The sequence below is a fragment of the Actinoplanes subglobosus genome (assembly GCF_042650585.1).
Taxonomy (GTDB): Bacteria; Actinomycetota; Actinomycetes; order Mycobacteriales; family Micromonosporaceae; genus Actinoplanes; species Actinoplanes subglobosus.
Map to the genome: position 1 here is coordinate 352,061 of NZ_JBHSBL010000015.1, position 85,782 is coordinate 437,842.

Consider the following 85,782-nt stretch of genomic DNA (forward strand, 5'->3'; position numbering starts at 1 on the left):
CCCCCCCCCGGCCGCTACCGCCCTCGCCGACCTGCGTGCTGCCGTCTATCGCCGGTCTGGCCGCCGCGGCAGCGGACACGACTCATGGATCAGCCGTTGCCGACGCCCCAACTGGCGAACTCGGCCTCGACCGGGTGAGTACCCGACCCGATGAGCGGCATCAGCTGAACGACGGTCTGATCAGTGGCGGCACCGCCGGCGTCCCCGGCCAGCGCGGGCCCACCGAACAACAGCGCCCCCACCGCGACACCGACCGACACCAGCACAAACCTGACTCCGATTACTGCCCGCCGCTGCATGAACTTGTCCTTTCTCATCACGTGCGCACGCCCCCGTGCGCATCGTCGACCAGATCATCGACTCACACCTTTGGGTTTCCTTCGGGCCACCACAACGGCCTGTTCCCAGCGACCGCTACCCCGCCCCCTGGTCAGTGGCCTCGTCGCGTGACTACAGCCCCAACGGCGACAGACGCACCCAGTGGCCGACCGTCTGCGCTCACCACCCTGATAGCGGCGACAAACGCTCATGCAACCAGGATCGGGTGACCTGACCGCCGTGCAAGAGACGGTGAACGCACGGGGTCGCCCATGGGGTGCTCTCGTCGCCGCCAGCCCGACGTCCACCAGGGTGCGCGACACAAGTCGTTGTTCCGTCAATCTCCCAACCTATTATCCTAGGATGCCCTAGTCGGTGTGTGCGGAGCCTCTCACCAGATGCACAAGCTGCGAGAACGGCTGGTCGAGGGCACGGCCCGAGGTCGGCTCCCGTCCCGCAGGCGGAGGCAACCAGGGATGTGACCTGGTGCCCACGGGCCCGGCTCGGCGGCAGTATCCGGCCGCGGACCGCCGATGGATGCCGTTCGAGCCAGGCCCTGCTGAGGGCCGGCCGGCTGGGCTGTGCGGGCAGGCGGCTGGGCTCTGACATAGGTGGCTGGACCCTGCGGCCAGGTGGCTGGGCGCGGCGGGCTGGTGGCTGGGCGCGGCGGGCTGGTGACTGGGCCCGGCAAGCGGGTGGCTGGGCGCGGCAGGCAGATGGCTGGGCCCGGCGGCAGGCGGTTCGCGGGGAGGTGCTGGTCGGATCTGCGCGCGCCGCCCGCCGGTGCGTCCGATGTGGTGGTCAGAGGGTGGCGGTCAGGAGTTTGGCGACTGTGCGGGCCTGGGTCTGGGCCGTGTGGCGGGCCGCGGTGGGGTCGGCTGTCACCAGGTTGGGGCGGAAGTGGATGGTGGTGATGTCGCTGATTCCGGTCCAGCGGAGCCAGTCCTCGAAGTAGGGGGACTGGAAGTCGGCGCCGAAGGAGGGCGGGAGTGCGGGGCCGTACACCGCGCTGGTGTAGATGACCGCGGCGCGTTTGCCGCGCAGCAGGCCGGTGTAGCCGCTGGTGGGGTCGAAGCCGAAGGCGAGGCCGGGCTGGCTGATGACGTCGATGAGCTGCTTGAGGATGTAGGGGATTCCGGCGTTCCACATGGGGACGCTGAACAGGTAGGTGTCGGCTTCGTCGAAGCGCCGGAAGGTGGCGACGGCCGCGTCCCATGCCGGGTCGGAGGGGGTCTGGCCGGCGAAGACGGCCATCTTGGCGGCTACGGCGGCGGGGCCGAAGGGCGGGAGTGTGCCGTCCCAGAGGTTCCATTCGGTGATGGGGGTGTCGGGGTTCACCTCCCGGACGGTGTCGAGAAAGGCGCCGGCGACGGCGAGGGATTCGGAGTCGCGGCCGCGCGGGGAGGCGGCGATGTGCAGGAGTTTCACGATTTCCTCCGCGGAGTAGTGGATGCGTGCGCACGCACATTCCTACTCCGTTGCGTGCGCACGCACAAGAATTCGCTAGGATCGGGTGATGAGCGACACCGACGTGGCCGCGTGGGCGGCCCTGCTGCGGGTTCATGCCGCGGTGGTCCCGGTTCTCGACCGGGAGCTGCAGGCTGCCTGTTCACTGCCCCTGACGTGGTACGACGTACTGCTCGAACTGAACCACGCGCCCGGACGGCGGCTCAGCATGGGTGAGCTCGGTCAGAAGGCGGTGGTCAGCCGGACCCGGGTGAGCCGGGTCGTCGACGCGCTCGCCGAGGCGGGGCTCGTCACCCGGGAGAGCAATCCGGAGGATCGGCGGTCGGCCTACGCGACGTTGACGGAGGCGGGACGGGAGCGGTTCCGGGCTGCCGTGCCGGTCTATCTGGACGGGATCAGGCGGCATTTCACCAGCCTGCTGACGGCCGGCGAGTCCCGTACGATCGCCGTGGCTCTTCAAAAAATCCTCGACGCACGGTGACGGGCGTCTCCTACCTCGAGGTTCTGCGGAGCGGGCGTCTCGCCGGGGTGATCGCCGGTGACGCGGTGGGCAAGCTCGGTGACGGCATGCTGTTCGTCGCGTTGCCGCTGCTCGCGCTGCAGATGCACGGGAGCCTGAAACCGGCGGCCGCCGTGTCGATCATCATTTCGGCGCCGTATGTGCTGGCGATGGCGCTGTCGTTGTATTTCGGTGCGGGACGGCGGCGGTTCGATGCCCGGCTCGTGGTCGGGATCGACGGGGTGTCGCGGGCGGTGACGTTCGGGGTGTGCGGGCTGCTGGCCGACACCGGGCGGATCTCGTTCACCTGGCTGGTGGTGGCGCTGGCGATGGGGTCGGCGTTGCGGCTGATGTCGACGAGCGGGCGGCGGCTGCTGGCGACCGGGATGGCCGGTGAGCGGGCGCGCCTGTCGGTGAACGGACTGCTGGGCACGTCGGACAGTCTGGCCATGTACGTGGTCGGTCCGGCGGTCGGCGGGGTGCTGGCGGCGGTCACCCGTCCGGGGGTGGCGGTGATCGTCGGTGGGTGTGCCTATCTGTCGCTGATCGTGTGTGCGGCGCTGGCCCGGGGTGCGGCGGCGGACACGGCGGCGCCGACCCGGTCGGGGTGGTCGGTGCTGCGCCGTAACGCGGTCGCGTACCGGCTGCTGATCGTGGACTTCCTGTTCAATCTGTTCTACGGGCCGGTCGAGGTGGCGTTGCCGCTGCTGGTGACGGCTGACCTGGGCGCCGGGGCGGGGGCGCTGGGCACGTTGTGGACGTGTTTCGGGGCGGGGGCGCTCACCGGGGCGGTGCTGACGGGGCAGTTGCGGCGGTTCCCGCCGCAGGCCACGGTGGTCGTCATCATCGGCGGCTGGGCGGTGGCGATGGTGTTGCTGGCGGTGGCGCCGACGGTGCCGGTGGCGGCGGTGGCGCTGGTCGTGGGCGGGTTCGTGTACGGGCCGTTCCTGGCGGTCGCCTACACGTTCCTGCAGGACAATCTGGATCCGGCGGATCAGCAGCCGATTCTGACGATCTATGCGGCGGGGATCGCGCTGGCGGCGCCGCTGGGGCTGGGAGTGGGCGGTCCGGTGGTGACGGTGCTCGGGGCGCGCGGTGGTGTGCTGGCGTCGGCGCTGGTCACGGCGGTTCTGGCGCCGGCGGTGTGGTGGTGGATCCGCCCGGGGCGCCATTGACGGTCGGATATATCGGTGGCGGCCGGGAGTAGGGTCAGCGGGGGCGACGCCGAAGGGGTGACGGACCGTGACTGAGCGCGCGACGATGGCCGAGATCGCCGAAGCCGCAGGGGTTTCGCTGGCGACCGTGTCGAAGGTGTGGAACGGGCGTTCCGACGTCTCCGACCGCACCCGGCAGCGGGTCGAGGAGATGTTGCGCCTGCACGGCTATCGGGGGCGGCGGCACTGGAACACCGAGCCGGCCGGCACCATCGACGTGATCTTCACGGAGATCGACTGTGCGTGGGAGGGCGAGCACCTGCGCGGCATCGAGGCGGCCGGGCACGAGGCCGGGGTCCGGGTCGTGGTGTCGTCACTGGACCGTGGTGATACGGCCCGCCGGCAGTTGCTGCAGCGGTTGCGGGCCGGGCGTACCGATGGGGCGATCCTGGCCACGATGTCGGCGGCCGGGCCGCTGGTCGCGGCGTTGAACAGGTTGAGTGTTCCGCTGGTGGCGCTGGATCCGGTGACGCGTCCGGCCGGTGATCTGCTCAGTGTGGACGCGGCGAATTTCGATGGGGCGCGGGCGGCGACGGCGCATCTGCTGCGGCTGGGGCATCGGCGGATCGGGCTGGTGGCCGGGCTGGACGAGTTGTTGTGCAGCCGGTCGCGGCTGGACGGGTTCCTGGCGGCGCACGACGAGGCCGGTGTGGCACCGGATCCCCGGCTGATCGAGCACGGCGAGTTCGACTTCCCGTCGGGGGTCGTGGCGGGTGGGCGGCTGCTGGATCGGAGTTCCCCGCCGACGGCGGTGTTCGCGATGAGCGATTTCATGGCGATCGGGGTGTATGAGGCGGCGCGGCTTCGGGGGCTGTCTGTTCCTGATCAGCTGAGTGTGGTGGGGTTCGACGACCTGCCGGGGTCGCGGTGGGCGTCGCCGCCGTTGACGACGGTGCGGCAGCCGTTGCGGGAGATGGGTGCGCTGGCGGTGCGGACGGCGCTGGGTCTGGCCGACGGTGGTGTGCTCGGCACCGAGTTAGTGGTCCGGGAGAGCACCGCCCCGCTGTGAGGCCCAGAGCAGACCGCGTTCGGTGAGGGTGCGGGTCGGTGGGACCTGGAGGTCGGCGGGGGAGTGGCCGAGGGTCGACACGAAGACCCGGCCGTGGCCGAAGTGCCGGGTCCAGACGGCGGGCATGACCACGCCGGCGGTGTCGGGTTCGCCGTGGCCGCCGTCGAAGGTGGTGGTGGCCAGGACGGTCAGGCTGGGATCGACGTGGCAGTAGTACTGCTCGGTGTGGACGGTGTAGGAGGTCAGCCCGTCGGTGATCGGGTGCGGGCCGGTGATGTCGATGGTGTGGTCGACCATGCCACCGGGGTGGTGCAGGAACCGGCCGCCGACCATGTACTGGTAGCGGGCCGATTCGTAGCCGAAGGCGATGACGCCGCCGTGCCAGCCGGCGAATCCGGCGCCGGCGCGGACCCGTTCGACGAGCCCGTTCTCCTGGTCGCCGGTGAGGCCGCCGCCGGTCCAGCACTGGACGATCAGGTCGGTGCGGTCGAGGAGCCGCTGGTCGGTGTAGACGTCGAGGGTGCCGGCGACGGTGACGGCCGCGCCGTGTGACTCGAGGAAGGCGCGGAACAGGTCGGTGCAGGCCACCGGTTCGTGGCCGTCCCAGCCGCCGCGGACGATGAGAACGTTCATGGAACGATCCTGCCGCACGGAGAAGCGAGGCGGCGGTGGCGCACGCCACCGCCGGCCGCCTCACGCCGTCGCCAGTTGCTCCTCGGCGGCGGGCTCCGCCTCGGCCGGCGCGGAGGTTCGCCCCGGCACCAGCAGCGACACCCCGAAGGCGGCCGCGCTCGCCACCGCCAGCAGCAGGAACGCCATCGTGTAGCCGGTCTCCGCGGGCAGCCCGTGCGCGCCCGGATGCCCGGTGACGATGGCGCTGACCAGGGCTGTGCCGATGGACGCGCCGATGGTGCGGATGTTGGTGTTCATCCCGCTCGCCGTGCCCGTCTGGTGCCGGGGGACGCTCTGCACGATCAGGTTGACCATCGACGAGTAGATCAGGCCGAGACCGATACCGAATACGGCGGCGGCCAGCGACACCGTCCACTTCTGGTCGTGGGCGAGGGCCAGGGTGAGGCACGACAGGGTGCCCATCGCCGAACCCCACAGCAGCTGCGCCTTGTTGCTCACCCAGCGGGTCAGCGGGCCGCTCAGCGAGCCGAACACCGCCATCGCCACCAGCATCGGGGCCATCAGCAGGCCCGCCTCGGTGACGGTCGCGCCGAACCCGTACCCTGAGGCGGCCGGGACCTGCATCAGCTGCGGCAGGAACGCGAACACACCGAACATGGCGGCCCCGAACAGCAGCGCGGCCAGGTTGGTGGTCCAGACCGCGGGCAGCCGCATCATCCGCATGTCGATCAACGGCTCGGCGGCGCGCAACTCGGCCGCCATCCATCCGGCCAGCAATGCGGCGGCCAGGAGAAACAATCCGACGGTACGGCCGGAGGCCCATCCCCACACGGCGCCTTTGCTCAGTGGCAGCAGCAGTGCGACGAGCCAGCCGGCCAGCAGGAACGCCGACACGATGTTGATCCGCCCCGGGCTGCGCACCGGCGACACGGGCACCACCCGCCAGGCCACCACGGCCACGACGGTGACGACGGCCATCGGGATCCAGAACAGCCAGCGCCAGTCGAGGAACCCGACGATCGGGCCGGCCAGCACGATGCCGACCCCGCTGCCGGTGGCGATGACCGCGGCCAGGGTGCCGATCGCGGACGCCACCCGGTCCGGCGGGAACTCGTCGCGGATGATCCCGAACGACACGGGGAAGACGGCCGCGCCCAGGCCCTGCAGCACACGGGCGGTGATGAGCACGCCGATGTTCGGGGCCAGCGCGGCGAGCAGGCAGCCCAGGGCGATGGCGGCGAGCGCGACGAGCAGGGTGCGGTCCTTGCCGATGATGTCGGCGACCCGGCCCATCAGCGGGGTGGCCACCGACGCGGCGAGCAGCCAGGCGGTGAGCACCCAGGTGACCGTGCCGGTGGAGGTGTGCAGGTCTTGCCGGATGGTCGGCAGCACCGGGGTGAGCAGGCTCTGCATCAGCGCGAACGCGGCAGCGGCCGCGGCCAGAACCGTGAAGGTCATCCGCGGTGTGGCCTGATAAAGTCGAGGCATGCCTCCACATTACCGGAGGCTAGCCTCCGCTTCGCAAGGGATCATCGGATGACCGAGACGCCGATCACGGTGCGCCGGCCGCAGCGGGCCGACGCCCGGCGCAACTTCGACGCGCTGCTCGCCGCCGCCCGTACCGCCTTCGCCACGAACGGCGCCGACACGTCACTCGAGGAGATCGCGAAACAGGCGGGCGTCGGCGTCGGCACCCTGTACCGCAACTTCCCGACCCGCCAGGACCTGATCGAGGCGGTGTACGTGGAGGAGGTCACCCAGCTCAGCGAGGCCGCCGCGGCCGTCGCCGACCAGCCGCCATGGCCGGCGCTGCGGTCCTGGCTGGAGCGCTTCGTCGACTACGTGGCCACCAAACGGGCCATCATCGACCTGCTCAACCGCGACTCGGAGATGTTCGGCTCCTGCCGCGCGGTGATGTATGCGGCCGGCGAGCCCCTCTTCGACCGCGCCCAGCGGGCCGGCGAGATCCGCGCCGACGCCGCTTTCGACGACGTCCTGCGCCTGGTCTCGGGCCTCAGTTCAGCCGCGTTCGTCGACGACGCCCAGCGCAACCGGGTCCTCGCCCTCGCCCTGGACGGCCTGCGCCCCTGACCCGGCCGGGCTCCCGGCCGGGTCGGAAAAGGTGGCGGCCCGGCACCCCGCGAAGGGGATGCCGGGCCGGTGAGGGGGTTACTTGGTGAGCGGGGCCAGCTTCGGGTCGTCGGCGTATGCCTCGGCCGCGTTGGCCTTGGTCACGATCACCGGGGCCAGCAGGTAGGCCGGGACGACCTTGACGCCGTTGTCGTACGACTTGGTGTCGTTGACCTGCGGGGTGGCGCCCGTCTGCAGCGTCTTGACCATGTTGATGGTCTCGGCGACGAGCTTGCGGGTGTCCTTGTTGATCGTCGAGTACTGCTCGCCGGCGACGATCGACTTGACCGACTCGACCTCGGAGTCCTGGCCGGTGACGACCGGGACCGGCTTGCCGGCGCCCTTCACCGAGGTGATGATCGCGCGGGCCAGGGTGTCGTTGGGCGACAGCACGCCGTCCAGGGTCTTGCTGGTGTAGGTCGAGGTGAGCAGGGAGTCCATCCGGCTCTGCGCGTTCTCGGCCTTCCAGCCCTGGGTGGCGGTCTGCTTCACGTCGGTCTGACCGGACCCGACGATCACGTCGCCCTTGTCGATCGCGGGCTTCAGGACGTCCATCGCGCCGTTGAAGAAGACACCCGAGTTGTTGTCGTCGGGCGAGCCGGAGAACAGCTCGATCGTCCACGGGCCGGTCGCCTTCTTGGCCTTCATGCCGTCCAGCAGGGCCTGACCCTGCAGCTGGCCGACCTTGAAGTTGTCGAACGCGATGTAGTAGTCGATGTTCGGCGTGTTGGTGATCAGCCGGTCGTAGGCGATGACCACGGCACCGGACTGCTTGGCCTGCTCGACCTGGGTGGACAGCTGGGCGGCGTCGGTCGCGCCGATCACGATGACCTTCGCGCCCTTGGTCACCATGGCGGTGATCTGGGCCTGCTGGTCGGCGACCGTGGTGGACGCGCCGGCGTACTGGACGTCGGACTGGAAGCCGGCGTCCTTGAGCCCGTTGGTGAACAGGTCACCGGCGAGCACCCAGTTCTCCGACGTCTTCGACGGCAGGGCGACGCCGATCAGCGCGTCCTTCGCGAAGCCGGCGGCCGGTGCGGACGAGCCGCCGGCCGGGGTGGAGCCTTCCCGGTCGTTGTTGCAGCCGCCGGCCACCATGACCGCGGCGACACCGACTGCCAGGACCTTTGCCAAAGTTGTACGCATCGAACAGCTCACTTTCTCGAAAGGGAACCGGTGGGGCTGGGCGCCGCGGGAACGGCGGGAGGGGGTGGCGTCTCACGTCGGAACGGCCGCGTGAGCGAGCCGATGATCGAGAAGCGGCCCTGTTTCTTGTTGTAGACGTCGAGGGCGACGGCCCCGAGCAGGAACAGTCCCTTGATGATCTGGACCATGTCGGAGCCGGTGCCGATGAGCTGCAGGCCGTTGTTGAGCACGGCCATGACCAGACCGCCGACGATCGAGCCGCTGACCGTGCCGAGTCCACCGGAGACCGCCGCGCCGCCGATGAAGACCGCGGCGATCGCGTCGAGTTCCCAGCTCAGGCCGTCCTGCGGGCCGGAGGCCGCGGACCGGGCCACGAAGATCATCCCGGCGAGCGCGGCGAGCAGACCCATGTTGGTCATGACCAGGAAGTTGACCCGGCGCAGCTGCACACCGGACAGTTCGGCGGCGCGGGCGTTGCCGCCGACGGCGTAGATGTGCCGGCCGCCGGCGGTGTTGCGGGTGTAGAAGGAGTAGGCGATCACCAGGACGGCGAGGATGATGCCGGAGATCGGGAAGCTGGTGCCGACCCGCCCGCCGGCGAACCGCAGCGTGGCGAAGACGATGACCCCGAGCATGATCGCCAGGCGTAGCACCGACACCCACATCGGAGCCGGTTCGGCGCCCTCCATCTGCTGGCGCACCCGCCGCGACCGCCACTCCCGCCACACCACCGCCGCGCACAGCAGCAGGCCGAGCAGCAGGGTCAGGTTGTTGTAGCCGGTGGCCGGGCCGACCTCGGGCAGGTAGCCGGCGCCGATGGTCCGGAAGCCCTCGGGGACCGGGACGGTGTCGGCGTTGCCGATGTACTGGTTGCCGCCGCGGAACAGCAGCATGCCGGCGAGCGTGACGATGAACGCGGGCACGCCGATGTAGGCGACCCAGAAGCCCTGCCACGCGCCGATCAGCGCGCCGACGGCCAGGCCGAGGACGATGCCGGCCGGCCACGGCACGTCGTACTCGTGGATGGCCTTGGCCACCACGATGCCGACGAACGCCGCGACCGAACCCACCGACAGGTCGATGTGGCCGGCGACGATCACCATCAGCATGCCGATGGACAGGATCGAGATGTACGCGTACTGCTGGGTCAGCGCGATCAGGTTGCCCGAGGTGAGGGTCAGCCCGTTCGTGGCGATCTGGAAGTACACGATGATCGCGACCAGCGTGAAGATCATCCCGAATTGACGGGCGTTGGAGGTCGTACCCCCGAAGAGGTTCTTCTGCAGGTCTTTCAGCCGGCTCATGCGCTTCTCCGGGTAGAGGTCATCCGCTTCATCAGGAGTTCCGGGTCGGCGTCGCGCCGGGCGACCTCGCCGGTGATGGTGCCCTCGGCGACCGTGTAGATCCGGTCGCAGAGTCCGATCAGCTCAGGCAGCTCGCTGGAGATCAGCACGACGCCTTTGCCCTCGTCGGCGAGCCGCTGGATGATCCCGTAGATCTCGTACTTGGCGCCGACGTCGATACCCCGGGTCGGCTCGTCGAGGATCAGCAGGTCCGGGTCGGTGAACATCCACTTCGCCAGGACGACCTTCTGCTGGTTGCCGCCGGAGAGCCGGGTGACCGGCTCGTCGACGGTCGGCGTCTTGATCCGCAGGCTCTTCCGGTAGCTCTCCGCCTCGTGGTACTGCACGGCCTCGTCGAGCACCCCACGGCGGGTGATCTTCGACAGCTTCGCGGCGACGACCGAGGTCTTGATGTCGTCGAGCAGGTTCAGGCCGATCGCCTTACGGTCCTCGCTCACATAGGCCAGACCGTTCCTGATCGCGTCGGCCACCGACCTGATGTCCACCTCGCGACCGTCTTTGAAGATCTTTCCCCCGAGGTGTACGCCGTACGACCGCCCGAACACACTCATCGCGAGCTCGGTGCGCCCCGCACCCATCAGACCCGCGAACCCGACGATCTCCCCCCGGCGGACCGTGAAACTGGAGTTCTTGCACACCAGCCGCTCGGCCGAGATCGGATGCCGCACCGTCCAGTCCCGAACCTCGAAGAACACCTCGCCGATGTTCGGCTCGTGCTCGGGGAACCGGCTCTGCAGGTCACGGCCGACCATGCCGCGGACGATCCGGTCCTCGTCGACGTCGCCGGCGGCGACCGTGATCGTCTCGATGGTCCGCCCGTCGCGCAGGATGGTGATCGCGTCGGCGATCGCCTCCACCTCGTTGAGCTTGTGCGAGATCATGATCGAGGTGATGCCGCGCTGCTTGAACCCGCGCAGCAGGTCGAGCAGGTGCTGGGAGTCGTTCTCGTTGAGCGCGGCCGTCGGTTCGTCGAGGATCAGCAGCTTGACGTCCTTGGCGAACGCCTTGGCGATCTCGACGAGCTGCTGCTTGCCGACACCGATGTCCTTGATCAGGGTGTCCGGGTCCTCCTCGAGCCCGACGAGCCGCATCAGTTCGAGGGCCTTGTGGTTGGCGGCCTTCCAGTCGATGCGGCCCCACCGGCGTGGCTCGTTGCCGAGGAAGATGTTCTCGGTGATCGACATCCCCGGGACCAGCGCGAGCTCCTGGTGGATGATCACGATCCCGGCGTGCTCACTGGCCCGGATGTCGGTGAACCGGCACGGCTGTCCCTGGTAGACGATCTCGCCGGAGTAGGTGCCGTACGGATGAACACCGCTGAGCACCTTCATCAATGTCGACTTGCCGGCGCCGTTCTCCCCGCAGATGGCGTGGATCTCGCCGGCGTTGACCACCAGGCTCACATCGGACAGTGCGCGGACGCCCGGGAACTCCTTGGTGATCGACCGCATCTCCAGCAGTGCGTTGCCCACGTGAAACCCCCGGTACAGCCGAAAAGATCAACTTCCCGAGAAGCTGATGTTTCCGCACTGTAAATCTGATTAGGAGTTCCCGCTATCCGGGCAAGGCCTTTCCCGGTTCCGGAACTTGATCACGAACTGGCAACGCTCAGGCCGCCGGTCTCTCCTGGCGGGCCGCCCGGACCAGCGTGACGGCCGAGACCAGGGCCGCGACCATCATGCCGATCACGAGCGGGCCGCCGAAGAACGTGACGATCCCGGCGCCGATGTTCGCGCCGATCCCGCCGGCCGTCCACACCCGCCAGCCGTACCCGAGGATGACCCCGGCAGCCGCCAGCGCCACCAGCACCGTCCACCAGGCGGCCCGCATGCGCCCCGCGAACGACGCCCACAGCAGCACCGCGAACGCCACCACCACCGCCACGCACGCCCCGGCACCGATGACCCGGTCAGCGGCCGGACCGAAACTGACCGGATCGATCCCGTAGTCCAGCTCGACCCCCTGGGCCGCCAGCTCCAGCGACACCGGATCGGTCAGGTCACCGACCAGCCAGGCGATCGCGACCGGCACGGACAGGGTCAAGACGACGCCCGCGAACAGACTCAGTCGCATCTCATCGCTCTCGGATCGGCGGAACGGCAGGTCCAGCCATGATCACCGATGCCGTCAAGTGCGTCACCGGTCCAGGAAGTCCTCCCCGAGCATCATGCGCAGCCGGTCCAGGGCACGGGCGTTGCGCATCTTCACCGCCGACACGCTCAGCCCCAGGATCGTGGCCACCGTCTCCACACTGTGATCCTCGGCGTGCCGCAGCACCAGCACCGCACGATCGCGCACCTCCAGCCGGGCCAGCGCGTCCACCAGCGTCACCCGCAGCTCCGGCGCCCCCGTGGCGTCGGGACCCGGCCGGTCCGGCAGGTCGGCCAGCACGATCTCCGACCCGCTGCGGCGCCGCTGCAGGTCGAAGACCACATTCATCAGGACCCTGCGGCTGTACGCCTCCGGGCTCGCGGTCGTGCGGACGCGATCCCACACCGCGTACATCTTGGCCAGGGTGTGCTGGGTCAGATCCTGCGCGAGATGCCAGTCCCGGCACATCAGATAGGCGCTGCGGCGCAATCGCGTCCCCGACGCCTCGACGAACGCGGTGAACTCGTCGTCCCGGGCCTGCTGCCTCGTGCGCCGGGAAGGCCGTGTCCAGAGTGCCGGAACCGGCGTCACGGTGTCCGTCACTGCAGGCCTCCCACCGGGGCACCCGCGGGGCAGACGTGACCGATGATCTGCGCGACACCCGGCATCGCCGCGAACCGGGCCCGGACCGCGGCATCCTGCTCCGGCGAGACCAGGCGCAGCCGGAACGACTCCGGCAGATCCCGCGGATCCACCGCCGCGACGAAGTCCGGACTGTCCGCCCACAGTTCGGTGAACCGCTCGTACGCGCTCTGCCGGCTCTCGAACACCACGATCGCCAGCCGGGTGTCGTCGTGCACCGCCGTGTCGACCTCGGCCCGCTGCCGGTCGGTCGCCTCCGGGGCGAGGAAGACCGCCAGATCGGTGGCCCCGGTGTCGACCGGCCGCGTCGAGCACGACGGCGACGACACCGGCAGCATCGCCGCGGCGATCGTCGTCGGCGGTGGCGGCCCCGCCGGGTCGGCCGCCCACGGCAGGTTCGCCCCGGCCACACCACCGGCCAGCAGGACCAGCCCGGTCGCGGCACCGGCCAGCACCGTCCGACGTCGGCGCCGCATCCGGCCGCCCTCGGCGATCGCGGCCAGCGCCAGCTCACCGGGCGGCACCCCCGGGTCGCCGGCGAACGCCCCGTCGAACCGGTCACGCAGATCCCTGTGCACAGCCACACTCCTCAGTACGTCGTTCGGTCTCTTCCGGTATGACTGGCCGGGCCGGTGATCCGGTCACACGTCTTCCACCTGTCACCGCGGGGCGTGCCGGGTGAGGATGACGGGATGCTGGACACCGCGCGCCGCCACGAGTTCCGGGTTCTCGCCGCCGCGAAACCGAGCCTGCCCGTCCTGCTGACCGCGGGCCGGCTCGCCGGGAAACTGCTCCGGGTACCCCGCATCGGCTGGGTCACCTGCGACCCGGTGGTGGCCCGGCGCATCCTCAACGACCCCGCCCACTTCACCCTGCTCGGTGAGGGCGGCGTCGGTCACCTGTGGGCGCAGGTGCTCGGCGACTGGGTCAACGACATCTTCGACGGGCCCGGCCACCACCAGCTGCGCGGACGCACCCGGGACCTGTTCACCGACGACAACGCCCGGCAGCTCACCGACCGGGTGATCGGGCCACGGCTGGCACAGGCCGGAGCCGAGCTGTCCGCCGGCCGGGCCGTCGACGTCGCCGACCTGGGCCGGGTGCTCGTCGGGCGGATCGTCGCCGACCTGCTGCAACTGCGGGTCGCCGACCGGGACGACGCCTACCGGGAGATCTTCGCCGTGGGGGAGGAACTGGCGGCACTCGCGCTGGGCACCACCGCCTCCACCCATCTCGCGCCGGAGACGATCGCGCGGGCCAGGACGATCGTCGCCCGGCTCACCGTCAACGTCGCCGAGGCGTGGCGGACCGCGGCACCCGAGACGGTGCTCGGCCGGTGCCGTGACCTGGGACTCGAACAGCGCCAGGCGGAAGGACTGTCGACGCTGCTCATGGTGGCCGGCACCGAGACCGCGGCGAGCGCGATGGCCCGTACCGTCGCGATCCTGCATGACACCGGTGCCCAGCACCGGCTCCGCGCCGAACCGCAAAGGCTGCCCGACGCGGTCCGTGAGGGTCTGCGGGTCACCTCACCCGCACCGGTGATCGGCCGGGCGGTCGCCGCCGACGTCGACGTCGAAGGCCGCCGCCTGCGGGCGGGGGAGCGGGTGCTGATGCTCACCTGGACCGCCAACAATGCCGCCGGCGCCTTCGACCTGGACCGCGGCTACCAGCCCGACCAGCGGCAACTGTGGTTCGGTGCGGGCCGTCACCTGTGCCTGGGCGCGCCGGTCGCCCGCGCCGAGATCACCGGCCTGCTGGAGACCCTGCTGCGGCCCGGCCGGGCCTGGCGCATCCACCGGCGCTCCTACCGCCGCAACGTCCTGATTCCTTCCTACGCCTGCCTACCGGTGCGATTGGCCCCGCGGTGACCAGGGCATTTACCCAAATCGGCCCTTCGAGCCGCCACGGGCTGGAAGGCTCGACGGCATGTTCCCGAGGTGCTCGGCGGCGGCGGTCACCCTGATCGCGGCCACCCTCCTGCCATCCGCGCCGGTATCGGCGGACGCTGCCACGACCCCGGTGCCGACGGCGGTGACCACCCTCACCGCACCGAAGGCCATGGCCGCGGCCAACGGGAAACTGTTCGTCTCCGACGGCAACAGCGTCGTGGTCCTCGGCACCGACGGCGTCACCACCAAGACCCTCACCGGGATGTTCGGCGCCGCCGACATCGAGGTGTCCGCCACCGGCGACCGGGTCTACGTGGCGCTCAGCCAGGCCGGTGCCATCGCCGTCATCGACACGGGCACCCTGACCGAGGTCGGCCGGTGGACCACCGGCGTCTGCCCGGTCAATCTCGCGTTCGCCGGAACCCGCCTGTTCTACGGCACCGGCTGCGAGAAGAACCACAAGGGCGGCATCGCCTCGGTCGACGCGACCACCGGCGGCGACCCGCAGACCGTCACCGGCACCTACTACACCGCCCCGCTGCTGGCCGGCGCCGGAAACACGCTGTTCGCCGGGGAGACGGGCCTCAGCCCCGCCACCGTCCACACCTTCCGCGTCGACGGATCGGCCCTGACCCCGCTGGCCGAGACCGAGGCCGGCTCCAACCTGGGCGGCATCTCGATCAACCGGGACGGAACCAAGGTCGCCACCGCGTCCGGTGCGCCCTACCACCTGGCCCAGTACGACGCCGCCACCCTGTCACCGGCCGGCACCTTCGACACCGGCCCCTACCCGAGGACGGTCGCCTACTCCCACGACGGCACCCGGCTCGGCGGCGGCATCAGCGCACATGGCGACGGCAACGTCCGGGCGTTCGACGTGAGCACCGGCGGGTCGATCCTGTCCGGTGACGCCCACCCGAAATCCGCCTACAACCAGCCCGACCCGATCGAGGGAACCCTCACCTGGTCCCTCGACGACCGGCGCCTCTACACGCTGCTCGACGAATCGGACAACGGCAAGCACACCTACTGGCTGGCCACCGGCTTCGAGCAGGTCACCGCCCCGGCCACGACCACCACCAAGCTGAAGGTCACCGCCCCGGCGAAGTACGGCGCCAAGGTCCGCGCGTCGGCCACCGTCAGCGGGCTGGCCGGAGTGCCGGTCCGCTTCGTCCGGACCGGCCCGGGCGCGAGCGCCACGGCGACGGCGACGACCAACGGCAGCGGTACGGCCACCGCCACCCTCGGCTCGTCGGCCGGCGGAACGATCACCGCCTACTACGACGGCGACGCCACCCACGCCGCGTCGTCGGCCTCGGCGACGTACAAGGCACCCACCCGCGCCCGGATCAAGCTGACCGGCCAGTACAAGACCGTGAAGAAGGTCGCCCACTTCCACAAGATCTCCGACGTCCACGCCCAGATCAGCGTCACCGCACCCGCACCCGACCGCAAGGTCACCGTGCGGCTGCAACGCAAGTCCGGCAGCAAGTGGCAGACCGTCCAGACGGTGCCCGCCACCATGCCCGACTCCGGCGTCGACAACTACACCCTGATCAAGGCGCAGAAGAACGTCCAGTTCCGCTTCACCGTGCGCTTCGGAGGCGACACCTACGGCAAGGCCTCGTCGGCGAACTCGGGCGCGGTGATCATCAAATAGACGTCCGGTCAGGCCCCTGTTCGTACTGTGATTGACTAGCGTTCATGGTCCTGTGTGCGCCCTCGTCCGCCCGGGTGATCCGGTGACCGCTGGGCCCACCTCGGCCACCCGGCCGCACAACCGCAAGCAGCTGATCGTCGAAGCGGCCGGGCAGGTCTTCAGCGAGCGCGGCTACCACGCGGCGTCGATGGAGGAGATCGCCGCCGGAGTCGGGATCAGCGCGGCCGCCCTCTACCGGCATTTCCCCAACAAGTACGCACTGTTCGCCGAGTGCGCCAACGTCATGGTCGACCGGCTCGTCGCCGTCCTCGACCAGTGGCCACCCGAGTCGCCGCTCAAGGACGTGCTCGCCGCCCTGACCCGGGTCACCGTCGCGCACCGGGCATCCGGCGGGCTCTACCGGTGGGAGGCCCGCTACCTGGACCGGGACGACCGGCGGCAGCTGCGGGCCAAGTTCGGGCAGGTGGTGGGTCGGGTCACCGAGCTGGTGGCACGCGAGTTCCCGATGCCCGAGGAGGGGTTGCGGGCGGTGGCGGCGCTCGGGGCGATCGGATCGGTCACCATGCACCACACGTCGATCGCGCAGCGCCGGGTCGAGGAGATGCTGGTGGCGTCCGCGTTGCGGGTGGCCGCGACCGACCCGGCGGCAGCCGCGGGCAGCGCCGGCCTGGTCGAGCTGCCCGCTCAGCCGGTCCCGCGGACCCGGCGGGCGGAGATCCTGGCCGCGGCGATCCCGCTGTTCGCCCGCGACGGCTTCGCCAACGTGACGAACGGGCAGATCGCCCAGGCCGTCGGTCTCGCGCCATCGGCCATCTACCGGCACTATCCCGGCAAGGTCGACATCCTGGTCGCGGCGTGCCTCCAGGCGGCCGGGCTCCTCGCCCAGGCCGTCGACCGCAGCCTGCACCAGGCGACCGACCCGGACCAGGCGGTGGTGGCGCTGACCGCGGCCTACGTCGCCTACAGCTTCGAACACAACGCGCTGACCAGCGTCGCCGAGGCCGAGATCGTCGGCCTGCCACCGGATCTGCAGCGGCCGCTGATCCTAGCCCAGCGCGAACACATCGCCGTCTGGGAACAGCAGCTACGCCTGTCCCGACCGGACCTCGACCGCCGTCAGGCGCGTCTGCTCGCCCACGCCGGCCTGGGGGTGGTCGTCGAGGCGGGCCGCGCCTTGCGCTGGCGAGACACCCCCGAAAACCGGGACGCCGTCACAGCCCTGGTGATCGGGTCCTTGACCGGCTGACCTGCCCTCCGCGGGTGCCGTCCTCCCGCAGCGGTTCTGCACGGCCGGCGGGTCGCCGCAACGATTCGCGGGCCGTCGCCCAGCCAGGTATCGCCCCTCGCGATACCCGCTGAACGACGGCCCGCGATCTGCCGTACCCCCTGGTCTCGCGCCGCCTTCGGGGCGCGGTCCGTCAGGTGCCGGCGCGGTTGCCGGTCGGGATCGTGATCGGGGTGTACGTCGGTGACGTGCCGTTGTTGAGGAACAGCATCGCCAGGCCGCGGATGAACTGGTCGAAGATCGAGAACGTCGTCGGGATGATCGGCGACAGACCCTCGCGGAAGGCCACGTAGGCGGGCCAGCCGACCTCGATGACAGCCCGGGAGGCGAGGTCGCGCGGCAGCTTCAGCCAGTCGCCGATCTTGTCGCCGAGCAGGTAGCGGGCGAACTCCCGCTGGAACCCGCGGGTGACACCCAGGTCGACCGTCGACGTCAGGTTGAGCAGGATGTCGGCCAGGTCGATGCCCTCGGGCGTCGGCGCGAGCAGCGGCGTCAACGCGTAGGCCGACTGTGCCTTCGCGGCCGCCCACGTCGCCGGGATGAAGTCGTCACGCACGCCCAGCAGGTGCAGCGCCACCTGCCACATGTGCAGGAAGGCCTCCTCCTCCGCGGCCGACATGCGGATGCCCCACGACTTGAGTTTGCCGTGCACGAACGTACCCAGGCTGTGGAAGGTGATCAGGATGTCGCCGTTGCTGATCGGGATGAAATCCTGGTCGTCGGTGACCGCCCGCCAGTGCGACGACTTCGGCAGCAGGTGCCGGACCGCGGCGTGGGTCAGGCGCGTCTTGTTCGACGTCACGACGAAGTGACCGGTCGGCTGGAACGCGTCGAGGGCGCTCAGATCGTACCCATAGGTGAAGGTCTTGGCCGCGCGTGATTTCATCACCGCGCCGCCCTCGGACCAGTAGACGTTGCGGGCCTCGCGGGGGATGACCGTGCTCATGATGCCGCTGCCGAGGCCGTAGAGCAGGAACAGATACATGCTCATGCGCTTGTTGAACTGGGCGGCCCGGTTGAGTTTCGTCTGGTCGGCCCAGGACGGCAGCCTGTTGTGCTCCTGGATCCAGGTGGTCAGGGCGGCGGGGATGCCGGCGGGGAGCGCGTCACCGTTGTCGACCCATGACTCGAACGCGGTGTTGACCGCCGGGATCTGCCCGCTGTCCAGAAGGGAGGCGAGCAGCGGGTCGGTGGCGTCGTCCCAGACACCCCACGGGTCGGTGATCGTGTCGGTCGCGGCGATCGAGCCGGATGACGACCACGCCCATGCCTTCGACGGGTCCGCCACGCCGGCCAGGCCGAGTGCGGCACCGAGAGTCAGAACGCTTCGTCTACTGAGATTTTGCATTCGCTTACCCACTTCCCGGTCGGCCAGGGGAGGCCTCGAACACCGGCTCGTGCTGCGGCTACGAGCATGTTTCGAAGTTCTTCGGTGTGTGATTTCCCATTAACATAGCGGCCGCCGACGGCATCGGCAAGGCTGGATGTGAACGCCCCGTGACAACAAACAGGCCGGCTCTCACCGCGGTCTCGGCGAGCGTGAGACAACGGTGGGAGCAGGCCTGTCGGGGTTGATTCGCGCAGGGAACGGCGGCGCTGCTGCTCGGCCGGTGGGGTGGGGTGGGCCGGCGGCCGACGGCCGGTGGGTGCGGGTCGGCGGGACAGAACCGGGGGTGGTCGGGCGGCCGGTGGGTGCGGGTCAGCGGGACAGGGTGGGGGTGGTCGAGCGGCGCAAGGTCGTCGCGGCGAGGGTGGCGATCGCCAGCAGGGTCAGGACGGTGATCATGGCGGCGCGCAGGCCGTAGTGTTCGCCGAGGAAGCCCAGGGCCGGTGGACCGACCAGGAACGCCACGTAACCGGCCGCCGCGACCAGCGACACCCGGGCCGTCGGGTTGTCGCCCGAGTCGCCGGCGGCCGACAGTGCTACCGGGAAGCCGAGCGCCGAACCCAGGCCCCAGAGCAGGACCGCGGCGCCGGCCACGATCTGGTTGTCGACGAAGACGACCAGTGCCACGCCGACCGCGCCGACGACAGCGCTGGCTGCCAGGACAGTGGCCCGGCCGTAACGTTTCAAGAAGACGTCGCCGGTGAACCGGCCGATCGTCATGGCGGCGGCGAACACCACGTACACCGCGGAGCCCAGCGCGGGGTCGAAGCCGTGACCGTCCACCATGATCAGTGGCAGCCAGTCGTTCGCCGCACCCTCGGCCAGGGCCATGGCCAGCACGATCGTGCCGATCAGCAGCAGCCGCGGATCGCGCCATACCGGCTCGCCCCCGGCCTCGGCGCGGGGCTCCTTGCCGACACCGGCCGGTAGGCGGCTCGCGGCGGCCAGCGCCACCGGGACGCTGATCAGGCCGATCGCCAGCAGATGCCACAGCACCGGGAAGGCGAGCGCGGTGAGGATCATGCCGATCACCGCGCCGACGACGGTGCCCAGGCTGAAGAACCCGTGCATCGTCGGCAGCACCGGGCGGCCGAGGAGGCGCTCGACGTCGGCGCCCTCGATGTTCATGGCGACCTCGCCGCCGCCCATGCCGATGCCGAACAGGAACAGCCCGGCCGCGACGAGCGGGCTCTGGTGTGCCGCGGCGCCGATACCGATCACCGGGATGCTCAGCGTGGTGGTGACGATGCCGACGGTCGCCACCGGGCGGGTGCCGAACCGGGTCACCAGCGCGCCCGAACCGAGGATGCCGATCATCGAGCCGACCGAGATGCCGAACAGGACCAGGCCCATCTCGGCGGTCGAGGCGCCCAGCAGATCGCGGATGTCCGGGGTGCGGGTCACCCACGACGAGATGCCGAGGCCGGGCAGGAAGAAGAGCGCGAAGAGCGCGATACGGCGGTGGGCGGTGGTGTGTTCCATGGTTACCCTTTCTAAGTGCGTACGAACGTACACACTTTTGGGGTCTCTCTAGAATGGGCCGAACCGGCAGGCGAGGAGGATCACATGGGCGGGGCGCGCCGGGTCGCCAACGATCCCCTGCGCAAGCAGCGCATTCTCGACGCGACCCTGACCGTCGTCGCCCAGCACGGAGTGCATGGGACCACCCACCGCCGGATCGCCGGTGAGGCCGGGGTGCCGCTCGGGTCGCTCACCTACTACTTCGAGTCTCTCGGCGACATCATCGAGCAGGCGTTCGCCGGGATGGCCGCGTCGATGTCGGAGCGGTATCACGCTGCGCTCACCGCGGCGCCCGACGAACGGGCCGCCTGCGCCGCGGTCACCGACCTCATCTGCGGCGAGGAGTACGCGACACCCCGCGAGCTGGTCCTGCTGCACGAGATGTACGCCTACGCCAACCACAACACCACCGTCGCCGACACGCTGCGGCAGTGGTTGCGCCGCAGTCGCGCCAGCCTGGCCCGCCACTTCTCCGAACGGGCTTGCCGGGCCATCGACGCGCTCATCGAGGGCTGGCCCATGCACCAGGCCTGGGAGCGGGAGCCACTGGACCGCGACCTGGTCCACGAAACGATCACAGCCGTCGCGGAGCGCCTCCGCTGACCGATCCGCCGAGCGACGCCAGACGTCCCGGCGACCCGCCCACCCCGAAGCACCCCGCCCGTCCGGCCTTGCGCCGGTTCGGTGTTGTGTCGGTTCGGTGTTGCGCCGGTTCGGTGTTGCGCCCGTCCGGCCTCGCGCAGGGGCGCCGCCATGTTCCCGAGGCGCCCGACTCTGCGGGGGCGACGCCAGGCGGGCCTGGAGCGTCTGACGGTCCAGGTCTCCCGCGCGGGCGACGTCAGGTGATCGGGCACGTCCCGGTCGCCCGGCTCACCGCGTGAGTGACACCGGGCGGGCCGTGAGTGCCTGCCTGCCGGGCCCCGCCGCGCAAGTGAAGCCAGGCCCGGTCGGGTGCGTCCCGGCCGTCCGGCTTGCCGCACGCGAGCGGTGCCGGTCGGCCCATGCTGCCTGGGCTGCCCAGCCTGCGCCTGGCCTGCCCGGCCTGCCCGGGCTGCGTGGGCTGCCTGGCTTGCGTGGGCTGCCTGGCCTGCCCGGTCTGCACGGGCAGCACGGCCCGCCCGTGCGGGCGACGCCGGGCGACGCTGGGTGACCTACCGCCCGAGTGACTTCAGATGGGCTGTGAGTGCCCCGGCCAGCAACTGATGGTCGCGGGCCGACGGGTGCCAGTCGCAGCCGAGGAGGTCCAGTCCCAGGGCGGCGTTGTCGTAATGCAGCGCGGTGATCCGGCGGTCGCCCTCGGCGGTGCGCTGGGCGACGACCTGCTGGACCGAGTCGGCTAGCGCCGTCGTGTTCCACATCGACGGATATGTCAGGACGAATTGGGCGCGATGACCGTACCGCTGGCGGAGTTTCTTGAGGAAGTCGAGGTAGGCGGCCCGGAAGTCGGCGGCGAGTGCCGCCTCGTCGGGCCACCGCTCGCCCGCGTGCACCGGCGTGGAGAAGTCGTTGATGCCCAGCCCGATGACCACGGTCTGCGGTTTCCAGCTGGCGGGGCGCTCCCATGCCGCGGTGTCAGCGGCCTGGAGAATACGGTCGTAGTAGGTGCGGTAGTCGACGTCGGGGTTGCCGCCGTCGTAGTTGCGGACCATGCCCATGCCGGACCATGCGTTGAGCTGGTAGTCGGCGCCGAGCGCGCGGGCGGTCAGCGCCCCGAACGTCTGGTCAGCGTTGGAGTTGCGGTCGATGCCGGTGGCGCTGCAGTCGCGGCTGGTCGACGTGTTGCCGTAGCCCGCCGTCCACGAGTCGCCGATGAACTCGATCTGCCTGCTGCGGGCGGCCGGCTTGCCCAGCAGATCGCCGGCGAACCCGCCGAACTGGCCGGGTGTCCACGGGCTCTCGGTCCGCTTGGCGAGCCGCACGGTGTGCACGCCGGGTCGCAGGTCGCGGATCCAGTGGGTGGTCCGGCCCGGCGTGACCAGGGTGACCGGGGTCAGGCCGTCGATCTGGACCTCGTAGTCGTTGACCGCGTCGTCCAGCACGATGCCGACGCTCGTGCCGCGGAACCGGCCCTCGAAGTAGACGCCGGGCCACGTGTATCGCACGCCCGTGCCGCGGTCGTCGACCCGGCCGACGGTGTGCACCCCGGTCAGCGCGCGGGTGTGCGGGGCGACGGCGCGGCCGGTGACCGCCGAGATCCTGCCCGGGCACAGGCCGTGCTCGCGCAGCGTGGTCGCGATCTGCGGGATGGCCGCCACCGTGTTCGGTGGCCAGTCGTGCAGCAGGATGACATCGCCGTCACGCAGCCGGCCGACGGCTTCGACGATCTGCTCGACGGAGGCGTTGTCCCAGTCCTTCGCGTCGACGTCGGTGTTGATCTCGGTGAGCCCGAACCGTTTCTCCACCGCCCGCAAGGCGTCGTCGGTGTCCAGGTAGGGCGGACGGAACAGGTCAGGTGTCACCCCGGTGACCTGGCGGATCACCTCCTGGGTGCGGGAGATCTGGGCCGCCTGCTCGGCCTCCGGCAACTGGGTCATGAACGGGTGGTCCCAGCTGTGGTTGCCCAGCCACATGCCGGCCGCGACCTGTGCCTTGGCCAGTGCGGGGTTGGCCTCGACGTTCTGTCCGGTGTTGAACATGGTGGCCCGCAGGCGGGCACGCTGCAGGGCGTCGAGCAGAGCGGTCGTGTTGCCTGGGGTGGGGCCGTCGTCGAAGGTGAGCCCGACGTAACCGGCGCAGGCCCGGCCGGCGGTGGCGGGCGTGGGGGCGACGACGACCAGGGCGGCGGCAGCGATCAGGGCGGCGAGGTGCTTCATCGACTCCCTTTCTGGGAGCGCTCCCAATAGGTGGCGAGGGGGCGCTCTTTAGTTGATGAATGTCGATGGGTGAGCTTAGTGGAGCCTAGGTCGATACCGCGAGAGGCGTCAGCGGGAGCCCACCGGGACCGGCCGGCTCGCCGGTGGTCGGATCCGCCGCCGCCGCGCTGCGGTCCACCGTCGCTCAACGAGCGCGCACACCCCGGCCAGGCACATCCCGATCGCGAGGCCGACGGCCGCGCCCAGCAGCGGCGCATCGGAGAACGCCACGCCACCCAGCCGCCCCAGCCCGATCACATAGACCGCCCAGCCCGCGCTCGCGAGCGCGCTGTAAAGCGAGAACCGGCCCAGCGGCATCCGTGCCGAACCCGACATCATGCCCGTGGCCGTCCGCCCGTAGGGCAGAAACCGGCCCACCAGGATCGTCACCGCCCCGTAGCGCCGCAGCGCCCGCTCGGCCCGCTGCCGGGCCACGGCGAGCTTGCCGCCGCCGAACCGGTTGCCGGCCTTTCGACCGAGCACACAGGACACCCGATCGCCGGCGATGCCACCGGCCACGACCGTCAGGACCAGAGCGAGAAGGTGAGGGGAGCCGGTCGCCGACAGGGCGCCCAGGCTGATCACCACGGTCTCGGACGGCACGATCGGGAAGAACCCGTCGACCGTCACGGCCACGAAGACGATCACATAGAGCCACGGCGAGCAGACCAGAGGCATCAGGTGATCCATCATGCTGTCGTTGTCCTCCCCCGTTGAGCCTGTCCTTGACCGTACGGGCCCCGGAGACGCCAGTGAATGGTGCCACCTCGCCGCTACATGGTGGTGCTAGCACCACCCTCTGTCGATGACATACGCCCGCGACGGGACCTCGGTTCGACGCTGGACAGGCCATGATGATCTTTCTTTGCCGAACGGGGGAGGCGCTGTGGAGATTGGCCGGCGAGCCGGGAAACGCGGGACGGCGCGGCGGATCGGCGGGGCGGCCGCCGTCCTGGTGATCCTGGCCGGGTGTCTGTGGAGCGTCTGTTTCGGCTGGTTGTACGTCTTCGCGGACGAGGGGGCGATGCCGCCGAAGTGGCGGATCCCGCCGGTGCCGGCTGGGACGACCGTCCTCGAGGAAGGTATGCAGTGTGCCTCCGGCGGCTGCTGGTGGGCGCTCACCCTGCAGCCTCCGGCCGGGCAGTCACCCGAGGATCTGCGACGCCAGATGGGGCTGGAGACCGAGAAGCGGTTGCGGCCCACATTGACCGATCCGGCGTACGTGATCACGGGTGCCAACATCCGGCAGGGGCATGTCGTGGTCTATGTTCGATACGGCTGAGCTCACCCGTACCAGAGGATCTCGTCGTTGAATCTCTCGCGGAGCCGTGGGCTCAGAAGACCGGCGTGTGCCTCCTGAGCAGCGGGGCGTCACGGGAGAGCTCGCGGAAGCCGACGCCGTGATAGAGCGCACGGGCCTTCGGGTGACCCGGCGCGCCGAGGCAGGCGACCGTCGCATGGGTGGCGCCGGCCGCTCGCACCGCGTGCATGCCGTGCAGCAGCATCGCCCTGGCCAGACCCTGCCGGCGGAACCCGGGATGGGTGCCGACCGGCTCGAACTCGGCGGTCCGGTTCACCTCGTCCAGCCACATGATCGTCGAGGAGGCCATCGTCCCGTCCGGCGCCTCGACCAGGAAGTGCAGGTCACCGCGATAGCCGGCGGTCTGGCGGACACCCTGGTAGGCCTCGGCGCTGTACGTCGACGGCGCCCACGCGTCGATGTGGGCGCGCACCGCAGCCTCCGGGCCCGCCTCGTCGGCGGTGCGGAACCGGAACCCCTCCGGCAGGACCGGCTTCTCGATATCAGTCAGGTCACGTTCGTTGAGCTGCGTCCAGAAACCGGTGTCGCCGAGTGACGAGGGATCGGTCTCGTAGCCGTACGCGGCCCACCGCTTCAAGGCGAAACCGTCGCCGGCCGCCGGGACCACCGTGCGGTCGACGTGCGGTGCGGTGCGGTCGTACCAGTCGATGACCTCGTCGATCAGGTCGGCATGGTCCGGGTGGATCTGATAGACCAGGTTCGCGTTGGTGACGTCTTTCGATCGCCCGTCGGTGCGGTGCACGCGGTGGGGGAGCTGAGCCCAGCCCCAGGCCACCAGCCTGCCACCGGCGAACCACAGCCGGCGCTGCCATGTCGGGCCGTGGGCGGCGTGGCTCTTGCCCCAGTTCCAGGCCAGCTCGCCGTAGGTCGCCTCGGCGTTCACCAGGTGCGGGTGGGTCGCGGTGACACGCTGCGCCAGATCCTGCATGAGCTGCACGTCGGCGGCCGTCAGAAGGTCGAGGTTCGCCATGGTGCGCCACTGTGTCAGAACGCCGCGTGACCGTCGAGTCGATATCGCTACCCGGTCGTCTCGAGGGAGGTGACTACGTATTCGGTGGATGTCCGTGTCTGATCAGCCGCGCCGAGTAGCGACTGGGCGGTGATGACCAGGTATCGGTCGCCTGGGTAGGGGATCGTCCAATGGGACTGCCACCAGGGCTCGCCGTCGTGGTCGTAGGTCAATTCGATCACGGTGATCCCGTCGTCGAGAGCGCGGACGGCGAGGACTGTCTGGTCGGGAGCGATGAGCGCGTCCGGGTCGGCGAGCCGGGCCTGCGGCACCGGTCCCTGCGGGAAGATCGTCGCCTGGCCGGGCCCGTTCAGGTAGAACGCCGTCCCGTCGGTGGCGTCGTGTGGTGACTCGACGGTGAAGCCCACGGGCCATCGCGTCCGGAACACGGATGTCTCGATCAGCCAGAACGGCGCCGCCCGCCCCTCACCGACGTCGACGACATCCGGATCGCTCTTGTACGGGCCGTCGGCCGGTTCGCCTGTGTTGATCACGGTGTGGGCTGCCCCGGCTTCGGTCCAGCGGGTCACCCGGACCGCGCCGCCGGGTTCCCCCGTGCCGCCGGGTTCCCCCGCGCTGCCGTGTTCCCCCGCGTCGGGCTCCTGTGGGGCGCCGGTTTTCGCTGCGGCGCCGGGTTCCCGTTCGAAGGCGTAGGGCCAGTGCGGCAGGAGCGTCATTCCGAACCCGTTGAGCCGGGTCAGCACGTGGGGCATGGCAGGCAGCCTAACCGTTTCTGATCATGGTGAGCTGGAGCCGGACGGCGGCGTCGACCCGGTCCTGATCGCCGGTGGCGAGCAGGTCGAGCAGGCACCCGCGGAGCGTCGCCAGGACGGCGGTCCGGCGGGCGGTGCCGTCGGCGGAATCCCGCTCCGGCTGGGGCTGGCACTTCGCCAGGAGATGGAGCCAGTCCGTCACCGTAGCCGCAGCGAATCCGGCCCAGGCTCCATCAGGTTCGATCAACGACCGGGTGTACGCCTCCGCCCACAGCCGCAGCAACGGTCGGTGTCGTGGTTCCCGCAGCCAGGCCCAGACACGTTCCGCCGCCGGCACGAGCCCATCTTCCTCGTTCCCATCGGATTCTTCGTGCCCACTCAGGTAGGCGGTGTCACCTGCCCCGGTCGCTCCGCCCGTCTGGGCTGCGCCGCCTGTCTGGGCTGCGCCGCCTGTCTGGGCTGCGCCGGTCTGCGTTGCGCGGTCCGGTTGCGGCGGGCCGTCCGGGTCGGTGAGGGCGTCGAGGACCGTCAGCTCGTCGGCGCGTGCGCGGGCCAGGAGTGCTCTGACCAACCCGTCCTTATTGCCGAACAGGAACATCAGCACCCGGGGACTGGAACCGATCGCGGTAGCCAACGGTCGCAGCGAAAGGTCGGCGAGACCGTGCTCGAGCGCATACCGATAGGCCGCCTCCAACAACTCGACCTGACGGGCGGACGGACTGGTCGGTTGCTCGGTCACAGCGTTAGCCTACAGTCCACTGAAACAGTCGTGTCAGTGGACTTGGAGGGTCAGATGACGTCAACCACACAACCCGACGTGGTCATCCGCCGCGCCGACCGCCCCGGCGACCTCGGCTGGGTCGTGATGGCCCATGGCGAGGCCTACGACGAGCAGTTCGGCTGGAACACCGATTTCGAAGCCCTGGTGGCCCGAATCGTCGCCGACTATGCCACCGACCATGACCCCCGCCGGGAAGCGGCTTGGATCGCCGACGTCGACGGCACCCGTGCGGGCAGCATCTTTCTGGTGACCGGCGACGAGCCGACCGTGGCCAAGCTCCGCATCCTGCTCGTCACTCCCGCAGCACGAGGCCTCGGCCTGGGTGCGCGCCTGGTCGAGGAGTGCCTCCGATTCGCCCGCGAGGCCGGTTACCGCACCGTCACGCTGTGGACCAACGACATACTCACCTCCGCCCGCAAGATCTACCAGGCCTACGGCTTCGTCCTGGTGAGCGAGGACCCTCACGAGAGCTTCGGCCACCGTCTGGTCGGCCAGACCTGGACCCTCGACCTGTCCTGACACCGAAACCCGACGTCAGCGTGCCTCACACCGCGGTAGGGCCGACTGATCAGTCAGCTGATCATGGCGGACGCCCGCGCCCCCGGAGAGGGCGGCCAGGATCGATGGTTGGTTCGAGGCAGCGGTCGGTTGAGACAGCGCTGGGCCCGAACAGCGCCGCGACCCCCGCCGGGGAGGGCGCGGCGAACGAGGGGTCAGCGGAAGGCGCGGCGAACGAGGGGTCAGCGGAAGGCGCGGCGAACGAGGGGTCAGCGGAAGGCGCGGCGAACGAGGGGTCCAGCGGAAGGCGCGGCGAACCAGGGGTCAGCGGAGGCTGTTGATGTCGATGACGAAGCGGTAGCGGACGTCGGACTTCAGGACCCGCTCATACGCCTCGTTCACCTCGTCGGCGGTGATCACTTCCACCTGGGAGGAGATGCCGTGCTCGGCGCAGAAGTCGAGCATCTCCTGGGTCTCGGCGATACCGCCGATGCTGGAACCGGCGAACGAGCGGCGGGCTCCGAACAGGGCGAACACCTGGACCGGCAGAGGCTCCGGCGGGGCACCGACGGCGACCAGAGTGCCGTCGAGGCGCAGCAGACGCAGGTAGGCGGCGATGTCGATCGGCGCGCTGACCGTGTTGATGATCAGGTCGAACGTGTTGGCCAGCTCCTTGAACGTGGCCGGGTCGCTGGTCGCGTGGTAGTGCTTGGCGCCGAACGCCAGGCCGTCATCCTGCTTGCTCAGTGTCTGCGACAGAACGGTGACCTCGGCGCCCATCGCGACGGCGATCTGCACGGCCATGTGGCCCAGGCCGCCCATGCCGACCACGGCGACGTTACGGCCCGGGCCGGCCTTCCAGTGCGACAGAGGTGAATACGTCGTGATGCCCGCGCACAGCAGCGGCGCCGCCGTCTCGTAGGGGATGGCCGCCGGCACCCGGAGCACGAAATCCTGGTCGACGACGATGTGGGTGGAGTAGCCGCCCTGTGTGACGGTGCCGTCGCGGTCGATGCCGCCGTAGGTCTGGATGTTTCCCTTCAAGCAATACTGCTCGTGGCCGGCCCGGCAGTTGTCGCACTCACGGCACGAGTTGACCATGCAGCCGACGCCGACCCGATCGCCGACGGTGTGCTTGGTGACCTCGGTGCCGACCTCGGTCACCTGCCCGACGATCTCGTGGCCGACGGTCAGCGGATAGGGCACTTTGCCCCACTCGCCGCGCACAGTGTGGATGTCGGAGTGGCAGATGCCGGCATAGCGGATCTCGATCAGAACATCACGTGGCCCCACGGCACGCCGCTCGACGGTGGCGCGAACGAGTGGCTCGGTGGCCGAGGGCGCAGCGATGGCATTGACGGTAGAGATGACAGCCTCCGAGGACGAACGAAACGATCAAGAATGAATCAGGACAAAAACGAGCCGGACAACATGAAGGGGGTGTACTGCGTGATCAGGACTGATGGTGCTGTGGATCCAGGAGACCATAGCCACGGACGCGCAGGGAGACCCTGGTGATACGTGTACCCGTGGTACTACCCCCGCCGTTCGCCGTTAGTCGTCATAACCTGATCACCTCGAACCGAGCGGTCCCATTCGCGGCGCCGTGACCTGCGGTGATGGCCTTGTCGTACGGGGATTTGACCGCCAGCGGCAGGCCGGCCCCGACAACTGGACAAGGCGGGACAGGGCGATCCGGAAGACGTCGAGATGCGCCTGGTGGAACAGTTGCGCCAGGCCGGCATCGGTGCCGAGGTGTCGGAGGGCTCGCCGATCACCTTCAGTGACGACTCGTGGGTGGCGAAGACATAGGCACCACGATCCCGCCGGTGAGGAAGGCGCACCGATGACGATGCGTCACTCAACGACGCGCTGCGGGCTCTGGGGGCCCGGGGCGCCCGCCGGTGGGAGCGGATCGAGGCCGAGGAAACCGCCGGACTGCCGGGACCACAGGTCGGCGTAGAGGCCGCCCCGGGAGAGCAGCTCGGCGTGGGTGCCCTGTTCGGCGATCCGGCCGTCGTCGAGGACCACGATGCGGTCCATCCCGGCGATCGTTGACAGGCGGTGGGCGATCGCGATGACCGTCCGGCCGGACATCACGTCACCGAGCGTGTCGTGGATGGCGGCCTCCGACTCCGAGTCCAGCGCTGAGGTCGCCTCGTCGAGGACGAGGATCGGCGCGTCCCGGTAGAATGCCCGGGCCAGCGCGATCCGCTGCCGCTGGCCACCGGACAGGCGCACACCGCGTTCGCCGACGTGGGCGTCCAGGCCGGTACGCCCGTCCGCGTCCCGCAGCGACCCGACGAAACCGGCCGACGCCCGGGCCAGCGCCAGCTCGATGCGCACGTCGTCGGCGTCGCCAGGGCCCGCGATGTTCTCCCGCACCGACCGGTGCAGCAGTGTCGCCTCCTGCGCGACCATGGCGATCTGCTCGCGCAGACTGTCCTGGGTGACGTCGGTGACATCCGCCCCGTCGACCGTGATCGTGCCCGACTCCGGGTCGTGGAACCGGAGCAGCAGCCCGACCAGCGTCGACTTGCCCGCCCCGGAGCGGCCCACCAGACCGACCCGCTCACCGGCGGCGATCTCCAGATCCAGGCGGTCCAGCCCTCCGGCGCCTCGGCCGTAGTGGTGGCTGACCTGCTGGAATCGGATCGCTCCCGCTCGTACCGCCAAGGGGGTGGCATCTGTCTTGTCGGCGACCGTGAGGGGCTGGGCGATCGTGCGCAAAGCCTGCCGGAGGGCGCCGGCGGCGCCGAAGAGGGACGACACCGCGTCGAGCAGCCACTCGGCCATCGACGTGATCCGGAAGCTGAGTGCCAGCGCGGCCGCGACCAGGCCCAACGGTGCCGCGTCGGAGCGCCAGAGCACGATGCCGTAACCGACCAGGCCGACCAGCAGCGCGCTGCCCAGCGCCATCATGCTGCTGTTGATCGTCACCTCGACCCGCTGCAACCGCAGGTGGGCCCGCCTGGCCTCGGCGAACACCCGCCGATCGTGCTCGGTCCGGGCGTCGGCGTCACCGAGCAGGGCCAGCGTGTCGACGTTGGCGTAGGAGTCGACGAGCAGGCCGGTCAGCGCGGACTCGGCATTTTGCAGGTTCTCCGAGGCGCGCCGGAAGCGGGGGACGATCAAGATCATCAGTCCGAGGTACGCCAGGATCCAGCCGCCCAGCGGAAGAAGCAACCGCACGTCGATCGCCGACATCACCCACACCGAGCCGGCGATGTAGGCGGTCACGAAGACCAGCGTGTGGATCACCGAGTAGGCGGCGGTGGCGGCCGCGTCACCACCGTCGCGGACCCACGTGGCGATCCGGCCGGCCAGGTCGTCACGGAACCAGCCGACCGACTGCCGGGAGACGTAGCGGTGCGCGCGCCAGCGGGCCAGCGGCCGCGCGTTGGCTCGGAAGGTGATGTCGTCGAGCACCTCGCCGAGCAGCATCAACGCCGGGCGGGCGAGGAGCACGAACGCGGCGACCGCCAGCAACTCGGGACCACGGACGGACCACAGGGTCGCCGGGTCGGCGGCGGCGAGCATGTCGACGAGACGGCCGGCGTATCCGATCAGCCAGACCTCGATCGAGGCGCAGACGATCGTCGTGAGGACGGCGATCAGCACGACCGGACGCAGCGGCCGGAACTCCTGGAAGAGGAACCGGCGGACGCCGGCGGCGGGGGTGGAGCCGTTACCGGAGGGGAACGGGTTGACGGGGTCCGAGAACACGGAAGACCTTTCCAGCGGCGAACAGGACCGGGAAACCGCTGGTAGCCCTCATGATCGTTCCTTTCTCCGGTGGACGTCCTCCCGTGACCCTAGGCGGCCGTCTTCGGAGCCGCCTCCCAATTTCCTCAAGGACCGGGCAGCGATACCGATTGCTGTTCCGTGCGAACTGGCGACCTGTGGCGTTGGTACACGGCGGCCGGGGTGCTGGCGGTCGCCGGTTACTACCTCCTGCCCGCCGGAACCACGCTGTCCAGCGCCGGATACAGCGCGATCGGCCTCCTCGCCGGTCTGATCACCCTCGCTGCGGCGCGGTGGCACCGGCCGGAGCGGCCCGCCGCCTGGATCCTCTTCGCCGCCGGCATCATCATGTCGGTCTTCGGTGACGTCACCTGGTGGTACCTGGACCAGGTCCGTCACGTGGAGCCATACCCCTCGGCGGCCGACGTCTTCTACCTCGGCTCGTATCCACCGCTGATCGCCGGATTGTTCCTCCTCCAGCGGCACCGCGGCCGGGACCTGGCCGGGTTGATCGACGCCGCCATGGTCGCCACCGGCCTGGGCCTGGTCCTGTGGGTCTTCGTCCTGCACCCGGTGGCCTCCGGCGACTCCGCCTCGATGGTGGAGCGGGCGGTCAGCACCGCTTACCCCTCGCTGGACGCGTTGCTGCTGGCCATGGTGGCGCGACTGCTCATCGATCGGCGGGTCCGCACGCCCAGCACCGATCTGCTCGGCATGGCGGCCGTGCTCCTGCTCTGCGCGGACGTGGCCTTCTCGGTGGCGAGCCTGTACTTCGATTACGACGGGCGGGCCATCGACTGGGGCTGGCTGCTGTCCAACGTGCTGTGGGCCGCGGCCGCGCTGCATCCGTCGATGGCGACGGTCACCCCCGCGGCACCGCAGACGTCGGGACGGGTGAGCCGCGGCCGCCTCATCATGCTCGGTGGCAGCTCGGTCCTGGCGCCGGGCATGCTCTTCATCCCGTCGGTCGGTGCCGATCCCGTCGACCGCATCGTCATCGGTGCGGGCGCGGTGGTGCTTTTCGTCCTCGGTGTGACCCGGATGGCCGGCGTGACGGCCAAGGTCCGCCGGCAGGCCGTCGAACTGGAACGCCTGGCCAGCCAGGACGACCTGACCGGGCTGCACAACCGGCGCCATTTCTACCGGGCGCTCGGCGACGCCCTGGCCGGCGGCCGCCCCCAGGTCGTGCTGATGGGCCTCAACCGGCTCCGCACTATCAACGACGAACTCGGTCACCTGGCCGGTGACGACGTGATCGTGCAGGTCGCCGCCCGGGCCGGTGCGCTCGCCGGGCCGGACGTCCTGGTCGCGCGGCTCAGTGGCGACGAATTCGCCGTCCTGCTCCGCGACGCGCCGGAGAGCGAGGCCGACGCGGTCGCCGCGCGGCTCGCCGGTGCGGTCCACGACCCGATCGACACCAAGGACGGGTACGAGGTACTCGTCGGCGCCGGAGTGGGTGTGGCCGACGGGGTGGACGCGGCCGACCCGGCGGAGGTGCTGCGCCGTGCCGGTGTCGCCATGTGGGCGGCCAAGCAGAGCGGCGAACCGTACCGCCGGTGGGCGGCCGACCTCGACGCCCGGTCCACCGAGGAAGCCCGCCTCGGCGCGCAGATCCGGCACGCGCTGGGTATGAACCAGTTCCAGGTCGTCTACCAGCCGATCGTCGCCATGCCCGAGCAACGGGTCGTCGCGGTGGAGGCCCTGGTCCGCTGGCATCACCCGAGGCTCGGCACGGTCAGCCCGGCACATTTCATCCCGGTCGCCGAACGCAACGGGCTGATCGTCGAACTCGGCGCGTGGATCCTCCGGACAGCCTGCGAGCAACTGGTCCGGTGGATCGGCGAACTGGGCCCGGCGGCACCCGACCGGGTCAGCGTCAACGTGTCGGCCCGCCAGCTGGCCCGCCCCGGTTTCGCCGGCACGGTCGCGGACGTCCTGGCCGCCACCGGACTCCCGGCCTGGCGGCTCACCGTCGAGGTCACCGAGACCGCCGTCTTCGACGGTGGCCCGGCCGTCACGGCCCTGCACGAACTGCGGGCCCTCGGCGTGCGGATCGCCCTCGACGATTTCGGCACCGGGCACTCGTCGCTCGGGCTGCTGCAAGCCGTGCCGGTCGACATCCTCAAGATCGACAAATCCTTCGTCGACCGGATCACCGAAGCGGGCCGGCACGCGGTCATCGCCGAGGCGATGATGCAGGTCAGCAACGGGCTCGGACTGGACGCGGTGGCCGAGGGCGTGGAGACCGCCGAGCAGGCCGAGGCGCTCACCCGGATCGGCTATCGCCTGCTCCAGGGCTATCACTTCGGGCGTCCCGAGGCCGAACCGGGATTCACCCGGCGCCCGGAATCGCGCGGCCTGGTCACGACCAGTGCCGCCGTCGAACCCGGCGTCTCACAGTAGCGGTGTCGATGGTCCACACAGGTCAGCGACGCCGTCAGTCTCGGCCCCATGCGAGAACCCTGCACCCTGCCCCAGGGGTAGCCTCAAGAGTGACCTGGATCACAACATCGCTCGCCCGTTCGTAGGATGGCATGCCGGATATAACGGAAATTCCGGAGCGAGCCGCTAAGCTACGGGATCAGCAGCGTGAGGGCTCCGGCCCGGCCGTCCAGGTTGGTCGGCCGCGGACCTGACGACGTCTCGCCGGACCCGCCGCGCGCATCGCAGTCGGTCCACTCTGTGGCCTGCGGCCGTTCCTGAACGGCATTTACCATTATCGCGCTGCATTCCGCCTGGCTCGAAAAGGTTAGGGAACTTCATTTTGAGAACGACATACGGTGAGGTCCTGGACTTGCTTCACCAAGACGTAAAGCGTGAATTGGATCTGCTACTCACATTTTTGATCCTCGATGACCTGGATCGGGTGATCGACGATCAGATACGCATCTATCGGCACGAGAACCGGGACATCCGGGCGCGCAATGCCGCCACCGTGATCGCCGGTCGTGTCCAGAAATTGAATTGCGACCTGATCGCCGCGCGGCTCGCCGACGGCAACGCCCGCCGGAAACTGTACGCGTGTTATCTCAACGAGGCGCGTACCGACCGGTTCCGCCACGTCGCCGTGGTGCTGGGGCGATTCACCGACAATCCGCACCGCAACGCCGTCCTCCTGCTCGGCCTCGGCGGCGTGACGGCGACCGAGGCCCGCCGGATGACCGGGAACAGGCACGTCGACTACGACATGATCGCGGAACAGCTCAACCTGGCCATGGCCGCATGAAGCGCGTACCGAGGAGCTCGATCTTGGACGATCTGACCAACGTGGATGCCCGGCGTGCCGAGTTCCGGTGCGGTCACACCCCCGGACCGCAGGACGATTTCACGCCGCACGAGGACGGGCTGACACTGCACGAAGCCGGGCATCTGCTCTATCGCGACGGCGAATACGCGGCCGCGCTGACCTGCATGGAGCGGGCTGCCGAGCGGGGCAACCTGTGGGCCGACCGGGACACCGTCGTCGTGCGGCAGGACCTGTTCGGCGCCGTCCGCCGCTCACCGGTGCGGGCCGCGGAGCGTCCCCGGCGGGTCCTGGTGCTGGTGGCGGCCGCCGCGGCCACCGTCGCGGCCGCGGCCTCCTTCTCGTACGCCCGGGCCGACCAGCGCCCGCGGACGGTGTCGGCGCCGGCCGCCGTCCCGGACGAGCAGCCGCCGCAGTTCAGCTCGGTCGTGCTGCGTCCCCAGCCGGACTCGGACGCCACGCGACTCGGCCTGACCGCCGCGCCGGCCAGCATCCCGGCCACCCCGCCGGTGAAGACCGCGCCGAAGGCGGACGGGCTGCTCGCGGATCGGTCGGTGAAATTCGAGGCACCCAACGAAAAGGGCGATTGGAGTACGGCGTACGTGCCCCGGGAGACCCGGGGCCGATCCGGTACGCAGCGCCAGTTGCATTTCAACGCGACGCCCGGCGGGCAGCTCGTCACCACGCTGCAGTCCACGCGGGAGGCCCGGTGCGTGTGGGTCTTCACCGGCACCGACGGTTCGGGTTCCGAACGCAGCAGTGCGGAGTTCGAGGTGGCGCCGGACTCCGCGAAGAAGGTCGAGGTGCCGGTGGGTGCCTCGGACAGTTTCACGGTCACGGCCCGGTCCGACGCGCGTGCGGGGGAGTGTCTCGTGGTCGACCCCCGGTTCGATGCCGCCGGCGGAGCGGAGGAGGAGGCGCGTGCCGAGGCCGCGCGTGTCGAGGCCGCACGTGTCGAGGCCGCGGAGGTCGAGACGGCGGAGGTCGATGCCGCGGAGATCGAGACCCCGGAGGTTTCCGCGCCGGACTCCTCGGTCACCGACCAACAGGCGGCGGCACCGGCGGCGTCAACTACGGCCGACTGAGCGCCCTTCCCGAGCTTTTAAGGCTGAGTAAAGGCTGGTCAAAGAGCGGTTTTAAGAATTTTGGGAGCGCTTCCAAAGATGGTCTAGGGTCCGGTGTCATGCCGATCCCCCAAACGCGATCACGGCGTCAGCTGTGGTTTGTCATCGCGTGCGCATTCGTGCTTCTCGCAGGCGTGGGACTCGTCCCCCAGATCATGTCCAACGCCTCGGCAGCCACCAAGACCGTCTACATCCCCGAATCGTGGACCCGGACCGGTGAGGTTCCGTGGACCACCGAACGCACCAGGGAGTCGAACAACTTCATCCTGCTGTGGGGTGAGAAGTCGGGCACCGACCCGGCGTCCGCGAGCGACCCGTACAGGTTCGATCCCGACAACGTGCTCAGCCAGCTGGAGAACCTCTACAGCTTCTACGTGAACACGATGAAGTTCACGCCCGAGACCGGACTGCTCGCCCAGCACAAGATCATCGTGATCGTCACGAACACCTGGAACCGCACCGAACTCAACGCCTGGGCCACCGGCGGTTCGGTCGACGGCAGGGTCGGAGTCATCAACGTCGCGCCCGGCGCCGCACTGCCCGGATCGTGGGGACTGGCGCACGAGCTCGCACACGTCTTCCAGAACTACACGTTCCTCGGCCGTAGCGGATCCGGGTTCACCGATCCGTCGGCGGGCACGTTCTGGGAGACCAGTGCCGAGTTCATGGCGATGCAGACTCTGCCGACGACGGCGGCGGGTGACCTGACGCGCTGGCTGCGTTCGGAGAACCTGTACTACAGCTCCAGCCGGCACCACTACGGCAACTGGATGCTGATGCAGTACATCAAGGACCGTGACGGTCTGGAGATGTTCAACCGCATCTGGAACGAGGCCCGCAACACCGAGCACCCCCTGGAGGTCTACCGGCGGATCGCCGGCATCGACCAGGCCGAACTCAACCGGCGGCTCGGTGAGTACGCGACACGTACCGTCACGTACGACTTCGGTAACCGGTCGACGTTGATGCCGTTCATCAACAACGTCTGGGGAGCCGGGTTCCTCAACGCGTACAACGGCGGCAATGTCGAAGCGGTCGACGCGAGCCTCGGGCATTTCCGGATCAACAGTCGCGTGGCGCCGTCCGACTACGGCTTCAACAAGATCAAGCTGGTGCCGTCGAGTGACGGCGGCCTGGTCAGGCTGCGGTTGAAGGGGCATGCCGAGACCGGTGCCACGGGTTGTACGTTCGGGCTGGTCGCGGTGAAGAACGGCACGCCGCGGTATTCGGAGCTGAAGTCCGGCACGGATGGTCAGGTCGACTTCCAGCTGCAGTCCGGGGAGAGCGAGGTGTGGCTGGTCGTCACCGGCACACCCAGCGCCGTCCCGCACTACGGGTTCCTGGACGGGTACACGAAGGCGCGGCGCTATCCCTACGAGTTCCGGGTGTCGGGCGCGACGCCGTCGGGGTTCGAGCCGGGTCACGTCAAGCCGGCGGCGACCCATGGTGGGCGCTGGCATGCCAACGGTGGTGGCTGGGTGGCCGGCAACGCGAGTGTCGCGTCGACGGCGTATGTCGGTCCGAAGGCGGCGGTGATGGGTGGCACGGTCACCGGTAACGCGCGTATCGAGGGGTTGGGCTGGGTCAACGGCGGCACTGTCGGCGGTAACGCGGTGGTGAAGGACAACGCGTTGATCCAGGACGGCGCGAACCTGTCGGGCAGTGTCGTCGTCGGCGGTGACGCGGAGATCGCGTTCGCCTGCTCGTCCGGCACGTACCTGCTGTTCGACCCGGACCGCAAGTGTGACGGGGCGGCCGGCGAGACCGACATCAACCCGTCGTTCAGCGTCTTCCCCAGCGCTGACCTGGCGATTCAGGAGAACGCGACCACGCAGCCGTCGGCGACCCCGACGACGGCCGCGCCGACCACGACAGCGACGGCCACTCCGGCCGCCACCGAGCCGGCCGCCACCGAGCCGGCCACCGGCGGCAATCTCGCCGGCACCGCCACCGCGTCCGCCTCGTACACCTCCGCCTGGGAGACGATCGCGGCGGTCAACGACGGCATCGAGCCGGCGGCGTCCAACGACACCGTCAACCGTCGCTGGGGCACCTGGCCGGAGACCGGCCGCCAGTGGGCCGAACTCCAGTGGCCGTCCGCGGTCACCGTCGGCCGCGCGCAGGCCTACTTCTTCGACGACGGCAACGGGGTACGGCTGCCCGCGTCGTGGCGACTCCAGTACTGGACCGGTTCCGCCTACGCCGACGTGCCCAAGGCCAGCGGTTATGCGAGAGTCGCCGACTCCTACAACACGGTGACCTTCACCCCGGTGAGCACCACCCGGCTCCGGTTCGTGCTGCGCGGTTCCGGCAGCGGCTCGGTGGGCCTGCTCGAAGTGAAGGCGTTCGCCTCGTAACGACCAGCCCTCTCCCGGCCGGCTTCTCCGGCCGGGGGAGGCCTGTCCTGTGGTGGGACCCCGGGGACGACAGTGCCGTAAAACATCTCCCCGGGCGTTGATTGATCGCCGGGACCAGTGCGAACAATGGTTTTTGAAATGGCGCGCTGAAACGGCCGCGGGTAACGGCATCGACCGGAAACGCGACGGGTGGCCGTACAAATCGTATTAGCCTGCAATGGCCCGGTAGGGGCCGGGAATCCGGCCTGCGTCAACTGCACCCAACGGGGGAATCCGTGCGTGGGCTAGTCAGGCGCGTCGGTACGGCTCTCGCCGCGTTCGCCATGATTCTGGTGTTGTCCTTGTTCGTGCCGTTTCAGACGGTACCGGCGGTGGCTGCGCAGTCGATCTGCCCGACCGCGGTATCGCTGACCAACGGTGACTTCGAACAGCCGGTGATCTCGGCCGGCGCCGTTTCGATCATGGCGCAGACGCTGGTTCCGGGCTGGCTGACCACGGCGACCGACAAGATGATCGAGCTGTGGCGTGGCTACGGCGGTGTCACCGCGGCGTCCGGAAGCCAGCACGCCGAACTGAACGCCAACATGGTCTCGACGCTCTACCAGGATCTGACCACGATTCCCGGGCAGATCCTGCGATGGCAGCTCAACCACCGCGGCCGTACCGGACTCGACACCATGGCGGTCGTCATCGGCTCGCCGACCGGGACGCTGGTGCAGCAGGGCGCCAACATCTCCGACAACAAGACGGCGTGGGGTTCCTACAGCGGTACCTACACCGTGCCCGCCGGCCAGACGAAGACGCGTTTCGCCTTCAAGTCGGTCTCCTCGGCCAGCGCCGACCCGAGTATCGGCAACTTCCTGGACGCGGTCTCGTTCGGCTCGGCCGGCTGTCTCACCACCACGACGTCGGTCGCGAACACCTCCGGCGCCACGACGGCGAACGTCGGTGACACACTCACCTACTCGGTCACCACCCGCAACGACGGCGGTACCTCGGCGAACCTGTCGACGATCACCGACACCCTGCCGGCCGGCACCACCTACGTCCCGGGGTCGCTGCGGTCGGTGACCAGCTCGACGACGACCAAGCCCACCGATGCGGCCGGAGACGACGTCGGCGAGTACGTGAGCGGCAGCCGGACGGTGAACCTGCGGGTCGGCACGGGCGCCACCGGTTCAGCCGGCGGCACCCTGCTGCCCGGCGAGTCGCAGACCCTGACCTACCAGGTGGTCGTCGGCTCGTCGATCGCGAACACGACGCTCGACAACGACGCGACCGCCACCTACACCGAGGTGGTCACCAACACCTCGCCCACCTCGACGTCCAACACCACGAGCATGACCGTCAACCCGGCCGCCGACCTGTCGGTGAGCGCGGCCCTGAGCGGCTCGGCGGTCGTCGCCGGCCAGGCGGCCACCTACACCGTCACCGCCGGCAACGCCGGGCCGAACACCGCGAGCACCGTCGTGGTCACCGCCACCGTGCCCGCCGGGCTCACCGGCGTCACCGCGTCGTCGGCGGGCGGCACCTGCTCGGTCAGCGGGACCAAGGCGACCTGCAACTATCCGACCCTCGCGTCGGCGGCGACGAGAACCATGACGGTCACCGGCAACGTGCCGTCGGGGGAGACACCAGGCACCGTCTACACCGTCGGTGTGGCGATCACGAGCGCCACGTACGAGACGAATCAGTCGGACAACTCGGCGTCGGTGAGCAACGCGGTCACCGGTAGTGCCGACCTCGACGTCGCGATGACGTACTCGCCGGCCGCGCCGGCCGGCGGTGACACCATCACCTACACCGTGACGGTCAAGAACAACGGCCCGTCGACGGCCCGGACCATCGTGCTCTCCGATCCGATCCCGGTCGGCTCGACGAACGCGTCGGCGACCATCCCGGGCGGCACCTGCGCCACCACCACGACCGGCACCATCGAGTGTTCGCTGGCCTCACTGGCGTCCGGGGCGACGGTGGTCGCCACCATCACGATGACGCTGTCGAACTCGAACCCGGTCGTCAACAACGCCGTCTCGCTCAAGGCGGCGACACCGGACCCGGACGTCAACAACAACATCGTCACCGTGACCGGGGCGGGCGCCCTGGTCGCCGACGTCGGCATCACCCTGACGCTCGGCACCTACACGGCGTACGCGGGGGACAGCACCACCTACACGCTGGCGGTGAAGAACAACGGCCCGTCGATGGCGGACAACGTCTCGTTCATCCCGGTGCTGCCACCGGGCGTGACCATCGTCCGGCCGACCACCGGGCCGATGGCGGCGTACTGCACGCCCACCGCCTGCACCATCCCGCACCTGCCACCGGGGGTGACGATCCCGCTGTCCGGCACTGTGGTGCTCGGCCCGGACGCGCAGGCCGGGCCGGGCACCGCGACGGTCACGGTGGTCACCACGACCACCGACCCGAACAGCACCAACGACAAGCAGACCGCCAACTTCACGGTTCTGCTCAAGGGCGACCTGTCGGTGACGCAGACACTCGTCAACCGGGACCGCGGCGGCACCACCCTGGTCCCGGGCGAGCGGATCCGCAGCGTCGTGACGGTCACCAACGCCGGCCCGACCCGGGCCGAGGGTGTGCTGGTCCAGCGGCCGGTCCCGGCCGGTCAGACCGTGCCGACCGCGTCGACCACCACCGGGTCCTGCGCCTTCCAGGGCACCGTCGACGGCAACGGCATCTCCCCGGACGGCGGCGTGTTCGTCTGCACCCGGTCGCTGATGGATGCGTCGACGACATGGGACATCACGTTCGACACGCTGCTGAAAGCCAGTTACGCCGGTAACTCGTTCGCCCGGACGGTGACGGTCTCGTCGACGTCACCGGACCCGACGGCCGCCAACGACAGCGTCACCACCACGGCCACCGTCGAGCACATCTCCGACCTCGACATGGCACAGACCACCAGCACACCGACGGTCGTGGCCAGCGACCCGGTGCAGTTCACCGTCACCGCCCGCAACACCGGGCCGTCGGACGTCACCAACATGGTGGTCCAGGTGCAGCCGCAGACCGGCCTGCTGATCAGTGGCGGCACCGGGGCCGGCAGCTACGACGCGGGCACCGGCCGCTGGTCGATCCCGTCACTGGTCACCGGTGGGTCCGCCGTACTCACCCTGTCCGGCACCGCGCTCAGCGCCGGCACGCCCAACAACGTGGTGAAGGTGCTCTCGTCGGACAGCACCGACCCGGCGTCGGCGAACAACACCGCTCAGACCGCCGTGACGATCACCCCCAGCACCGCCTCGCTGAAGATCACCGGCACCGCCACGGTCGCACCGTCCAGCCGCCAGAACGCGGCCCTCACCGGGGACGCGGTCACCTACCGGTTCACCATCGTCAACGACGGCAACGTGACGATGAGCCAGATCGCGGTGCGTGACGCGCTCACCGGGCTCGCCGACTGCCCGGCCACCACCCTGGCCGCCGGCGCGCAGATGAACTGCAACAGTCCAGTTCCCTACACGATCACCCAGTCCGATTTCGACACCCAGCAGCCGGTCTACAACACCGCCTCGGTCACCGGCCGGCCACCGGGCACCGGCGCCGCGGCGGTCACCTTCGGTCCGGCGGCGGTCACCGTGCCGCTCGCCACCGGCACGGCGTCACTGCGCGGGACGGTCAGCGCCGCGGTCAACCCGGCCGGGCACACCGGCGCGGCGCAGGCCGGTGACACCGTCACGTACTCCTATGTGGTCACCAACGACGGCAACGCGGCCCTCAACCAGGTCGGTGTCACCGACACCAAGGGCGGGGTCGCCAACTGCCCCGGCACCACGCTCGCCGTCGGCGCCTCGATGACCTGCACCAGCGGTACCCCGTACACGATCACACAGAGCGACGTCGACGACGGCGTGCCGGTCCGGGACTCGGCCACCCTCTCGGGACGGCTCGCCGGCTCCACCACGACCCGCACCTTCGGGCCGTACTCCACCGGCGTCCCGGTCGCCGCGGCCGCGCCGTCGCTGACCGCGGTGGTCACCGCGAGCGTGACGCCGCCGGCGCGGCAGAGTGCCGCGGACCGCAACGACACGATCAGCTATTCGTACGCGGTGACGAACAACGGCAACGTCACGATGTCCTCGATCACCGTCACCGACACCAGGGTCGGAACCGCCAGCTGCCCAGCCGCCACCCTGGCCGTGAACGCGACGATGACCTGCACCAGCACCTCCTCGTACCGGGTGACCCAGTCCGACGTGGACGCCGGCACCCCGGTCGTCGACACCACCACCGTCACTGGCCGCGCACCCGGCGCGTCGTCGAGCTCCTACGGCCCGTTCACCGTCGGCGTGCCGGTCGCCGTGGCCGCCCCGGCGCTGGCCATCGCGGTCGTGCCGGCGGTCACCCCGATCGCCCGGCAGAACGCGGTCCGCGCCGGCGACACGATCGCGTACTCGTACACGATCACCAACAACGGCAACGTGACCATGTCGAACCTCGGCGTCAACGACACCCGGCTCGGCGCCGCCACCTGCCCGGCCGGGTCGCTCGCCGCCGGCGCCACCGTCACGTGCACGGCCACCGGCTCGTACACCGTCACCCAGGCCGACGTCGACTCCGGTGCCGGGGTGACGGCGACCGCCTCGGTGTCGGGGCGCGCGCCGGGCGCGGTCAGCAACACCGTCTACGGCCCGAGCATCGTCACCGTGCCGGTGGCCGCGGCGACACCGTCGCTGTCCGTGACCGCGGTCGCGACCGTGTCGCCGGCCGCGCACCAGAGCGCCGTCCGGGTCGGTGACACGATCTCCTACACGTACACGGTGGTCAACGACGGCAACGTGTCGATGTCCGCCATCAGCCTCACCGACGCGCTGGCCGGAGCGGTGAACTGCCCGTTCACGTCACTGGCCGTCGGCGCGACGATGACCTGTACCGCCGCCTCGCCGTTCACCGTCACCCAGGCCCGCATCGACGCGGGTGTGCCGATCGTCGCCAGCGTCACCCCGACCGCGACGGCGCCCGGCGGGGCCAGCCCGCCGCTGGGGCCGTTCACCGTCAGCGTCGGCGTCGCTCCGGCCGTCCCCGCGCTGACCCTGCTGGTCACGGCCAATGTGACCCCGGCGTCCCGGGCCAGTCAGGCGCAGGCCGGTGACACGATCGACTACACCTACGACATCTCCAACACCGGCAACGTGACGATGTCGAACATCGCGGTGACCGACCCGATCGCCGGGGACGGCGCCTGCCCGTTCGCGACGCTCGCCGTCGGCGCACAGATGACCTGCACCAGCAACGGCCTTTACACGGTCACGGCAGGTGACATCGTCGCCACCACCCCGATCACCGACAACGCCACCGTGACCGCCCGGGCACCGGGGGCGGGCGTCTCCAGTACCTACGCCACCGGCAACGACAGCGTCGCCCTGGCCCAGCCCACCCCGTCGCTCACCGTCACCATCTCCTCGGCGGTCAACCCCGCCGGCAACCGGTATGCCGCAGCTGTCGGCAACACCATCACGCACAGCCTGATCGTCACCAACAACGGCAACGTGACCATGTCGACGATCAGCCTCACGGACCCCCTCACCGGCACCGCCACCTGCCCCTTCACCTCGCTGAACGCCGGCGACACGATGACCTGCACGAGCGGTACCGCCTATACCGTCACCCAGAGTGATCTCGACACGGGTGGGCCGGTCACGTCGACCTTCAACGTCGCCGCGGAGAGCCCCGGCCCGGTGCCCAGGACTTTCGGTCCCTTCCCCGCCGCGGTACCGGTCGCGCCGGCGAACCCGCTCCTCCAGCTCACCCCCACGGCGGTGCCGAGCGGCACGACAGTCGGCAGCACCGTCGGATTCACCTTCGCGGTCCGCAACATCGGCAACGTCACGATGGACACCCTCACGGTCGCCGGCACCACGTCCGGAACCGCGTCCTGCCTGGCCACGTCCCTGGCACCGGCCGCCACCACCACCTGCACCGGCGGCCTCGACCACACGATCGTCCAGAGCGACATCGATGCCGGGCTCGCGATCACCGACAGCTCGCAGGCCACCGGCCGCCGGTTCGGCACGGTCACCGATCTGATCTTCGGGCCGGCGACCGCCAGTGCACCGGTGGCCGCCGCGGCACCGTCGATGACGATCAGCAGCGTGGCCGCCGTCTCCAACCCGGCACACCAGACCGCCGCGGCCGCCGGGGACACCATCGCCTACACGTACACGATCACCAACAACGGCAACGTGACGATGGACAACCTCTCCGTCACCGACGCCCTGATCGGCGCGGTGACCTGCCCCGCCGCTCCGGTCGCGCCGGCCGGTACGGCGACCTGCACGAGCGGGCCGGCCTACACGGTGACCCAGGCCGACGTCGACGGCGGCCAGCCGATCAGGTCCGACGCGTACGTGCTGAGCCAGCAGGTCGGACTGCCGGCGCCGCACTCCTACGGGCCGGCCGCCACCTCGACCGCGGTGGCCGCAGCGGTGCCGTCACTGACCGCCGCCGTCGATGCGGTGATCACCCCGGCCGGGCATCAGAGCGCGGCCGAGTCCGGCGACACCGTCCGCTACCGGACGGTGCTCACCAACAACGGCAACCAGACCATCAACGACATCACGGTCGGTGATCCCCTCGCCGGGACCTCGACCTGCCCGGCCACGACCCTCGCGCCGGGCGCCTCGATGACGTGTACCAGCACCAACCCGTACACGGTCACCCTCGGCGACGTCGACGCGAACGTCCCGGTCGTCACCACGGTCACCGTCGCCGGCCGCCCACCCGGCGCCGCGAGCAGCGGGACACTCCTGTCACCGCAGGCCACCTTCGCGGTGATCGTCGCCGCCCCGGCCCTGACCATCACCGCCGACAGCAGCGTCACCCCCGGCAGCCACCGCGGTCAGCTGGTGCGCGACGACATCGTCGACTACGACTTCACCATCCGCAACGTCGGCAACGTGACGATGACCGGCATCGTCGTCACCGGCACCCGCAGCGGCACCGCCACCTGTCTGACCAGCACGCTCGCGCCCGGCGCCACCACCACCTGCAGCGCCGGGTCCACCTACCTGGTGACCCAGGCCGACGTCGAATCGGGACAGCCGATCGCCGAGACCGCCCAGGTCGTGGCCCGGGCGTCCGGCACCACCACCGACCTGACCTTCGGGCCGGCCACCGCCACCGAGATGATGGCCACCGCCGCTGACTCCCTCGACCTGTCGGTGACCGCCGTCGTCAGCCCGGCCTCGCACCAGCTCGCCGCCCAGGCCGGCGACAAGGTCCGGTTCCGTTACGTGGTCACCAACGACGGCGACGTCGAGGTCACCGGGATCGCCGTCGACGACAGGCTCGTCGGGTTCGCCCGATGCCCGGCCACCACCCTGGCCGTGGGCGCCTCGATGACCTGCACCAGCCGCGGCGAGTACACCATCACCCAGACCGACATCGACGCCGACCGCGCGATCCGCGAGCCGTCGACCGTCACCGGGCGCCGGGCCGCCGCCACGTCCGACACCACCTACGACCAGGATTCGGCGACGGTACGGCTGGTCGTCGGCCACGGCAGTCTCTCCATCGGCATCTCCGCCACCATCGAGGAGAAGGCCGCCATCCGCCCCGCGGACGTCAACTCCACCAACGGCAAACCCGCTGTCGGCGACGGCATCCGGTACCGCTACCTGGTCGTCAACAACGGCAACGTGACGATGTCCTCGATCAACGTCACGGACGTGCGGATGGGCCTCATCCCGTGCCCGTTCGACTATCTCCTCGTCGGCGACTCGATGACGTGCGTCGCCCCCAATCTGTACATCGTGACGCAGGCCGACATCGACAGCGGTCAGGCCATCTCCACCTCGGCATCGGCCAACGGCCTCGAACCGGGCGGCACCGTCCCGCTCGACTCCGGCCCGGCGGCCGTCGACACCCCGGTCGAACCGGCCGCGCCGGCCGTCGGCGCCGAGCAGGTCGTCAGCTGGGTCGACGTCGACGGCGACGGGGTCCTCGGCACCGCGGACAACGTGACGTCCACGATCGTGGTCACCAACAGTGGCAACGTCACCCTGCACAACATCTACCTGGAAGGACTGCCTGTCGGCGTCACCTGCCCCAAGACGACCCTGGCACCCGGGGAGAGCATGACGTGCGTCTCCGACACCTACCATCTGACGGCCGAGGAGATCGCCTCCGGGCACGGCGAGTTCCTGGTACGGGCGAACGCGACCACACCCGGTAACTCGGGCGGGGTGCAGGCCGAGGCGCCGGGCTCGCTCGACCCGACCACGCCGGGACCCGGCCCGACCCCGACACCGACACCATCTGCTTCGCCGTCGCCGTCGGTGTCGCCCAGCCGTACCCCCTCGCCGTCGGTCTCGCCCACCCGGTCGGTGACACCGACCCGATCGCCGTCGCGCAGCGTCTCGCCGTCCCGCACACCGTCCCGGTCCCCGTCGGCGACGCCGTCCCGCTCGAACGACGCCGAACCGGGCGAGAACCCGATCACCGGCGGCGACCACGGCCTGCTGCTGGTCGGCGGCACGATCCTGATCAGCGCCGGCGTGGTCCTGCTGCTGCTGACCGCCCGCCGGACCCGGAGGTTCGAGACCCCGGACTGACCGATGGGGACAGTTGCGGCGCCATCGGGAACGGATAGCATTCCGCGGATGATCACTGCTATCGAGTTGATCGCCGAACCCGGTGGTGCCGGCCGGATCCGGGAGACCGCGGAGGTTCTCCTGCTGCTCAAGAGCCGGGCCGACGACGACTGGGAGGATGTCCTCCCCGACCTCCCGGCTTGGCTGACCAGTGCTTTCGCGCCCGAGCGGACTCGGGAGGAGAGCGAGGCATGGCTCGCGCAGTGGCGGGTCGCAGCCGATCGGGAGGCTTTCGAGCGGGAGTCCGGCTGGACGGCGTCGGGCTGGATCCACTGGTTCTCCGCCGAGAACGACATGTGGAGCATCGCCGCCGTCCGCGTCGACCCGGACGGCCCGCGCCTGATCGTCGACCTCGACCACGACGACTTCGTCGTGCCGTTCGCGGCGTGGCGCTGGCTGGCCCGGGTGGCCGGGCTGCGGGTCGTCAAGGAACCCTGACCCGGTTGTGTGGGGTGGGACGATTACGGGGAACCGGTGGGGGCCTCGATAGTGCAGGTCTGTCCGGCGAGATTGCTCAGTGCGTTGCCGAGCCGCCGGTAATCGGTGGTGAAGTCCGACATGATCGCCCGCGACTGCAGGTCCGCCAGGTCGTCCTCGTAGATCTTGCTACGGAACTGCCCGATCAGCCGGAGGGCGCCGGGGTAGGCGGCGTCGACCTCGGCCGCAGCGGTGTCCACGGCCGCCGCGTGCCCGGTCAGGCCTGCGGGCACCGGTCGTGATCGCAGGTCGGTGATGTTCTCGCGCACCACGGCCTGGTTCCTCTTCATCATGGCGGTCAGGTCGTCGCGTCTGACGAAGATACCGGCGCGGTCGGACTGGACCGGCATGTCACCGGTTCCCGTTTCGCGGATCCGGTCGCAGGCGGCGACCACCGAAGCCTGATAGGCGGCCTTTGCCTCGTCCTTGTCCGCTCCTTCGGAATATTGGGTCCAGACGATCGCGGCGACGATGGACAACAGGATGCCGCCGCCTCCGAAGACGATCCTGGGATTCCATGACCGGTCGATCTGGTTGACGCTGCCACCCGCATGGACGGTGCCCGTCCACTGATGTGAGCCGGGGTCGGGAGGCTCACCCACCGCCGCGCGACCGACGGCTTTCTGTTTGGGGCTGCTGAGCATGCGGCCAGCGATTCCGGAAACGATCTCCCGGGCCGAATTGTTGTCGTCGAGTGTCATGTCGGAACGCCTTTCCGTGGCATCCGGGAACGTGGTCGGCCATGGCAGCGACAGTAGGAGTGGCCTCGAATGGCCGGAAGTTCGAAATCAGAACCAGGGATGCCAGCGAGGCTCAGGCGATGAGCGTCCGGGCCAGGCAGTCGGCGGCCCAGGTGCGCGGCCGCGGCCAGAGCCGCGCCATCGGCCTGGCCGCCGCCCACGTCGTCCGGCGGCTGCCCGGCCTACGTCCCGGTGTCACCCACATCGAGAACCTGGCCGACCCGGCCGGGTTCCTGGCCGGGCTGGCGGCCGACGGGTTCGAGCTGGAGTTCCCGCAGCACCTGGACGACGGCGGCGACGTTGGGCCGCTGCTCGGCCGATGAGCGCAGCACCGCGACGATGTCGCGTTCGAAGACCTCGGTGAGCGGGTGCACGTCGAACCGGGACGGCCGCAACCGCAGCATCAGGCTGGTGACCGTGCTGATGCCGATGCCTGCCTCGACCAGTGCCAGCGACACCGCCGTGTCGACGACCTCGTGCCGCAGCTCCGGTTCGATCCCGGCGCGCCGGCAGACGGTCCGGATCGCCAGGCCGTAGTGGGTGTCCTCGGGCGGCAGGATCCACCCGAGCGGTGGCCCGGTCCCGGCGAGGCTGACCGGCCCGCCGGTGGCCAGCAGGCCGGTCGGCACGGCGAGCGAGAACCGTTCCCGGTGCAGCGGTACGACCCGCAGTGACGGGTCCCGCCGGATCGGGACGTCCGGATACTCCAGCCCGACGGCCAGGTCGACGACACCCGAGGCGACCGCGCCGTAGACGTCGTCGACCACCAGCTCCCGGCTGCGTACGACCAGGCCGGGATGTCGCTGCCCGGCCCGCGCGAGCAGCACCGGCAGGATCTCCGCGGCCGCCGTCGCGAACACCGCCATCTGCACCTCACCGGCGACCCGGCCGGCACTGCGCTCCAGCGCCGCGGTGGCCTCCGCCTCGATGTCGAGGATCCGCTGGGCGTGCCCGGCGAACGCCAGACCGGCGTCGGTCAGCTCGACCCGCCGCCCGACCCGGCGCAGCAGCGGCACCCCGGCCGTCCGTTCGAGCACGGCGAGCTGCTGGGAGATGGCACCGGCGGTGTAGCCGAGCGCGGCCGCGACCGCGGTGACCGTGCCCCGGCGGCGCAGCTCGACCAGCGACCGCAGCTGCACGCTCGTCCAGTCCATATAGAAAAGCTAAACGATTTCGTCGGCAGATCAGGAATGGACGTCAACGAAACCGGCGGCCGACCATGAGACATGGGCAAGGTCGTGATCATCGGCGGCGGTGCGATCGGCACCAGCATCGCCTTCCATCTGGCCGAGGCGGGCGTACGCGACGTCGTGCTCCTCGAACGTGCCGACCTCGGCACCGGCTCCACGTGCAAGGCCGCCGGTGGCGTCCGTGCGCAGTTCTCCGACCGGATCAACATCGAGCTGGGCGCCCGCAGCCTGGAGGCGTTCGGCCGGTTCCCGCAACATCCCGGGCAGGAGATCGACCTGCACCGGGTCGGCTACCTGTTCCTGCTCTCCACCCCCGAGGACGTGAAGTCGTTCGAGCAGGACGTCAGACTGCAGAACGAACTCGGCGTCACCAGCCGCATGATCGACGTCGCCGAGGCGAAGGCGATGTCCCCGCTGATCGACACCGACGGCCTGCTCGCGGCCGCATTCTCACCCGACGACGGCCACTGCACCCCGGAGTCGGTGGTGCTCGGCTACGCCACCGGCGCCCGCCGGCACGGGGCTACCCTGCGGACCGGGGTCACGGTCACCGGCATCGACACGGCCGGCGGCGAGGTCCGTACGGTGCACACCGACCGCGGCCCGATCGAGGCCGACGCGGTGATCTGCGCGGCCGGTGCCTGGTCGGCGGCGATCGGCACGATGGCCGGGGTGGACCTGCCGGTCGTCCCGCTGCGCCGGCAGATCATCTTCACCGAGCCGATGCCCGATCTGGCCGAGGTCGTGCCGTTCACCATCGACTTCTCGTCGACCTACTACTTCCACCGGGAGGGCCGTGGTCTGCTGATGGGCATGTCCGACCCGGAGCAGGAACCCGGCTTCCACCTCGACTACTCCGACGACTGGCTGCCCCGGCTCGGTGCGGCCATCGGGCGGCGCGCGCCGGGCCTGCTCGACGTCGGCCTGTGCAACGGCTGGGCCGGCCTCTACGAGGTCACACCGGACCACAACGCGATCATCGGCCGGTCCGGGAACTTCCTGTACGCCACCGGCTTCTCCGGCCACGGTTTCCTGCAGGCGCCGGCGGTCGGCGAGGTCATCCGTGACCTCTACCTGGACCGGACCCCGTTCGTGGACGTGTCACCGCTGTCCACCGACCGTTTTGCCGCCGGCGCGTCCGGCCGGCCCGAGACGCACATCGTCTGAGAGGACCCGATGAGCACGATCGCCCCATGGCAGCTGCGGGCCGCCTTCGCCCGGCGTCTCTCCACGATGTACGGCCAGGAGGTGCCCGCCTACAACACCCTCGTCCAGGTCTCCGAAGAAGTTAACCGCGACGTCGTCGGCCGCGACGGCGACCAGGCGCAACGGCTCGGCACGATCGACCGGATCACCGCCGAACGCCACGGCGCGATCCGGGTCGGCACCCCGGCCGAGCTCGCCCAGGTGGCCCGGATCTTCGGCGCGCTCGGCATGCGCCCGGTCGGCTTCTACGACCTGCGCGAGGCCGCGAAGAGCGCCGTCCCGGTGATCTCCACGGCGTTCCGCCCGGTCGACGCCGACGAGCTGGCCCGTAACCCGTTCCGGGTCTTCACCTCGATGCTGACGCCGGCCGACCCGCGGTTCTTCGGCCCCGATCTGCGGTCCCGGCTGGAGACGTTCCTCGCCGGCCGGGAACTGTTCGGCCCCGAACTGCTCGCTCTCGCCGACCGTGCCGAAGCCGGGCACGGCCTGCCCGAGGACGACGCCGAGCGCTTCCTCGAACTCGCCGTCCAGGCCTTCGAACTGTCACCGGAACCCGTCGACCGCGCCTGGTACGCCGAACTCGAAGCCGTGTCCGCGGTCGCGGCCGACATCGGCGGCGTCCGCAGTACCCACATCAACCACCTCACCCCGCGCGTGCTCGACATCGACGACCTCTACCGGCGGATGACCGACCGCGGCATCGAGATGATCGACACCATCCAGGGCCCACCCCGCTGGCACGGCCCCGACGTCCTGCTGCGGCAGACGTCGTTCCGGGCGCTGGCCGAGCCGCGCGCGATGCGCGAGACCGACGGCACGGTCAACACCGGCGCGCTGCGCGTCCGGTTCGGCGAGGTCGAGGCACGCGGCGTCGCTCTCACCCCGGAGGGCCGGTCACGGTACGACGAGCTGCTCACCGAGATCGACCGGACACTGGCCGGCACTCCCGGGCGCAGCCGCGCCGACGTGGCCGTCGAGGTCTGGGAGCGGGGCCTGCCCGACACCGAAGCCGGGCTGCGCGAGCGGGGACTCGCCTACTTCACCTACACCGTCAACCCCGCCCGGCCGGACGGAACACCCCCGGAAACCCTTCCCGACCTGGTCGAACAGGGCTGGGTCACGGCTACCCCGATCGTCTACGAGGATTTCCTGCCCCGCTCGGCCGCCGGGATCTTCCAGTCCAACCTCAGCGGCGAGGGCAGCCGCGACACCCTGGCGGCCGGCGTCGACTACGACCAGGACTGGCTCGCCGGGGTGATCGGCCGGGACATCCACAACCCCTTCCATCTGTACGCACGTGAGCAGGCCGCCTCCATCGAGGCGGTCGCCGCCGACCTGAACCTGACGACGCTGAAGGACATCTGATGACCGACCTGCCGACCACCCAGCAGTTGCGTGACCGTGCCCGGGCCGCCCTCGACCGGATCGGTGTGACCGTCCCCGAGGGCGACGACCTGCACGCGAGGTCACCGATCACCGGCGAGCGGCTGTTCGGGCTCCGGGCCACCACCGCCGAGCAGGCCGGACAGGCGATCGGGGAGGCGGCCGAGGCGTTCCGCACGTGGCGTGTCACACCGCCGCCGGCCCGTGGCGACCTCGTGCGCACGCTGGGGGAACTGCTCCGTACCCATAAATCCGATCTTGCCGATCTGATCACCGTCGAAGCGGGGAAGATCCGCTCCGAGGCGCTCGGCGAGGTCCAGGAGATGATCGACATCTGTGAGTTCGCCGTCGGACTGTCACGGCAGCTCTACGGCCGTACGATCGCCTCGGAAAGGCCCGGCCACCGCCTCGCCGAGACCTGGCATCCGCTCGGTGTGGTCGGAGTGATCTCGGCCTTCAACTTCCCCGCGGCCGTCTGGTCGTGGAACACGGCCGTCGCCCTGGTCTGCGGCGACGCCGTGGTGTGGAAGCCCAGCGAGCTGACCCCGCTCGTCTCCCTCGCCTCCAGCCACCTGCTCGACCGCGCGATCGAACAGGCCGGTGCGCCGCGTGAGCTGCACCGGCTGCTGCTCGCCGGCAGCGACGTCGGCGCCCAGCTCGTCGACGACCCGCGGGTCGCCCTGGTCAGCGCGACCGGCTCGACCCGGATGGGCCGTGAGGTCGCGCCGCGTGTCGCCGCACGGTTCGGCCGGGTGCTGCTCGAACTCGGCGGCAACAACGCGACGGTGGTCGCCCCCTCCGCCGATCTCGAACTCGCTCTGCAGGGGATCGTGTTCGCCGCCGCCGGGACCGCCGGGCAGCGATGCACCACGCTGCGGCGGCTCATCGTGCACCGTGACGTCGCCGACCAACTCGTCGAGAGGCTGGCCGGCGTCTACGGCCGGCTGCCGATCGGGGACCCGTTCGCCGAGGGCACCCTGGTCGGGCCGCTGATCACCGATGCGGCCGCGGACGCGATGACCGCCGCTCTCGACCGTGCCCAGGCCGACGGCGGCAAGATCGTCGCCGGGGGCCGCCGCCTCGACACGGCCGGTGGCGCCTACGTCGAACCGGCCATCGTGCGGATGCCCCGGCAGTCCGGCGTCGTCCGGGAGGAGACGTTCGCGCCGATCCTGTACGTGCTCACCTACGACACGTTCGAGGAGGCGGTGGCCCTGCACAACGACGTACCGCAGGGTCTGTCGTCGTCGATCTTCACCCGGGACCAGCAGGAGGCCGAGAGGTTCCTCGCGGCCGACGGCTCCGACTGCGGTATCGCCAACGTCAACATCGGCACGTCCGGGGCGGAGATCGGCGGCGCGTTCGGCGGCGAGAAGGAGACCGGCGGCGGCCGCGAGTCGGGGTCGGACGCGTGGCGCGCCTACATGCGGCGGGCCACCAACACCGTCAACTACTCCAGCACCCTGGCCCTGGCCCAGAACGTCAGCTTCCTCTGACCGCGGTCCGGCCCGCGATACCCGGTCGCGGGCCGGGAACGCCGATGCCAGCATGGCGGGATGCCGTTTCGATGGGATCTGGTGACGCCCGCTCAGCTGGGCACCATGCTCGACGGCACCAGGGAGCCCAACCTGTGGTTCCTCGACGAGCTCGTGGAGTGCGCCGCGAAGGTGGTGGCCCGCAGCGGCGACGGCGATCTGGTCTTCGTGGGGCGGTCCCTCGACTCCATGTTCGACCTGCTGGGCGGCGCGGAGTGCCGGACCCTGCTGCGGTTGCCGGTCTCCTTCATGCGGGATCGGGACCGTTCCGGCCGGCGGTGGCGCCGACGCCCCCTGACCTCGGCGGAGACCACCGCCGCCCGCACCCTCCTGGCCTCCGTCGGGGTGACCCCGCACGCCCTCGCCCGCCGGACCCGCCCGGTGACCTTCGTCGACGTGGTCCACGAGGGAGAGACGTTCACCGAGCTCTTCGCCCTCCTCCGCGACTGGATCGACGAGGAGAACGAGACGTGGCCCGTGATCCGGCGCAAACTGCGATTCCTCGGCGTGACGTCCCGGGGCAAGACCAGCCCGAACAAATACCGCTGGCAGCAGGACGCCCCGTGGACCCGCGAGCTGCCGGCGAAGGCGGTGATCAACGTGTCCCTGAACCCGAGGGTGTGGTCCTACTTCGGCGACTACCAGGACAAGCTGACCCGCTCGTTCCGCCCCGACGACTGGCTGGCCGAGTCCGACACCCCGAACCGTGACGAACTCACCCGTCAGGCCCTGGCCGAAGCGGCCGCCCTGGTCACCTACGGCCGCTCCGCCACCGGCCGCCGAGCCTTGGCCCGGGCGATGGACGGCGAGCCGGCCCTGACCACGTCATGGCTCCGAGCCGTGCAGTCAAACCTGAACAGAAGCCACTCCTGAGCGCTGGCAGCCGGGCAGGGAACGGTTCATCCGGCGGCGTGGTGCGTCCGATGGACACCGGGGCCGACAATGTCGACGTGGCTGGATGGTTGAGGGAGTGGCTGCGCGCGTGGCGGACCGAGCGGCTCACGCTGGAGTCGCCGCTGCCGCTGCCGCTGGTCCGTGAGCGCCTGATCGAGGGTCGCATGTCCTACCTGCGGGCCTCGTTCACGCCCGGTGCCGGCGGCTACCGCGTCGTCGGCCGGGTCGGGGAGCGCTGGGTCTCGCTGGTGGCGGCCCGGGCCGGGGTGCGCAACTCGTGGCGGCCGGCGTGACGCGGACCGGCGTGACGCGGACCGGCGTGACGCGGACCGGCGAGACGCGGCCCGTCAAAGGGCCGGCTCGGCCCGCCGCCGTCCGCCCGGTCGGTCCGATCCGCCGACCCACGCCGTGACCGTCGCCGGGCTGTCCGCTATCCGTCACCCGGCCCCCTCGCACTAGGCCGCCGGTCCCGCCGTCGAGCACGATGGACTTCGATGCTTGGTCGGGCGGGGGAGGCCGGTATGTGCCAGGGGATTCGCACTGTCCGATGGGGATTCGCCGTGCTTGCGGCGGTTCTGGGCGGCGGATTCCTGGCCGCTCCGGCGGCGGCGGCGCCCGCGACCACGGCCCGGTACATCGTGCGATTGACCGGCAGCATGCCGAAGAAGGTCACGGCTCACCACAGGTTCGGTGGCGCGCTGCGCGGTTTCAGCGCCGACCTCACCCCGGCGAAGGTCGCCGAGCTGCGCCGCGACCCGGCCGTGGCCGCCGTGGACCCGGTCCGCCAGGTGCGGATCAGCGACACGCAGACCGGTGCGCCGTGGGGCCTGGACCGGGTCGACCAGCGTTCGTTGCCGCTGGACAGTGCCTACACCTGGACCGGCGGCGGCGCGGGCGTCACCGCGTACGTCGTGGACACCGGTGTGATGCCCACCCACAGTGACTTCGGGGACCGGGCGTCCGCACCCGTCAGCACCGTCGACGACCCGTTCGGCGTGACAGACTGTCACGGCCACGGGACGCATGTGGCCGGCACGCTCGCCGGGTCGGCCTACGGCGTGGCGAAACGGGCGACGATCATCGGGGTGCGCGTCCTGGACTGCCAGGGCAGCGGCACCGACGAGGAGGTCATCGCCGGGCTCGACTGGGTGATCGCGCACCACACGTCCGGCCCGGCCGTGGTCAACATGAGTCTCGGCGGAGACCCGTCACCGGCGCTGGAGCAGGCCGTCGAGGCGACGATCGCCGACGGGATCGTGGTGGTCGCGGCGGCCGGCAACGACAGCGGCGACGCCTGCGGGCACAGCCCGGCCCGGGTTCCGGCCGCGGTGACGGTCGGTGCGACGAGTGACGACGACTCGCTGGCCTGGTTCTCCAACCGCGGGCCGTGCGTCGACCTGCTCGCGCCGGGCGACGGCGTCCTGTCCGCGGCGACCTGGTCGTCGACGGCCACCACCACGATGTCCGGCACGTCGATGGCCGCTCCGCACGTCGCCGGTGCCGCCGCGTTGATGCTGGGCCGCGAGCCGCAGCTCACCCCGGCCGTCGTCGCGGCCCGGCTGAGCTCGTCGGCGACCCCCGACAAGATCACCGGGGTGCCCGGGAGCACCCCGAACCTGCTGCTCTCCACCCTGACCACGCCGCTTCCGCTGGCCACCGCCGCGACCCGCCGCCTGCCGGACGCCCTGACCGGTCGCCCTTACCGCGCGACGCTGCGGGCCACCGGCGGCGTCGGGCCCTACACGTGGAGCGTCACCGGCGGCGCACTGCCGGCGGGCCTCACCCTCAGTGCGGCCGGCACGGTCTCCGGGACCCCGGCGTCGACCACAACGGCAAACCCCTCGACGGTACGGCTACGCGATGCCGCCGGCACCCTGACGTCGTCAGTGGTGACAGTGGCTGTGCGGGCACCCGGGCTCCCGGCGCTGAACGAGTCGATCCCGGTCGTCCGGAGCTCCGGCGGTGGGCAGCTCTCCTCCGACGCCGGTTCACCGTCACTCTCCGCCGACGGGCGGTACGTGGCCTTCGTGACGGCCGGTGACGTCAACCCGGCCGACGTCTACGTCACCGACCTGGTCACGGCGACGACCACGCTGGTCAGTCGCACGACGGCCGGCACGGCCGGTGACGGGGCGAGCTGGGAGCCGGACATCTCCGCCGACGGCCGGTGGATCGCGTTCACCTCCGAGGCCCGGCTGACCGGCGAGGACACCAACGACAGCAGCGACGTCTACCTGGCCGATCGCACCACCGGGACGGTGCGGCTCATCAGCCGTCCGGCGGGCGGTCCGGCGGCGGGCGGCAGTCACTCACCGTCAGTCAGCAGCGGGGGTACGGCTGTCGCCTACGTGGCGTCCGAGCCGGAGCTGTGGGGCGGAACCGGGTACGGGATCACCGAGCAGGTGATCGTCGCGAACGGCCCGAACACCCTGGTCAGTGTCACCACCTCGGGGGCGGCGGCCGACGTCGTCAGCGACAGTCCGGTGATCTCCGACGACGGGCGGTACGTGGGGTTCACCTCGCTGGCGGGTGGGCTGACCGCGAATGGTCAGAGCTCGTACACGTCGCACGCGTATCGGCGGGACCTTGTCGCCCGTACCACCGTCATGGTCTCGGCATGGGCGAACGGTGACGCGGACGCCTGGGGTGAGATGCTCGATCTCTCGGCCGACGGCCGGTATGCGCTGTTCACGTCGATGGATGACCTGACCGGTTCCGGCTCGTTCTTCACGCAGGCCTACCGGCGCGACCTGACCACCGGGGCGACCGTCGTGGCCAGCCGCGATCCGGGTGCCACCGCGACGAGCGACCAGATCATCTCGGGCACTCTGTCCCGCGACGGCTCCCGGGCGATCGTCGGCGTGCACCGTTCCGACGCGTTCGACCCGGCGGGTGACCGCTCGTCGCTGCTCTCCGTGACGCTCCCGACGGGTGTCTCGGTGCGGGTCGCCGACTGGTACCCGGCGGTGTCCGACGATTTCCTGACCACCCGGTACGCATGGGACGGCGCGGCCCTGTCACTCGACGGCACCTACGCGACGGTGGCCACGACCGACGCGACCGCGATCCCCGGCTATCTGGCCGGCCCCCTGACCCCGAGAGCGACCCGTCTGCGCTGATCAACCCTCCGTCCCGCCGGGTCCGGGTCACCGTGGGCCGCCCGCCCGGCGCACAATGGGACATGTTCATCGAGATGATTCCCGAGGATGGGGCGCCGGCCCCGACAGCTGACTACTACCGCCAGCAGCGGGCGGCGTGGGGCTTCCTGCCGAACTATGCCGGCGCTTTCGGGCATCGGCCCGACGTGGCCGAGGCGTGGAACGGGCTCAACACCGCCATCCGCGGTGGGATGGACCGGCGCCGGTTCGAACTGGCCACCATCGCGGCGGCGCGGGCGTTGCGTTCGACGTACTGCACCGCCGCCCACTCCAAGTTCCTGCGCGACATCTGCGGCGACGAGACCTCGCTGCACCGGATCGCCGAGGCGCCGGACGGTGACACGCTCGACGAGCAGGATCGTGCCGTCTACCGGTTCGCCACGAAGGTCGCGACCGATGCGGCATCGGTGGAGCAGGACGACGTCGATGAGCTCCGGGCCGTGGGGCTCTCGGATGCCGACATCGCCGGCGTCGTCTACGCGGCGGCTGCCCGGTCGTTCTTCACCCGCGTCCTCGACGGCCTCGGCGCCCGGCTCGACGCACAGATCGCCGACGAGTTCGACCCGGACCTGTACGGCTCGATGGTGGTCGGCCGCCCCCGGGACCGATGAGTTCCGTGCACCTGCCCGGTCCACCTCCCGAGGACACCGGATCTTGACCGATATGCCGCCGCTCTCGGTGGGCGATCGGTCAGGATCGGCCGGGACCGACCCGGCCATCGCGGGTGCACGCCGCCGCGGACGCGTGACTCGTCTACTGTGATCGGCGGATCGGGGGAGGAGACGACATGGGTGTGGCACGTGCACCGGACTGGATTCTCAACGGGGGACCGCCACCGCCGGTCCTGTGGGCGGTCGTCAACCTGGACACCGCGGACCTGGAGATCGCCCAGCTGTGGCACGACCTGGCCGAGGCGGCGCTCGGGCCGATGATCAGACCGGCCGGGGCGCCCCGCTTCCGGCGCAGCCACACCGGGCGTCACGAGGTCAAGGTGCGGCGGCGATCCTGGGCGGACATGATGCATCCGAGCCTGGAGGACGCCTACGCGAACTGGGGTTACCGTGACGATCCGCCGCACGGCCCGGTCGAGTACGTGCGTCTCAATGCCTGGCGGCACGACGGGCCGTACCTCCAGTTGTCGCTAGCCCTCAGGCTCGTCGACCCGTCGGTGATGCCGGCGGTCGCGGATGCCGTGATCGGTCTGGTGCGGGCGATCGGCGACCGCGTCGACCTGGGTTACGGGGAGATCGCCGACCGCGTCCGGATGGGCCCGTCGACCGATCTCGACTACGCGCTGGACCGCGAGGACGAGGACAGCCTCCGCGACAGCCGCCGCCACCTGCGTGGTTACGGCTGGGTCACGGTCTGCCCGGCGGCCATCGCGGTGGCGCTCGGCGGGGCGGCGGCGATGCGTGACAGCGGCGCGTTCACCGACGTCGTCGAGCTGGCCACGGGTGGGCTGCTGCTGCGGGCCACCCGGACCACCTTCGACTACGACGACGATGCGGTGCGCCGGGTCTTCGAGGCGGTCCGGCGGGTCCTCCCACCGGGAGTGCCGCGGCAGCCGCAGTACGAGACGCTGCCGCACCTGATCCTGGAGGACGCCGCAGGGTGAACCGCGGCGGTCGGCATCGTCCTCGACGCCGGACCGCCGCGGCCGGTCATCCGGCGAGCGGGCCGAGTGCCTCCTCGATGGGCACGTCCAGGTCGAGGGCCTCCAGCACGGTCAGGAGCATGCGTTCCTCGTACCGGAAATGGTTTTCCATGATCGCGCCCACCCCGTCGAGATGCTGCCGCAGCTCGTCGGGGCCGGCGGATCGGTCGACGGCGGCCCGCAGGCCGCCGAGCAGGTAGGCGATCATCGAATGGTCTTGTTCCAGGGACCGTAGGACCGGCCGCAGATCCGGATGGGCCGCGGCGATGGCCGGAAAGAGGGTACGGTCCTCGCCGCGATGATGGCCGTCGAGGGCGGCGCAGAACCCGCGGCAGTAGAGCAGCAGGTCATCGATGGCGACAGCGTCCGACGCCGAGGTCAGGCGCAACGCGTCTCGCAGGCGCGCGTGGATCGCGCGCATTTCTTGAGCCCAGGCCACGAGCCTGGTCGTCTCGCGCTCAGACACGCGAAGACGAAGGGTACGACGACAACGTCGATCTCCTTCGGTCCGGCGCCTCCATGCCTGACACGGTCTGCCACCGGCACGCGACGCTGCCGTGACCTTACCCCGGTGGGTGTCGCCCGGCACACCCTCTCCCGGGTCCCTGATCCGTCAGTTACTGTCTTGTCAGGTAAATTCGCCGAGGAGGCCCCCCATGAGCACGCTCGACTTCCACGTCCACGATCTCGACTTCCCCGTCGGCAGTCGCAACAAGACCGCCACCCTGGTCACCGGCGAGACCGACGCCCTGCTCGTCGACGCCGGGTTCACCCGTGCCGACGGCCACCGCCTCGTCGCCGCGATCCTCGACTCCGGCAAGCGCCTCACCACCGTCGTCATCAGCCACGGCGACCCCGACTTCTACTTCGGGGCCGAGGTGGTCGCCGACGCGTTCCCGGAGGCCGCGATCGTCGCCACGCCGCAGGTCATCGCGCACATCCAGCGCAGCTATGCGAAGAAGCTGACCGCCTGGGCGTCGGCCGGTGCCAACCTGCCCACCCGTCTCGTCGACATCACGCCGCTCACCGGCGACCTCACCCTCGAAGGTCACGTGTTCGAGCTGCGCGGCGGCTCCCCGGCGCTGCCCGACCGGCACTACCTCTGGCAGGCCGGCCACCGGGCCGTCCTCGGCGGAGTCCTGCTCTTCCAGGCGGAGCACGTCTGGACCGCCGACACCGCCCGGCCCGAGCAGCGCGCCGCGTGGATCGCCGAGCTCGACGAGATCGCCGCCCTCGACCCGGCGCTGGTCGTTCCCGGGCACCGCCTGCCCGGCACCCCCGCGGACCTGACCGCCGTCACCGCCACCCGCGACTACCTGATCGCCTTCGAGGAGGAGCTCGCCGCGGCCGCCGACGGTCCGGCCCTCACCGAGGCGCTGATCCGCCGCTTCCCCGGCCACGGCATGCTGATCGCTGCCCAGATCGGGGCGAAGGTCGCCAAGGGCGAGATGACCTGGGGCTGACATGACCGGACCCCATCGCACCCGCCGGCTACCTGTCCGCGCGGCGGGGGCGGCGGACACCTTCGGGCGGAATCGGGGGGTCGGCGGTTCACCGCGGCCCCTTTTCCGGCTACCGTGCCTGAATGTATCGGGACCGTTCCCCTGTTCGGTGGAAAGCGGTGATTCTCCGGATTGGTTTCCGATGAAGTGAGTGATTTCCTCATTATGCCCACTGTCATGTCATGACCTGCTGAAATGCGCCTCTGGGTCGCCGTTGATCGGTTGTGGACGATCCATTTTCGAGGGCCGCGGGACAGATGTCCGACAGCCCGGAAAAGGTGATCGGTCGGTGGTTGCGGCACGGTCCGCGGTTTCGGTAAGAGTGTGCTACTCGGACCGCAGACAATGCCCGCATCCGTGAGGGGACGACCGGGAGATGACCGACAGCCAGGCCATCAAGGCCATGCGTGCCGAAGCAGTGGGACTGGCGGGGGAGGTGCTCGGCGACAACGAGCGGGCCGTCCTCGACACCGACCTCGCCGACCGGATAGCGGCGGCGCACCGGCGTGTGCTGGCGGCCGCCGACGAGCCGGTGACGATCGCGTTCGTCGGACAGTTCACCACCGGTAAGTCGGTGCTGCTCGGGGCGCTCCTCGGCGACGCGGGGCTGCTTCCGGCGACGTCGAACGCGACCACCGGCAACATCACCGTCCTGCGGCCGGTCGTGGTGCCCGGTGAGCGTACCCAGGTGCGTGACCCGGTGGAGGTGCGCTACTTCGACCAGGAGACCCTCGCCGCCTGCAAGAGGATGATGGTGGACGAGCTGGCCGCCGAGGCCCGCCGGTTCCACCTGCCGGAGCCGGCCGGCGACGGCTGGGCGGAGATCACCGACTGGTGCAGCCGGGTGGCGTGGACCGTCGAGGACCTGTGGGTCCCGGTGCGGGAGCTGATCGGGCTGCGCGACGCCGCCGTGTCGTACCCGTGGCTGGTCACCGGCGCACCGGCGCGGATGCCCTGGCAGACGGTCCGGGACGGGCTGCTGCCGATCGTCGCCCGCCCGGCCGCACACGTGCCCCGCTGGGAGCCGCCCCCGCAGCGTCCGCCGATCACCCTGGACGGGCCGGTCGACCCCGCCTTCCTCGCCGCCACCGCGTCGCTGGTGGACCGGGTGATCGTGACCGTCGAGGTGCCGGCGCGCTGCTGGCCGTTCGAGCGGCACCGGGTCGACGACGACGTGGCGCTGCTCGACTTCCCCGGCCGGGGCGCGTCGCCGTCGGAGATGCGGGACCGGTTCCTGCTGCGCAACACGCTGCCGCACCTCAACACGATCATGGTGCTGATCGACCCGGAGCGGCCCGACTCCAGCGACCCGGGCCGGATCCGGATGGACTTCGCGCAACTCGACCACGGGCCCGGCGGCAGCGGCCCGGCCCGCCGCCGTGACGCGGTGCTCGCGCTGATCAGCCGCTTCGACCGGCTGGAGGAGTCGGCACCCGACCTGGCCGTCGACCGTGCACCCCTGAGCAGCGCCGACATCGTCAACCACCCGCACCTGACCGGGCTCAAGGCGCTGTGGCGCGAGGCCGAGCGGGCCACCTCGAACGCCGACGCCGGCGATGCCACGGCGATCGTGTCGGTGGCGGCGGCGTGGGCGCTGGCCGACGGGTTCGCGCCGCCACCGATCCGGCTGCCCGCCCACCGGGACCCGGCCGAGTGGCGGGCCTCGATCGCGCACGCCGCCCGCATGTGGGGGCAGATCGCCGGGCGGGTGCCCGGGGAGCAGGGCATCGCGGGACCGCTGCGTGACTACGCGAGCGACGGCGGTCTCGGGCGACTGCGGCGGCTCGTCACCCGGCATGCCGAGCAGCACGGCCTCACGCAGAAACACAGCCGCGTGCTGCCGTACCTGGAAGAACTGCGCCTTCTCGTCGGTGAGGCGCGGGAGCGCCTCGGTGAGCTGCGCGATCGTGAGGCGGAGGCCGAGGTCCTGGACCGCAACGCCTTCCGTCGCCTGGTCAACGCGGCGAAGACCGAGGTCGCCATCTCGCGCGGCCGGTGCGCGGTCGACGTCTTCGCTCCGTCGTTCACTCTGGAGTCGGGGCGTACCGGCGCGGTCGCGATCCAGCAGACGGTCACCGCCGCCGTCTTCGCCTGGCGCGAGTGGGAGCGGCTGTTCAACGCCGTCGGCACCGGCGCGGCCCGGTCCGGGGTCACGTTGAACAGTGACTTCCTGGGCCCGTTCACCGAGGCCGTCGCGCTGGCCCGGCAGCGGGGTGTGGAGACCGCCGACGAGATGATCGACCAGTGGCTCGACGCCCGCGAGGCGGAGCTCGCCGACTGGCTGCCGCGCCTCCAGGCCGCCCTGGGTGACCGTCGTGCCGGTGCGCGCGAGCGGAACCCGGAGTTCATGGGCAAGGTCGCCCGCTCGGTCCAGTGCACCTGGCTGCCGGAGGACGAGATACCCGACCCGGAGCCGCCGAAGGACCCGGTGGAACGGATCTTCCCGTTGCGCGCCGACCGGGCCCTGCCCTGGCACCCGGACCGGGCCAGTGCCGCCGAGTCGAACCAGATCTACGTGATCCGGCTGCGCCGCGAGCTCGCCGCCAGCGCCGTCCGGGCCGGGCACACGGCGATGGCCGACCGGCTGCGCCAGCGCACCACCCTGCTCCAGGGCGAGCTGGGCCGGCTGCACGACACGTTCCCCGACGGCAGTCAGATCGAGGCGTTCCTCGACGACGTGTTCGGGCCGACCAGGTACCACGCCGACCGATCGCCCGCGGCCGCCGCTTCGAAACGGCGGCGCGGCGAGGTCAAGGAGATCTGACCATGCCACTGCGAATCGGGATCGACGCCGCCGGCCAACTCGCCGGCGACGGTGTGGAACTGCCGGTGACCGCCCGCGACGGCCGGGTCCGGCTCCCCGACCTGGTGCTGGAGCCGGCCGGCGGGTCGGTCTGGCTGCTCGGCGTCGAACCGGCCGCGGCCGGTGTCGACGGCGCCGTCGCCGGCCGCATCGCCAAGGGGTGGGGTGTCACCTCCCAGGAGCTGACCGGCCGGATCGTGCTGGCCGGCGACACCGTCGACTGGCCCGGCACGGCCACCGCCACGATCACCGTGGTCGTCTACTTCCACGAGAAGGAACTGAACGGGAACTGGGTCAGCCACCACACCTCCCAGAGCATCGGCTTCGTGCTGCGTCACGCCGCCGGACCGCAACCCGCGAGCACGACCGCGACCGTCGCCGGTGAGCAGCCGGAGGCGGCCGCCGAACCCGAGGAGGACCCGAAGTTCCACCACGGTGTGCTCGCCGTCGACTTCGGCACCACCGCCTCCACGGCCACCCTCTGGGACCAGTGGGTGTTCCGTACCCCGGTGCTGCCCGCCTCGCAGAACGCGGTGCTCCGCGACGAGATCATCGCGCTGCTCCAGTCCCGTCCCGACCCCCGCGACCGGGTCGCCACCGCCTGGGAGCGGCTGCGCGACGACGTCGCCGCCCGCTGCCTGCCCGCCGGGACCGAACCGGGAACCGTCGAGAACCTGATCTGGGCGCTGCAACGCGAACGCGGCACCGACACCCCGCTGCTGCGCCAGGTGCTGCTCGTCCTCGACACCAGCCTGCCGTCGCTGCCGCCGATCCTGGCCGAGTGGCTCGCCGACCGGATGCAGGCCGCCTACGGCGAGGCGTTCCGCGCGCCCGCCCCGGACCGCTCCCAGCTGCACCAGGTGCCGCTCGGGCCGGGCGGTGAACCCATCGTCGACAGCACCGTGTCGGTGAGCGGGAAGAACGGCGCGCTCACGGTACGGCTCGGGCAGCCGCTGACGGTGACCGGCGACGACGACTCCCTGGTGCTCGCCGGCCTCAAACGGCACCTCGGGCGCTCCGAGGCCGAGGCCCTGGAGAAGCGGGGCATCAAGACCGACGACGTGATCGCCCGGGCCATCGCGCAGCTCATCGACGGTGCCAACAAGTTCACCGGCGAGCAGCGCAAGATGGACCAGCGGCCGATCAACAAGGTCGTCGTCACCTATCCCACCGCCGCACCCGGTGCGGTCCGCCGCCGGCTGCGTGATCTGGTCGCGTCGGCCGCCGGGGTCACCGAGGTCAACATCACCTACGACGAGGCGGTCGCCGCGGCGTTCTTCGTCCTGATGCGGGAACTCGGCAGCCACCTGGAGATCGGCGTCGAAGCGCTGCGCGCCCGGATGCGGCCCACCGGCAACAGTGGCGCCCGCACCGAGAACGTGCTGGTCATCGACATCGGTGGCGGCACCACCGACATCGCCCTGTTCACCTTCGACCTGTACGACATGTCGCCGGTCACCACCATCCGGGTGCCCGAGCACCTCCAGGGCAAGGTCTACAAGGTCGTGCCCACGCTGCGGGGCACCAACGGCCGGGAGAACCGCGGCGGCGACTACCTGACCCTCGGCGTCTACCACTGGATCAAGGCGGTGCTCGCCGACGCGCTGCTGGTCGCCGGCCCGCAGGAGGGCGGACGCAGCTGGCTCGACGACGCGGTCCGCCGGATCAACAAGGCCGGCATCTGGGACGCCGACCACTACCGGCCCGGCGCCCTGGTCGAGGAGGAACTCGTCCACCTGCGCTCCGGCGACGGCTGGGCGCAGGACGGCTCCGAGGGCCTCGCACACCGCCCCGGCGTCGAGCTCGCCGCGCCGACCCACTGGAAGCAACGCCCGGCGAGCCGGCCCACCTTCCACCTGCTGTGGAAACTCGCCGAACTGGCCAAGACCGATCATCTCGGCGCGGGCCTGCCGTTCGAGCTGACCGCGGAGCGCCTCGCACCGGTGCTCCGCTCGATGGCCGCGGCCACCGGTGCCGACCCGGCGGTCGCCGAACGGCTGCTCACCGCCCTGCCGCTCCCGCTGACCCTGCAACCGGACGTGTTCGAGCAGATCGCCCGCCCCGCGCTGAGCCGCATCGCCAGACTGGCGGTCGGTCTGGTGCACAGCCGCTTCCAGAGCGGGCAGCAGCCCATCGACCGGCTGATCCTCACCGGCCGGGCCAGCCGCCTGCCGCTGGTCGAACAGGTCATCGGCGAGGAGTTCGCCGACGCCGCCGCCAAGGCGTCGCTCATCGAGTGGAACCCGGCCGCGCTGGTCGTCGATCTGCGCAGTGCCAAGAGCGCCACCTCGATCGGAGCGGCCTGGGTCGAGCGGATGCGGCGGGTGACCGTCCACGACCGGGACGCGCTGGACATAGTGACCCGTGGCGCCACCGAGATCAGCGTCGACGTGGACAACATCTTCCAGACGCTGCCCGCGACGTTCGGCATGACCGAACAGGAGTACTCCCGGCCGGTCCTGCCGGCCAACGCGCCGTTCAACGAGGTGGGCCGGGACGGCGGCGTGTGCCGGCGGGCCTACCTCGGCGCGCTGCGGACGACCATGCTGATCAACCGGGTGATCGACGGCGACGAGGAACACAAACAGTGGGGTGCCCGCGACCTGTCCGACATCGTCCGCGGGCAGAACTACCAGCTGGCCCAGGCCGCGGTGGACGCGCGGCACTCGATCAGCGACCGGTCCGCCGACGAGTGGATGGCCGGCATCCACACCGTCGTCGAGATCGACCAGATGCTCGACCTGACCCTGCACCTGTGGCGGGACCGGGACCGGCCCCGCCCGGCCGGCAGCGATCCCACGCCGAGCTATGTCGTACCGGCCGACGGCGGCCTCGACCTGATGAAACCCAAGGGCCGTCTCGCGTCGCTCTTCAGCGGCCGGACACCCGACGTCGAGGACCTCGCCGCCCGGGTCGTGCTGCGCGACGGCGCCGGCGACGAGATGGTCACCACCTGGGTGTTCCGCGCGGCCGAGACCGACGCGCGGGTCGAGCTCACCGAGGAGTTCGCCACCGCGCAGTCACTGAGCGGCGCCTTCCGGGCCGGTGTGGTCAGCCCGCGCCCGCTGCCGCCGCCCGGCAAGGACGGATGGACGTTCTTCCTGCGCGCCGGCGAGGACGTCGACATGATCGGCACCCTGCCGGCCCGCAACTACTCCGGCGAGTGGTACGCGACGGTCGACGCCGACGGCAACCTCCGGGTGGGGCCGGGCCGCCCCGAATACCTTCGGGCCGACGGGCTGGCCGAGATGGACGCCCACCCCGGCGCGGTGTACTCGACACCGATGGACCCCGGCGCCGAGAAGGACATCACCTCCGACCCCTACAACGGCGAACAGTGATGCGGGAACGGCTGCGGGAACTGCTCACCACGCCCGCCTACCGGTCGGTGGTCCGCGGCTACCTGATCGGCCTCGACCAGGCCCTCGCCGACGTGTGCCGGCACCATCCCGACACCGCCGCCGACGAGGTCCGCCGGGACCTCGCGACGCTGCTCGACGAGCGGGCGCCCGGCCCGCCGGCCGGGTCGCCCGGCCCGCCGGCCGGGTCGTTCGGCCCGCCGCCTCCGGTGATCGACAGCGGTCTGCGGACCGAGTTCACCGCCGACCCGGAAGTGGCCGCACACCTCGGCGGCACACCGGTCGCCGACGTGCCGGCCCTGTTCACCGCCCTGCTGCGGCTGCCGGCCGGACCGGCCGCGACCTGGCGGGCCCGGGCCGCCGCCGGCGAGACGGCCGGCGGCGACTGGACGGACGTGCCCAGCTTCGTCGACCGGGAGACGCTGATCCCGCCCGATCCCGCGACCGGCCGGCCCGGCCTGCGGCTGCGCCCGGAGGCCCCGCTGCCGGCCGACGTCGCCGAGGCCCTCGCGCTGCGGGCCGGCGACCACGGGCCCGGGTACCGGCTGGCCGTCGCCGCGGCGCAGGTGCTGGCCGTCGCCGGGCGCGACGGGACGCTCGTCGACCTGCTGCCGACCCGCAACGGCCTCCCGGCCGGGAGATTCGACCAGCCCGGTACGCCCACCGCCTGCCGATCCGAACTGCTCAGGCGCCTGCACGCACACACCGCGGCCACCACCCCGGGCGAGCGGCTGCGCACCCTCCTCGACGTCGACGAGGCGCTCTGCTCGGTCGTGCACCGGCCACCGGCCGCCGCCGGCAGCTGGTGGGCGAACCTGGCCACCCAGGTCCGTGACCTGGTGTTCCAGGCCGCCCGGGACGTGCCCGGGGCACAGGTCACCGAGCTCAGCGGCCGGTTCTCCGACATCCCCGCCGACATGACCAGCGACAACGCGGCCATGCTCGGCGGGCCGGGCACGGTGCTGGCGTGCCTGCGGCTGTGGGCTTCGGTGGACGGCCGGACCATCCCGGGACGGGTGATCATTGGCACCCGATGAGCGGCCGACGATCTCCGTCGCCGAATATGTGGCGGCGGTGGCCGTACCCGAGAAGGCTTTTCTCGATCCCCGGCTGAGGGCGGCCACGCCGGCGGCGGCGCGGCGGGGTGGGCCGTTGCGGCGCATCGGGCAGAACACCGTCGTCTTCCGGCTCGACGACGCCCGTGGCGACAGCTGGGCGGTCCGCTGTTTCCTCAGCCCGGGACGGCTGCACGGGAAACGGTTCCGGGCGATCGCCGGGCACCTGACCAAGCAGCCGATCCCGGAGATGCCGATCTGGGACGTGCTCCGTGACGAACTCCTCGTGGACGGGCGACGGGTGGCCGTACTCGTGGCGCCGTGGCAGGAGGGGGCACCGCTCGACGTCGCCGTGGCCGCCGGGCGGCGACAACCGGAGAGCCTCCGGGCCCTCGCCTTCCAGTGGGCCGACCTGATGCGCCGCCTCGAACGGGCCCGCGTCGCCCACGGCGACGTGCAGCACGGCAACGTGCTCATCGACCGGGACCGGATCGCGCTGGTCGACCCGGACGGCATCTGGACCCCGACGCTGCGGCAGCATGCCGCACCGGCCGAGGCCGGGCACCCCAACTACCGCCATCCCCGGGCCGGTGTCGCGCAGTGGGGACCGAACACCGACCGGTTCGCCGCCCACGTCGTGCAGCTGAGCCTGCTCGCCGTCGCCGCCGACCCGTCGCTCTGGGACCGCTTCCACGACGACAACAACCTGATCTTCACCGAGGCGGACTTCGCGGCACCCGGATCGACACCGGTCTGGGAGGAACTCGGCCGGTCACCGGACCGGGCCGTCGTCCGGTTCGCCGCGGTCCTCGCCGACCTCTGCCGTGCCGACCCCTCGTCGGTACCCACCCTGCACAGCACGATCAAAAAGGTGAACCAGATGACCACCCCCGCCCCCGCCCCGGTGAAAGAGAAGGAGCCGGCCCGCCCGGCGATGCCCCTACCGGTGCCGGTGGTGTGGCTGCTCGCCATCAACGCGATAGCCGGATTCGTGGTCGTCAACCGCGATCCTGAATCCGGCTTCGACACTGCCTATCCGGTGACGGTGGCGATCGGGGTGTGGCTGGTCCTGTTCGCCGGCATCCTCGCCGTCCGTGCCGCCCGGCCGATGCTCACCGGGCTCGTCGCCGGGTTCACCCTCATGCTGCTCGCCCTGCTGATGCCCGCGGTGGCCGAGGGCCGTCTGGAGGAGGACCTGGTCACTGTCGGTCTCGCGATGCTGCTCGCCGGCAGCGCGTTCCGGGCGTTGAAGGGCTGGCCGGGCCTGACCGGGGAGGGCCGGCGGCTCACGTTCCACCTGGGCGCCGCCGGCGGTCTGGCGGTGGCGGCCACCGAACTGGCCGTCTACGAGTGGGATGAGCACGCTCTCGACAGATACTCCGACGACTGGATGACCGGCGGCGTGATCGGCCTGGCCGTCCTCGCCCTGGTGGTCTGGCTCGGCCCCGGACAGGGCCGCGCCGGCTGGGCACTCGGCATGGCGCTCGCCGCCGCGATCCGGCCCACCCACGTGTCGTACTTCTACCTGGAGCCGTGGGACATGCGTGATCCCTGGTCGACGGCGGTACCCCTGTTCCGGCTGGTCGGCATCGCCCTGCTCCTCGGCGCCGCCGGAGTCGTCGCCGTCAACCGGCTCCGCAGACCCGTCAACCGGCCGCGCGGATAAGGAAAGGACCCATGCCCTACTCACGCCGGATGAGCACCCGATACCCGGGCTGCCTCATCGTCCTCATCGACCAGTCCGCCTCGATGGCGCAGCCGATCGCCGGCAATCCCGGACTGTCCCGCGCCGCCGCCCTCGCCCAGGCCGTCGACCTGCTCCTCGACGAACTCGTCGACCGCTGCGTCAAGGACGAGAGCCTGCCCGTCATGCCGTGGTGCGACGTCGCCGTCCTCGGCTACGGCGGCCACGGCGTCCGGTCCATGCTCGCCGGCGACGGGTTCGTCTCCACCGCGAAACTCGACGAACTCGGCGCACCCACCGGCGCCGACGCCACCGGCCCCCGCCTCCAGGCGACCCGCCGCTGGATCACCCCGCTCGCCGACGGCAACACCCCGATGGCCGAGGCCGTCGCCCGCGCCCACGACCTCGCGGCCCGCTGGATCGGCGGCCACCCCGACTCGTTCCCACCGGTCGTCCTCAACATCACCGACGGGCAGGCCAACACCGGCGACCCGGCCGCCCACGCCGCCCGGCTAACCGCTCTCGGCACCCGCGACGGCGGCGTCCTGCTGTTCAACCTGCACCTGTCCGGTGACACCAGCGCCATGGTCGAGTTCCCCAGCGCACCGCCACAACTCGGCGATCCGTTCGCCACCCACCTGTTCGGCATGTCCAGCGTCATCCCCGATCCGATGGTCGAGACGTCCCAGTTCCCGCTCCGCCCCGGTGCCCGCGGTTTCGTCTTCAACGGCGGCGCCACCTCCCTGACCCGCTTCTTCATGTGGGGCACCCCGTTCGCCGCCGCCGGACCGTGACATGACCCGCCTGACCTGCGACGCGATCGCGCTGCCCCGGCCCGACGGACCCTACCCGGACGGCGAGGACGCCTACGGTTTCGACGAACCGGGGATGCTCCTCGCCGTCAGCGACGGGGCCGGGTCGGCGTTCGCCTCCCGGCTCTGGGCCCGGATCCTGGTCCGACGCTTCCTCGACGACCCGCGGCCGGCCCTCGACGACGACGCGCAGGGCTGGCTGGCCGCGGCGGGCGCCGACTGGACCGCCGGACTCGACCTCGGCCGGTCACCGCGGCTGGCCCGCAAAGCCGCCGGGGGCAGCGGCGCCACCCTGCTCGGCGTGGCCGCCACCGGAACCGGCTGGAAGGCGGTCGCCGCCGGTGACACCTGCCTCTTCCACCTGCGCGAGGACCGGCTGGTCACCGCCTTTCCGCACACCGAACCGGCACAGCTCGACCGGGCGCCGGTGCTGGTGCACACGTCGGCGCCGACCCCGCTGACGACCGCCGCCGGCGATCTGCGGCCCGGCGACCGGCTGCTGGTCGCCACCGACGCCCTCGCCCGGTGGATGCTGGCCGAGGCCGCGACCGACCCCGGCGTCTGGCGGTGGCTGGCGCTCGCCAACCCCGCCATGGCCGCGGCGGACCTCACCGAGGCCCGGGCGCGCGGCGTCATCGCCGACGACGACATAACCCTTCTCCGAGCGACGATCTCGTACGGGTGACCGGCGCCCGGCCACCCGGGGCAGGTCACGGGTCAGGTGTCCCGGTGGTCCCGGCCCACAGACCCGCCGCGCGACACCGAATCGGACCGAACGGATGCTTGTCCGGTGTCCCACCCCGTACCAGGCTTCGGCTGATCGATGTCGTTCGAGGGAGCCCAGCGGTGACGCTGATCAGTGGCCGGTTGCCGGTCGTCCATCTGCTCGTGGTCCTCGGGACCCTCACGGCGCTGCTGGCCTGGGCCGCCACCATCGACTTCGCGCCGCTGGCCGCGGTGCTCGCCGTGATGGTGTCGACCCTGGCCGTCGTGTGCTGGCAGGCCCGCCGGGCCGGGATGCTCGGGCCGCTAGGCTCCGGTCCCGCCGCGTGGACGGTACGGGTCGCCGGCTATCTCATCGCGGGTGTCATCGCCGTGGTCGCCGTCGCCCACACACATCCGGCGACCCTCGAAGCGGCTGACGACGGGGCGGCGATGCTGACCCTAGCCACCGGGGCGGTGGCGTTCCTGGTGGCTGTCGCGGTGGTGTCCGGATCCGCGGTGAGCAGCCGGGTTCGGTACATCGGCATCGGCAGCGGTCTCGTCGCCGCCCTGGTGTGGGTCCTGGGCGTGGTGGTCGCTCCGCCGATCCCGGTGACCGTCGGGTGGGTCCTGGCCCTCGCCGGGGTGGCCGCTGTCGTCGCCGTCCTCGCCAGCGCCGGGACCAACCCGCTGCTCGCTGGGCTTCTCGCTCTCACGGTCACGTTCGGGGTCGTCTTCGGGGCGGTGGTGGGGCTGGCCCGCTGGGGGCCGGCCAGCCTCATTCCCGACGTCACCCCGCATGCTCCGGTCGCTCGCCGGGTTGCCGAGAGTCGCATCGAGATCGTCGACCCGTACGTCCTGGTCATGGTCTTGAGCGCGGTTGCGGCGGCTGCCTTCAGCCTGACCGCGGTCTTCTCCCGCCGATCTCCGGAATCGTCCGGTGAGCCCCTCGGGCATCGAATCGGGTAGACGACGCCGGCCGTGACCGGACCCGGCCGTGATGGATCAGGTGCGCGGGGGCATCAGGCGCTGGAATGCGGGCACCGCTACCGCGGCCACGCCGAAGTGCATCAGGATCAGGGCGATCACTCCCGTCGTGGTGGTGCCCGGCTGGGACTTCGACGCCAGCAGCAGGAAGTCGGGGATCAGGGAGACCAGCAGCACTACCGGAACGAGGATGCGCAGGATCCGGCGTGCGTTGCGGCTGCGGCCGACGATCACACGCCAGGCGACCGCGGCGATCACCGCGCCGATCACTGTCAGCGGGCCGTACACCGGTAGCGTGAGCTGCTGGAACTCATCGGAAGCGCCCAGTCCGAGGGCCGCTGCGGCGATGAGGCTGTTGATGATGAGGCCTCCGGCGACGGCGATTCCGGTGGCGGTCAGTGTCGCCTTCCAGGTCGCGGGTGCGGCGGTGGTGGGGGCGGTCGATGTCATGCGGATCCTCCAGGCGGAGTAACGCAGCGGCGGCAGCGCAGTGCGGCGACGCGGCGATACGGACTGAGTGGGGAGGGATGGTTGTTACTTCAAGCTTTAAGTGAAACTAGGGGGAGATCACTTAAAGGTGCAAGTAACGCCGCCTAAGAATCGGCTAAGGGAGCAGATCGATGAGATCACCAGGGGCGGTGTTTCCCGGCCACCGCGACGAACTGTTCCAGCTGCCGCAGTTCCACCCGTTCATTCTCCCCGGATGAACAATGCTGCCTACGATTCATCCCATAAGAACAGTATGTGGAGGAGGGCCGAGCCATGATGAGCTGCTCGGCAGACACACTCAGTCGCCGCCCGCGACGGGCTCGCGCCGCACCCGGGAGATCGCCGGACCTCCACTACATGGAGCCCGACCTGTGCTGCTACCTGCCGTGGGTGCGTACCCACCTGATACGTACCCACCTGTGCATGATCGTCACCTGCGTTCACGGTTGATCTCATGCCGGCGGCGAGCCGGACATGCCGAGGTCGCCCGCAACCTGCCCGGGACGGCTCCCGATCCCGGCCGGGACCGGGAGCCGTGAGTCGATCCGGGCTCAGGTGATGTCGCGGTTGCGCATCGCCCACACCGACGCGCCCACCACCAGCGCGGCCACGATCGCCGTACCGATGCCGGCCGCCTGCCAGGTCATCGTGAACGTGTCCGGCACGCAACCGCTCGACGACGAGTAGTTGCAGGAGTCGTAGTCCTCCAGGATCAACTCCTTGTACATCCAGACGTAGCCCCACACCGGCGCCAGCCAGGCATCGGGATACTTCGCACCGGCGAGACTCGCCATCATGTAGACGCCGATCTGCAGCGCGCCGAGACCGACGAGCGCGCCCAGCGCCATACCGGTGTGCCGGCCCAGGGATGCCAGCGCGAACCCGAGAGCACCCGCCACCACGACCATGGCGAGGCCCCGCAGCCCGGTCAGGGCGAACGACTGCCACACCCCGGAGGTCATCTTCTCGGTGGAGCCGCGCAGTTCGGCGATCAGCACGAACGCACCGGTCCACAGCGCGCCCAGGGCCAGCGTCAGGCCGGTGAACCAGCCGAGCAGGACCGCCAGCTTGGTGCCCAGGACCTGCAGCCGGCGCGGACGCCAGAGCAGCAGGTTCATCATGCCGCCGCTGTTCCACTCGGAACCGACGAACGACGCGCCCACCAGGAACGCCGCCGCCGCGAGCACCACCGCGAGCACCGAGATCATGTCGGGGAACTCGGCGCGCAGCTCGAACGTCTCCGGCATGTACCAGGTGTAGTCGTACTCCTCCGGCGTCGGTGTCCAGACGTCGTCGCAGTTCGGCGGATAGTTGGCCGCCTCCGGGGTGCCGGCCGCGGCCTGACACTTCTGCTTGTCCTCGGTGGCGGTCCGTACCGCCTCCTGGTAGTAGCCCTGCGCCTCGGCCTGGGCCGCCGCGATCTCGGTCTCGGTGACCCGCTGATTGCTGAGGAAGGTGCCCGCGGCGACCGCACCCAGGATCAGCAGCACGCCGATCAGGATCGACGAGGTGAAACGGCGCTTGAACAGGCGCCGGGTTTCCGCACGTGCCAGGCTCATTGGCCCCATCCGTTCTTGGCGCCGCTGATCGAGGACTCGTCCACCTGCCGGCTGTGCCCGGCGACCGGCGCCGTGCCGGTCAGCTCCAGGAACACGTCCTCGAGGTCGGCCGACACCGGCGTCAGCTCGCTGACGTAGACGCCGCGCTGCGCCAGCACCTTGGTGATCAGCGCCGGGTTGGCGGCGTTCGCGACGGTGAAGAAGTCGCTCTCCAGAGTCACCTGGGCGCCCGCCTCGCGCAGCGTGTTCGCCGCGTCCAGCAGGTCCACGCCCTGCTCCAGCCGCACCCGGACGGCACCCGACGTGTGCTGGGCCAGCACCTCGGCCACCTTGCCGGAGGTCACCCGCCGACCGGCCGAGATGATCGTCACCGAGTCGCAGATCAGCTGGATCTCACCGAGGATGTGGCTGGACAGCAGCACCGTCATCCCGGAGTCCGACAGATCCCGCATCAGCGTGCGCATCTCCCGGATGCCGCCCGGGTCCAGGCCGTTCGCCGGCTCGTCCAGGATGAGCAGCTTCGGCTCCTTGAGCAACGCCGACGCGACCGCCAGACGCTGCTTCATGCCGAGGGAGTAGGTCTTCACCCGCTCCTTGGCGCGGTCACGCAGGCCCACCTGGTCGAGCACTGCCGCCACCCGGCCGCGGTCCACGCCACCGGCGTCGGCGAGCAGGCTCAGCGTGAGCTCGGCGGTGAAGTTGCCGAAGAACTGCGGGCTCTCGACGATGGCGCCGACCTGGCCGGCCACCTCGGGCAGATGCTGTGGCACCTCCTTGCCGAGGATCGCCATCCGGCCGCCGTTGGGCTTGATCAGCCCGAGAAGCGTACGCAATGTGGTGGTCTTGCCCGAGCCGTTGGGCCCGAGGAATCCGTGCACCTGACCGGCTTCGACGACCATGTCGAAACCGTCCAGGGCATTACGGACACCTTTACGGCTGCGGTACGTCTTTCGCAGCCCTGATATCTCGAGTACGGGGGTCACTCGCCGCACCCTAGATCAGCGGCGCCACCTTTCGGGGGGTACGTCCGTCGCGGGCCACCGAAAGTGGTGCATTTCGATCACCAAGGCAGTGTTCCGGAGCGGTCGAGGTAACGGCCCGTGCCCGCCGACGGGTCCTCGGTCGCCAGCGTGACGATGGCGTCGGTACCCTCGGTCACCGTCTGCGGGCCGCTGTGGGCGTTCAGGTCGGTCGCGGTGTAACCGGGGTCGACGGCGTTGAAGCGGATCTCCGGCAGTGCCTTCGCGTACTGCGTGGTCAGCATCGTCACCGCCGCCTTCGACGCGGTGTAGAGCGGTGCCACCACCTGCGACTCGATCCGGGCCGGGTCGTGGGTGAGCGCCTGCGAGCCGAGGCCGCTGCTGACGTTCACCACGGCCGGCGACTCGGCGTCACGCAGCAGCGGCAGGAACGCCTTGGTCACCCGGACGATGCCGATCACGTTGGTGTCGAAGACGTGCGTGGCGTCCTCCCCGGTCAGGTCACCGGCCGGGGTGTGCGGGCCGGCGATGCCGGCGTTGTTGATCAGCACGTCGAGGTGGCCCTCGTGCGCGGCCACGTCGGCGGCGGCCGCCCGGACCGACGTGTCGTCGGTGACGTCGATCCGCACGAACCGGGCGCCCACCTCGGCGGCGGCTTTCTGCCCGCGGTCGGCGTCGCGGGCTCCGACGATCACGGTGTGCCCGAGCTGGACGAGACGGCGGGCGGCCTCGAAGCCGAGACCCTTGTTGGCGCCGGTGATGAAAACGGTCTTTGACATGCCCTCAGCCTGCGCCTGTTCCGGCGGTCCAACCAGGGAACGCTCCTCGGTAGGACCGCCGGTACCACCCTGGGGTCAGAAGGTCTGGGCGACCGACCGGACGACCGCGGCCGCCCGGTCCCACCCCGACCGGGAACCCCGGCCCGGCCGGTTGCGCAGCGCCGTCCGGGCCGTCTCGGCGTCGTAGAGAGGGGTCCGGTCGTCGAGGTGGGCGACCGGCTCGAGCCCGACGCGCCGCACCGCGGTCCGTGCGGACGCCGGGTCGAGAAGGAACTCCTCGCCGAGCTGGCGCGTGGTGAGCGCCTCCCGGCCGTCTACTGTGATCGCGATCGATGACATGTCGACACGCTAGCGCGTCGAAGCAAGGCGGCGGGGCCTACCGGGTGTCGGAGGAGGCGCCGTCGCCGAGGGTGGCCCGGGCGGCCTCCAGGCGGGCGATCGGGATGCGGTACGGCGAGCACGACACGTAATCCAGCCCGGCCTCGTGGAAGAACCGGACCGATGCCGGGTCACCGCCGTGCTCGCCACACACCCCGATCGTCAGGTCGGGACGGGTGGCGCGGCCCCGGTCCACGGCGATGCGGACCAGTTGGCCGACGCCGGTACGGTCCAGCGTCTCGAACGGGGAAGCGGTGAACACGCCCAGGTCCAGGTAACGGCCGAAGAACGCGCCCTCCACGTCGTCGCGGGAGAAACCCCACGTCATCTGCGTCAGGTCGTTGGTGCCGAAGGAGAAGAAGTCGGCCGAACGGGCGATCTCGCCGGCCGTCAGCGCGGCCCTCGGGACCTCGATCATCGTGCCGATGCGGATGGGCGGGGCCAGCGGGATCCCCGACAGGATGCGGAGCGCTTCCGCCCGTACCAGATCAAGCTCTTGAATCGTCCCGACCAGCGGCACCATGATCTCCGGCCGAGGGTTGCCGCCTGCGGCGACCCGAGCGGCGGCGGCCTCCGCGACCGCCCGGACCTGCATCGCGAACAGACCGGGAACGACCAGACCCAGACGTACGCCGCGCAGGCCCAGCATCGGGTTCTGCTCGTGCATTCGCCGGACCGCGGCCAGCAGCCGGGCGTCGTCACCGGCCGGTTCGCCGAGTGCCTCGGCCCGCGCCACCCTGGCCGTGAGCTCCTCCAACGGCGGCAGGAACTCGTGCAACGGCGGGTCGATCAGCCGAACCGTGACGGGCAGCCCGTCCATCGCGGCGAACAGCGCGGTGAAGTCGTCACGCTGCAACGGCAGCAGAGCATCGAGAGCTGCTGTCCGTTCCTGATCAGTGTCGGCGAGGATCAGGCGCTCGACCAGCTCGCGGCGGGCGCCGAGGAACATGTGCTCGGTCCGGCACAGGCCGACCCCGGTCGCGCCGAACCGGCGGGCCCGCGCGGCGTCGGCGGCGGTGTCGGCGTTCGCGTGGACCTCCAGGCGGGCCACCTCGCCGGCGTGCCCGAGCAGACGGCGCACCGCCGACACCAGCGGATCATCGGCCGACGCCAGCTCACCCTCGAAGAACCGGGCCACCCGCGACGGCCGCACCGGCACCGCACCGGCGTAGACCTTGCCGTCGGTGCCGTCCAGCGAGATCACGTCACCGGCCCGCAGCACCGTGCCGCCGATCGTCAGCGTGCCCGCGACCGCGTCGACGACCGCCTCGTCGGCACCGCACACGCACGTCTTGCCCATGCCCCGCGCGACCACCGCCGCATGCGAGGTCTTGCCGCCGCGAGCCGTCAGGATGCCCTGCGCCGCGATCATGCCGGGCAGGTCGTCGGGGTTCGTCTCGTGCCGGACCAGGATCACCGGCCCCGGCGCGGCCACCGCGGCCGCCGAGTCGAACACGATCGCGCCGACCGCGGCCCCCGGCGAGGCGGCCACACCGGTGGTCACCGGCTCCGGCGCCGACACCGGATCGAACACCGGGAACATCAGATGGGCCAGCTGCTCACCGGTGACCCGCCGCAACGCCTCGTCGAGGGTGATCGTGCCCTCCTCGACCAGCTGCGCCGCGATCACGAACGCGGCCGCCGGGGTGCGCTTGCCGACCCGGGTCTGCAACATCCACAGTTTGCCGTCCTCGATGGTGAACTCGATGTCGCACAGGTCCCGGTAGCGGCGCTCCAGCTTCTCCATCACCGCGAGCAGCTGCACGTGGCTCGCCGGGTCCAGCCGGGCCAGCTCGTCCAGGCCGACCGTGTTGCGGATGCCGGCGACCACGTCCTCGCCCTGGGCGTCCGGCAGGTAGTCGCCGTAGGCGCCGCGACGGCCGGTCGCCGGGTCGCGGGTGAAGGCGACACCCGTACCCGACCGGTCGCCGTGGTTGCCGAAGACCATCGCCATCACCGTGACCGCGGTGCCCAGATCCTGCGGAATGCCCTCCTGACGCCGGTAGAGCACGGCCCGGTCGGCGTTCCACGACGTGAACACCGCACTGATCGCCGAGTACAACTGCTCGTGCGGCGACTGCGGGAAATCGTGACCGGTGTACGCCGCGAAGATCTTCTTGAACGTCTCGACGAGCTCCCGCGGGTCGGCGCCGTCCGCGAACTCCGCCTCGAACAGGTCACCGGGGATCCCGTGGACGGTCCGCCCGAACATCTGGATCAGCCGGCGGTACGAATCCCAGGCGAACCGGTCGTCACCGCTGCGCCGGGCCAGACCGCGCACGGTCGTGTCGTTGAGCCCGATGTCCAGGATGGTCTCCATCATCCCCGGCATCGAGAACTTCCCACCCGACCGCACCGACAGCAGCAGCGGCTCGGCCGGGTCGCCCAGCCTGCGGCCCAGTCGCGCCTCGACCAGCCGCAGATGCTCCTCCACCTCGTCCAGGAGCCCGCCCGGCAGGCGGCCGGTGTGCAGGTACTCCCGGCAGGCGTCGGTGGTGACGGTGAAACCCGGCGGCACCGGCAGCCCCATCCGGGTCATCTCCGCCAGATTGGCGCCCTTGCCGCCGAGCAGATCCTTGAGATCCTTGTTCCCGTCGATGAAGTCGAACACGTAGCGGGACATCTTGTTCCTCGCCCTCGTCCGTGGGGCGGGGTCGTCCCGCCCCACTTCCGTGGTACCGCCGGGCCGGGCCTACCGGGTAGGGCCGGACGACCCGCGGTGATGCACCACCGCGACCGTGCACGAGGCGTTACGCAGCAGATGCTGACTGACCGAACCCAGCAGCAGACCGCTGAACGGGCCGTGCCCCCGGCTGCCGATCACCAGCAACTGCGCGTGGGCACTGGCCAGCGTCAGCACCGCCGCCGGATGCGCGACCGTCGCCTCGGCCACGATCGACACGTCCGGGTACGCGTCACCGATCTCGGCGATCAGCGTGTCGAACGGTTCCCGCTCCCGGCCGGTCACCGCGTTCGTGACGATCGGCGTCTCCTCCCACAGCCCCGTCACCGGCGGCCAGGCGCGGATCACCCGCAGCGGCGCCTTACGGGCGGCGGCCTGCGCGGCGGCGAACGCCAGAACCTCCGGGGCCCGATCGGTGCCGTCGACCCCGGCGACCACCGGGCCGGCCGTGGCCTCACCCCGGACGACGACCACCGGGCAGCGGGCGTGCGCACTGACCGCGGTGCTCACCGATCCGAGCAACCCCGCGACGATGCTGTGCCCCCGGCCTCCGATCACGATCAGGTCGGCCTGCCGCGACAGATCGACCAGCGTCGGTACGGCGTACGCGTCCACGGTCCGGGCGGTGACCTCGACGAGCGGCTGTGCCTTACGAGCGGTCGCGACCGCACGTTCCAGCGTGCTCTCCGGATGCGGCGACACCACGATCGGCCGTTCGTCGGCGTGCACCAGCTCGACCGTGGCGTCGGTGTGGGCGGCCTCGTCCATCGCCCACAAGAGGGCGGCCCGGGAGTACGACGACCCGTCGTACCCGACGATGATTCTCTTCTTCATGGCGCTACCTCCTTTGCGGCGTCCCCTCCCATCGCACGCTCGTGGGTAATCCGCCGGGCAGAGCCGTTGGTCCCGTTCCACCCACGGCCGTCCGGCGTACTCTCAGCTTCCGCCTGGGGCGTCGGTTCTCCGCGAACTCCGTCGGAGGCTGTTCGTTCGCCCCACCCCGGCTGCGTTTTTCGCCCGGTCAGCCGACGGTGGCGCCTACCAGCGTGCCGATTCCGTAGGTGACCGCCATCCCGGTCGCGCCGCCGAGCACCAGCCTGGCCATCGCACGAGCGGGTCGGGCGCCGCCGAGCCGGGCGCTGAGGTAACCGGTGGCGGCCAGCGCGACCAGGACCACGACGAACGTGGCGGCCACCCGGAAGCCCGGCGGCGGCAGCAGGATCGCGCCCAGCGGCAGCAGCGACCCGGCCGTGAACGCCACCGCCGACGCCGCCGCGGCCTGCCACGGGCTGGTCAGCTCATCCGGGTCGAGATGTAGCTCGACATCGGCGTGCGCCGCGAACGCATCCCGCTCACTCAGCTCCCGTGCCACCTGACGGGCGGTCGCCGGACTCAGCCCCTTCGCCTCGTAGAGCGCGGCCAGCTCCTCGAACTCCTCCTCCGGGAACCGCGCCAACTCGTCGCGCTCCTTGTCGAGCAGCGCCCGCTCGGTGTCGCGCTGGCTGCTCACCGACACGTACTCACCCAGTGCCATCGACACCGCCCCGGCCACCAGTCCCGCCAGCCCGGCTGTCGCGATCGGCGCGGTCGCGGTCGTCGCGCCGGCCACCCCGATCACCAGCCCGGCCGTCGACACGATGCCGTCGTTCGCGCCGAGGACCCCGGCGCGCAGCCAGTTGAGCCGCCCGGCCATGGCGGTGTCGTGCGGCTCACCAGGATGCAGAACCACGATCCCTCCCCGTTCTCCGCTGCCATCCTGACCGACATCGACACCTCCGGCACAGGGGTGTGGTGATCAGGTTGCGGCGATCGCACCGTGTGGGCGGTGCGTGCCATCGGTGTCGCGCAGTAGTCGCTCGGTCTCGGTGAAACCGGCGGCTCTCAGGCGGGCGGAGAGTTCGTCGGGCGGCCAGCGGTAGGCGGTGGTGACCTTGTGGTCGAACGCTCCGATCTCGGCGGCGGTGAAGAAGCCGATCACCAGGGTGCCGCCCGGGGCGAGCAGGCGGCGGAACGTGGAGAACACGTCGTCGACGTCCGGCGGTGGCATGTGGATCATCGAGTACCAGGACAGGATGCCGCTGACCGAGCCGTCGGCGAACGGCAGGTCGGTGAGCGAGCCGAGTCGGTAGTCGCCGTCCGGGTGGGTGGCCCGCGCATGCTCGATGAACTCGGGGACCAGGTCGAACCCGATCGCGGCAGCCCCCAGCGAGCGCAGGAACCCGGTGATGTGACCAGGTCCGCACCCAAGATCAAGTACCGGGCCGGGTGGAGCGGGGTGGCTGGGTGGGCCCGGGTGGGCGGCCAGGTGGCGGGCGATCAGGGACAGGTCGTCGGGGTGCACCTTGTCCTCGGCGCCGAACAGGTCGATGTAGATGGCGGCGATCGAGGTGTAGGCCTCGCGAACGTGGTTCATCAGCGCAGCGCCCGGCGGGCCGTGACCAGCAGGTGGTCGCGGAGGGCCTCGTCGTCGAGGGCGGTCAGCCGGCGGTCCGAGCCGGCGATCATGAGGCCGCCGCTGACCAGGCTCACCGCCACGCGGGTGGCGTCGTCGGGGTCGGGGCCGGTCAGCAGGTCCTGGAGCTGCTCGATGACGCCGATGGCGGGGTGCTTGCGGACCAGCTGGTTGACCAGCGGGTCGAAGGTCAGCGCGGCGGCTATCCGCCGGTTCTTCACGACCAGGTCGATGATGCCGGTCAGCGCGGCGTTGCGGCGCGCCGACGGGGTGCGGCGGCGCTGGGCGGCCTCGGCGATCGGCGCGAGCTGCTCCAGTGGCGGGCCGATGACGGCGAGGACGATCTCGTCCTTGGCGGGGAACTGGTGGTAGACGGCCGCCTTCGTGACGCCGAGCCGGTCGGCGATCATCTGGAGCGACGTGCCGCTGACGCCGTGCTCGGTGAACAGGTCCAGCGCCGCGGTCAGCAGCCGCTCCCGCGCACGTTTCTCGGCCATCGGATCACCCTATCGGCCCTTGCTTCCGACTAGCCGCTCGGCTAGCTTTCCGACAACATCAAGATAGCCGATCGGCTAGTGGATGGGGGAGGGGCGCCGTGTGGGATCGTGAAGTGGACGTGCTGGTCGTCGGCACTGGAGCGGCCGGCATGACGGCGGCGATCGCCGCCGCCGACAGCGGTGCCGAGGTGCTGATCGTGGAGAGCACCGCCAAATGGGGCGGCACCACGGCGCTCAGCGGCGGCGGTCTGTGGATGCCGACGCACCCGAAGATGGGCGGGACCGATTCCGTCGACAAGGCACTCACCTACATGGAGGCGGCCATCGGGGACGCCGGGCCGGCCAGTTCACCGGAGCGGCGGCGGGCCTTCGTCGAGACGGTTCCCGAGGTCTACACGTTCCTCGAGAAGCACGGCGTGCGGTGGGCGGTCGCCAAGGAATACCCCGACTACTATCCGGACCGGCCGGGTGGCATGACCGGGCGGGGAATCGAGGCGGAGCCTTTCGACACCCGGGGCCTGGGGGAGTGGTTCGCGACGTTCCGGGGGCGTGACAGCATTCCGGCGCCGCTGAAGACCGATGATGTGTGGCTGCTTTCCCGTGCCTGGTCCACGCCTGCCGGCTTCTTTCGCGGGGCGAGATTCGTGTTCCGTACCATATGGGGGTTGATCTCCGGGAAACGCCTTTTCGGGATCGGCGGTGCGTTGACCGCGAACCTGATGTCCGCGCTGCTCGCGCAGCGTGTCGAGGTGCTGTTGAGCACGCCGCTGACCGGTCTGGTCCGCGAGGAGGACGGCTCGGTTTCCGGGGCCGTCGTGCGCACCGCCGACGGCCGCGAGAACCGCATACGTGCGCGTCGCGGGGTGATTCTCGGCGGCGGTGGCTTCGCGCAGAACGCCGAATGGCGGAAGGAGCACCACGGCGTTCCGGGCTACAGCAGCGCCGCCGAGGGCGATCTCGGTGACCCCATTCGCATCGCCCGGGAGATCGGCGCCGACGTCGCGTTGATGGACGACGCGTGGTGGGGTGCCTCGGTGCCGCTCGGCGACGGGCACCACCAGTTCGTGCTCTCCGAGCGGTCGATGCCGTTCAGTATCGTCGTCGATCCGGCGGGCGACCGGTTCACCAACGAGTCGGCCAGTTACATCGATTTCGGGCATGCGCTGCTCGGCCGTGAATCGATTCCCAGCTGGCTGATCCTCGACGTCCGGCACCGCCGGCGTTACCTTTTCAACGCGTTCCTGCAAGGCACCAAGAAACTGCGCGCGGCCGGCATCGTGCGGTCCGCCGGCAGTATCGAGGAGCTCGCCGCCGATCTCGGTATGGAACCGGCGCGGCTGCGGGCGACCGTCGAGCGGTTCAACGGATTCGCGCGCAGCGGTGTCGACGAGGACTTCGGACGTGGCCGCACCGTTTACGACAACTATTACGGCGATCCGACGGTCAAACCCAATCCCAATCTCGGATCCATCGAGAAAGGGCCGTTCACCGCGGTGCAGCTCGTTCCCGGGGACCTCGGCACCAAGGGTGGCCTGCTCACCGACGAGGTGGCGCGGGTTCTCGACGCGTCCGGCGCCGTGATCCCCGGCCTTTACGCGGCCGGGAACACCACGGCGTCGGTCATGGGGCGCACCTATCCGGGGCCGGGGTCGACGATTGCGCCGGCCGTCGTCTTCGGCTATCTCGCGGGGCGCGACGCGGCCGCGAAGAGCTGAGAAGCGGATGGCGTACGGCCCGTCGGCTCACCGGAACCGGCGGGCCGCGGAATGGCGGTCACGGAAGGGCCCAGCGCTGGTTGTCGCCGGCGAATCAGTCCCAGATCCGCGGCTCGGTGCCGTCGGCCCGCAGGGTTGAAGGCCTGGTTCGGCGCGGTGCGGTTGACCACGACGGTGACCACGGAGTCGTCCGGAACACCGCAGCCCCGTTTCGTCGTCCCGGTGCCGGGTAGTTCACGAACACCTTGAGCAGAGGAGAGTAATCGTGAGCACCGTTACCGAGTCCGTGGACGTGAACGTGCCGATCGGCACGGTCTACAACCAGTGGACCCAGTTCGAGGACTTCCCCCAGTTCATGGACGGCGTCGAATCGATCACCCAGATCGGCGACCGCCGCACACACTGGGTCACCAAGGTCGCCGGGCAGACCCGCGAGTTCGACGCGGAGATCACCGAGCAGCACCCCGACGAGCGGGTCGCGTGGAAGAGCACCGGCGGCGACACCAGGCACGCCGGAGTCGTCACGTTCCACCGTCTCGCCGACGCCGAGACCCGGGTGACGATCCAGCTGGACTGGGAGCCCGAGGGCATCGCCGAGAAGGTCGGCAGCGCCGTCGGCGTCGACAGCCACCAGGTGAAGGCCGACGCCAAGCGGTTCAAGGAGTTCATCGAGAACCGCGGCACCGCGACCGGTTCCTGGCGCGGAGATGTCGATCGTCCCGGCATCTGATCAGCAGACGTCAGCGCCGGCCGGCCACGTGCCGGCCGGCGCTGACGCGTGCTGTCAGGGAAGATCGGCCGGCCGCGCCAGGTGGTAACCCTGGCCGTAGGTGACGCCGATCTCGGTCAGCCGGTCGAGTTCGGCCGCGGTCTCGATGCCTTCGGCGATCAGGTCGGCATCGACCTTCGTGGCGAAAGCGGCCAGCGACTGCGCGAGTGCGGTCTTGGCCGGGTCCTCGTGGATGTCACGGACGAGGCTGATGTCGAGTTTGATCAGGTCGGGCCGCAACTTGAGGATGTGCTGCAGGCTGGCGTATCCGGCGCCGGCATCGTCGATGCTCAACCGGACCCCGGCCCGGCGCAGCGCACTCAGCGCCTCGGTCAGCTGCGGATAGTCGGTTACCTGGGTGTGTTCGGTGATCTCCACGGTGATGCGGTCACTGGCGTGGGCGAGCATCGTGTCGCGTACCTGCCCGTCGAGCAGCGCCTCCGCCGACAGGTTGACCGCCAGCCAGGTCCCGGCCGGCAGGTCCGGCAGCCGGCGCAGTCCCTGGCGCACGGCGAGCAGTTCGAGGGGGACGCCGAGACCGCACTGGGTGGCCGCGGCGAACGCCTTGTCCGGTCCGGCGAACACGGCCGGGTCGAAGCGGGCCAGGGCCTCGAACCCGACGGTGTGCCGGTCCCGCAGCCGGACGACCGGCTGGAAGACCATCCGGACCGCTTCGTCGTCGATCACGCCGGCCACCGTGCGGCGGTTGTCCGCGGTGATCCGGCGCTGCTGGGCCAGCGGGCTGCTCATGTGGTCGCCGATCAGATCGGCGATCAGCGCCATGTACTTCACGGTGTGCTGGTCGAGCGACGGGTCGGGGTGCCGGCTGACGCAGCACAGCATGCCGGCGACGGTGCCGTCGGGCCGGTACCAGGGCGCTCCGGCGTACGAGCCGATCCGCAGGTCCCGGGTGACGGCGAGGTCGCGGGTGACCGGCTGCCGGCGGGTGTCGGGGATGACCTCCGGCAGGGTGCCGGCGACGACCCGGGTGCAGAACGAGCCCTGCAGGTCGGTGCCCTCCCCGACCGGGATGTTCATCGCCTCGATCGCCCCGGTCGCCGCGTAGATGAACTGCTGGTCGGCGGTGAACGCCGACACCCACGCCACCTCGACCCCCAGATGGCTCCTGATCAGGGTCAGGAGGCGCTCCACCTCGGCGCGGTCGGGATCACCCGGCTGCCAGGCCTCCGACTCGTCGACGGTGTCGGGCAGGGCAGCGCGCATGGAGGTCTCCTTGGTCTCAGCGTGGGCGACCGCTGATCCACCCTTTCGGCCGCATCGGCCGGAAACTGAGGTGGAGCCGCCCGTCACGACGTTTCCGGTGCCCGCCCGGCCCGACCGGCAGGGCTCCGATTTCGTGATCATCGGCGGTGCGAATTGGCCGGGTGGCCGGTATCAGCCGCCACCGTCTGTTTCCTGTGCTACTGTTTGGCCGTTGCAGTTTTGATTTCCGTGGACGTTTTTGGCGCCTGATGGGTTATCTGAAGCCCGTCCAGGCGCCTTTTCGTTTCCCGCCGGTGAAACGCGGGTGATCAACGCCGCGGCATGAGGGTCCGCACGGCGCGGGCTCCGCAGCTTGTTAAGGAAGTGACATGGCTACAGGTACCGTGAAGTGGTTCAACAGCGACAAGGGCTTCGGCTTCATCAGCCAGGACGATGGCGGCGCCGACGTGTTCGCCCACTTCTCGGCGATCTCGGCGAGCGGTTTCCGCAGCCTTGAGGAGAACCAGCGCGTGGAGTTCGAGATCACCCAGGGCCAGAAGGGCCCGCAGGCCGAGAACATCCGCGTCATCTGATTTCACGCCCTACCGACGGCGGCTCGAC

The 85,782-nt window shown here is 70.6% G+C and carries 68 protein-coding genes; 35 read left to right on the top strand and 33 right to left on the bottom strand.

From position 1 onward, the window contains the following. Nucleotides 1-89: 89 nt before the first annotated feature. The gene (locus ACFO0C_RS16330) at nucleotides 90-260 is read right to left on the bottom strand and encodes a hypothetical protein (protein ID WP_378067472.1); all 171 of its coding nucleotides are present in this window, start codon (nucleotides 258-260) and stop codon (nucleotides 90-92) included. Nucleotides 261-1,119: 859 nt separating this feature from the next. Beyond that, entirely contained in the window at nucleotides 1,120-1,746 is a 627-nt protein-coding gene (locus ACFO0C_RS16335; protein WP_378067473.1) for an FMN-dependent NADH-azoreductase, read from the bottom strand. 88 nt (nucleotides 1,747-1,834) lie between these two features. Here ACFO0C_RS16335 and ACFO0C_RS16340 point away from each other — a divergent pair, with 88 nt between their 5' ends. The 3 genes from ACFO0C_RS16340 (at nucleotide 1,835) to ACFO0C_RS16350 (ending at nucleotide 4,507) form a co-directional block, all read left to right on the top strand. Next, complete coding sequence (locus ACFO0C_RS16340) at nucleotides 1,835-2,266, top strand: MarR family winged helix-turn-helix transcriptional regulator (RefSeq protein WP_378067474.1); 432 nt, start codon at nucleotides 1,835-1,837, stop codon at nucleotides 2,264-2,266. Continuing rightward, nucleotides 2,263-3,459: an MFS transporter gene (locus ACFO0C_RS16345; protein WP_378067475.1), complete on the top strand. Its 1,197-nt coding sequence runs from the start codon at nucleotides 2,263-2,265 to the stop codon at nucleotides 3,457-3,459. The genes ACFO0C_RS16340 and ACFO0C_RS16345 overlap by 4 nt, the downstream gene beginning before the upstream one ends. Nucleotides 3,460-3,526: 67 nt before the next feature. Then, entirely contained in the window at nucleotides 3,527-4,507 is a 981-nt protein-coding gene (locus ACFO0C_RS16350; protein ID WP_378067476.1) for a LacI family DNA-binding transcriptional regulator, read from the top strand. Here ACFO0C_RS16350 and ACFO0C_RS16355 read toward each other — a convergent pair. After that, nucleotides 4,475-5,140: a ThuA domain-containing protein gene (locus ACFO0C_RS16355; RefSeq protein ID WP_378067477.1), complete on the bottom strand. Its 666-nt coding sequence runs from the start codon at nucleotides 5,138-5,140 to the stop codon at nucleotides 4,475-4,477. The genes ACFO0C_RS16350 and ACFO0C_RS16355 overlap by 33 nt on opposite strands. Before the next feature lie 60 nt (nucleotides 5,141-5,200). Further along, nucleotides 5,201-6,628, bottom strand: a complete 1,428-nt coding sequence (locus ACFO0C_RS16360) for an MFS transporter (protein ID WP_378067478.1) — start codon at nucleotides 6,626-6,628, stop codon at nucleotides 5,201-5,203. Between the two features lie 48 nt (nucleotides 6,629-6,676). Here ACFO0C_RS16360 and ACFO0C_RS16365 point away from each other — a divergent pair, with 48 nt between their 5' ends. Continuing rightward, nucleotides 6,677-7,231 (top strand): TetR/AcrR family transcriptional regulator, encoded by a 555-nt coding sequence (locus tag ACFO0C_RS16365; RefSeq protein ID WP_378067479.1) that lies wholly within the window; start codon nucleotides 6,677-6,679, stop codon nucleotides 7,229-7,231. A gap of 78 nt (nucleotides 7,232-7,309) precedes the next feature. On the opposite strand, the gene ACFO0C_RS16370 is transcribed toward ACFO0C_RS16365, so the two are convergent. The 6 genes from ACFO0C_RS16370 to ACFO0C_RS16395 form a co-directional block, all read right to left on the bottom strand. Continuing rightward, the gene (locus ACFO0C_RS16370) at nucleotides 7,310-8,416 is read right to left on the bottom strand and encodes a substrate-binding domain-containing protein (protein ID WP_378067480.1); all 1,107 of its coding nucleotides are present in this window, start codon (nucleotides 8,414-8,416) and stop codon (nucleotides 7,310-7,312) included. 8 nt (nucleotides 8,417-8,424) lie between these two features. Then, nucleotides 8,425-9,720, bottom strand: coding sequence for a multiple monosaccharide ABC transporter permease (mmsB, locus tag ACFO0C_RS16375; RefSeq protein WP_378067481.1), 1,296 nt, complete (start codon nucleotides 9,718-9,720; stop codon nucleotides 8,425-8,427). Continuing rightward, the gene (gene mmsA / locus ACFO0C_RS16380; protein WP_378067671.1) at nucleotides 9,717-11,231 is read right to left on the bottom strand and encodes a multiple monosaccharide ABC transporter ATP-binding protein; all 1,515 of its coding nucleotides are present in this window, start codon (nucleotides 11,229-11,231) and stop codon (nucleotides 9,717-9,719) included. Before mmsA ends, mmsB begins: the two co-directional genes overlap by 4 nt. Before the next feature lie 157 nt (nucleotides 11,232-11,388). Then, nucleotides 11,389-11,853, bottom strand: coding sequence for a hypothetical protein (locus ACFO0C_RS16385; RefSeq protein ID WP_378067482.1), 465 nt, complete (start codon nucleotides 11,851-11,853; stop codon nucleotides 11,389-11,391). A 63-nt stretch (nucleotides 11,854-11,916) separates the two neighbouring features. Beyond that, a complete protein-coding gene (locus ACFO0C_RS16390) occupies nucleotides 11,917-12,474 on the bottom strand; it encodes a SigE family RNA polymerase sigma factor (RefSeq protein ID WP_378067483.1) in 558 nt (185 codons plus the stop codon). Next, entirely contained in the window at nucleotides 12,471-13,091 is a 621-nt protein-coding gene (locus ACFO0C_RS16395; protein ID WP_378067484.1) for a permease-like cell division protein FtsX, read from the bottom strand. The genes ACFO0C_RS16390 and ACFO0C_RS16395 overlap by 4 nt, the downstream gene beginning before the upstream one ends. Before the next feature lie 114 nt (nucleotides 13,092-13,205). On the opposite strand from ACFO0C_RS16395, the gene ACFO0C_RS16400 reads away from it, so the two are divergent. From ACFO0C_RS16400 to ACFO0C_RS16410, 3 genes are all read left to right on the top strand, one after another. Beyond that, nucleotides 13,206-14,384 (top strand): cytochrome P450, encoded by a 1,179-nt coding sequence (locus ACFO0C_RS16400; protein WP_378067485.1) that lies wholly within the window; start codon nucleotides 13,206-13,208, stop codon nucleotides 14,382-14,384. Between the two features lie 58 nt (nucleotides 14,385-14,442). Next, a complete protein-coding gene (locus tag ACFO0C_RS16405; RefSeq protein ID WP_378067486.1) occupies nucleotides 14,443-16,065 on the top strand; it encodes a hypothetical protein in 1,623 nt (540 codons plus the stop codon). A gap of 82 nt (nucleotides 16,066-16,147) precedes the next feature. Beyond that, nucleotides 16,148-17,311 carry a TetR/AcrR family transcriptional regulator gene (locus tag ACFO0C_RS16410; protein WP_378067487.1) on the top strand — a complete coding sequence of 388 codons (1,164 nt, stop codon included), beginning with the start codon at nucleotides 16,148-16,150 and terminating at the stop codon, nucleotides 17,309-17,311. Between the two features lie 172 nt (nucleotides 17,312-17,483). Here ACFO0C_RS16410 and ACFO0C_RS16415 read toward each other — a convergent pair whose 3' ends face one another. Then, nucleotides 17,484-18,698 (bottom strand): oxygenase MpaB family protein, encoded by a 1,215-nt coding sequence (locus tag ACFO0C_RS16415; RefSeq protein ID WP_378067488.1) that lies wholly within the window; start codon nucleotides 18,696-18,698, stop codon nucleotides 17,484-17,486. A 351-nt stretch (nucleotides 18,699-19,049) separates the two neighbouring features. Beyond that, nucleotides 19,050-20,219 carry an MFS transporter gene (locus tag ACFO0C_RS16420; protein WP_378067489.1) on the bottom strand — a complete coding sequence of 390 codons (1,170 nt, stop codon included), beginning with the start codon at nucleotides 20,217-20,219 and terminating at the stop codon, nucleotides 19,050-19,052. A gap of 84 nt (nucleotides 20,220-20,303) precedes the next feature. On the opposite strand from ACFO0C_RS16420, the gene ACFO0C_RS16425 reads away from it, so the two are divergent. Then, complete coding sequence (locus ACFO0C_RS16425; RefSeq protein WP_378067490.1) at nucleotides 20,304-20,861, top strand: TetR/AcrR family transcriptional regulator; 558 nt, start codon at nucleotides 20,304-20,306, stop codon at nucleotides 20,859-20,861. A 548-nt stretch (nucleotides 20,862-21,409) separates the two neighbouring features. On the opposite strand, the gene ACFO0C_RS16430 is transcribed toward ACFO0C_RS16425, so the two are convergent. Beyond that, nucleotides 21,410-23,071 (bottom strand): polysaccharide deacetylase family protein, encoded by a 1,662-nt coding sequence (locus ACFO0C_RS16430; RefSeq protein ID WP_378067491.1) that lies wholly within the window; start codon nucleotides 23,069-23,071, stop codon nucleotides 21,410-21,412. 108 nt (nucleotides 23,072-23,179) lie between these two features. After that, nucleotides 23,180-23,788: a DedA family protein gene (locus tag ACFO0C_RS16435; RefSeq protein ID WP_378067492.1), complete on the bottom strand. Its 609-nt coding sequence runs from the start codon at nucleotides 23,786-23,788 to the stop codon at nucleotides 23,180-23,182. Nucleotides 23,789-23,996: 208 nt separating this feature from the next. Here ACFO0C_RS16435 and ACFO0C_RS16440 point away from each other — a divergent pair, with 208 nt between their 5' ends. Then, nucleotides 23,997-24,392 carry a hypothetical protein gene (locus tag ACFO0C_RS16440; RefSeq protein WP_378067493.1) on the top strand — a complete coding sequence of 132 codons (396 nt, stop codon included), beginning with the start codon at nucleotides 23,997-23,999 and terminating at the stop codon, nucleotides 24,390-24,392. A gap of 52 nt (nucleotides 24,393-24,444) precedes the next feature. On the opposite strand, the gene ACFO0C_RS16445 is transcribed toward ACFO0C_RS16440, so the two are convergent. From ACFO0C_RS16445 to ACFO0C_RS16455, 3 genes are read right to left on the bottom strand one after another with little or no spacing between them, the layout of a single operon-like run. Further along, nucleotides 24,445-25,401, bottom strand: coding sequence for a GNAT family N-acetyltransferase (locus ACFO0C_RS16445; protein WP_378067494.1), 957 nt, complete (start codon nucleotides 25,399-25,401; stop codon nucleotides 24,445-24,447). Nucleotides 25,402-25,448: 47 nt separating this feature from the next. Beyond that, nucleotides 25,449-26,153 carry a hypothetical protein gene (locus ACFO0C_RS16450; RefSeq protein WP_378067495.1) on the bottom strand — a complete coding sequence of 235 codons (705 nt, stop codon included), beginning with the start codon at nucleotides 26,151-26,153 and terminating at the stop codon, nucleotides 25,449-25,451. A 10-nt stretch (nucleotides 26,154-26,163) separates the two neighbouring features. Further along, entirely contained in the window at nucleotides 26,164-26,892 is a 729-nt protein-coding gene (locus ACFO0C_RS16455; RefSeq protein WP_378067496.1) for a TetR/AcrR family transcriptional regulator, read from the bottom strand. Between the two features lie 54 nt (nucleotides 26,893-26,946). Here ACFO0C_RS16455 and ACFO0C_RS16460 point away from each other — a divergent pair, with 54 nt between their 5' ends. Beyond that, on the top strand, nucleotides 26,947-27,453 hold the full coding sequence (locus ACFO0C_RS16460) for a GNAT family N-acetyltransferase (protein WP_378067497.1): 507 nt from the start codon (nucleotides 26,947-26,949) through the stop codon (nucleotides 27,451-27,453). Between the two features lie 303 nt (nucleotides 27,454-27,756). Here the strand turns inward: ACFO0C_RS16460 and ACFO0C_RS16465 are convergent, their stop codons facing one another. Together ACFO0C_RS16465 and ACFO0C_RS16470 are read right to left on the bottom strand one after the other, a co-directional pair. Continuing rightward, nucleotides 27,757-28,800: an NAD(P)-dependent alcohol dehydrogenase gene (locus tag ACFO0C_RS16465; protein ID WP_378067672.1), complete on the bottom strand. Its 1,044-nt coding sequence runs from the start codon at nucleotides 28,798-28,800 to the stop codon at nucleotides 27,757-27,759. 489 nt (nucleotides 28,801-29,289) lie between these two features. After that, nucleotides 29,290-31,158: an ABC transporter ATP-binding protein gene (locus ACFO0C_RS16470; RefSeq protein ID WP_378067498.1), complete on the bottom strand. Its 1,869-nt coding sequence runs from the start codon at nucleotides 31,156-31,158 to the stop codon at nucleotides 29,290-29,292. A 159-nt stretch (nucleotides 31,159-31,317) separates the two neighbouring features. Here ACFO0C_RS16470 and ACFO0C_RS16475 point away from each other — a divergent pair, with 159 nt between their 5' ends. The 6 genes from ACFO0C_RS16475 to ACFO0C_RS16500 all read left to right on the top strand — a co-directional run bounded on the left by ACFO0C_RS16475 (nucleotide 31,318) and on the right by ACFO0C_RS16500 (nucleotide 46,954). Next, nucleotides 31,318-33,579, top strand: a complete 2,262-nt coding sequence (locus ACFO0C_RS16475; RefSeq protein ID WP_378067499.1) for a putative bifunctional diguanylate cyclase/phosphodiesterase — start codon at nucleotides 31,318-31,320, stop codon at nucleotides 33,577-33,579. Nucleotides 33,580-33,997: 418 nt separating this feature from the next. Next, entirely contained in the window at nucleotides 33,998-34,402 is a 405-nt protein-coding gene (locus ACFO0C_RS16480; RefSeq protein WP_378067500.1) for a hypothetical protein, read from the top strand. A gap of 23 nt (nucleotides 34,403-34,425) precedes the next feature. Then, nucleotides 34,426-35,505 carry a hypothetical protein gene (locus tag ACFO0C_RS16485; RefSeq protein ID WP_378067501.1) on the top strand — a complete coding sequence of 360 codons (1,080 nt, stop codon included), beginning with the start codon at nucleotides 34,426-34,428 and terminating at the stop codon, nucleotides 35,503-35,505. A gap of 173 nt (nucleotides 35,506-35,678) precedes the next feature. Beyond that, entirely contained in the window at nucleotides 35,679-37,901 is a 2,223-nt protein-coding gene (locus tag ACFO0C_RS16490) for a DUF6055 domain-containing protein (RefSeq protein ID WP_378067502.1), read from the top strand. Nucleotides 37,902-38,272: 371 nt separating this feature from the next. Next, nucleotides 38,273-46,477, top strand: a complete 8,205-nt coding sequence (locus ACFO0C_RS16495; RefSeq protein WP_378067503.1) for a beta strand repeat-containing protein — start codon at nucleotides 38,273-38,275, stop codon at nucleotides 46,475-46,477. Nucleotides 46,478-46,525: 48 nt separating this feature from the next. Beyond that, entirely contained in the window at nucleotides 46,526-46,954 is a 429-nt protein-coding gene (locus ACFO0C_RS16500; protein WP_378067504.1) for a hypothetical protein, read from the top strand. A gap of 23 nt (nucleotides 46,955-46,977) precedes the next feature. Here ACFO0C_RS16500 and ACFO0C_RS16505 read toward each other — a convergent pair whose 3' ends face one another. Beyond that, nucleotides 46,978-47,694 carry a hypothetical protein gene (locus ACFO0C_RS16505; RefSeq protein ID WP_378067505.1) on the bottom strand — a complete coding sequence of 239 codons (717 nt, stop codon included), beginning with the start codon at nucleotides 47,692-47,694 and terminating at the stop codon, nucleotides 46,978-46,980. A 221-nt stretch (nucleotides 47,695-47,915) separates the two neighbouring features. Continuing rightward, a complete protein-coding gene (locus ACFO0C_RS16510) occupies nucleotides 47,916-48,887 on the bottom strand; it encodes a LysR family transcriptional regulator (RefSeq protein ID WP_378067506.1) in 972 nt (323 codons plus the stop codon). 72 nt (nucleotides 48,888-48,959) lie between these two features. On the opposite strand from ACFO0C_RS16510, the gene ACFO0C_RS16515 reads away from it, so the two are divergent. The 8 genes from ACFO0C_RS16515 (at nucleotide 48,960) to ACFO0C_RS16550 (ending at nucleotide 58,714) form a co-directional block, all read left to right on the top strand. After that, nucleotides 48,960-50,090, top strand: a complete 1,131-nt coding sequence (locus tag ACFO0C_RS16515) for an NAD(P)/FAD-dependent oxidoreductase (protein ID WP_378067507.1) — start codon at nucleotides 48,960-48,962, stop codon at nucleotides 50,088-50,090. Nucleotides 50,091-50,099: 9 nt separating this feature from the next. Beyond that, the gene (hglS, locus tag ACFO0C_RS16520; RefSeq protein WP_378067508.1) at nucleotides 50,100-51,494 is read left to right on the top strand and encodes a 2-oxoadipate dioxygenase/decarboxylase; all 1,395 of its coding nucleotides are present in this window, start codon (nucleotides 50,100-50,102) and stop codon (nucleotides 51,492-51,494) included. After that, nucleotides 51,494-53,008: an L-piperidine-6-carboxylate dehydrogenase gene (gene amaB / locus ACFO0C_RS16525; RefSeq protein WP_378067509.1), complete on the top strand. Its 1,515-nt coding sequence runs from the start codon at nucleotides 51,494-51,496 to the stop codon at nucleotides 53,006-53,008. Before hglS ends, amaB begins: the two co-directional genes overlap by 1 nt. Before the next feature lie 60 nt (nucleotides 53,009-53,068). Beyond that, complete coding sequence (locus ACFO0C_RS16530; RefSeq protein WP_378067510.1) at nucleotides 53,069-53,920, top strand: hypothetical protein; 852 nt, start codon at nucleotides 53,069-53,071, stop codon at nucleotides 53,918-53,920. 77 nt (nucleotides 53,921-53,997) lie between these two features. Continuing rightward, a complete protein-coding gene (locus ACFO0C_RS16535; protein WP_378067511.1) occupies nucleotides 53,998-54,234 on the top strand; it encodes a hypothetical protein in 237 nt (78 codons plus the stop codon). Between the two features lie 267 nt (nucleotides 54,235-54,501). Next, a complete protein-coding gene (locus ACFO0C_RS16540) occupies nucleotides 54,502-57,060 on the top strand; it encodes a S8 family serine peptidase (protein ID WP_378067512.1) in 2,559 nt (852 codons plus the stop codon). A gap of 74 nt (nucleotides 57,061-57,134) precedes the next feature. Continuing rightward, a complete protein-coding gene (locus ACFO0C_RS16545) occupies nucleotides 57,135-57,710 on the top strand; it encodes a carboxymuconolactone decarboxylase family protein (RefSeq protein WP_378067513.1) in 576 nt (191 codons plus the stop codon). Between the two features lie 176 nt (nucleotides 57,711-57,886). After that, on the top strand, nucleotides 57,887-58,714 hold the full coding sequence (locus ACFO0C_RS16550; RefSeq protein ID WP_378067514.1) for a hypothetical protein: 828 nt from the start codon (nucleotides 57,887-57,889) through the stop codon (nucleotides 58,712-58,714). Between the two features lie 46 nt (nucleotides 58,715-58,760). Here the strand turns inward: ACFO0C_RS16550 and ACFO0C_RS16555 are convergent, their stop codons facing one another. Then, nucleotides 58,761-59,219 carry a hemerythrin domain-containing protein gene (locus ACFO0C_RS16555; RefSeq protein ID WP_378067515.1) on the bottom strand — a complete coding sequence of 153 codons (459 nt, stop codon included), beginning with the start codon at nucleotides 59,217-59,219 and terminating at the stop codon, nucleotides 58,761-58,763. Between the two features lie 190 nt (nucleotides 59,220-59,409). Here ACFO0C_RS16555 and ACFO0C_RS16560 point away from each other — a divergent pair, with 190 nt between their 5' ends. The 8 genes from ACFO0C_RS16560 to ACFO0C_RS16595 all read left to right on the top strand — a co-directional run bounded on the left by ACFO0C_RS16560 (nucleotide 59,410) and on the right by ACFO0C_RS16595 (nucleotide 71,639). Further along, nucleotides 59,410-60,216, top strand: coding sequence for an MBL fold metallo-hydrolase (locus tag ACFO0C_RS16560; protein WP_378067516.1), 807 nt, complete (start codon nucleotides 59,410-59,412; stop codon nucleotides 60,214-60,216). 415 nt (nucleotides 60,217-60,631) lie between these two features. After that, nucleotides 60,632-63,019, top strand: a complete 2,388-nt coding sequence (locus ACFO0C_RS16565) for a hypothetical protein (protein ID WP_378067517.1) — start codon at nucleotides 60,632-60,634, stop codon at nucleotides 63,017-63,019. A gap of 2 nt (nucleotides 63,020-63,021) precedes the next feature. After that, entirely contained in the window at nucleotides 63,022-66,399 is a 3,378-nt protein-coding gene (locus tag ACFO0C_RS16570) for a hypothetical protein (RefSeq protein ID WP_378067518.1), read from the top strand. Then, nucleotides 66,399-67,454 (top strand): hypothetical protein, encoded by a 1,056-nt coding sequence (locus ACFO0C_RS16575; RefSeq protein ID WP_378067519.1) that lies wholly within the window; start codon nucleotides 66,399-66,401, stop codon nucleotides 67,452-67,454. The genes ACFO0C_RS16570 and ACFO0C_RS16575 overlap by 1 nt, the downstream gene beginning before the upstream one ends. Beyond that, nucleotides 67,441-69,138, top strand: a complete 1,698-nt coding sequence (locus ACFO0C_RS16580; RefSeq protein ID WP_378067520.1) for a hypothetical protein — start codon at nucleotides 67,441-67,443, stop codon at nucleotides 69,136-69,138. The genes ACFO0C_RS16575 and ACFO0C_RS16580 overlap by 14 nt, the downstream gene beginning before the upstream one ends. Before the next feature lie 11 nt (nucleotides 69,139-69,149). Continuing rightward, nucleotides 69,150-69,950, top strand: coding sequence for a hypothetical protein (locus ACFO0C_RS16585; RefSeq protein WP_378067521.1), 801 nt, complete (start codon nucleotides 69,150-69,152; stop codon nucleotides 69,948-69,950). 1 nt (nucleotide 69,951) lies between these two features. Next, nucleotides 69,952-70,653 carry a protein phosphatase 2C domain-containing protein gene (locus tag ACFO0C_RS16590; protein ID WP_378067522.1) on the top strand — a complete coding sequence of 234 codons (702 nt, stop codon included), beginning with the start codon at nucleotides 69,952-69,954 and terminating at the stop codon, nucleotides 70,651-70,653. 161 nt (nucleotides 70,654-70,814) lie between these two features. After that, the gene (locus ACFO0C_RS16595; RefSeq protein WP_378067523.1) at nucleotides 70,815-71,639 is read left to right on the top strand and encodes a hypothetical protein; all 825 of its coding nucleotides are present in this window, start codon (nucleotides 70,815-70,817) and stop codon (nucleotides 71,637-71,639) included. Nucleotides 71,640-71,675: 36 nt separating this feature from the next. Here the strand turns inward: ACFO0C_RS16595 and ACFO0C_RS16600 are convergent, their stop codons facing one another. The 10 genes from ACFO0C_RS16600 to ACFO0C_RS16645 all read right to left on the bottom strand — a co-directional run bounded on the left by ACFO0C_RS16600 (nucleotide 71,676) and on the right by ACFO0C_RS16645 (nucleotide 81,474). Continuing rightward, the gene (locus ACFO0C_RS16600) at nucleotides 71,676-72,107 is read right to left on the bottom strand and encodes a DUF6069 family protein (RefSeq protein WP_378067524.1); all 432 of its coding nucleotides are present in this window, start codon (nucleotides 72,105-72,107) and stop codon (nucleotides 71,676-71,678) included. Between the two features lie 590 nt (nucleotides 72,108-72,697). Beyond that, nucleotides 72,698-73,705 carry an ABC transporter permease subunit gene (locus tag ACFO0C_RS16605; protein WP_378067525.1) on the bottom strand — a complete coding sequence of 336 codons (1,008 nt, stop codon included), beginning with the start codon at nucleotides 73,703-73,705 and terminating at the stop codon, nucleotides 72,698-72,700. Continuing rightward, nucleotides 73,702-74,688: an ATP-binding cassette domain-containing protein gene (locus ACFO0C_RS16610; RefSeq protein ID WP_378067526.1), complete on the bottom strand. Its 987-nt coding sequence runs from the start codon at nucleotides 74,686-74,688 to the stop codon at nucleotides 73,702-73,704. Before ACFO0C_RS16610 ends, ACFO0C_RS16605 begins: the two co-directional genes overlap by 4 nt. A gap of 77 nt (nucleotides 74,689-74,765) precedes the next feature. Next, complete coding sequence (locus ACFO0C_RS16615) at nucleotides 74,766-75,464, bottom strand: SDR family NAD(P)-dependent oxidoreductase (protein ID WP_378067527.1); 699 nt, start codon at nucleotides 75,462-75,464, stop codon at nucleotides 74,766-74,768. Between the two features lie 75 nt (nucleotides 75,465-75,539). Beyond that, nucleotides 75,540-75,803, bottom strand: a complete 264-nt coding sequence (locus tag ACFO0C_RS16620; RefSeq protein WP_378067528.1) for a hypothetical protein — start codon at nucleotides 75,801-75,803, stop codon at nucleotides 75,540-75,542. Between the two features lie 37 nt (nucleotides 75,804-75,840). Next, complete coding sequence (gene ppdK / locus ACFO0C_RS16625) at nucleotides 75,841-78,465, bottom strand: pyruvate, phosphate dikinase (protein ID WP_378067529.1); 2,625 nt, start codon at nucleotides 78,463-78,465, stop codon at nucleotides 75,841-75,843. Nucleotides 78,466-78,534: 69 nt separating this feature from the next. Further along, complete coding sequence (locus tag ACFO0C_RS16630) at nucleotides 78,535-79,359, bottom strand: universal stress protein (RefSeq protein WP_378067530.1); 825 nt, start codon at nucleotides 79,357-79,359, stop codon at nucleotides 78,535-78,537. A gap of 187 nt (nucleotides 79,360-79,546) precedes the next feature. Next, complete coding sequence (locus ACFO0C_RS16635) at nucleotides 79,547-80,254, bottom strand: VIT1/CCC1 transporter family protein (RefSeq protein ID WP_378067531.1); 708 nt, start codon at nucleotides 80,252-80,254, stop codon at nucleotides 79,547-79,549. A gap of 66 nt (nucleotides 80,255-80,320) precedes the next feature. Further along, nucleotides 80,321-80,938 (bottom strand): class I SAM-dependent methyltransferase, encoded by a 618-nt coding sequence (locus ACFO0C_RS16640; RefSeq protein ID WP_378067532.1) that lies wholly within the window; start codon nucleotides 80,936-80,938, stop codon nucleotides 80,321-80,323. Beyond that, complete coding sequence (locus ACFO0C_RS16645) at nucleotides 80,938-81,474, bottom strand: TetR/AcrR family transcriptional regulator (RefSeq protein WP_378067533.1); 537 nt, start codon at nucleotides 81,472-81,474, stop codon at nucleotides 80,938-80,940. The genes ACFO0C_RS16640 and ACFO0C_RS16645 overlap by 1 nt, the downstream gene beginning before the upstream one ends. A 98-nt stretch (nucleotides 81,475-81,572) precedes the next feature. Here ACFO0C_RS16645 and ACFO0C_RS16650 point away from each other — a divergent pair, with 98 nt between their 5' ends. Both ACFO0C_RS16650 and ACFO0C_RS16655 read left to right on the top strand, forming a co-directional pair. Then, on the top strand, nucleotides 81,573-83,189 hold the full coding sequence (locus ACFO0C_RS16650; RefSeq protein WP_378067534.1) for an FAD-binding protein: 1,617 nt from the start codon (nucleotides 81,573-81,575) through the stop codon (nucleotides 83,187-83,189). A 265-nt stretch (nucleotides 83,190-83,454) separates the two neighbouring features. Further along, entirely contained in the window at nucleotides 83,455-83,919 is a 465-nt protein-coding gene (locus ACFO0C_RS16655) for an SRPBCC family protein (protein ID WP_378067535.1), read from the top strand. Between the two features lie 54 nt (nucleotides 83,920-83,973). Here ACFO0C_RS16655 and ACFO0C_RS16660 read toward each other — a convergent pair whose 3' ends face one another. Continuing rightward, the gene (locus ACFO0C_RS16660; protein ID WP_378067536.1) at nucleotides 83,974-85,182 is read right to left on the bottom strand and encodes a sensor domain-containing phosphodiesterase; all 1,209 of its coding nucleotides are present in this window, start codon (nucleotides 85,180-85,182) and stop codon (nucleotides 83,974-83,976) included. Between the two features lie 368 nt (nucleotides 85,183-85,550). On the opposite strand from ACFO0C_RS16660, the gene cspE reads away from it, so the two are divergent. Further along, a complete protein-coding gene (gene cspE / locus ACFO0C_RS16665) occupies nucleotides 85,551-85,754 on the top strand; it encodes a transcription antiterminator/RNA stability regulator CspE (RefSeq protein WP_378067537.1) in 204 nt (67 codons plus the stop codon). The last annotated feature ends 28 nt before the right edge of the window (nucleotides 85,755-85,782 follow it).

Excerpts from the sequence above, each read along its gene's own strand:
- ACFO0C_RS16615 (WP_378067527.1), bottom strand. The coding sequence starts at position 75,464 with ATGTCAAAGACCGTTTTCATCACCGGCGCCAACAAGGGTCTCGGCTTC.
- ACFO0C_RS16640 (WP_378067532.1), bottom strand. The coding sequence starts at position 80,938 with ATGAACCACGTTCGCGAGGCCTACACCTCGATCGCCGCCATCTACATC.
- ACFO0C_RS16340 (WP_378067474.1), top strand. The coding sequence starts at position 1,835 with ATGAGCGACACCGACGTGGCCGCGTGGGCGGCCCTGCTGCGGGTTCAT.
- ACFO0C_RS16500 (WP_378067504.1), top strand. The coding sequence starts at position 46,526 with ATGATCACTGCTATCGAGTTGATCGCCGAACCCGGTGGTGCCGGCCGG.
- ACFO0C_RS16450 (WP_378067495.1), bottom strand. The coding sequence starts at position 26,153 with ATGCCCCACGTGCTGACCCGGCTCAACGGGTTCGGAATGACGCTCCTG.
- ACFO0C_RS16570 (WP_378067518.1), top strand. The coding sequence starts at position 63,022 with ATGCCACTGCGAATCGGGATCGACGCCGCCGGCCAACTCGCCGGCGAC.
- ACFO0C_RS16430 (WP_378067491.1), bottom strand. The coding sequence starts at position 23,071 with ATGAAGCACCTCGCCGCCCTGATCGCTGCCGCCGCCCTGGTCGTCGTC.
- ACFO0C_RS16360 (WP_378067478.1), bottom strand. The coding sequence starts at position 6,628 with ATGCCTCGACTTTATCAGGCCACACCGCGGATGACCTTCACGGTTCTG.
- ppdK (WP_378067529.1), bottom strand. The coding sequence starts at position 78,465 with ATGTCCCGCTACGTGTTCGACTTCATCGACGGGAACAAGGATCTCAAG.
- ACFO0C_RS16425 (WP_378067490.1), top strand. The coding sequence starts at position 20,304 with ATGGGCGGGGCGCGCCGGGTCGCCAACGATCCCCTGCGCAAGCAGCGC.
- ACFO0C_RS16560 (WP_378067516.1), top strand. The coding sequence starts at position 59,410 with ATGAGCACGCTCGACTTCCACGTCCACGATCTCGACTTCCCCGTCGGC.
- ACFO0C_RS16565 (WP_378067517.1), top strand. The coding sequence starts at position 60,632 with ATGACCGACAGCCAGGCCATCAAGGCCATGCGTGCCGAAGCAGTGGGA.
- ACFO0C_RS16405 (WP_378067486.1), top strand. The coding sequence starts at position 14,443 with ATGTTCCCGAGGTGCTCGGCGGCGGCGGTCACCCTGATCGCGGCCACC.
- ACFO0C_RS16370 (WP_378067480.1), bottom strand. The coding sequence starts at position 8,416 with ATGCGTACAACTTTGGCAAAGGTCCTGGCAGTCGGTGTCGCCGCGGTC.
- ACFO0C_RS16365 (WP_378067479.1), top strand. The coding sequence starts at position 6,677 with ATGACCGAGACGCCGATCACGGTGCGCCGGCCGCAGCGGGCCGACGCC.
- ACFO0C_RS16620 (WP_378067528.1), bottom strand. The coding sequence starts at position 75,803 with ATGTCATCGATCGCGATCACAGTAGACGGCCGGGAGGCGCTCACCACG.
- mmsA (WP_378067671.1), bottom strand. The coding sequence starts at position 11,231 with ATGCGGTCGATCACCAAGGAGTTCCCGGGCGTCCGCGCACTGTCCGAT.
- ACFO0C_RS16590 (WP_378067522.1), top strand. The coding sequence starts at position 69,952 with ATGACCCGCCTGACCTGCGACGCGATCGCGCTGCCCCGGCCCGACGGA.
- ACFO0C_RS16510 (WP_378067506.1), bottom strand. The coding sequence starts at position 48,887 with ATGGACTGGACGAGCGTGCAGCTGCGGTCGCTGGTCGAGCTGCGCCGC.
- ACFO0C_RS16575 (WP_378067519.1), top strand. The coding sequence starts at position 66,399 with ATGCGGGAACGGCTGCGGGAACTGCTCACCACGCCCGCCTACCGGTCG.
- ACFO0C_RS16545 (WP_378067513.1), top strand. The coding sequence starts at position 57,135 with ATGATTCCCGAGGATGGGGCGCCGGCCCCGACAGCTGACTACTACCGC.
- ACFO0C_RS16415 (WP_378067488.1), bottom strand. The coding sequence starts at position 18,698 with ATGCAAAATCTCAGTAGACGAAGCGTTCTGACTCTCGGTGCCGCACTC.
- mmsB (WP_378067481.1), bottom strand. The coding sequence starts at position 9,720 with ATGAGCCGGCTGAAAGACCTGCAGAAGAACCTCTTCGGGGGTACGACC.
- ACFO0C_RS16400 (WP_378067485.1), top strand. The coding sequence starts at position 13,206 with ATGCTGGACACCGCGCGCCGCCACGAGTTCCGGGTTCTCGCCGCCGCG.
- ACFO0C_RS16435 (WP_378067492.1), bottom strand. The coding sequence starts at position 23,788 with ATGCCTCTGGTCTGCTCGCCGTGGCTCTATGTGATCGTCTTCGTGGCC.
- ACFO0C_RS16585 (WP_378067521.1), top strand. The coding sequence starts at position 69,150 with ATGCCCTACTCACGCCGGATGAGCACCCGATACCCGGGCTGCCTCATC.
- ACFO0C_RS16420 (WP_378067489.1), bottom strand. The coding sequence starts at position 20,219 with ATGGAACACACCACCGCCCACCGCCGTATCGCGCTCTTCGCGCTCTTC.
- ACFO0C_RS16550 (WP_378067514.1), top strand. The coding sequence starts at position 57,887 with ATGGGTGTGGCACGTGCACCGGACTGGATTCTCAACGGGGGACCGCCA.
- amaB (WP_378067509.1), top strand. The coding sequence starts at position 51,494 with ATGACCGACCTGCCGACCACCCAGCAGTTGCGTGACCGTGCCCGGGCC.
- ACFO0C_RS16600 (WP_378067524.1), bottom strand. The coding sequence starts at position 72,107 with ATGACATCGACCGCCCCCACCACCGCCGCACCCGCGACCTGGAAGGCG.
- ACFO0C_RS16660 (WP_378067536.1), bottom strand. The coding sequence starts at position 85,182 with ATGCGCGCTGCCCTGCCCGACACCGTCGACGAGTCGGAGGCCTGGCAG.
- ACFO0C_RS16515 (WP_378067507.1), top strand. The coding sequence starts at position 48,960 with ATGGGCAAGGTCGTGATCATCGGCGGCGGTGCGATCGGCACCAGCATC.
- ACFO0C_RS16445 (WP_378067494.1), bottom strand. The coding sequence starts at position 25,401 with ATGGCGAACCTCGACCTTCTGACGGCCGCCGACGTGCAGCTCATGCAG.
- ACFO0C_RS16605 (WP_378067525.1), bottom strand. The coding sequence starts at position 73,705 with ATGAGCCTGGCACGTGCGGAAACCCGGCGCCTGTTCAAGCGCCGTTTC.
- ACFO0C_RS16505 (WP_378067505.1), bottom strand. The coding sequence starts at position 47,694 with ATGACACTCGACGACAACAATTCGGCCCGGGAGATCGTTTCCGGAATC.
- ACFO0C_RS16355 (WP_378067477.1), bottom strand. The coding sequence starts at position 5,140 with ATGAACGTTCTCATCGTCCGCGGCGGCTGGGACGGCCACGAACCGGTG.
- hglS (WP_378067508.1), top strand. The coding sequence starts at position 50,100 with ATGAGCACGATCGCCCCATGGCAGCTGCGGGCCGCCTTCGCCCGGCGT.
- ACFO0C_RS16385 (WP_378067482.1), bottom strand. The coding sequence starts at position 11,853 with ATGCGACTGAGTCTGTTCGCGGGCGTCGTCTTGACCCTGTCCGTGCCG.
- ACFO0C_RS16460 (WP_378067497.1), top strand. The coding sequence starts at position 26,947 with ATGACGTCAACCACACAACCCGACGTGGTCATCCGCCGCGCCGACCGC.
- cspE (WP_378067537.1), top strand. The coding sequence starts at position 85,551 with ATGGCTACAGGTACCGTGAAGTGGTTCAACAGCGACAAGGGCTTCGGC.
- ACFO0C_RS16530 (WP_378067510.1), top strand. The coding sequence starts at position 53,069 with ATGCCGTTTCGATGGGATCTGGTGACGCCCGCTCAGCTGGGCACCATG.
- ACFO0C_RS16645 (WP_378067533.1), bottom strand. The coding sequence starts at position 81,474 with ATGGCCGAGAAACGTGCGCGGGAGCGGCTGCTGACCGCGGCGCTGGAC.
- ACFO0C_RS16630 (WP_378067530.1), bottom strand. The coding sequence starts at position 79,359 with ATGAAGAAGAGAATCATCGTCGGGTACGACGGGTCGTCGTACTCCCGG.